Raw genomic sequence first — 108,524 nt, forward strand, 5'->3', positions numbered from 1 at the left:
CTGGTTTCGATTCCTGTAGCTTATATCGTAGTATCCGGGTGGCTGCAAAAATATGATTACAGAGTAGAGATCAGCTACTGGCCTTTTTTAGGAACTCTTTTGCTATCTGTATTTATAGCCATATTGTCGGTTAGCCTGCAAACCTTTAAGGTTGCTAAGGCGAATGCCGTGGATGCCTTGAAATACGAATAGGGGATAACCCCAAATAAAAAAAGAGTGTCCTTTTGAGACACTCTTTTTCTATAATTTATGATTAAATATTAAGCTACACCCTCAGCTAAAACAATAATCTTATTCTTTAAAACTTCAACGACACCGCCTTTAATAATAAAGGTTTGTTCGTCAGTTTTGCTTTTAATAATTACTGGTCCATCCTCTAATGTTGAAATAATAGGAGCATGGTCTTTCAAAATCTGGAAAGAACCCATAGTTCCAGGTACAGTAACTGCTGTTACTTCGCCTTCGAAGACTTTTTTATCTGGTGTTAATATTTCTAATTTCATATGTTGAGTGTATACGCCTTAATTAAGCGTTTGCTTCAGCTAATAATTTCTTTCCTTTTTCAATTGCATCTTCGATGCCACCAACTAAGTTAAATGCAGCTTCAGGATACTCATCAACTTCACCATCCATAATCATATTGAATGCTTTGATGGTTTCTTTAATGTCAACCAATACACCTTTTAAGCCTGTAAATTGCTCAGCTACGTGGAAAGGTTGTGACAAGAAACGTTGAACACGACGTGCGCGGTGAACGATTAATTTATCTTCTTCAGATAACTCATCCATACCTAAAATCGCAATGATATCCTGTAATTCTTTATAACGTTGTAAAATTTCTTTCACACGTTGTGCAGTGTTATAGTGCTCATCACCTAAGATAGCCGGAGAAAGGATACGTGAAGTAGAATCCAGTGGATCTACCGCAGGATAGATACCTAGCTCAGAAATTTTACGTGATAATACTGTTGTTGCATCTAAGTGGGCAAACGTTGTAGCCGGAGCCGGGTCAGTTAAATCATCCGCAGGTACATAAACAGCCTGAACAGAAGTAATTGATCCACGTTTAGTTGAAGTAATACGCTCTTGCATTAAACCCATCTCAGTTGCCAGCGTTGGCTGGTAACCTACTGCCGATGGCATACGGCCTAATAGTGCTGATACTTCAGAACCTGCCTGAGTGAAACGGAAGATGTTATCAACGAAGAAAAGGATATCTTTTCCAGCGCCTTCACCATCGCCATCACGGAAGTATTCCGCTACAGTTAATCCTGATAAAGCTACGCGGGCACGTGCTCCAGGAGGCTCGTTCATCTGACCGAAAACCAATGTAGCTTTAGACTCTTTTAATTTTTCTGTATCAACCTTGCTTAGATCCCATCCACCTTTTTCCATTGAATGAAGGAACTCATCACCATAGTTAATTACTCCTGATTCGATAAACTCACGTAAAAGGTCATTTCCTTCACGTGTACGCTCACCAACACCAGCGAATACTGATAAACCAGCATATGCTTTCGCAATGTTGTTTACCAATTCCATAATTAATACAGTTTTACCTACACCTGCACCACCAAATAATCCGATTTTACCACCTTTAACGTAAGGCTCTAATAAATCGATTACTTTGATACCTGTGTAAAGTACTTCAGATTCAGTTGAAAGTTCGTCAAAACGAGGAGGTGCATTGTGGATAGATTTACCACCAGTTTTATCAACTGTGTTAATTCCGTCAATCGCTTCACCTACAACATTGAATAAACGACCCTTGATTTGATCACCAATAGGCATTTTAATAGGAGAGCCAGTATCTACTGCGGCCATTCCACGTACTAAACCATCAGTCGAGTCCATTGCAATTGCACGTACACGGTCTTCACCAAGATGTTGTTGAACTTCTAAAACGATCTTCTGTCCGTTTTCTTTTTCAATCTCTAATGCAGAGAAAATTTGAGGTAAATGAGCATCGTCAGCAAAACTCACGTCTACTACCGGTCCTATAATCTGCGCTATTTTTCCAATGTTAGGCATATATTGTTTTTGGTAAAATTATAAATATCAAATTGTTAAAGGCCCTTTTAAAGGCTTCAATTCGGTTTGCAAAGCTAAGGTTTTTCGATATAATTTTTGTATATAAATAAAAAGTTTTTCCACAGTTTTTTAATCAATAATTTAGCGGGTATGAAAACAATATTAGTTACAGGCAGCAACGGGCTTCTCGGACAGAAAATTACCTCCGCAGTATTATCCGGGAAACAGGTTAATCTGGTTGCAACTTCTAAAGGTGTTAACCGCTTTAAAAGCACTCAGGGCTATGAATATGCTGAGATGGATATTCTTGATCCGGTCAATGTGAGAAGGGTTGTGGAGCATTACAAACCGGATGCAATTATTCATACTGCGGCGCTGACCAATGTGGATAAATGTGAAAGTGAAAAGGAACTGGCCTATCAGTTGAACGTGGAAGCAGTGAAAACACTGGTCACTATTTGCGAAGAGTATAATATACAACTGGTACATTTATCTACAGATTTTATTTTTGATGGTATGGCAGGCCCTTATGACGAGCTGGCCGAACCCAATCCTTTGAGTTATTACGGACAGACAAAACTGGAAGCTGAAGAGATTATTAAAAATTCAAATTGTAAATGGGCTATTTTACGTACTATTATAGTATATGGAGTAATTAGCGATGAGAGCAGAAGTAATATAGTTTTATGGGCTAAAGGGGCATTGGAGAAAGGGGATACTATTAATGTCGTGAATGACCAGTGGCGGATGCCAACTCTGGCCGAGGATCTGGCAGAATGTTGTCTATTGGCTATTGAAAAAAATGCTCAGGGAATATTCAATGCTTCAGGAAATGAAATGATGAGCATTGCAGAACTGGTACGCCAGGTGGCAGATTTCTGGAAACTGGACAGTACACTGATTACAGAAATAAGTGCTGCGTCATTGAATCAGGCTGCAAAACGTCCGGTAAAGACAGGGTTCATTCTAGATAAGACTATCAAAGTACTGGGTTACAAGCCGCATAGTTTTGAAGAAGGACTGAGTTTGATGGACCAGCAACTTAAAGAAAGATAATACAAACAAAAAATAGATATAATTATGGCATTACAGACAGGCGATCAGGCACCCGACTTTAAATTATTCAACTCAGAATTGAAAGAGACATCATTAGCCGATTTCAAAGGCAAAAAAGTGGTGCTTCAGTTTTTTCCAATGGCTTTTACAGGAACATGTACTACACAGTTATGTACAATGAGAGATAGCTTTGGTTTTTACCAGGGAATGAATGCTGAAGTATTAGGTATTTCAGTAGATTCACCATTTACATTGGCAAAATTTAAAGAAGAACAGGCTTACCAGTTTCCTTTATTATCTGATTTTAATAAGGAAACCTCTACTGCTTATGGATCAATTTATGAAGAATTCGTCTTTAATCTGAAAGGCGTATCGAAAAGAGCAGCTTTTGTGATCGATGAACAAGGGAAAATTATCTATGCTGAAGTTTTGGAAGTAGCAACTGATCTTCCTGATTTCGACGCAATTAAGAAGGTTGTAGAAGGATAATTTGCATACAAAGGTGTATTTGTTTTAAAATTTTCTTTAAAAAAGTTTTGAAATCCAAATAGAAATACTACTTTTGCAATCCCGAAACGAAGGGAAATGCATTTGTAGCTCAATTGGATAGAGCATCTCACTACGGATGAGAAGGTTTGGGGTTCGAATCCCTACAAGTGCACTCTAGAAAGAGGGAACTTCAGAAATGAGATTCCCTCTTTTTTTTATTCATATCTCTGATATTCAGATTATTACAATTTTTTCGGATTTGCTGATTTTTGAACTCTAAAATCTTAGTGTTTTTGGTTATTTTGAAACTTAATTTCTCTTAAAGTTCTGATAGTTAGTTTGTTATTTTGTTTGTGCGGATCTAAACTATTAAAAATGATTCGAATTACAGGAAGGGTAAGTTAAAGGGAGTCGAATCAGTAGCTTTAACACTAGTAGAGCAAAAATAAAATTTAATGAAAATAGCTAATAATTACTGACTGATGAAGGTCAATGGAGAAGTTGAATTTAGGTTAAGCTTGACATGTTTCTGTGGAATAATGCAGGGATGTTTATCAATATGGTTCATTGATTTAGCTTTTTAGAAGGATTTTACTTATTTAAGTATTTTATCTCTAGTAGAGTAATCCTTTAATTAGCTGCAGATGATCAGTTCTGTAAACCTCTCTAGGAAAAGTATAATATCTTGAGCATTTCTGGGCTCAATATTTCGGTTATTATTGCTTTCAAATTTCATTATTTCCGCACATTCTTGCGAGTAAACAAATTCTTCTGCTGAATTTGAATCAGAATTTGCTTGGATACCCTCGTAGATCATAGCATCCAAATTTTCATGATCCAAATTAAAAATGAATTTCACACCATCTGTGAAATGGATATGAAAGTTCTTATCATCGCAAAGTATCCGTTTTTCTGTTAAGAGATCAATTATTTTTCTTTTATATGTAGTCTCAAATTGCTGGTAGGTTAAAGAGATATTTGAGAATTTGCCAATGGCATCAGCAATTATTTTTTCAGCTTTTGAAATCATAAACGCTGCGTTGTTCAAACTAGTTCCTATACTATTGATTTTGTACTCACAATCGGCTTTTATTGCGAAGTAGTCGTCATTGTCTATGTCACCTGTTAGCAAAAGTTCCTTAGCCTTATTTAGCCTTTCAAATGTCCTTTCTATACTTTTAAAGATTTGGGATTGTGTATTTGAAGCTTCGCCGAAATGTTTATTATAAACACGTTTTAAGACCACATGAAAAAGAGATAAATAGAATTCTCTGGGAATTAACTGTATTAACTCTTTTAGTACCAATTCATCTATAGAATCGGCTCTAACCCGGAATTTGCAACCATTCATACAGTGGTAGTAATGGTAATACGTATTTCTACCCTTCGAGGCACTGCCTGTTAGGTTCTTAAAGCATAGCGGGCATGTTAATAGACCTCTTAATGGTAGTTGATTGTTAGTTGTAGTTCTACGTTGTGGTTTTCCATGGTTATTTAATACCTGTTGGACTTGCTTAAAGGTACCCTCAGATATTAATTTTTCATGCAAGCCATTAACTAAATACCGATTTTCTTGTTCGTACGCTGGAACTATGATCTTACCACAATAAATGGGATTTCGGATCATCGGCCAGAAATTATTTAAGCTACATTTAAATCCGTTCTCTATTGCTTCGTTATAAATAAAACGTGTGGAATGATATCCTTTAGCCAATTCAATAAAAATGTTCTTGATGAAGGTCGCCTCTGGCTCTTTGGGTATTATACATTTTTTGCCATCGATTAAGGTGATATTTATATATCCTATCGGTGCATGACACATATATCGTCCCTCTTGTTTTGCTTTACGCATACCTTGCCTAACATTTAAACTTCGCCTGTCATTTTCTACTTCGGATGTTGCCAGGTAAGTGGCGAGCATTATTTTATTTTCTGGAATTGCCAGGTTAAGAGGTTGATCAATAGCCTTTGTTTCAATGTTCATCTTTTTAAGCCTTTCAATCATGGAATATGCATCTGCAGCATTCCTACTGAATCTATCCCATCTTGAAAATAAAATAAAGTCAGGCCTATTAGACCTATTAGACCTATTACGGCTTAAGCTTAAGAATAATTTCGACCACTCGGGTCTATTGAAGGTTTTTGCTGAATGATCTTCATATACAACTTGTAGAATTTGGATTTTATTAGCGAAACAGAACTTTTCCAAACGTTCTCTTTGACTTTGCTGTGAGTATCCTTTTTGTGCCTGCTCATCAGTACTTACACGAATGTATAACGTTGCAGTTTGCATGATAGAGATTAGATAAACTATTTCATCGTTAGTTTAAAATCACATTTTTTGTAGGAGTAAAATGACGGTTGAATTATAACCTGCGTTAGTTTTTAAATTGTGGAGATTTAATCTGTTGATCTATAATGTTTAAAATGCCAGTTGGGTAATTTTAGGTATTATAAGTTATCTAAATGGGCAAAAGTGCAAGAAGGATGACTCTATTATCATATTTAATATTCCAGTTTTAATTCTTAGTTTATCCCAAATAATAACTTATTTATAAAATGTCTCTCCTTAACTATTTTAAAGAAATCACTATTGGTTGGGAGCTGTCGCTTTTTCTTGTTGTATTTTGTGTCTGGCCGATTAGTTCTTACCTAATTTTTCATTTCGACCCCCTTTTGTTTGTGGACTTGGATTTATCTAAGCTGACACTGTTGTCTTCCGCAATTGCTTCATCTTTTTTTGTAATTAATACGGGTGCTAGTTTTCTGCTAACTGATCCCAAAGACAAAGATTTGAAGTGGGGCAATGCACCCGATCAGTTTTTATCTGGAACGGTACTAGTCGGAGTTGGCATTTCCCTGTGGGTACTTTCTTTCGGTGCTATCGCTGCCTTAATGGACTGTACTCTTCAGGTAGTAAAGTTTATAATGACCGGTATTGAAGTCGCTTTCTTGGTGATTATTGGTTGGTCAAAAGTCGTCGAGGATAAACGATTTAAAAGAAAAAACAACAGCAATCATGAATGAAATTGTAAGGAATTACCTGGTCAAATGGGCAAAAGTAAAACGCCCTGTATCTTATAGTCAAATTGCTAAAGATTGTGGCTTGAATTTAAATCTTGAATCACCTTCTGATGGCCCCTTTGCTCCGGAATCGGAGGCACTTTGGAGCGGAATAAGGTGTCAGTTTAAATGCAGAATGATGTAATCATTTAGAACATTAAGGAGCTATCCAATCAAAATTGATAAGATGACCTAAGTTATCTGTCAATTGATTATCAGGGTTAGATCTAAGGTATTTATTATTACCAGTTCCAACTACAGTTACCTTTTCACCAAGCTCAAATCTTGAAGTCTTATAGTTCCATAGCCATGTAATAGTATGATTCCCTTTCAATTCTACAGTTGCAATTGCTTCTGCTTTTGTTTTCTTTTGGGCCCTAGTAAGTTTATTAGGTCCCGTTACAGTGTGAAAAGCATAAGCGGTAATAACACCGTCCGAATTTTTCCAGACTCCCGAAATTCGATATTCTGCCATAATTTATAAGATTAAAATTCATCAACAATTTCTACTACTTCTTTTGCAAATGGACTTTTATCAATCTGAATCTGCAAAACTCTTCTGAAGTTATTAAGCTCCCTTTGTTCGATAACTCCCTGTAACTTTGTTCTGCCTTGATAGCCTTTTTGTAAAATCATCTCAATCGCATCGTCAATTCCGGTTAAAGTACTTGGCATATCATACATCACTGCATTTGGGGCATCATTTGTATCCAATTGAAACCAAGCTGGATGAGGTCGAAAACGTGTTTTTAAGGTATTCTGGCTAAAACCATGTTTCTTATAAAATTGAGCCGCTTTTTCCCTTATTGAACCATGTAAGTCATTAGGTATAACAATTTTGAGCTTAAAGTTGGTAAAATCCTTTCCTTCATAGTTTAGGGTAGGTTCATTATGAAGACTATCAACCATTCCAGCTACAAAATTCTTGTAATATCCTATTGCAAGCGCTGTAGTTGGATATAAGCTCAGATGACCAAGCCGATAATGTTCCTCAATCTTACTAGTAAATTCTTGACATGCATTTTCGATGGTACTAGGATTTCCTGCATCAAATCTCGGCATATATATGCCGTTAAAGTCAGAAGGTAATTTAATTCCTTTTTCAACCAACAAGAATGATTTATCTTTACCAAGAGCACCTAAAAATAGTGCCATCTCCAGAATTACATTATCCCTGGGCTCGATTACAATATTGTCATTCGTTAAAGTAAGGTCATCTGCCGTTGCCACAAAAACACCAAAATCGAAATAACTTGCCATTTTTAACAAGTTATCAAAGGTGCTTACATTCGTTTCCCATGCGGCATCATCCTTCCACAGATAACAATCTCCTACAATAGACAAACATTCCTTGACCTTTTTCGCTGATTCATATCCGGCTAGCGAAGAACCTATAAATATATTTGGTTTTAAATCCGTCATGTTAATAGGTTAAAATACCACGTTGAACGCTATAACTTTTATTTATCTCACTTGAGGAATCTTCTATAAGAAGATCTAAATCAATTTTAAGTCTGATAAGATCTTTAACAATCCCTTCTTTAGTCAGTGGTTTTTCTGTTCCATTTGGACTAGAAACAGAGAGTCTATAAGTGGGCTCATTAATAATTCGGTTAATTTGCGATGAAACCACCTTTGCTATTTCCAATTCTGTCCCAGCGTTATAATAAAGTTTATTGCTATCAATATCATGGACAATGCTAGTGAGTTGAAAGCTTTTTAAAGTTTCGAGTTGATCGTCACAATCTGCTTTTAAGGTTTTAAGGAGTCTTATCCCCCTTCTGGAACCATCGTTGGTAGCGGTTCCTTTATGATTGATATTGTTAGCTGTTGCAAAAGGATAATCTAAGTGCTTTGTCTCCTTAACAAAGTTAAAAAGATAGATACCTTTATAGTGCTCGTTTCCCGTTTCCGTATATTTATCAGAGTGATACCAAAAACTAGGTACGATATCAACCTTACGGCCCAAGTTTTGGTTAATAATTGAAATGCTCTTTTCGCCTTTATCATCAACAATGTCATATTGTCTTTTCAGAATCTGAATGGCCTGTCGTCGTAGATCTTTTATATCAGAATTTGGATCAGAGTCAGTATAAGGGTTAACAGGTTGCCCTTGCGGATAATGATAGCGATTTATCACTGTCAACAAATCAATATCACTATGTACCTTTATGTTGGTACCAGCCATAACGGAACCTTGATTTTTATAAGCTCTGCGAAAGTGCAAATTAAAATCACGTTCTAAATGATTTTGTACATTTTGTGCTGCCTGAAGTGTCCGTTCATTATACTTTTTCCCTATTGGAAGCATAGACTCCACTAGGTACTTAATATTTTCAGGTAAGTCCGAAGTACTAAAAGATTTTGTTAGAGTAGACTCATTAAAGTCCTTATCAAATCTTCTATTTTGGAGATTTGATAGCCTCCGGCCATAATTTAGATTTGCCATATGCTATCCCTTCTCCTTTCTAACTCCTTTAAACGGAGTTCCATCTTGTTTAACATCCATGAACCGACCTGTGTCAGCATCTCTTTTAACCCATTGGTCTGTTTTTGGGTTGTGTGTTTGTGAGCGGTCTCTTACTGCTCCATTTCTGTGGCCATCGCCAGTCTTACCGTTTCTTGCCATACTTTTAAAAATTAGGTTGTACAATTCCCTTTGCCAATGGCATTGAACGCAGGGCGTTAATTACACCTCACATTGCAAGGTGTTTTCATAAAGCACGTAGAGGGTATATTCTGGTGGCGAAACAAGGGAAAAAATAATTTGAGGAATGAAAACTATTTATACCTTTGCGGCGTTATACAAAATATAACCTTGGTTGCTATCCAGCAACCCGATGCTATGTAAGGTTAGGCCTGCATCGATCCGCTAAAATTTTTGCAGGCTTTACCAAAAGACCTCTCACAATTAATCAGCCAATAGTTATATGTCAGTTAGATAGATGTAATGCTAATATTTTTGGCTTCATCTTTGATGTTACGCTATGAATGTTAGCTTTTTTGCCAATTAAATTAATTTCTGTGAAGAATTGGGAAATCTCTTCCATTATAACACTCAGCAAAAATCGTAATGAAAAACTTATCAACAGACAAATAATAAATATTTAGTAAGTTAAACTGTCATAGTTTGACTAAAAATCATACATATTGTCAGATAGTGTTTTACTTACACTAAATGAAACAATGTTTGTATATCTCGCAGTAAAGCAAATTTTTTGCCTTCAAAACTCTCTTCTGTGCGTTTTTATTTCAAATCATTTGTCCAATTTTTTCTTTTTTGTTTGGTGACAATTATCTAACAGCTTTCAAAGCTTATAGGCGAATTAATTTGTGTTTATTTTAATTTATCGATTTAATTCTCAATTCGCGATTTGCGAATTGAGAATTAAGTTTTTATATTTACAGTATGAAAGCACATAACGGTATGAGACCGCATGACATTGTGGTGCTATTGAAGATCATTGCCTTTCAAGGCAATCACTGGTTAAGTAAAGATTTGTCGGCAACTTTGTTTATCAGTCCTTCGGAGATCAGTGAATCGTTAAACAGATCTATGATTGCAGGGCTACTTAGCCCGGATAAGAAGAGAGTGATGAAAAATGCGATGCTTAAATTTATTGAGAATGGATTGCGTTTTGTTTTTCCGGCAGAACTTGGTGCGATTGAAAGGGGAATGGCGACAGGACATAGTGCCCCTGTACTTAAGGAATTCTTTTCTTCATCGGAAGATTATGTCTGGCCATTTTCATCGGGTAAATCCAAGGGGCAGTCAATTACTCCGTTATATACCAATCAGGCGCGTGCGGCTGAACTTGATCAGCATTTGTATGATATGCTTGCCCTTGTTGATGCGATCAGAATTGGTAAGGTAAGGGAATGTGAGAAGGCAGTCGAATTATTGAAAATGTATTTTAACGGAATTTATGCATGAAAATTTAACCCGCATCAAAGCGGTTAGTAAAGTCCTGGATGGACTGAAGCAAGAGTATGTGTTTGTTGGCGGGGCTACGGTTTCGCTTTATGCTACTGATCCTGAACTGGCTGAAGAGGTGAGGCCGACGGATGATGTGGATGTGATTGTTGAACTCGCTAGCTATGGAGGCTATGCTGAGATTGATGAGAAGTTACGTGCGCTCGGTTTTGCGAACGATGTGGAATCCGGAGTAATTTGCCGGTACCGGTTACAGGGGATTGTTGTGGATGTGATGCCAACAGAACCTAAGGTGATTGGTTTTAGTAATATTTGGTACCCTGATGGTTTTGCCAATGCGGTAACAAAGGCTTTAGATGACGAAACATCTGTACGCATATTTTCTATGCCTTATTTTGTAGCTTCTAAATGGGAGGCTTTTAAAGGTCGGGGTAAGGGTGACTACAGGACAAGCAAGGATTTTGAAGACCTGGTTTATGTTTGGGAAAATGCGGATGACTTTGCTGAACAGATTATTGCTGCTCCAGCGGACGTAAAAGACTATCTTAAAAACGAATTATCTACAATAATGAATTCTGACGATTTTTCAGAAGGTCTTTATGCACATTTGTCTGGCGGGTATGGTGGAAAAGATGCGAATTATATACTCATCAAATTACAGCAGGCTTTTGAAATCTATTAATAGGACCTTCTAGAGCTGCTAAACAGACAGTTGAATCAGCTCATGTTTAAAGTTCTGCCTGATTTGGAAAATGTCCCAGAAATAGCGGTTCCTCACTGATTGGAAATTCATATTTAAAAGGACGTTCGGATTTGAATAGCCGAACAATGCTATAGATGATGCAAGTATACTACACATTGTTGTGGTGAATTAGTTTGCTATATTAGTGGTTTAAATTAGCGTCTATGTTCATATTTTTAGGTATCGTTTTATTAATCATTATAATTGTTGCTTCAAGTAAAAAGAAGCAGCCTTCAGCTCTTCCAGAGATTCAATTTAATTCAGCACCTAAACCCTACGTACAACCAACAAAAATCAATCCGGTGGCGATTAACATGGTTACTAAGCATTTTGGAGGGGAATGGCTGCAGTTCCTAGCCGCAAAGGGCGATAGGGTAGCTGTTAGTGATCAGAGAATTCGTGAAATGGTAGCTATTGGGTATTCTCAGATGAAAACTAAAGCTCTTGAACATTTGCTGATTTCCTTCATTCATATTACTACTGATAATACACCTGGTACAATCGGCGTCAACGTCAAGAGCGACAATTATGCTGCCCTTCACGAGGCAATTTATGGGTTGATCAAAACAAACCGATTTAATCAGGTTTCCATTCTATCTACATTAAATTTTTTATCTGAAACGGCCTATGCTGACAAGAAGCGAGAGGAGCTTGAGCGAAAAGCAGAAGCTGCAGAGAATAAGGCCAAACAACTGGAGTTGAAACAACAGTTGGCGGAGCAGCGCAAAGTCATAGCTCAAAAGGAATCGGAACTTAAACTAAAAGCTGCGGAACATCTGCAAACTTTGAATACTACTCCATCTGAGGCGGGAGTTAATGCGTCTTTACGCCAGAATCAGACGCTTGACTTAAGTACTGGAAAATGGGAAGTAGCAGAGAACAGGGTGGATGATTCGATCATCGAAGTTTCCCAGGAAAGTACGAAGATCACTCTCCCTCCGGTAGAGCCTGCTTCGTACTCATCAAATTATCAAACTAATTATCCTGAATATGACCCTGATCAGTATTCCTTGGGTAAGAAGTATAAAAAGAAGCTAAATCTTGCACCTCAGGAAGTAAAATGGCTTAACAAATTCTGGAACTATTCTAATGTATTCAATTCTATTGAAGGGTGTGAACTGGAAATTATCAAGCTATATTTATTGACAATCAAGTTATTGAATAAACGACTGAAGAAGGAAAACTCTTCGCTGGATCAGGAAATTGAGCCATTGAAGACCATGACCGCAGAATTTGAGAAGTCTCAGCCTAATTACTGGCAAGGCTATGATGAGGTATATACGGGTGGATCTGCGGAATCGGAAGCTTATAATTTCGTGTATAAAAAAGCCGAATCTGTTATAAGGGAGCAATGGAAGCACAAGCGTAAGATATCAGCCACCTTTTATTCCAGGAGTGTTGAGATAAAAGAATTCTTTGATAGCAGGTTGGGAAATTTGGTTGAAGAGATTATAGATCAATTAATCCCGACTATAGGCGTGCCGGATGAGATTACGGAAATCGCTTTAAACGAAGCAACTACTACCAGGTGGAAAACGCAGTTTCAGGAATTAACTGATGGTTACATGGCTGATGACCATACTGAACTTACTGCAGCATTACATAGGTTAGGCAAATTGAATAAAAAGAATCCTTCAGTGGAACATATCTTCTATGAGGCTTCTAAATTCATGACCCCATTGGACAAGGTGGAAGCACTAAAATTTTATATGCATTATATTTGGAAGGATCTCAATTCTGTAGTAGTCGACAGAAAGGAATTAAACAAGACGATTCAGAAAAAGCTATTTGCGAATGAAGGACAATTGAGCGCTTTTCAGGAGATTATAGATGAGCTGGTAAGAGGTCGCAACTTAACTGCAGCGTTAAAAGCTGTTGAGGGTATTTATAAAGCAAAACGCAAGAATATTACTTTGGACACTGAGGCAATCAGGCGAGTGGAAGAGCAGCATAGTGGAACTGTTGACAAATTGAATGAATATCTACAGGATGATGATGAAGTTTATGAATTGCATGTTAGCCGTCCAACAGAGCCGGTGTCTGCGGTTCAGACTGGGCTGGCCTTAACCAGTGAAGTATCACTCAGTCAAATACAACTGGAATGTTTGAGGCTATTCGATAATGAATCGCATTCGGCTGATTCGGCCGATATAGAGTCTTTTGCCAAATCAAAATCTGTATTTAAAAACCAGCTTATTGATGGGATCAATGAGAGCTGCTATGAGGTCCTGGATGATGTATTAATTGAAGAAACTGAAGATGGATATGAAATTAATCCGAATTATTATACACAAATTAGAGCTTAATGATATCAAATTTAAAACCCAAGGAATCTACTGCCATTATTAATTCACTGCTTGGTGGAGTTGTTCCTAAAATCGGTGTGCAACACATTACTGTGGGTAGATCGCCTGAAGTGGAAGCTTTTTTAAGCGCTTTAGAGGATGTTAAAAATGGACACAGTATTGTGAAGTTTTGGATCGGTGAGTTCGGTTCTGGAAAATCATTTATGTTGCACTTACTGAATACTGTCGCCCTTAAACAAAAATTTGTGGTGGCAAATGCTGATTTTACTCCTGATAACCGCCTATATTCAAATGATGGTAAGGGAGTTGCCTTGTATGCTACAATCATGGATAATGTATCTATCCAGACTAAACCTGAAGGAGGGGCTTTGCCGACACTACTTGATAAATGGATAGAGCAAATTATGATGCAAACGGCGCAGTCAAATGGTATTAGTCTTGGTGAGATTAGAGATGAACAGTATCAACAGTTGGTTCAGAATGACATTATGAAAACTGTGAATGAGATCACGGAGGTTGGTGGATTTGATTTTGCCTGGGTGGTGGTTAAGTACTATGAAGGATTTATCAAGGAAGATGATCTTTTGCGCCGGAACGCTTTAAAGTGGTTAAAGGGTGAATACAAAACTAAAACCGAAGCAAGAGCCGATCTTGGTGTCCGGGAAATTATTAATGACCTGAACTACTATGATATGCTTAAAAATTTCTGTAAACTGTTTGTGAGCATTGGTTATAGCGGATTTATGATCAATTTGGATGAGGCAATTAACCTCTACAAAATATCCACTTCGGTAATGCGGGAGAAAAACTATGAAAAGATACTAAGCATATATAATGACTGTTTCCAGGGGAAGATCAGTAACTTGTTTATTAATTTTGCAGGCACAAAAGAAGTGCTGGAGAATCCGCGTCGTGGGTTGTTTAGCTATCAGGCTTTAAAATCGAGGCTGGAAACAAATAAGTTCGAAACCCAGCAGATCAGAGATTTCGCTCAACCAGTAATACGTTTAATGCCTTTGGACCATAATGAGATCTTTGTGTTGCTGAAAAAGTTGAAATTAGTTTTTGATTTCAATTATAAGATTGATTTGGCAGTGACTGATACCGATATTCAACAGTTTATGGAGGAACTTTTCAATAAGCCGGGAGCTAATGAGTTCCTGACTCCAAGAGAGGTGATTCGTGATTTTCTGAACATATTGAGCATTATCCGTCAAAATCCAAATGTCGATAAGAAAAAGCTATTTGGTGATCTGGAGATTAAAGATGAACGACCAAATGAGACCCTTCTTGCTGACATTGAGGAATTATAAAGGTGTTTGAGCTGCTGTCTGAACCTGTTAGGAAGTATATACGCGATAAACACTGGGAATCATTGCGTCCCATCCAGGCGGCGGCGATAGAAAAGATCATGACCACTCCGCTGAACTTGATACTCGCTTCCAGAACCGCATCCGGGAAAACCGAGGCGGCTTTTTTGCCGATTCTTTCCAAAGTTGATTTTACTCAGCCAAGTGTCCAGGTATTATATATTTCACCCCTGATAGCTTTAATCAATGATCAGTTCACAAGGATTGAAGATCTTTGTGCTTATTTGGATGTCAGCGTAACTAAATGGCACGGCGAGGCCAGCCAGGCAAGGAAAAAGAATCTGGTGAAAAATCCGAATGGAGTGCTTTTAATTACTCCGGAGTCTTTGGAGGCAATGCTGGTTAATGCACCTTATAATGCGAATACGCTATTTTCAGGTTTAAAATATGTGGTTATTGATGAGATTCATTCTTTCATTGGTGCAGACCGGGGTATTCAGCTAAAATCAATCCTTTCAAGATTACAGTATTTAAATACTGACAAATTTGTAGTAGTTGGACTTTCTGCAACGATCGGTGACTATACTGAAGCTAAAAAGATGACAGGAGATCCTGATCATACTAAAGTTCTTTTAGATAGAACAGCCAAGGAGATGGAGGCGAATTTCAAATATTTCAAAATGGAAGCCGCTGATTTGCCGCTAGCATTAATGAAAGATTTGTACTTGAATACTATGGCAAACAAAGTGCTGATATTTCCCAATAGTCGTGGCCGTGCAGAGGAAATAGCAGTCAAGCTGAAAAAGATTTCAGACAAAGTAAATGGGCATGCAAATTATTTTTCCCATCATTCATCTATTGATAAAGAGCTCCGTGAATATATTGAACATTTTGCCAAGACCAATGTCCGTTTCCCGTTTGCGATTTCCTGCACTTCTACCCTGGAGCTTGGCATTGATATAGGTTCGGTTGATAAGGTGGTTCAGGTTGACGCGACCTATTCTATCTCTTCTTTGATTCAACGCATTGGCAGAAGTGGCAGGCGGGATGGTGAAGTGAGCAAACTATTGTTTTATGCTACTGATAAATGGAATTTGCTGCAGTCGCTCGCCTGCTTTGATTTGTATAAAGAAGGTTTTATTGAGCCAGTGAATGTGGTTCGGCAGCCATTTGATATCTTATTGCATCAAATGCTGGCCTATGTAAAGCAGTTATCTAGTTGTACAAGGGCGATGCTTTGGGAACGAGTGCGGGAAAATTATGCCTTTGACCAGGTTGCAGAGCAGGACTTTGATGCTATTTTAACACAACTGCTCGAAAAAGATCTACTTGAATTGATTGGAGGAGAGCTTATCATTGGTGTTGAAGGAGAATGGGTGGTAAACAATAAAGATTTTTACAGTGTCTTCAAGACTGAACCGACTTATAAAGTCTTAAATTATGATAAGCCTATCGGCGAAATTCCTTTCTCGCCGCAGCTCAATGAGGATGAAAATCTGTTGCTTGCAGCTCGTATTTGGAAGATTATCGAGGTAGACCATAAGGCTAAAAAGATTTCGGTTATTCCTGCTAAAGATGGTAAGAAGCCAATATTCTCTGGTTCAGGGGCTGATTTGCACCCGAAGATCAGGGAGCGGATGCTTCAATTACTGCTTGAATCTGAGGAAATAACTGAACTGGATGAAACTTCAATCGACATCCTCAGAGAATTCCGCTCGGAGTTTAGAAATTATAGGATTGAAAGTCTCGAGGATGACCGACCCGCACTATTAAAGGAAGGCACAATACAGCTATATACTTTCCATGGCACCCGGGTTAATAAAAGCTTACATTTTTTATTTGACCTGATTGGTCAGGAAAGTAATTATCTGGAACAAACTAGTAGTTTTACGTTCACCGGTGGAAAAGCGGAGCTGCTTAGTTTTATCGCAGAAGCAATTCAGATATTAGAAGATATTGATTTTCACCTTGAGAACATAGTGTTAACCAAACCTTCGATAATGGAGTTTTCCAAGTGGGGACATTTTTTGCCCTTGCAGTTGAAGTGTCGTTTATTAAATGATAAATATTTTGATTTCTACGGGGCTCGTGATTTTTTGGATAGAGTCAGTCTGGTCGTTGTTGAATTTGAATAACTCTTCAGTAGTCAATTTGGTAATGGGCTTTGGCGACAGCCGAGGGGATCAGGTCAATGATGCAAATATGACCGTCTGCAACGCTAGGCTATATATCTGAAACCTGCTCTACCGATCTGGTTGATTAGGCGAAGGGTACTTTGTGGGTATGAGTTGGATTTTTTGGACATCGATATCGACCATGATGTTCAAATCCACACAAGGTGTTAACGAACAACTATTTCATTCTATGCATTGTAATTCTACAATTACTAATCGCAAAGATCATCCTCATTTTCACCGCCATGTGAAAGATACCTACGATCATTCATTGAGCTATGAATTTAAACTGCCTGATGATTCCAAAAGATCATTCCATTGAAGTTATGCTATGTCATTTTCCAAAGTCATAAGTACGACTATAGTTTCATTGGAACAGTGATTAATGCGCATTTACTCTACTAGAGATAAACTCTGTTTTTTGCACATCTCTAGTAGAGATAAATGCGTGTTTTTATACACATACAAATACCCCAATAGAGACTGCAACTGCATCATTTGATCTGAGTTGTTTGGTGCTTGGATAAGATAATTATCTGCCAAATTTCACTGTGTAAGCTATTTTTCATTCTTTTTCTTTTTCCAGGTTCGCTTATATTTTAACGGAAAATCTCTACTAAGGGGTTCCTGGGTAACCAACTCACTAATTCGTGCAATTTTCCTTAAATCATCAATAAATTTTTTTGAGTTCAGTTCGAAAGGGAGCACTGAAAGCCTTAGAGAAATCTAAGGCTTTTTTGTTTTCAACCCTGAAACCTATTTCCTGCCAGGATAAGGAACTTGGATTTCTTACTTATAAGATCAGTCCAAAGGAATAAAGCAGTTTGTGCTGAATCAGATACACAATCGAAATTGTTTAAAGCTTTAGTTATAGTTAACAGTTACACTGAAAGGAGAAGCAGAAGTATAGACGCCTGCTACCTGGCTGCCACCTACATTTAAAGTTGCACCTACATTAAGTGTTTGCGTACCCGCAGTTAAAGTACCTGTTACCGATGGAGTGCTGGTGAATGTGCTGACTGTCATGGTATTAGCGCCGCTTGCAATGGTCAGTGCAGATGATGGAAGTGTAATGGCGTAAGTATATGCCCCCTGGCCATTTACAGTGAATGATGCTGCGGTTACGGTTCCCGCTGTTGCCGGAAGGGTTACTCCGCCCGTTGAACTTCTGACACCTGCCGGAGTTAAGATAACTGTACCGGCAGATGCATTTACTGCCACGTTACCAAAATTCATGTCAACTGTATTGGTGATACTGATCGGTGTAACAATAGTTGCAGATGCATTAGCTGTTGCTGTAGCCTGAGCAAAAGCTGAGGCTGTAATTAAAAACAATAGTGTAAAAGTAATGCTGGCGGAGGTTAATAGATTTTTCATGATCGGTTATTTTAGATACAATACGTGCGCTGCAGGAAGATAACGACAGAATAAAAAAAGAAGATAGTGTTAAGTTACGGATTTTTTAATGTATAAGCTGTCCTTAGTTGATGGATGTAATGGAATATGACAAATATCAACAGGTTTATTGTGTAGGTAATACCTTTTCTGGAATTTCTTTTAAGGGAGGTCTTCTCCGGGCAAAAATGAATGCATCAGGGAACCCCTTATGTTTTATTTTACGGACTATGTTTTTTGCCGCTTGTATATCATCCACACCAGTCACTATTACATTGTAATGCTGATGGGTGGAAGGCTTGATCACTACAGTATAATTAAATTCAGCTACGAGGTAATCCTGGGCTGCTTTAGCCTTATGATAAGAAAGATGGGCTACCTGTAAGGTAATGTCAAACTCCGGCTGAGGTTTTTCCTCAGGCTTCTCTTTTGCCAGAGGAATGTTTTTTTCTTCATTAACGGGGACATTTTTAGGGAGAGAATGTGTAGATTCTTTTTGATTTTTAAGGGTTGTATCATTGGCTGCAAGTGAAAAATCCAATCCATCAACAACAGCGCCTTCCCTGCTCTTTTTAACATTGAAATTTAAAATTTCGGGTATTGATTTTAAATTCAGTTTTATTAACTGAGCTGTGTCTATCCGGACAGTATAATCGCCCGGAGTTAATCCCAGATAGCTGAAATAGCCATCACCTTCACTAATTGTACGGAAGGCTACTTTATTCTCATTTTTCTTATAAAAATTGATGATGATACGGCCTTGCCCTTTGAGTTCTTTATTGCTTTTTATATTGACTCTTCCTGATGCTTCGGCAACTACTGTGACAGGAATTTCTACAATCTTGATCTTGTTTGGATCAATAGCTATACTGAAATTATGTTTGAGCAGCTGCCATGAAATATTATCAAAGCTGGTAGGGTCTAGTTGCAGTATATAATTCACATAAGGTTCCAGGTCAGTTATTCGGATAGTGGTGTCCCTGGTATTCTGCTCAATACGTCCTCCATAGCTCTGCAGTTTAAGTCCCTCGGCTCTGGGTTCACCCGGATCTCTCTGACCATTATAATTCAGATCCAGATAGGGAATGATAGTTATTCCACCTTTTCCTACACTGGTATGATTGGTTAAACCCAGGTATTTTGTCGGATGATCATAGATCAGGCTACCACTGGCAGATTGAAGAAACCGGTAATTGTCATTGGTTTTACGTACAGATGCGCTGGTTTGTGCGAATGAAAAATCATACCGGATTCCCAATTCGATATTTTCAATGTGACTGGCTACGATTTTCTCATAGGAAAGATTTAAATAGCCTTTTTTGAAAACTCTGCTTTCAATTTCCTCTTTGAAACCAATAAATTTACCTGAACTGTATTCATATTGTACTTGTTGCGTGAAACGGAGATTCTTCAAAACTATTGCGGCTACAGAAAAGGTAGTGTAAACATATGGTGAAGTTTGTTCAGCAAAAAGTGCATAAGTATTGATATTTGCATTCAGGTTCCATATGACGCCAGAAACCAACCATTCGGTAGTGGTATATTTGGTTGTAGGCAGCGTGATCTGGTCAAGTGTAATCCTGGTATAGCCAGAAAAAATTTTCCCCCTGAACGGAGCGGATATAATAGCTTTCCGTTCTTCTGTAAAAGTGTTATTTATAGCGTTTTGTCCTTGTTTGTACCAGGTGTCATTGAGTTCGAACTGTATTCCAGATGGCATTCTGTAGGTCAGTATTCCTTTGGTGCGCACACCATAAGTATATTCTCCTGAAAGCAGCAGGTTACTGAATAACCTGGCGGATGAATTGATAAAGGGCATAGTTGTACCAGATGTAACTGAGGACAGGTATTCAGTTCCTCCCCCGATAGTTAGTGTCCTGGTAAGACCGTAATTGGCACTCAAACGGGAATAACGGGACCTCATGCCGTCTTCTACTATACCAGCACTGGCAGTATATTCGAATTCATCCTTTGGTAAAAAATTAAATGGAACACTGATATTTTGCTCACTTGTCCGTTCCTCTCCGGCCGGGCCATAAAACTTTAATTTGACGAGTGAACTACCATAAACCAATGGAACTTCAAAGGTGTAATAACCAGACGCATCTGACCGGACATAGCTAATTAATGTATTGTTTACATAGAGTTCCACTATCCAGTTGGGTTGAGTGGTATTACTTAAAGTATAGGTGCCAAATGAACGTCTGTAAGTTGTCGGGGCATTGGTTACCTGCATACCTACAATCGGGGCATAAATTGAAGAAGTTGCCTGTCCGAAAATCTTACCAGCCAGAATTTGTTTAAACACGGGGTTGTCATTATTGGCAAACCGCCATAAATAATACTGATCTCTTTCCTGCAGGGGCTGAGTACTATGATAATTTATGGAGACGTTGGTTTCTCCACCTGCAACTATTCCACCCAGTCCAAGGACAACTCTTGTATCAGAACCTAATTGTTTGTCCTGGGTATTCACTACAGACCAATCGGCCATGCCTAGATGAAAGGCAGGATATGTTCTCCTGATGGTAGAGTCAACCTTGACTTCACCTTTCAGGTGACTGAGGTTGTTCCGCATCTCCGCCTGGCGCATCTCACGCATAATGGGTAATTCGAGTGAAGTGTTTAATAAAACCGATAGATTGCGAAAACTGAATGTACAATACAGACCAAAAATTTTACCCAGGTATTCTGAATTTAAGTACAGACTGGTGGGTGTTTTAATTAGATCTTCAGGTTTGAGATTATAAATCTTGTCCTTATATCTGATGAGATTATGGGTTTTGTCTATCAGGTAGGTATCTGGCTGATTGATGAAAAAACCACTGATCGAATCACGGGTTGCTGAAGGAGAATTAACTATTTTTAAAAAGTCAAAAATATCACTTACAGGAAGGTAAGCTGTCTGGTCATGGATAAGAGAAGAAACTTCTATAGTGCCTATGCGCTGTACGTTTAAATAAACTGAAACCTCTTCAAAATCGGCTTGTGATTGCGCCATGCTACGCAAAGAGAAAAATAACTGCATAAGCAATATGATTATGGCTATTCTTTTCAGCGGGACCAGAAAATGATGAAGTTCAGGATTTTTTTTAAGCACAGCTGAAGGTTGATTTAATTCTGTATAAAAGTTACCGAAAAAGTACCACTGTAATTACCAGGGGGGTTAGCTGGCGAAGTACCTACAGTTAAGGTCCCGCCTATGGTTAAATTTGTACGGCTTGGTGATACTGCTGTTGCGACGAATGGAGAGCCCAGACTGGATGAACCAATATGCATACTCATTGAGCCACCGTTACTGCCACTCAAAGTAATATCAGGACCATTGCTGATGGTAATCAATGTACCAGGTTCTGCATCTACCTGGAAGATTGCGGCCGAATAGGAAAAACCCAGATTGACCTGGATCACACTTCCGGTAACTGATCTGGAGCCATTTGAGGAAATGATGACAGTTCCTCCTGAACCACTCTGGGCAAATGCCCCAAAACTTAGCCCCTGTGCAGGATTAACATAGATGATGATAGGTCTGGGTGGTTTCTCCTGAGCATATATATTCAGCGTGCATAAAAGCAGGGCCAGTACACTCCCTATTTTGGTAAGCAACTGTTGTTTTAAAGCCATTTTGTTGTTTCTAGACATTAGTTAAGAAATAATTTTTTCGAATGAATACTGCTTGAAGAAATAAAACTTACTATGTAAATCCCGCTGGCAACATTTGCGTCAATTTCATAAGTGCCATTGCCATTCAGCTTTTGACGGGATAATATCTGACCCAATAAATTGACCAGTACTAAATCTCCTTTTTGCTCATTTTCCAGATGGATATAAACTGTTAATTTGCCATTAGCGCCATAGACATTGAAAATATCGTTACTGGAATTCGGATTGATAGCTGTTTTAAGTGGTTTAAACCTGATTGAAAAACGATTGTTGTAATCTCCGGAAGAAAGCTGGATACTGGATGTCTTATTTTCTTCCAGTAGCTGATTGGTGCCTGTTTTAGCGTCGCTTAAATAAGCGTGTAATTCAAGTGGAAGATTCTCCAGCGTTCGCAGGGTAAAGTCAATTAACCCTCCTTGATTAATATTCAGCACTAATGGAATTACTGTGTTTGTATCAATTGAAGGCAAGGCGTTGATGGCTAATTTTGTAGCATCTGTAGCAATACTATATAAATTAGGGGCCTGATCACTGGTATTCATCAGTTTAATAGCATCCAGTTTAGAATCAAACCCTGTAGTTGCAATCTCCTCAGTATAGACCACAAGCGGATCAGATGAACTTGGACTGCCGGCATAACCCGCACTTAACCTCAGTAAGATGCGTGGTTTTGCAAAAGAGGGGTCATTTAAAGAAGACGTCTTATGAAATACGGGTGACAGGTTATTTACCCTGACTGCATTAGTCATTGCCAGTGTAGCTGTAACAGGATAGCTGCCACTACTTACATGTACAAAGAAACCCTGCATAGATGCAATCACATTATTGGCAATTCCATCGCTTGAGACATTGTTAATATAACTGCTGTATGTACCTGTATATTGACTGGTTGAACCCGAATCAAAATAGTATATCGCATTGTCAACATTGGTTTTTGTCCAGCCGCTGCTTGCGTTCCAGTCAATGGGAGAAGGATAGGGGTTACCTACCAGATTAAAACCCAGAGTATAGGGTTGATTATGATTATAGAGGGTGGCAGAAAGTGAGCCGTTATTAACTACACCGGTTATGGTGACCAGTTTTTGAGCGGTTAATGCGCCAAAATCAGCGGCATAACCTTGTAATGGGTTAAGTACATTTGTAGTGGTGGAATAATTGGTCCAGCCCGAACTGGGCTGGTTCTCTATATAAGTATAGAAATTTGGGAATGCTGCTGCAAGGTTTACAGTACTCGAAAAAGCGTTGACTGTGGCAGCTGTAAAGGGGGAACTAAAATATTTGTAACCAAAACCGGCGGCGAGATAACGTTGCATGGTTAAATTGCCTGTAACACTACCGGTGCCCGTGCCATCAATCAGTGAGGTTTGTGTTGCTGTTGATAATAGCGTAAGATTACCATTCGCATTTAGTGAACCGTTACTTAATAATATGCCTCCGATTTGCTGACTGCTGCCAACTGTGGTAGTGCTTCCGGTATTAATATTAACCTGGGTAAAGGTTGTATTGGTGGTGCCGTTAAGGGTTTGAGTTGTACCTGCAAAGATAACTGAACCTCCATTTTGAGTAAAGGAGCCGTTATTGGTGAAATTCTGGTAGGTTATTAAATTGCCATTGTTTGCAATGACATAGGCACCAGATGAGATCGTCATCCCTTGTCCGAATAGAGAGACCGGGATGAGCAGCGAAAATATACTCGTAATCGTTAAATAGATATTAGCTCTCATTATACTGATCTCTTTGCGCTGAATCTTTATCTTTTTACTGTTAACGTACCCGATAATGCATTGAATGTTACTGTTGTTCCACCACTGGCAACGCCACTTGTAACCGTTGCTCCATTGATTTTCAAGGTCGGGCCAATCAAGGTTAGTAATCCTGGAAAGGTCATTGCAGTCCAGGTAAAACCGGTACTTGCACCAGTGAGTACGATATTTACTGTTTTTCCGGCCAGGCTTAAAAAAGATGGTATTGTCATTAATCCTGAATTTGTGGAAGAGGGTGCAGCGGTAGCATTAACAGCTATATTCCAGGTGTTACTTGATGGAACAGCGGCGGAGAATGCAAGTGTACCTGCATTGACTGTGGTGGCTCCTGTATACGTATTAGCATTACTCGTAAGTGTAAGCGTACCACTCCCTACTTTTATGAATGCAATAGTAGGACTGCCGGTTGTTTGCGGATTATCCTGAATGGAACCTGCATAGGTAGTACTGGTATTTAATGCTCCGACCTGAAAAGTTTTCAGCCCTGACCCACTAAAACCACCTATGGAGGTACCGGAAGTAGACCCTGATAATCCCCCTAACTGGACGGTTGGGGTTGCTGCCGCACTAGTTTCGATAAATCCGAATGAACCGCTAAGGTCCCAGGTTGCCGCTGCACTGCCTGTATTTGCTGCATTGCCTGTACCCGCATTATCCGACCACATCACCCCACGGGAGACTGATGGTTCTGAGAAATTCCCTGTAAATCCACTGTTATTTCCATATAGCCGTAAGGATTGAGTTCCGGCACCACTTAAACTTAGTGTCCCGGCTCCGGATATTGCACCGGAAATATTTACATTAAGCGAAGCAGTATTCGATGCTAATGTAGCACCGGAAGCAATGATAACCGGAGTAGTTAAAGTAGGCGTAACGCCTGCAGATCCATAGGCTAAAAGTAATGTGCCGGAACTGACAGTGGTAGTTCCGGTGTATGTATTGGTACCTCCCAAAGTTACGGTACCTGTTCCGGTTAGTGTTAAGCCATTTGTTCCGGCCAGAACGCTGTTAATGGTTGCACTGGCATTGGCAATGATGTTACCGGTGTTATTGGTTATTGTTCCCCCGGTTAGGGTGAAGTTTCCACTGGCGGCGGGGTTAAATAATAAGGATTGTGCCGATTGGGTACCCGATACGGTAATTGTTCCGGCTGCGGCAGTGCCGAGATTACCACCAAAAATGGCTGAAGCACCAGACCGCCAGATTAAATTGGTGATACCGTTATTGAAGCTCCAGTTTTTAGTGCTGTTATCCCATGTACCGGTACCGTTGTCTATCCGGTTATTGCTAATGGTATTGTCCCAGGTAAAAGCTGTTGCTGACCCGTTCAGTGCCCAGAATTGTTGCTGCTCGCTTTGAGCTAAAACAGATGTACAGTAGAATAGGATAATCATTATGTAAACAATCTTAAGCATACCTTTATCTTTGAGGGTCAGTTATAGTTGTACCCTATTGTCCAGAAATAGTTGGTCCCATCATAAAAGTAAGAAAGGACATCAATCGCATTCGCTGTTGTGGTCAGTGTAACAAGGCCACCGCCTCCATTAATAACCTTAGACCCTGTGGGTAAAGTCAGTGTCCTTGATCCTGTGGCATCCTGTTTGACTTTGATCAAACCATACATACCAGCTATTGCATTTGTGATTGTTAATGTACTGTTACCTGTTAGTGTAACAGTTGCTGTGGCTCCTTTAGTCTGGTCCCAGGTAATAGTTCCTGAAGATAGTGTTTGTAAAGCGGAGGCGTAATTAGGAGCTACAACAGTACTGTCAAAGCTACCTCTGCCTTTTACATCAAATTTAAATAATGGTGTTTTGCCAATACCGACGTTTCCGGTTGAATTAATGCGCATACGCTCATTAGTACTGGCCGTACCTCCGGTAAAAAGCAGTAAGTTTTTTGCAGCTGTGGCATTTCCAATCGCAAAGTCATTACCAGTGCTATATAAGTAGGCATTGCTGGCGCCGGCTATGATACCAGCTGCGGTGTTAGCACTTGAATTGATACCCAGATCAATATAGTTTACCGTTTCGGTAGCCGCATCATTACTTGCAACCACATCCGAACTGGCATTTGCTGTGGGAGACATGTTTTGAATATTTAATTGCAGGTAGTTATCGATATATCCTTTACCTGCAATTATATTGAATGAAGTTGTAGGATTCCCTGATGTAGATCCCCCGTCAACAAGAAGTCTTTCCCGTGACGGACTTGCTGTAAATATGGGCGCTGAGCCAATTCCAACGCTACCCAAACTATCCACTAACATACGCTGGATATTATTGGTACGCATCTTTAAATTTACATTGTCTGTTGTGCCCAGAAAATTAGTGATAGCACTTGTACCGCTATTGCCCACTGTTGACCAGGTTGTTCCACTGCCAGATACAAACAATACCCAGGACGAAGAGGTGCCGTTATAAAAGTAAAATCCCTTTGTTCCATCAGTCTGATACACCAGCAGGCCGTCAGCTGGAGTTGAAATAGCCGTGCGTTGTGCCTGCGTCATTCTGGGGGCTAAAAATCCTTTCAGGACAGATTTTACATCTAATACGGAAGAGGCGTTTCCTGTAGTATAGGTGGCATCATCAGTTACCACTACAGTTTGTGAAAAAACCCGACTGAAAAAGAAAATTAATACAATCAAAAAAGTCAGTTTTCTCATAAGTATCCTATTTATATTATTTAAGGATTAACTCCCCCTCAGCAAACTTCACTTGTTTAGGAGCATCTGCTTGTGCCGCGTATATGATATGTAATTTACCCGTGTGGTAATTAACTTCAGGGGCAGCATCCAGGTTAAGCTGAAATTTACGCAAGGTATTGGGTGTATAAACAGAAACGCCATTTACAAGACCAACGGGAGTGACAGTGCCATTTGGAGATATATAAGTTACTTTAATATCTCCATAAACAGACATGTTCCCAGTCCGGTTGAGGGTCATTTTTAATACTGATTTATTATTTTCTTCTGTTTGAATAGATAGATCAGACAGACTTGTTTCGGTAGTCGACTCACCATTTCTGATAATGATTGGGATAGAAATACCAAATACAGCGGTTAATTTCACCGTTATAGTGGTAGTGTTCTTTACTGTGTCTTTTTCACCGAGTGGTTTTTCATTAGGCACTGCCCTGAAGTATAAATGAGACCTGTATTCACCTGGTTTTAGCTGGCTGGTATTGGTTACCTGTACTTTTACAACCTGAGCCTCATTAGGAGCAAGGACTACATTACGTGGAAAAAAACGAAAGTTTTTATCCGCGAAATTTTGCCCTGTATCAGGCTCGGTAATGGCTTCAAAATTACCATCCTCCTTCATTCTGTATTGTACTACAGATATTACGTACCTGGCCGTATCCTTACCAGTATTGGCCAGATTAAGTTCCTGAGTTCTTTTTGTATTTTCAAAAACTACACGCCTTGGCATGATTAATAAATTTCCCTGTGCCTTTGCGTTGGTAGAAGAGATAAAGATATATGTCAATAGCAACGAAAAAACAAAATGCTTAAATAATAATTGTTTTTTGATCATACTGTAGTTTGCTTAAATATTTAACAATTGGCAATCAAATATTAAATTAGAAGTGAAAAAGACGCAAAATTATGCGACAATTGAGTGTCGTTTAATTGTAGTTGACTGTTACACTGAAAGGACTGGCGGAGGTATAAGTACCTGCTGCCTGGCTACCCCCTACATTTAAAGTTGCACCTACATTCAGCGTTTGTGTGCCAGCTGTCAAAGTGCCGGTTGCAGATGGTGTACTGGTAAAAGTACTGACAGTCATGTTATTAGCGCCACTTGCAATAGTAAGTGCCGTTGATGGTAATGTAATCGCGTAAGTGTATGCACCCTGTCCATTTACAGTAAATGACGCAGCAGTTACTGTTCCTGCCGTTGCCGGAAGTGTAACACCACCTGTTGAACTTCTGGTACCTGCGGGAGTTAAAATAACTGTACCAGCTGTTGCATTTACAGCAACGTTACCGAAATTCATATCAACCGTTTTTGTTATACTGATGGGTGTTACAATAGTTGCCGATGCATTAGCCGTCGCTGTGGCTTGTGCAAAAGAGGAGGATACGGCTAATGATACCAGGGTGAAAGTAATACCAACTGTGGCTAAGAAAATTCTCATGATTGTTTAGGTTAAGAGTGTTGTAAGCGTTTGGTGTGCTAAGGTATAAATGTACTGATTTATAATTGTTTATATGTTTTTTTATGTAGGTTGGATCTTACTGTTTTTTTTTTGTTTTAGCTATTTCGTGAATAAAAGATAGTTAATTATAATTTACAACTACATTGAACGGGGAAGCAGAGGTATAGTTGCCGGCAGCCTGGTTGCCGGCAACATTTAAAGTAGCACCAACATTAAGCGTAAGTACATCAGATAAATTACCGGTATTAGTGGGTAAACTTTTGAAATCACTGACAGTGATATTATTCACTCCGTTAGCAACAGCATGAGCAGATGGGGGTAAGGTAACCGAATAGGTGTAGCTGCCCTGTCCGCCGATAGTGAACATGGCCGTTTCGGCTGTTCCGGGAATAAGTAATACCCCACCTTTTGCAATTCTCTGTTCAGCAGGAGTTAAAATTACAGTGCCAGCTATTGCTGTTCCTTTCATTTCGCCAAAATCCATGTCAACTATTCTTGAAATGCTTAATTGTGTTACGATGTTCGCAGTGGTATTAGCTGTCGCTGATACTTGTCCGAATGGAGAATTATCCATAGGTATAACAGGTACCACCTGGGCAAAAGAAGCAGATGTCATCGCTAATGAGATTAGATACGTAATGCCCGTTTTGGTAAATACCGATTTCATCTTTGGTTAAATTTCAAAATAGTTCTGAAAGACAATATTTTTGATTGTTTTTTTTGTTAAATGTAATCAAAAATATTGATATGTGTAGTAAATAGCCTTGTGGAAATCTAAGGCTGTTTTGTTTTTAGCTATTTCTACTCCGATGTGAATTTGGTTAATCCACTCAATTCTGAGTATTTTTGAATTAAGTAATTCCAAATTATTATTTAGCTAATGGAATATATTATCCTTACGAAATCGCTTGCACGAAAGATCATCCTTGATGCTGCCGGGCTTGCCCGGAAAGCACAGTTTGGAACGGGAATCGAAGCCGTTTATCAAGTGATTGACCATCTGGGTTTCGTACAACTGGACACGAATTACGTCGTGGAGCGGGCCCATCACCATGTCATGGCTGCTCGTGTACCGGGCTATCAAACAGAATGGCTGGCCGGTCTTTGCGAAGATGGCCGTGTTTATGAATATTTCACTTCGGATGCGGGTTATCTTCCGATGTGTGATTTCCGCTTTTCATTGCCTGTAAAAGGAGCATTTGAAACGCAGGGCAATCCACTGAGTAAACCAGAAATCAATTTAATGAAACAGATTCTGGACAGGGTGGAGAGGGAAGGAGCATTGATGGTCGGAGATTTTGAAAACGACCGTCAGGAAGCCAGTTCTGGTTGGTGGGATTGGCGGCCCGCCAAGGTTGCGCTCGAAAGGCTCTACCTCAATGGAAGCCTGATGATCAGTCGTACCAAAGCTTTCCATAAAGTTTACGACCTACCGCTTAATCTGGTGCCGCTGGAAACAGACTTAACCATGCCTACGGCTGAAGAATATGCCCGTTTTGTCATCCTTCGTACCTTAGGTGCGCTCGGCATTGCCTCTGTCAAAGAAATGATCTGGCGCGCGCGTCGTGTGAAAGACAACCTGATTAAAAAGGAGCTGGAAAGAATGAATCAGACCGGCGAAGTAAAAACAGTAATTGTCGAGGATCTGAAAGGTCCGCTCTATATGCTCTCCAATCAGGATATTAATAGTAAACTCTCCAATGAAGTCTTCATTCTTTCACCCTTTGATATCCTCAACGTCTTTCGTCACCGCTTAAAGGATTTTTTCAATTTTGATTATCAGATCGAATGCTTTGTGCCTGCTCCCAAGCGCCGGTACGGTTACTTTTCATTACCTGTACTTGCAGGGGATACCTTTATCGCAAGGATGGATGCCAAAGCCGACCGCAAGCAAAAAGTACTGATCGTCCATAACCTTCATTTTGAACCGGTTGATCTTGAGCAAATCATTATCGAAAAGTTTATTCATGCCTTAAAGGAGTTTGTCCAGTTCAATCAATGCCGGGACATTACGTTCAAGAAATCCAATAATGAAACTTACTTAGAAGTGATCAGCAAAAGTTTCTCCGTATCAGATTAAATGTGATATTTCTTTTTGCATCGATTTTAAACAAACGTTTGTGTAATTCTTTTTTATACTATTTTGAGTAAGGATCGCTAGTTTACAGGTAGATATATAACAAATGAACAAACTATTTTTGATTGCAGTCATCATCTTTTCGGGTTTAGGGCTTAAGGCGCAATTGCCATCAGGTAAACGGAGTATTACAGATGCAGCACAGTTTTATCAAAAAGTAACACCTAAACTCATTGGAAAATGGACTAGTCCGCCTAAAGATGTGGTTACAAAGCGGCTTACCCGAGGTGCGATTATGGGAAATGGAGATGTAGGAGCAACCGTAGGAGGGGATTTATCTACACTGGTATTTTATATTGCCAAATCTGATTTCTGGTCTTCGGAAATAAAATTATTTGAAGATTCAAAAAAGGATCCTGCCCCGCTTCCAATTGGAGGGATTTCAATAAAAATTAAGAATCAATCGCATGCTGCTAATTATTTGCTGGAACAAGATGTTGTAAATGCAGAAGTACGAAGCACATTTGGGACTGATGCAATAACCAGGACGCGGTCATGGATTGATGCAAATGATAATTATTTAGTGACAGAAATCTGGACAGAATCAGAATTGCCTGTTACCGTAAGTGTAGAAACGTGGGCCAAGGCTGATCATGTCAATTATCCTTCTCAGGCGGCTGTAAATGGTCAGATTGCAGTAGCAGCAAGATCTACTAACTCACCTGATTTTATAGGTTCCTGGACCTCTAAAGCCGCAATAAGCACGAGGATAATGGGAACAGAAGCAAAACTGTCAACTGACAATAAATCAATTTCTACTTCAGACTTTTCCATTTCAAAAGGTAAACCGGTAAAAATCATTTCGTACATATCAGGAGGAGGAAAAGAAAACAATGCTTATACAAAACAAAGCAGTGAAAAATTGATGGCATTATCTGGTAGTTCCCTCAACAAAAAGAAGTTGCTGAGTCAGCAATGGTGGAAACAGTACTGGGACCGTTCCTATATACAACTTCATGATGATACTTTTGAAAAGTACTATTATGGTGCTTTGTATGAAATTGCGGCAAGCACAAAAAATAGTAAAGTTTGCCCTGGACTATACGGAATCTGGATTACCACTGATTCTGCCAGCTGGCATAGTGATATACACCTAAATTACAATGGAGAAGGCCCGTTTTATGGTCTGTTCTCCTCCAACCGGTCAGAACTGACACATTCCTATTATGATATTTTTCTGGATTTTGTACCTGAAGGTGAGCGAAGGGCAGAGAATGACGCGTATAAATTGAATAAGGACCTGGAAGGTAAATCCTTGAAAGGAGTATTGTTCCCGGTAGGCTTAGGTCCATGGGGGAGCGTGACCGATGATGTATATCTGAATCAGACCATCAATGCTTCATTTTCTTCTGTCATCTTTATCTGGAATTATGAATATACGCAGGACAAATTGTTTCTAAAGACTAAATCCTATCCATTTATCAGAAAGATAGGAGATTTCTTTGAGGACTATCTGAAGGTTGATACAGTTGGTGGAAAAAGGAAATACGTACTCTGGACGGGGGCTCACGAAGAATCCTGGAACAAAAATGCCTCCCTTGACCTGGGATTTGTACGTATGGTCTATAAATTTTTACTCAAAGCCAGCGGTGATTTGAATATTGATCAGGATAAAAAGGAAAAATGGACAGATATATTGAATAAATTAAGTGATTTCCCCACAGCCATTATTGAAGGAAAAAAGATGTTTACACTGGATGACGCCGGATGGCTTGTACCTAAAAATAATCTGTCCGTTCTTGAGTTTATTTATCCTGCCGGAGCATTGGGTTTTTTATCCAACCCAGACTCATTGCAACTGGCACACAATACTATTGATTATTATACCAGGCCTGGTTATCCAGGATATTTTAACATTAACAATTTCATTAAAATTTTTCCTATTGCCATACAAAGCAACTATAATCCGGATGTCTTGTTACCAAATTTTAAAAAAGTAATAAAGGCACAGTTGCAAAATAATATGACGATAAATGATGGTGTTCACGGAATCGAAAAGGCAGGTGCTATTGATGCGATCAATATGATGCTGTTGCAGAGTTATAATGATGTGATGATACTTTTCCCTTACTGGAAAAAGCCGGCAAGTTTTAAAAGGTTAAGAGCAAAAGGTGCTTTTTTGGTCTCGGCAGAGCAAAACGAAGAAATTAAGAATATTTCTATCTTTAGTGAGAAGGGCAATACCTGTAAAATGATCAATCCATGGCCGGAAAGCTCACCTAAGATCTATACAGTGTTTAGAGGGTTGAAAAAACAGGTTGATTATGTGAAAGAAGGAAATACATTGATTTTTAGGACGAATCCCGGTATGGAATATATACTGCTTAAGTAAGACCTTACTTATGTAGATGGATCTATTTCAAAAGAGATATAGCAAAATTATAGACAACAACTTGATCTTATTTTGGTTAATTAAGAAGTCAATTAGATTTTAGGAGCTGAACTGACAGATTTATGATACAGAGTAAACGATTAATCACAACGATCTCGGTTATTTCCAGTGCAGGCTTGTCTGCCTTGAAATTTATTGTCGGAATTGCAACTGGAAGCTTAGGTCTGATTGCCGAAGGAGCGCATTCTTTGTTAGATTTATTTTCCACGCTGATTACATTTGTTGTGGTTCGTGTTTCTTCGATCCCGCCGGATGAGAATCATCCTTATGGTCATGAACGCGCAGAATCTTTAGGCGCCTTAGGCGGTATGGTTCTGCTTGCGGTAACAGCGGTCTGGATCTTGTACCATTCCATTTCGACGATTATCTGGCATCCCGGAGCACCTGAGATCACCGTCTGGTCATTTGCGATTATCATGATCAGTTTGTTAGTTGATTTTTGGAGGGTTAAAAGTTTAAAAAAAGCCGCTGCTCATTATAACAGTCCTTCACTTGCTTCGGATGCTGAGCACTTTGGTAATGACTTGTTAGGTTCATTTGCGGTACTGGCCGGTCTTTTTGTGATTTTTCTTTCCCGCTATATCACATTACCGCTCTGGCTTGTAAACCGCGTCGATGCAATTGCTGCGCTCGGGGTTGCATTTGCTGCTTTAAAATCTTTTTGGAACATCGGCTCGCAGGCAGTCCGTTCATTGATGGACAATGTTCCCAAAGAACTCATTCCGAGTTTAAATAAGTTAATAGAAAAACAGGAAGGCGTTATCCCCGGTACGGTGGAAACCAAGCTCAGGTATGTCGGTAACATTCCCTATGTAGAGGCAGTTATAGGCACAAACCGGGAGCTTAACTTTGAAAAGGTTCATCAGTTAACTGAACAGATTGAGAAAGTCATTTCAAAGGAACTGGGAACCGATGCTGTTATTATTATCCACCCTGAGCCGAAGGCTGCAGTTAATGAACCTTATGCTGTGACTGTCCATGCGATTGCCGACCGCTTGGGTTTAAGGATACATAATCTGCATGTGTATCTGGTTGAACAAAAGATCTGGCTGGAGCTGGATATGGAGGTTTCTGGTTTGTTAAACCTTGCACAAGCCCATGTAGCTTCCGAGAAGCTGGAAAAAGCCTTAATTAAAGAATTCAAATCACCTGTACATATCAAGGTACATCTGGAGCCTTTGAATGAGAAGCCTTATGAGGCGCAAATCGACCACCATCTTAAAAGTGAAATACAGAAAGTCGTTCAGTCAATTGATAAAGATGCCATTCTGGAGGATGTTTTAATTACTGATCATGGAATTGTGCTGACACTGACTTTACCACTTCCGGACGATATGGCTCTGTTTGAAGTTCACGCTACTATGTCGGCTATTGAACGTAAGATCCGGGCACAAATCATGGACGTCACAAAGGTCCATATTGATCCGGAACCCCTATCGAAATATCCAGTGAACGGCTAAGAAAAGCCGATCGGATTTCTCTAAAAACGATCAATTACAATCCAAAAAAAACTTGAAAATACACTGTTTGTAATTCACTGACAATCAGTGTACTGTATATACTTTGTTCAGACATTGTTCAGACACTGTTCACAGGTGCTAAAGACTATATTCAGTTTTTATCGAATAAAGGCTCAACAATAAATGAATAATCTTATAAAGTAGCATTTATGATAATACTTCTGATTGAGTTTTAAACGGCTCCTGTTTCAGGGGGCTTTTTGATTAAATGGAGTAATAAACGAGGTAAAACACTACCTATAGTTAGGTATATTTCTCTATTATTAATATTTGTCGTTGAAATTTGGTGAATATAGCATCCGGCTATTATATTTTTGTTTAAAAAACAGTTCTTCATCTGCCGTTATGGAATACTGGTTTAATTTCACAAAATCTTTTAAATCTATTAACATGTTCTCCTTTTTTACAAAAAAAACGCAAGTCGATCATATAGAATGGCTGGGTGTAGATATGCATTCTCATTTGTTACCGGGTATTGATGATGGTGCCGCTGATATAATACATACCGTTGGATTTATAAAAAAACTCAGAGAACTGGGGTTTCATAAACTACTTTGTACCCCTCATGTTTTTACAGAATTATACCCAAACACACCCGAAACTATAAAATCGGCCCTGAATGAAACACAGCTGGCTTTACAGAAAACAAATTTAGATATAGAGATAGGGGCAGCGGCAGAATATATGATCAATGATACTTTTAAGGTTTCTGATCAGTTGTTATGCCTGCCCGGGAGACACCTTTTAATTGAGATGTCTTATCTGGCTGAAATGCCTGATATAGAAAAGATAATCTTTGATCTTCAGCTCAGAGGTTACATCGTAATCCTTGCTCATCCCGAGCGCTATAACTTCTATTTTGATAAACACCAGCGTTTTCATCGTCTTAAAGATATCGGCGTATTATTTCAGCTCAATCTTTTGTCTCTATCCGGGTACTATGGAAAAGAAGTAAAAAAACAGGCAGAATACCTGATTCAAAAAAACTATTACGAGCTGGCAGGTACCGACCTGCATCATGAAAAGCATCTTGAAATATTGACCAGAGAAATACGTAGCGGAAGGCTGTTTCATCAGATTGGTCATGTGAATTTCAGGAATAAAGAGCTGTTTGTCTGACTAAATACCAAATTGTGGGTAGATTAATTGGTATTTAAATCAATTAGTTTTGCTTTAACTTAATTCTGGTGGTTAAGCTGGTTTAATAGATTTAGATTACTATGACAAAAGGTTTGTTTACTGGAAAATTCTTTAATTTTTTAGTTATTGGCTCTGTTTTTTTGATGAGTTCTTGTTCTGTGACAAAAAAAGTCCCTTATTTTCAGGATATCAATGCAATTAATCAGTCTGAGCTGTCAGATGGTGCTGTTTTTCATGAATTAACTATTCAGACGGACGATATTTTATCCATTTCCATGATAACTATTGATCCTGCAAGTGCCATGCCTGTTAATCAGCTGGCCGGGCAAAGTATAAATACCAGTATTCAGTCTGCGCTCAATCCGGCGCCACCCGCTTCTACCAATGGTTTTTTGGTTGATAAAAATGGAGAAGTTGATATATCAGTCGTTGGAAAGGTGAAAGTCGAAGGGTTGACCACCTATCAGGCCAGGGAATTGATTAAAAGTAAAGCAGCCGTTGTATACAGGGATCCTAATGTACAGGTCAGGTATGCAAATTTCAGAGTAACTGTATTAGGTGAAGTAGCCAGACCATCCACTTATGTAGTGCCAAATGAAAAGGTAAGTGTTTTAGATGCTTTAGGCCTGGCAGGCGATCTGACCATCTTCGGAAAAAGAGAAAATGTATTGCTTATCAGAGAAAATGATGGTAAAAAAGAATTTGTAAGACTTGATCTGAATTCTTCTCAACTCTTTAAGAGCCCGTTTTATTATCTGAAACAAAATGACGTGATCTATGTGGAACCAAATAAAGGCAAAGCAGCCTCATTGAACCAGGCCAGAACACAAACATTTGCCATTATCGGAACCGCTCTTTCGGTATTGATTGTATTGTTCTCAAGGCTTAAATAAACAAAAGCGCTAACATTTTTATAAACACTAAATGAAGAATACAATTTCTGAGGATAAGATTGTGCATGAGGAATTAGAAGGTCTGGATTTGAAACAAATCTTCTCACGTGTACTTGATAACTGGTATTGGATCGGCCTGTCAGTTTTTATCTGTCTTGCATTATCTTATTTATATGCCAGGTATAAAACACCTAATTATAAAATCTCTGCCAGGGTATTGGTTAATGACGAGAAAAAAGGAGCAGGTCTGTCCGGTGGCGCTGATCTATTAGGTGATCTGGGGGGCCTTTTAGGAACTAAGAGTACGGTTGATAATGAAGCGGAGATCCTGAAAACGAGGAATCTGATGGAGCAGGTTGTCAAAGACATGGGGCTGAATGTTACTTATTACAGAAAAGGGACAGTCAAGAACATTGAATTATATGAGTCTCCCTATAAAGTGAAAATAATTGCGGCGGTTGATACGATTAAAGCTGCTGATGTCCAGGTGAATTTCCTGGAAAATGGAAAACTAGCTGTTACCACGGACGGTTTAGATACCTTAGTTGGTTTTGATCACTCCTTTGCCATACCGGATGTAGGGGTCATTCAGATCATAAGAAATGCGGGTATTTCTGCCGCAGATGAAAAATATAGTTTTAACATCAAGTCAGTAGACTCGAGGGTTATGGATTTGATGGATGCACTGAATGTGGAAGTCAAAAATAAGCAGATAACTGTAATCGATCTGACTTTAAATCATCCGATTCCTAAAAAGGGTGAAGACATTCTGAGTAAACTTATCGAAAAATATGTACAGGCTAATCTTAAAGATAAAAATGAAGTGGCCGATAGTACCGTTAAATTCATACAAAACCGGTTAGCTTATATCGGAGGAGAATTGGGCGGACTGGAAGGGAACATTCAGGATTTTAAACAAAAGAATAACCTGGCCGACATGTCCGAACAGTCTAAATTACTGGTTCAGACTACCGGACAATATGTAAATGATCTGGGGAAGATAGAAACACAGATTAGTGTACTGAAGAGTTTGCAGGATTATTTAAAAGATGAAGCCAAAAATAAAAGAGTTTTACCTAGTTCGCTGATCCCTGTGGATGTGGTGTTCAATGGCGCAGTAGAGAAATACAACGGGCTGACTTTAGAACGTGCAAGACGTCTGATCGGGGTGACGGAAGTCAATCCTGGTATACAATTGATGGATAAGGAAATTGCAAACGCAAGGGCCGATATTGAATCTAATATTGCAACCACACTGAATGGGCTTGTGATTACCCGGAACCGGATTAATGAGCAAATGAAGAAAGCCGAAGGACAGGTTAAAAATGTTCCTCAGATTGAACGGAATTATCTGAATCTGGCCAGACAACAGCGGATTAAACAGGAGCTTTATATTTTCCTGATGCAGAAAAGCGAAGAAACCGCAATATCTAAAACTTCAAACATAGCCAATTCCAGAACTATAGACCCTCCTAAGTCAGAGATCAAACCCTTCAGCCCTAAAAAAGCGGTTGTCTACTTAATGGGAATGGTTGCCGGACTAATTATCCCTTTAGGACTAATGTATGTAAAAGATACCCTGAACGATAAAGTACAGGCCAAGGAAGATATTCTTAAAATAACGCAGGTTCCGATAATAGGGGAGATCAGTCATGACCAGGAAACAGATAATATGGCTGTAGCAAACAGATCCAGATCTGCTATTTCAGAGCAATTCAGGGCATTGAGAACGAACCTCTCTTTCTTCTTTAAAAACGCAGACGAAAAGGTTATACTCATCACGAGCAGTATGTCGGGAGAAGGAAAATCCTTTGTTTCTATTAATCTCGGACATATCCTGGCATTGACCAATAAGAAAGTCTTGTTGATGGAGCTTGACTTGCGCAAACCAGGTTTGTCAGCTAAACTGGAAATTTCAAATCCGGTTGGGTTTACCAATTATGTAACAAATACTGACCTGACCTCAAAAGATATTGTGAAACCATTGAAAATTCAGGAAAACCTTTTTATCGTGAGTTCAGGGCCAATCCCGCCAAATCCTGCAGAATTATTATTGAGTGAAAGAACCAATTTGCTGATGAAAGAATTGAAACAGCAATTTGATTATATCATTATTGATGCCCCTCCGATAGGAATCGTAACTGATGCACAGCTGATGGCTTCGCATGCAGATGTAAGTATGTATGTCGTAAGGCAGAATTATACCCTGAAACAACAGTTGAAAATTGCGGATGATTTGCAGGCAAGTGGAAAAATGAAAGGATTAAGCATTGTGGTTAATGATATACACGCTACAAAGGGCTATGGGTATGGATATAGTTACGGGAATTATGAAGTAAACAATACATCGCCCGGTTTTTTCAGCAGACTATTTAAAACAAAGGGCTAATTAAATGAAATCAGCAAATAAGGTAGTTGTTAACACCGGTATACTTTATGCCAGGATGTTAATAACAATGGGGATTTCATTGTATTCGACCAGACTGGTTTTAAACGCGCTGGGTTCAGCAGACTATGGGGTATTTAATCTGATCGCTGGTGTGATTGCCATGTTGTCTTTTCTGAATACGGCTATGGCAACATCTACACAAAGGTTCCTTTCTTTTTACCAGGGAAGAAGTGATCTGAAAATGCAGAAAAAAGTGTTTTCCAATAGTCTGGTCCTGCACCTTGGAATAGGATTGTTAATTGTAGCCGGACTGGAGATCTCGGGCTTGTTTTTATTTGACGGATTCCTGAATATCCCTGAAAACAGAGTACATACAGCTAAGCTGATTTATCATTTTATGTCCGTTACTGTATTTTTTACTATTGTCGCGGTGCCTTTTACAGGCTCTTTAGTTGCACATGAAAATATGCTGTGGGTAGCCATCGTCAATATTATTGAGACAGCAATGAAACTGGGAATTGCTTATTCATTATATGTTGTAGCCCAGGATAAACTGGCTGTTTACGGGCTATTGACTGCCGGAATAAGTATCATCAGCCTTTTGCTTTATGCAGTGTATTGTTTCCGGAAATACGAAGATTGCTCCCTGACTGAGATCTATCCGGTAGATATGAAGATGATTAAAGAGCTGATGTCCTTTGCGGGCTGGAATTTATTCGGGTCATTATGTGCATTGGGAAGGGCAGAAGGACTGGCCATTCTGCTGAATGTTTTTTTAGGAACAGTGGTTAATGCTGCCTACGGGATCGCTAATCAGGTTGCTGCTCAGCTGAATTTTTTCTCCCTGACACTCTTAAGGGCGATTAATCCCCAGATTATGAAAAGTGAAGGTGCCGCAAACCGCGAAAAAATGCTGAGACTTTCTATGATTGGAAGTAAGTTCGGTTTCTTCCTGCTGGCCTTTGTGGCTGTTCCCTGTATTTTTGAGATGGATACTATACTTCGTTTATGGTTAACACATGTTCCTCAGTATACTGGTGCTTTTTGTTCTTTAATGTTATGTGCCACATTAATTAATCAGCTGACTATCGGTTTACAGTCTGCGGTTCAGGCAACAGGAAAAGTTAAGGTTTACCAGACTGTAGTCGGCTCAGTTTTATTACTGGCACTGCCCCTGGCCTATCTTATTTTAAAGCTCGGATACCCGGTTTATACAGTATTCATCGGTTACTGTTTGATAGAGCTTATTGCCTGTACTTTAAGATTGTTTTTTTTGAAAAGTATCGCCGGATTATCAATTCAGTTATATTTCTCCAATGTAGTTTATAAGGTGCTTGCACCAATGGCCTTTCTGGTCTTAACCTGTTATTTATCGGTTTCTTATGTTCATCTGAGTTTCAGGTTCGTCTTCACAGGGTGTGCAGGAATGCTGGTCTTCGTTTCCAGTATTTATCTTTTTGGTTTGTGTGAGGATGAAAAAGTAATCATTAAAAAAATGATACATCAGTTATCAGCCAGGCTGACCGCAAAGAAACAGTTCAATCCTATGTAGGAAATCCTTTATCAACCCTAAAAATATATGCCGATGTTAACTATAATTAAAAAGATCGTTCCGAAATCTGCCAAGAGGCTCTACAGGTCGAAGCAGACCCAGCTGTCAATTATCAGGGATTACATTTATGATTATAAGAAATTCAAAAGGGAGTCCGCATCATTTCAACTGAAAAATAAAGAAATGATGCAGGCCTATATTATTAAAGAATATCATGCTGTTGAAAAGGGGTTGGCCTTAAGGGAGCCCCGTCCGGGATTTGGTATTGCAAGGATCTCTGCTTTAGCTGATATAGTTAAAGAATATGTAGGGAATTATGGAATAGACGCGGTTACTGATACAACTGCATTTACGCTTAGGGAATATCTGAATTTCGATAAATCTTATCATCAGATCCCGGATTTTTTAATCAAAAAATTAGAAAAACTCCTGCTTATATGTGATGAATCTGTGATTGATAAGACCGGAGGAACTAAACTCATTCCTAAAGCCGAAATCACGGAAACACTGGGTTTTGATTATAAAGGCTTTTTTAAATCCAGGCATAGTGTCAGGGATTTTTCAACAGAACCTGTACCCACCGAAATTATTCTGGATGCGATTGATACGGCCAGATTTACGCCTTCTGTTTGTAACCGGCAAGCCTGGAAGGTATATGTTATAGAACATTCAAATACTGAATTAAAGAAAAAACTTCTGAATGTACAGAATGGTAATAAAGGGTTCGGGGAACATATTAGTTCACTGATTGTCATCACAGGTAAAATATCTTCCTTTTTCGCTTATGAAAGGAATCAGGTCTTCATTGATGGGGGAATGTTCGCTATGTCTGTTGTTATGGCACTACATGCGAAAGGACTGGGGGTTTGCTGTCTGAACACCAGTTATGCAGTTAAACAATACGAAGCCTTCAGAAACTCTATGCAGATGGATAGTGATTGTGCGCCAATCATGTTTTTGGCTGTCGGGAATTTAAAGGACGAGTTTAAAGTGGCAATTTCTGAAAGGAAGCCATTAACAGACATCGTGGAAGTAAGATAACAGGATCTAATTTTTAATTTTTTTAATTGATAAATATTTTGAAACAGCTATTTAAAGGTTTGTATGTTGAGTTTTTCTGGTTTTTAGCTTTGTTATGCTCTTTTTTTATAAAAGCTAAAAAAAACACCAACAGGATTTTAGTCCTGCCTGCTGCTAATCTGAATGGCGGTTTCGGGGAAGATATCATGATCACCAGTTTTATAAAAAATTTCGCCAATGGTTCGCCGGTTTGTATCCTGAACGGGTATAAAATTATTCGCGAGGATTACAGGACTATTAACAGAGATATAGAGTTCAGAGATGGTTTTAATGATAAGGTTAATTTTCTCAGCCTTTTGTTTTTGATGAGGAAATGCGCATTGGTCTATATTATTGGTGCAGATATCATGGATGGGACTTACAGGATCCATAACTCTGTCAACAGGTTAAGAATGATAGAACTTGCGCACCGGATGAACGTGGAAACCCAGATTTCGGGCTTTAGTGTAAGTAAAAATATCCTTCCGGCTGTTAAGGCCAAGTTTGGTAAGATTTCTAAAAATGTCAGATTAAAAATCAGAGACGTTGAATCTTATATGAGGATGAAGGAATTCATTCCTGCTGACAGGTTGATTCTGACCAATGACATCGCCTTTATTTGTCCTGATCTTCCTGAAAGTTATTATTCGGCGACTTATGATCATTATAAAATATGGATTGACAAGGTTAAATCCAGTGGTAAAATGGTTGTAGGGGTTTGTCCAAATGCAATTCAGGCCAAGAAAATCGGGCTGGATAATTACATGAATGGTTTGAAGCAATTGTTGGAGGGATTTCTGGATAATGGTAATTATGCCTTTGTTTTCCTTTATCATGATGTCAGGCCAATTTGCGGGCCTGCGAGTGATAGTACAATCAGTAACAGCTTAAATAATTATTTCAAATCACGGTCTGTGGATTGTTTTTATACGGAAAAGATTAAAAACGGGGTTGAGCTAAAAGGATATGTAGCTCAGGTAGATTTTACGATAACTGGCAGAATGCATTTAGGTATTTCCGGGCTTACCTTTTCCAAACCTATGTTTGGCATCTCCTATGCAAATAAATTTGAGGGAATGGTGAAACTATTTGATGTTGATCCGGATAACTGTCTGATTGATTATGATAAACTGAAAGATTCCAAAGAAAAGATCCTGCTTTTTACAAAAAACTTTAAGGCTATTGAGCATAATGTAAAAAAGAACATTGGTAAAGTTAAACTAGAAACCAGTAATAATTATACCCATGGATAAAGGGATACTTTTATTTATAATAATTTTCGTTTATCTGTTTAGAGCAATATTCCTGAAGACTAAAAAAAGGGATACTAAATTTTTATGGGTTAGTTTTTATATCTTTTGTATTCCTTTTGAATTTGGAAAAGCACTGAATACACCGAAAATCAGTGACGTTGCAGGGACTATTCAACCGATTTATATCATTTCGTTATGTATTGGTTTAATTGTCGCTGTATTACCCTTTGCACGTTGGAAGTATATTGATTACTCTTTTAAAATTAATAACTGGATCAACTGTTTTTGTTTATTGCTGATCGCTTCTGTTTTTAATCCTTACAATGTTTTTCCTACAGGAACCTGGATCCTGGCAGTTTTTTTTCTGTCCAATATCCTTCTGTTTAAATTACTGGATAGCTTTCTGACCAGATCAGCAATTATTAATGGTCTTTTTGATGGATTAATGTTACTTGCTGGTGCGCAGTTCTTCCTGGCTATTTGTTTTCCCGTTTTAGGTTTATCTATTGTAACCAGGTTGTTTCATGAATCGGCAGAAATCTGGGCAACCAGGCTCGATACCAGGAGTGGGGCTGTGGGTTTCTTTAACCATCCGGGGAGGCTGGCTTTATTTATGGTTATTTCGGCATCTTTTTATCTTTCAACCTATCTTTATAATTTCAGGAAAAAGACCAGTCTTATTTGTCTGATACTTTGTATTCTGATCATTTTTCTGACCTATTCCAGAACCTCTTATCTGGCTTTAATTATCACGCTTTCTGCTTGTTATTATATCAACAAAAACGCACATAAGAATATCTTTTCGCTGGCTAACATCCTGAAATTCGTTGTGCCGACAGTGCTGGTACTGGGTTATCTGATCGTCTATTCTCCGCTGAGTGCACTTTTCCTGCAGAGTGATTCTTCTGATCAGTATGATAACAGGATGGTACACTGGTTAATGGCATTCAATATATTTAATACTTCACCCTATATCGGTGTAGGGTTAAATGCGCACCTTGCCTATATCTCACAACACCTGGGAATTGTAAGCCAGGTTACGATGGATGATTTCTTCTCCATTAATCCAATACATAATATCCATCTGATTGTGCTGAGTGAATTGGGCATCGTTGGCGTTATTTTATGGTTTTCTTTTTTATTCGGTAACCTATTTAAAGCCAAGAAACAGATTAAACAAGGTGGGAATGAAATCCTTTCCCTGACTTTAACCGGGCTGTTTGTGGCTTATATTATCTATGGGTTAACAGGTTGGGCCCCTTTCTCGACGGCAATCTTACCCCTATTTCTTTTTATAACTTTTTTTTCAATTAAATACAGAAACCAATGAGGAAGATACTGATTGTTACACCCTATATGCCATTTCCTCTGAATTCGGGTGGAAGAATTGCCCAGTTCGAATTCAATGATGAACTGCGTCATCATTTTAAGATGACGATAGCCTTTACCATGAAACCTCATGAGCAGGAGCATTATGAAGAATTAAAAACATTATGGAGTAATGTAAATTTTAAGCCCTATCTGATCAGGGAGAAATCTCTCAGTGATAAATTCCACACCATATTATTCCGGTTTTCTGAGTTTTTTAATCGTCTGGTAGGAAAGGGGGTGTTCTCTGTCTTTTGTAAAACAAACCTGGATCAGTTATTAAAATTGAATACTACACTCTTCAGATCGAAGAGTTTTGGCTTTCCGAAAGGGTTTATCGATCATTTCAGGGATGTGCTGCTGGAGGATAATTTTGAATACGTTCAGGTAGAATTTCATCAGCTGATTTCTTTTGCAAAATATATTCCGCGTAGTTCTCACAGGATTTTTGTTCATCACGAAATCAGGTTTGTACGCGAAAAAAGAGAGCTGGAGCTTTTTAGCTTTAGTTCGGGTTTTCTAAAAAGAATCTACAGGAAGAACAAAGCATTTGAACTGTCAGCACTCAGAAAATATGATACAGTCTGTACCTTATCAGAGACAGACAGGCTTATTCTGGAAAAAGATATCAAAAAAACGCATTTAGTATCTTCTCCGGTACCGATGAAGGCCGGGAAAAAAGACGGGAGTTTCTCTTTTGAGAATAAACTGGTCTTTTTGGGTGGGGAAGATCATTTCCCAAATAAAGAAGGACTGGACTGGTTTCTGATGAATTGCTGGAAACCTTTGAAGGCTGGTTATCCACAATTAAGGGTAGAAATAGTTGGCAAATGGAACCAACAGACAGTCAATAACTATCAGGAACAGCTGGATGGTGTCAGCTTTCTGGGATATGTGGATAACCTTAATGAAGTGTTGGAGAACAGCATCTTTATTGTTCCTATCCGTATAGGAAGTGGGATCAGGATGAAAATCATTGAGGCAGTCAATCTGGGAGTACCGTTTGTATCGACTGAAGTCGGTGCTGAAGGATTGTGTTTTGAAAGCGGACGCGATTGTCTGATTGGAAACAGTCCACAGGAATTTTGTTGGGCCATCACTAAGATTATAGAAGATGAAAACTTAGGACTCCGGCTGCTGACCAATGCCCAACGGACCCTGAAGGAAGAGAACTCCTATGAGAAACTAATGCAACAAAGACTTTCTATTTACAAAAAACGCACGGTAGATGAAAATAATTACAGATAACCTCGTGTCCTTTAAACCGAAGCTGGTTGTTCTGGTAGTCCTTTACAAAAAAACTATAACGGAATCTTCTACCATTTGTTCGCTGTTATTGCAAAATATGAAGTTGTTTGAACTGGAGCTGGTCGTTTGGGACAATAGTCCTGACAGATGTCCGGAGCGTCAGTTAAATGATTTGTCAACACAGTTTGATAGCTTTCAATATATCCATACGCCTGAGAATGTATGGCTGTCGAAATTGTATAACCAGGTGCTGCGTAACAGGTCATATGATTATGCTATGCTGTTAGATCAGGATAGTCATATCCCCGTATTGTATTTTGACAGATTAAATGCTGCACTGTTCAACTACGCAGATGTTTCTCTTTTCCTGCCGCTTATTCTTAACAATGGTAAACTAGTGAGCCCTGGTTCCTTTGTGTATTTTAAAGGGAAACACTGGAAAAAAATAAGGACTGGAGTGATGAGTTCAAGGAATGTGCTGGCCATCACCAGTGGAATGGTCATTTCATCGAAGATGTTCTGGCATCATCAGATGAAATTCGATGAGCGGTTAAGTCTGTATGGAATTGATACAAGTTTTATGCTCGGGTTCGCAAAATTGGAGAAAGAATTATGTGTATTGGATATCGGGTTTGATCATGATACAGTGCTGTGGTCGAATCCTTCGGCAGATATTATGTTAAGCCGGTTCAGGAATTTAAAAAGCACCTGGCCTAAAATACTTTCGGACAGACCTGTCGCCATGGTCCTTGCCCATTTTTACAGTAAGGCGGTCTCTATGAAATTAGCACTGAAATATCAGGACATCAGATTTTTAAAATAATAGCTTGCCCATCAAATGAACAATATATGCCAATGAAGATTATTTGTGTACACCAAAGTGCTGATATGTATGGGTCTGACCGGAGTTTTTTACAGGTTATCAAATACTTTAATCAGTCAGGTGACTTCGAAAAAATAACTGTTATTCTTCCCCGGTCTGGCCCGTTAGTAGCTGAACTGGAAAAGTTAGGTGTTGATATTATTTATATGAATCTTTCTCTGCTGAGTAAAACATATTTAATGAAACTTCAGTGGGGTAAGATTATTTTTCCTTTATTTTCGTTTAACTCTAAAAGAAAGCTGTACAATCAATATGATGTGGTTTATGTAAACACTTCGGTGATTTTAGATTTTTACCTTTTGGCGCCTTTTCTGAAGCAAATGAAAGTAATTCATATCAGAGAAATCCCCAATAAATTTTTGAGTAAAGTACTTTCTTTCTTGCTGAAATGTGCCGGGTCAAAAATTATATTTAATTCTAATTCTACACTGAATAGTTTTAAAAAACTGGACCGGAGTTTTGTTGTACACAACGCTTTTGAGGGATTTAGTAAGGAGTTTACTACAGCAATTGAAGAAAGACCGGACGGGTTGTTACATGTGCTGCTTATTGGCCGGATCAATGGCTGGAAAGGTCAGGATTTTGCGATTGAAGCATTGACAAAAATCCGTTCGTCACGTGTGTTGCTAAGGATAGTAGGTAGTACTTCTCTGGGAAATGAAGGACTGGTTGATGAGCTGAAGAAAAAGGTAGAAAAACTGGGGCTTACAGCTCAGGTTGAGTTCCTGGATTTTGTGTCGGATACCGCCGGAATTTATGCCTGGTCTGATGTGGTTATTGTTCCAAGTACAAAACCAGAACCTTTTGGAAGGATTGCGATAGAGGCAATGAGTTTATACAGGCCTGTTATAGCCGCAAACCACGGAGGGTTACCTGAAATAGTGGAGAATGCTGTCAGTGGGTTTTTATTTGAACCCAATAATATGGATTCATTTGTAGCTGCACTGACTAATTATATTGATGACCGGAAACTATTACAGCAACATGGTCTGAATGCTAAAAGGGTATTTGATGAAAAGTTCTCGTTAAATGGTTTTTATCAGAAAATAGATTCCGTTTTTAAAAGTGAAATGGTTTAGAATCTTAAAATTTCAGCATATGAGAAGTAAATTGATTATTGGACTTTTATTTTTAATCGGATCGGCCTGTCTGCCCGGATCTGATAGTTATGCCCAGGTTCAGTCTAAACGAATGCTGGTCGGTGCTTATTATTTTGATGGGTGGACAGGGAAAACATTCCATATTACCAAATCTCTGGAACAAAACTATAGTGTCAGAGAACCAGTCTGGGGCTGGATTACGAGTACACCTGAAATTATCCAGAAGCAGGTTGATCTGGCAGTTGAGGCAAAAATTGATTTCTTTAGTTTTTGCTGGTACTATTCTGATTTGTATAAAAAGAATTTGCCTGAGCCAAGGAATCATGCGCTTAACGTGTTTCTGGATTCAACTGCTAAAAAAGGATTGAAATTTAATTTGCTGGTTGCCAATCATACCGGGTATTCAATTGGCCCGGCTGATTGGGAGAGGTTGACAAAAGTGTGGATTGATCTCTTTAAGAAAGATGCCTATCTGAAATTCAAAGGCAAACCACTAATCACTTTTTTGAGTCTAAATATGCTCCTCCAGTCGTTTGGGACGATAGAAAATGTGAAGGGTGCTTTAGCTCAGTTCAGAGCTGAGGCAGTAGCTAGTGGTCTGAAAGGGGTGAACATCGCTATTTGTATCCCACCTCTTGAATCGGAGGCAGCAAAGGCTGATGCGTGTGGCTTTGATTTTTTGACGGGATATAACTATCATGATCAGACATTGATATCCGGACAATCGGTTAGTCCGATAAAGGCGATAAGCCCAAAAGAGGAATCTGTGTGGAATGCTTTTTTAAAATTCGGGAAACCCTATTTGCCGGTGACGACTTTAAACTGGGACCCGAGACCATGGGATGAAATGAATAAGGCAAAAAGGACTTCTCCACATTTCGAAGGTTACTCCCGGGCTTCGGTGTATAAATCTATCAAAGAATTAAAAGCCTGGACATTGAAAAATAATCCTTCTGGCTCTACAGCTAATATTGCAATGATTTATGCCTGGAATGAATATGGGGAAGGGGCCTGGTTAACGCCAACTGAACAAAATAAGAATGGGCTTTTAGAGGCTGTTAAAGAAGCATTGCAATAAATAAGCAGAACAAATGAAGAGATTGTTTCAAACGATTATTACCAAAAGGAATCCCTCCTTTAAATTTGATGAAAATATCACCAGCAGGACTTTATTCAACCTGGTGTTTACTAAAAGTTTTGACCTTTTAAGAGGAGTATGTTTTTTACTGATTCATTTTAAAAAGCCCCAATTGATCTTCCTGGGTAAGGGGGTGCGTTGTTTCAATAGCCAGAATATCGTTTTTGGTAAATGGGTTAAAATTGATTCTGGCGTATACCTGAGTGGGCTGGGAAAAGGAAAACTGAGTATCGGAAACTCGTCAGGTGTGGGTGCTTACACTCAACTCATTGTATCGACCTCATTTAATAATCTGGGCGAGTTCATACATATCGGAAATCATGTAGGTATTGGGCAGTTTTCCAGTATCGGGGGCTCCGGAGGAGTATCTATCGGTGATAACACGATCATTGGACAATATTTTAGCTGCCATCCTGAAAATCACAATTATAGTGATCCGGACAAACTCATTAAAAATCAGGGGACGACAAGGTCCGCAATCAATATTGGTGAAAACTGCTGGATAGGGGCCAAGGTGACTATTCTTGCCGGGGTATCTGTCGGTGACAATTCAATTATTGCTGCGGGTGCAGTTGTGAACAAAAGTATGCCGCCGAATTCAATTATTGCAGGTGTTCCTGCCCGTGTAATTAAAAATTTATATGATTAGAAAGATAATTTTGCTTGCTTTATTATTAGCTAACCTGTCTGTTTACGCTAATAATCGTGTCGATTCAGTACCACTTAGAGTATTGATTCTGGGAAACAGTATAACGTATCATGGGGCCAAAGCATCAGTAGGCTGGTCGGGCAACTGGGGAATGGCAGCAAGTGCTGCCGAAAAGGATTATGTGCATCTGCTGGAGTCAAGGATTAAAGCGGTTAAACCTGATGCGGTTATTAAGTTCGGGAATATTGCTGATTCTTTTGAAAGACAATTCTGGAAATACAATATTGATGCCTTTAAGGAATATAGCAAGTTGAATGCAGATCTCATTATACTGGAGATTGGGGAGAATATCAATGATTCCTTAGCAGTTAAAAATTTACTGGGCACTCATTTACTGGCATTTGTTCATGAATTGTCAGCGAATAAAAATTTAAAAGTCTGTCTGGCAGGGAGCTTCTGGCCAAATCGAAATATAGACCGTATGATGAAGACAACCTGTGAACAGAATAACTGGTTGTACGTTGATTTACAGGGATTATATCAGGACAGAGCGAAAAATACGGCAATTATCCAGTATTCCGATAAGGGAGTTGGCAGACATCCTTCTGATACGGGAATGGAAAACATCGCCAACCGGATCTGGGCTAAAATAGCATACTTATTCAAGTAAAATACAATGAAGATAGCAATTATTGGAACCCGTGGTATTCCCAACCACTATGGGGGATTTGAGCAATGTGCAGAATACCTGGCGCTGGGTCTTGTGAAAAAGGGGCACGAAGTATTAGTTTACAATTCACACAATCACCCCTGGCAGCAGGAACAATGGAATGGGGTTGAGCTGCACCACTGTTATGATCCGGAATTTAAACTGGGTACTGCTGGTCAGTTTATTTATGACTTAAACTGTATTCTTGATGTAAGAAAACGTAAATGTGATGTTATCCTTCAGCTGGGATATACCAGTGGCTCGGTTTGGGGCTGGTTGTTACCCAGGAAAGTTGTAGTGACTACCAATATGGATGGGCTGGAGTGGAAGCGGACAAAATACTCGGGTAAAGTAAGAAGGTTTCTGCAATGGGCCGAAAAATTAGGGGTAAAATACAGTGACCATCTGATCTCGGATTCTATTGGTATTCAGGATTATTTAAAAGAAAAATATGGAGCTGATTCTACATTTATAGCTTATGGCGCCACCTTGTTTGAGCAGGCAGACGAAACTGGTCTTCAGGAGTATCAATTGACCGCGTATCAATATGATATGCTGGTTGCAAGGTTAGAACCTGAAAACAGTATTGAAATTATTCTGGATGGTGTAGCAAAAGCAAAATTAAACCGTCCATTTCTGGTTGTCGGCAAACATGAGACGGCTTATGGCAATTATCTGAAAGAAAAGTATTCAGCACACCAGCAGATCCGGTTTACAGGAGGAATTTATAATATTGATATCCTGAACAACCTGAGGCATTTTTCCAATGTCTATTTCCATGGGCATACTGTTGGAGGAACGAATCCATCGCTTTTAGAGGCAATGGCATCCAGTAGCCTGATCTGTGCCAATGATAATCCTTTCAACAGGTACATTTTAGGGGAGGATGCTATTTATTTCAATACTTCGGATGAGGTAACTACCCATTTAAAAATGGTGAAGTACGATCAGGAGAAATATCAGTCAATGATCCGGGAAAACAGAAATAAGATCACCAATATTTATGACTGGGAATTGATCGTAGATCAGTATGAAAAACATCTGAGCGAAGTTAACGGAGTGTTGACGAGGTAGCATGGTTGTCTTTTGCCCGCTGAAAGTCTTTTTTCAGTTTGATGGCTAAACCTATAGAGTTATTTAAAAGTTTTCCATGGTCAACAGCGGCTGCAAAACCGGCACTGTAGCCATGGTTTAGTTTCTTTTCGGCTTCAAGATAAAAGGAAAATTGTTCAACAGGTACAAATATATTTTTGGTCTGCGGATTCCGGATATGGCCTGTTGAATTTCCATAAATGCTGGTTCCAAAGGTTCCGTAATTCCAGGAATAAGTTAGTTTGGTCATAAAAGTCCAGTCATTTAATCTTCCGCTTAAACCAGTGTGTATGGACACTACCCGGTTGTTAATAAAATAATCGGCTTTTTTAATGGCCTGCCCGGGTTTTGCGTCATGTCTTGGGGTGATCAGGGGAGTTCCCATTCCCATGCCCTGGTAGGACCAGCCATTGACATAATAAAAATTATTGTAGTAATCTTCATCTCCTGATTTTGTGAAAACTGACCAGGGATAACCAGCCTGGTCTTTGGAATAAAAGAATTCGAACAGCACTTTTTTCCACATGAAACCAGCGGTCTCATCCTCTTCATAGTATTTATTTTCAAAACTGACTCCGTTTAGTCCGTCCCTTATATTGGCCAGTTTTGATAATGCGCCTACGTCGTATAAGCTCTGGCGGTAGAGTATAACTTTAACTGCATCGAAGTCATACTCAGCTCCCAGGTCAACAGAACCTAGCTGATTACCGATTTTAGACGTAGGTACGCCTTTAGTACCGTAGGATTTTCCGGAAACTACGTACCAAAAGGATTGAGCTGGTGATAACTTGAAATTCGGGCCAAATGAAGCCTGTTCATTACCCCAGTACACCTGGTGGTTAAAACCTCCGTAAAGTTTGAGTCTCCAGTCTTCTTTTCCCAGTCTGACATAAAGTGATTTCTGATGAAAATAGGTTTTGGGATTTCTGTCAATCATATAATACTTAATGTGTTTTGCAGGGACTATGCTATCCAGAATTGGAGCCCTGCCAACCCATCCATGAACAAAATTGCCTTTAACAGAAAACAATCCATCAAAAATGGGTATGCTATAATACTCCGGGATAGAGAGTTCTAGTTTTGGTACCCCTAATGCGTTTCCGGAGACGGCAAAATTTCCTGAACTCAACAGTGTATCTCCATTCAGGCCCATCACCTCCCTGGCTCTTCCGGCTTTAAACTGAAACATAGCGAGTCTGACCTTGGCATAGGCTGTTATGATTTTAGCTGTTGAATTTCTACCGGCATTGGCCCTTCCTTCAAAACCAAACCCCCAGTCTGTTAACGGTTGTTCAGACGAATTTAAATCCCTGTAGTCTTTGTAAGCACGCCCAATAAAGCTGGCCGAAGCACCGGCCAGGGGAACGGAACCAAATTGATTGGACCTCATCCAGAAGGGTACGACATCATTTGATGTGCCGATAGCCTGTGTTTCTATCTCATAATTAACAGGTGAGGTTTGTGCGTTGGCATTGGCAGATAGGATTAAAAAAGATAGGATACTCAGAAAAACGCATTTAACAGGTCTGTTATAGCTCATGTTTGTAGAATGAATTTGATTTTTACGCTGCTGATTTACAGGAAACTATTTCCAAATGTTTCGCTCATTCGTTTGACTACCTCTTTAATCTCCTGTTCCTGATCCTTAGGATAAATTAATAAGGCATTGTCTTCGTCTACGACAATAAAATTGTCCAGTCCCCGGATGACAGCTATTTTATTATCGTTAATGTGGATGATACTGTTCCGGGTGTCTTTCACATCGATTTGCCTGGCTGCAATCACATTATTAACCGGATCTTTAGCCGCAGTTTCGTATAAAGAGGCCCATGTCCCCAGGTCTGACCAGCCAAAATCTGCTGGTATAGTATAGACATTATCTGCTTGCTCCATAATGGCATAGTCTATGGATATGTTGGGAGAAGAAGTATAATTTGTATCTATAAAATCTCTCTCTTCAGGTTTGTTGTACAGGAGTTTGCCTCGTTCAAACAGATCATGGATTTCAGGAGCATGTTTTTTTAGGGCGCTGATAATGGAGTTCGCCTTCCAGATAAATATGCCTGCGTTCCAGAGGTAGTTTCCACTTGTTAAGTACTCCTTTGCTCTTTGTAAACCGGGTTTCTCTTTGAATTCTTCCACTTTATAGATGCCTGTTTGTGTTTCTTTCCCATAACGGATGTACCCATATCCGGTATCGGGCCGGGTAGGGCTGATACCCAGAGTGACCAGTGCATCATGCTTATCGGTGTAGGCTAGTGCAAACCGGATTCTTTCTGTAAAAATATCTTCATAAAGGATGAAGTGGTCTGAAGGGGCTACAATCAGATTGGCCTGGGGGTCCATGGCGGCTAGTTTAAAAGAAGCGTAGGCAATGCAGGGAGCAGTATTGTTTCTGCTTGGTTCGCAGATTAACTGGGCTGTGGAAATGCCGGTTAGCTGATCCAGGATAATACCCTGGTATTGACTATTGGTGACAATGAAAATGTTTTCAGCGGGGCATAATTTCAAAAAACGCTGGTAAGTAATTTGCAGCAGAGATTTTCCTGTACCTAAGATGTCTAAAAACTGTTTTGGAAAATGATCACGGCTTTTGGGCCAGAAACGACTTCCGGTGCCTCCGGCCATGATCAGTACATAATTCTTTTTATCCATGAATTTTATAAATTAGACAGCTAAATTTTCTTCTATAATTACAGCAGTTGATTGCGCAATCAGATTTCTGCCAATGCTGTTGTAGTAATAACCCAGATCAATCATTTTTTGGAGATCATATAAGTTGCGACCGTCAAATATTACTTTGTTACTCAGGATTTCTTCCATTCTTTCAAAATCAGGGTTCCTGAATACTGACCATTCTGTAGCGATGAGTAATGCATCTGCATTCTTTAAAGCATCATATTGATCTTCAGCATAGCTGATTTTGTCACCTAACAGCGCTTTTACATTTTTCCTTCCTTCAGGATCGAAGGCAGTGACCGTTGCGCCATTTTTGAGCAAATGGTCTATGATATGCAAGGCTGGTGCTTCACGGATATCATCAGTCTCTGGTTTAAAGGCCATTCCCCAGAGGGCAAAGTGTTTTCCGCTGATATCGTTTTTATAATATTTCAGTACTTTATCAACCAGTACAGTTTTCTGCCTCTCATTTGCACTCATGACTGCTTTAAGGATTTTGAAATCATATTGGTTCTCCTCTGCAGATTTAGATAAGGCCTGGACGTCTTTTGGAAAACAACTGCCTCCATAACCTAAACCAGGAAAAAGGAAACGTTTGCCTATGCGGCCATCAGAACCTATTCCCCGGCGTACATCATCGACGTCCGATCCAACCAGCTCACACAGATTGGCGATTTCATTCATAAAGGTAATTTTAGTAGCCAGGAAAGAATTGGCGGCATACTTGGTCAGTTCAGATGATTTTTCATCCATAAATAAGATTGGGTTTCCCTGACGGACATAAGGACCGTATAACTCGGTCATTAACTTCCGGGCACGTTCACTTCTGGTGCCGATAACTACCCGGTCTGGTTTCATGAAATCGTCTACTGCAACACCTTCTCTCAGGAACTCGGGGTTTGAGATTACGTCTACCTGAACTGAGGTATTGGCGGTGAATACGGACTGTACCTGAGCTGCGGTACCTACCGGAACTGTAGATTTATTGATGATTACCTTATACTCGGTAACCAGTTGGGCAATATCCTTTGCAGCACCTAAGATATAGGAAAGATCTGCAGCTCCGTCTCCGTTTGGTGGTGTAGGCAGTGCCATAAAAATTAGCTGTGACTCTTTAATAGCCAGGGCAAGATCTGTAGTGAAGGTTAATCTCTTTTGTACAATGTTTCTCAGGAATAATGTATCCAGTCCGGGTTCGTAGATCGGAATAATCCCGTTCTGCATCATTTCGACCTTTGCTTTATCAATATCTACACAGATCACATCGTTTCCTGTTTCAGCCAGACATGTGCCTGTGACCAAGCCTACATATCCTGTTCCTATTACTGCAATTTTCATGAGTATAATTTGTTTTTAATGGTGATGAAGCTATCATGTGCTATCTGAACTGGTTCATTTGCTGCGCATGATGGGTTCATAAATAAATTCCCCTTTTGTATTTTTTTTATTGTAAACCTACTTATCATTTTGTGGAATGACACTTTATACAGGGTGTTAATTTTATTGTTTTTGTTAAAATACCTAATTGTGGGGAGATTTTTATTCTGTATTCGAACTAGTTTTGGTAATTGTTAAGAGGTTTGCCGAACTGTAGCGGATGTTTTCATAGATTTTTCTTTGAGAGTTATTTTTGTCTACAAAAGGTTAAAAAATGCAACTTGACAGCCCAAATTATTTATCTATTTTTCATATGCAGACCCGTTATTTGTACTTGCTCAAATACATTTTGCCCATTACGGACATCGTAATGCTCAATCTTGTCTATGTTGTAGCCTATTATCTTACAGAGTATTTAGGTAAATCAGTTTCGTACGAATTATGGCGGCATTATATGGTCGTATGTAATTTAACGTGGATGTTTAACTCTGCAATTTTTGGTCTGTATTCAGATTATGGCTCAATCAGGCTGGAAAAGATTTACAGAGGTACCTGGCGAAGTGTCGCGCTCCATGCTATTACTTTTGCCTTATATCTTCTCTTCTCGAGGGATATCGAATTTTCGAGGACTTTTCTGGTTGTGTTTTATGCTTTACTGGTTGTCGCCTTTGTCTTAAACCGTTTTGCAGGTTCTGTCTTTCAGTTCCTGCTGGTCCATAAATTAAATGTGAATAAAAAGGTAGCATTAATTGGAGTTAATCCAACCGGACGCCGGCTGGCTCATTATTTTGATAGTCAGTATGATATAGATTTTTACGGTTACCTGGATGATGGCAGTATGATTTACGGTGATGAAAAAGGGGAGCTTCCGGCGAAATTTATCTCCAAAATGGAAGAAGCGGCCTTGAGTGGGGTTAAGGATGTATATGTTTCTTTGGAACCTCACAGAATGTCAGAAGTTAATCTGTTCCTGGAAGAAGCTGATAAGCACTGTCTGCGGGTGAAATTCATCCCGGATATTGCCGGGGCATTGAGTGCTCCTTATACGATTAGTTACGTAGGGGGAGAGTTTCCTGTAATCTCTTTAAGAAAAGAACCATTGGAAAGTATTGGTAATCGGTTTAAGAAACGGGCTTTTGATATTCTGTTCAGTTTGGCCGTTATTGTCTTTCTGATGAGCTGGTTGTATCCATTGATCGCTATACTGATTAAGTCACAAAGCAAAGGGCCTGTTTTATTCAGGCAGCTTAGAAGTGGGCGTAATGACGAGCCCTTCTGGTGTTATAAATTCAGAAGTATGAAGATGAATAACGACAGTGATAAAAAGCAGGCGACTAAAGACGATGACAGGATTACGACTATCGGAAAATTTCTTCGCAAATCCAGTCTTGATGAATTGCCGCAGTTTTTCAATGTTTTGATGGGGGATATGAGTGTAGTTGGTCCCAGACCACATATGTTGAGGCATACAGAAGAGTATAAGGCAATTATCAGCCAGTTTATGGTTCGTCATTTTTTGAAGCCGGGGATTACAGGCTGGGCACAGGTGAATGGCTTGAGGGGAGAAACCAAAGAAGATAGTGCTATGCAGAAAAGAGTACAGCATGATATCTGGTATCTGGAAAACTGGACAGCCATGCTGGAAGTGAAGATAATCTTCATGACAGTTATTAATATGCTCAAAGGTGAAGAAAATGCTTATTAACAGCTTAAATTATAATCAATAATGAAGAAGATCTTAATTACCGGCGGAGCTGGTTTTATTGGCTCGCATGTAGTCAGAAGGTTTATTAAAAACTATCCTGATTACGAAATTATTAACCTGGATAAATTGACTTACGCAGGTAACCTGCTTAATCTTACTGATGTTTCGGGCTCGCGGAATTATAAATTTATTAAAGGGGATATTACGGATGTTGAATTTATCAACGAGCTGTTTCAGCTTGAAAAACCAGATGCTGTGATTCATCTCGCTGCCGAGTCTCATGTAGATCGCTCAATCAGCAATCCTATGGAATTTGTAATGACAAACGTAATAGGGACAGTAAGTTTATTGAATGCGGCAAAAGAATGCTGGAAAGGAAATTACGCAAATCACCGTTTTTATCATGTCAGTACTGATGAAGTATATGGAACGCTGGGTGAAACGGGGTTGTTTACGGAGGCAACAGCTTACGACCCTCATAGTCCTTACTCAGCTTCGAAGGCAAGTTCAGATCATTTTGTCCGGGCTTATCATGATACTTATGGTCTTGATGTAGTCATTTCAAACTGTTCCAATAATTATGGATCTTGTCATTTTCCTGAGAAACTAATTCCACTGGCAATCAATAATATCAGGAATAACCAGCCGGTACCTGTATATGGTAAAGGAGAAAATGTCCGGGACTGGCTTTGGGTAGAAGATCATGCCAGTGCTATAGATACTATTTTTCATCAGGCAGTTTCTGGTGAAACGTATAATATAGGCGGACATAATGAATGGAAGAATATCGATCTGATCCGGTTATTATGCAATATTATGGATCAGAAATTAGGAAGATCTGCAGGTGAGTCAGCTGCGCTGATTACTTATGTAACTGACAGGGCCGGGCATGACCTCCGTTATGCGATTGATTCAACTAAACTGCAGAATGAGTTGGGCTGGACACCTTCTCTGCAATTTGAAGAAGGGTTGTCGAAAACTGTAGACTGGTATCTTGAAAATGAAGAGTGGCTTGAAAATGTGACCTCCGGGCATTATCAGGATTATTACAGGCAGCAATATGAATACAATGAACTGTAAAAACAAAATACTCGTATTTGGAGGTGTGGGACAGTTAGGGCAGTGTCTTAACCGTATCAGCAAAGAGCGGAACCTGAGCTCCATCCTGTTTCTCGATGAGGAAGAAGGGAATATTTTAGATCTGGATATTTTAGCTGATCTATTTCATAAAGAGTCTCCTGAATTTGTGATTAATTGTGCTGCTTATACGGCGGTTGATAAGGCTGAGGATGAGGTTTTGCTTTGTGAAAAAATCAATAGTGAAGGAGCCGGAAACCTGGCCAGGTGCTGTGACCAATTTGGTGCCACTCTGATCCATATCTCAACTGATTTTGTTTTTGAGGGTGATGTCCCGAGGCCTTTGAAGGAAGATGATATGGCCAGTCCGGTCAATGTGTATGGGAGGACTAAACTTGAAGGGGAGCAGGAAATTACGCAGTTATTAAAAACTTATTACATTCTGCGTACCAGCTGGCTTTATTCGGAGTATGCGAATAATTTTGTGAAAACGATGATCAGGCTGGGAACGGAAAGAGATCAGTTGAATATCATTTCAGATCAGGTGGGTACTCCGACTTATGCTATAGATCTGGCAGCGGTAATACTTGATATTATCCAGTTGAATAACAAAGCGTATGGAATTTATCATTACAGTAATGAAGGTGTGACTTCCTGGTATGATTTTGCCAAAGGGGTTTTTGATATTTGTGGCACTGAAATAAAACTCCTGCCAATTTCAGGCGCTGATTATCCTACGAAAGCAAACAGGCCAGCCTTCTCGGTCATGGACAAGACAAAAATTAAAACAACATTCGGCATTGAAATTCCTTATTGGAGAGATAGCCTGGTTAAATGTATTCAAGCAATAAATAAAGACAGATGAAAGGAATTATACTAGCAGGAGGTAGCGGTACACGTTTACATCCTTTGACCCTGGTAATGAGTAAACAGATGATGCCGGTCTATGATAAGCCGATGATTTATTACCCCTTGTCGACACTGATGCTTGCGGGCATTCATGAGATCCTGATTATCTCTACGCCTCATGATCTGCCTAATTTTGAAAAATTACTGGGAGATGGAAGTAAGCTTGGTTGTAAATTTTCTTATGCGGTTCAGACTGAACCTAATGGTCTTGCGCAAGCTTTTGTAATTGGTGCAGACTTTATAGGGGATGATAAAGTGGCTTTGATACTGGGGGATAATATTTTTTATGGAGATGGTATGGCTAAGCTTCTTCAGGGAAGTTCTGATCCAGCCGGAGGAATTGTTTTCGCTTATCAGGTGTCCGATCCGGAACGTTATGGTGTGGTAGAATTTGATGGAGATCATCAAGCTGTCTCTATCGAAGAAAAGCCTGCTGTACCAAAATCAGATTATGCGGTGCCTGGTTTGTATTTCTATGACAACACTGTCGTGGAAATTGCCAGAAATATCCAGCCTTCTTCCAGAGGGGAGTATGAGATTACTGATGTTAATAAGGTGTATCTGGAGCAAGGTAAACTGAAAGTGGGGGTTTTGAGCAGGGGGACGGCGTGGTTAGATACGGGGACTTTTGCTTCGTTAATGCAGGCCGGACAATTTGTTCAGGTTATCGAAGAGCGTCAGGGGCTGAAAGTTGGTTGTATTGAAGAAGTGGCTTACCGTATGAACTTTATTGATGGTGAACAACTTCGGGCGATTGCAGCTCCTTTGGTAAAAAGTGGTTATGGTGAATATCTTTTGAGGATGGTTAAATAAATAAAATAACCATTAGCGATCATGATAGTGTATTTTTGTGTTTATATTATTAATAATTTTAATTCTAATGAATTGATGAGTTCTTTTGAATTTTTAAAGACTGGAACCGGGGATGATCATGCACTTTGCGGCTAAAAGTAAGTGTTACTGTGTGTTAAATGTCCTGTTTTGATAGCTGTTTATCCCGTTTTTTGGTTGAGATACGTTATTTGTTTGTAGAATGATGAGAATAACCAGATTGAAATACAAAAACGATTTAGAATCAAGTTTTTTAGTAAAAATCCCTAATTATAGGGATGGTATTTCTGTTTAATTGGATTCATTTTTGTTGTTATTAAATGATTTTTATGAAGTTTTAAAGCAATAACACTTTATTTCCTTTAAATATGCTGTTTTTTAATCAAAATTTCTTTGAAATTAATCTTGTGTCTGGTGGTTTATTTAATTTCCGGTGATGATCCATTGTCTTTACCGGCTCAACTACATTCTGCTGACTGCCCAGCTGGAATCAGGCCAACGTATAAATATTTTTAATCTTAAAACCCAAACCTCCCATGTCAAAACTATTATTTACACTTGTTACACTGCCCAATGAAGTAACAGGTTCCCGCAATGATTGCCTAACTCAGATTCCGGATTCATTAATGACTACTCGCAGTCAGTGAATTTACAGGCCCAAACAATTTTTTCTAATCCCAAACCTCCTTTATCTATTTAAAGATGAAGAAACAAAAAAAGACGTTTTCAAAAATTTGCTATTACACACTGGCAAATACTTTTTAATTTTTAATCTGCTTAATTAACCTTATGGAATCCAATAACAACGTCATGAAAGCTACCTGGGATAGGTACAGTGATTTTTACACGCGTTCAAATATAGCCTTGCCTAAAGTAAATTTAGATCAGTTTTTACCCTCGTTCATTTGCCCCGGACAGTTTTACTATTACGTAGTAGGTTTTTACGACCGACAGATCAAATATATGGATCCCAGTGTGGTAGAAATTCTTGGGCTTGAACCAGAGTCAGCTACTGCCGAGAAGATCCTTGACCGTATCCATCCTGATGATATTAACTATGTGACTCAGACTGAATCAGCAAGCCTCAAATTTATGTTTGATAAAGTGGGAAGAGATAGTGTCCGCAGTTACTATAAAACCACCTATTGTCTCAGACTGAAAGTTGCCGATGGCGGTTACGAACTGTTCCACAATCAATCTATTTTGCTTTCTAATGATGATACCGGACGTATTACACAGGTACTTCACATTCATACAAATGTTAGTCATATTACCACTGTGAATAACTATATGCCATCTTTGGTTGGGATTAAGGGCGAAAAGAAGGTGTGGCCGATTAATATCAACCGGGAATCTGAGAACCATGCATTGAACTTACAATTCAGTAAAAGAGAGACTGAGATTATTAAATTGATTGCTCTTGGTTATAAAAGTGAAGAGATTGCTGATTCCTTGTTTATTTCTGTTCATACGGTTCATACCCATCGTAAAAATATTACCCGGAAGTCGGGTGTGAAAACCAGTTCGGAATTAATCAGTTTATGTGTGAAAGATGGATTGATTTAATCAGACCTGTCAATGAATTCCAGGTAACAATGCCAGATTTATTTTCTGTCATTGTTACTATCGTAAAAATGCCGGAATCTCAGTAAACAAGGCGAAATATGGCTACTGCCGGAAGCAGGATCCCGGGGAGTATTTTGAAAAAAAATCAGTATAGTAAATTAATAATTATATATTTGCAGCCTTGAAAAGATTTGAAGTTGAAGGTAATCACAGAGAGCCGATTTCTTAGATAACTGAAGCTGGATTCTTTGAAAGAAAACGGTCAATTGGTACAAAAGGCTCGTCTTTTTGGCTAAGGCTGATTTATAAAATTAGGCCTTTTTTGTTTACTCAGTATGTTTACTGAAGAAATGGTTAAAGTTTATAATAATTTAAATTGGCAGATATAAATAAATTGTTTTCAGTGGTTAAATCTCTCTTTACAGAAGCTAAATATAATCAACTGGAAAAGCCTTGCTGCCTATTGCGGAAAGGCTTTTAAAATTTTAAAGACAACCCAAATGCTAAATTTTGTTCTCTTTGGCCCACCGGGTGCAGGCAAAGGCACCCAATCACAGAAATTAATTGATCGTTATCAATTGATACATATTTCTACAGGTGATCTTTTCAGAGCACATATCAGTAATCAGACTCCACTGGGGCAACAGGTAAGTGCACTTATTGCAGATGGACAACTTGTTCCTGATGGAATTACGATTGCTATGCTTGAAGAAGAAGTAGACAGAAATCCAGACGCAAAAGGATTTATTTTTGACGGTTTTCCAAGAACAGTTGCTCAGGCAGCAGCACTGGATGAGTTTCTGGAAAGTAAAGGAAGTTCTATTGCAGGAGTTATCGCATTGGATGTAGATCAGGGAGAACTGACTAAAAGAATTGCGGAACGTCAGAAACAGACTAATAGGGTTGATGATCACGCAGATAAGTTACAAAAGCGTATTGATGAGTATTTCAGCAAAACTATTCATGTTTTGCCTTATTATGAAGCACAGCATAAACTTAGCAAAGTAAACGGCATTGGTAAGATCGATGATATCTTTGCAGAGTTATGTGAAGTGGTTGATAAATATTAATTAAAGTATAATAATAAATAGCGGGACGGATGTATGTTCTTCCCGCTATTTTTGTTGGTAAGAAAAAATAAAAGGTTATGTCACAGGGTTCAAATTTTGTAGATTACGTTAAGATATGCTGTCGTTCAGGAAAAGGAGGGTCGGGATCTTCACATTTACACCGTGATAAGATGACCTCTACAGGTGGTCCGGATGGTGGTGATGGTGGAAGAGGAGGTCATATAGTACTGAGAGGTAATGCTCAATTCTGGACTCTTTTACACTTGAAATACCGTAAACATATACTTGCTTCGGACGGAGGGCCAGGATCAAGCTCTACCAGTACAGGCAAATCGGGTAAGGATGAATATCTGGATGTCCCTCTGGGAACAATTGCCAAAGATGCTGAAACTGGTGAAGAGCTTTTTGAAATTACTGAAGACGGACAAACTGAAATCCTGACGCCAGGAGGAAGGGGAGGTCTTGGAAACTGGCATTTTAAAACATCTACTTTGCAAACACCACGTTTTGCACAACCTGGAGAATCGGGAACAGAGCAGTGGGTTGTACTTGAATTAAAAGTTTTGGCTGATGTTGGACTGGTAGGTTTCCCTAATGCCGGAAAATCAACTTTACTTTCTGTGGTTTCGGCTGCAAAACCTGAGATTGCAGATTATCCTTTTACCACCCTTGTGCCTAACTTAGGTATCGTTTCTTACCGGGCTAATAAGTCATTTGTAATGGCAGATATTCCAGGTATTATCGAGGGGGCTTCTAAAGGAAAAGGTTTGGGGTATCGTTTCTTACGCCATATTGAGCGTAACTCTGTATTATTATTCATGGTTCCTGCAGATACAAACAGGACAATTACAGAAGAATACGAGATTCTGAAATCAGAATTACTGGATTATAATCCGGAACTGATGCAGAAGCCGCATTTACTGGCTATTACTAAATCTGATATGCTGGATGAGGAACTGGTCGCTGAAATTAAAAAAGATCTTCCTGCAAACATACCTTCTGTGTTTATTTCTTCAGTAGCACAAAAAGGTCTGGTTGAGTTAAAAGATATGATTTGGCAGGCTATAGATGCAGACGACAGCTCTCCTTTGCAAAAATAAATTTTCTGATTTTTGTTGAATTATTTGCTATTATTCTTAATTATTTTTAAATTAGGGTTAAGAATCAGTGCCTTAACATTTGCTCTCCTAAACACTCTACTCCATTTCAGAATAGAAATTGCCCTGCAAATGATCTTATAGGCACAGGATTTGTATATCTTCAGTTTAAATTTATATTGTATGGATAAGAGATCATTTAATTTCCTGTTTACCGTTGTGGTTGCTTCGATGCTTGTGATAGGCACATTCAAAATTGTTAAGAAGAAAAACCATTCTACGAATACACGTACTTCGGCTACTAAAGCCATCAAGTAGAGCCTGCCGTTTTAAAGGCCGGCTCTACTAAACTCGTAGCCTTCAGATTTAAAGACAGATAATCGCTATTAATTAATTTGTCTTGTTTGATTCCCCCTTTCTGCTTTTCCCTTATACCGAAGAGCATCCAATTCCATTGCATTAACTGACCTATAGTTTATCCCAGGTATTTTACTTCGAATAGCTTATTTAAGGCATATTTTTTTACATTTGCGCTTATTAAGATTAATTTTAAATAGTAAACGCCAAATTGAAGAAAATTTTATTGATCATTCTGCTTGCTTTTCCAGCGGGCTTATTCGCACAATCCATTATCAGAGGCCGTGTAATTGATGAACAAGGTACTCCCGTTTTTAATATTACTGTTTCCCTTCAGGGGAAGAAAAATGCAACTAAAACTGATGCCAATGGCCAGTTTATACTGGAGCCGGTAGTTGAAGGTGATTACAAATTAAGCGCTTCTGCATTAGGTTATCAGTCAATCCTGAAAACTATACATATTACAGGGAAAGATGATATCGTGCTGGAATTGTCTTTGCAACCGTTAGGGGGGCTCAACGAAGTGGTTGTAACAGCTTCAAGGAATAAAGAAACTATCGGAGAAGTCCCTTCTTCGGTTAAAATTCTGAATTCAAAGCAGATTGAAATTCAGCGAAGTATTTCAACTGATCTCAATCAACTACTATCCTATAATATTCCGGCATTAACGTTAGGAACAAATACTGCCACGAATAAAGGACAAACTCTCAGAGGTAGAAATGCACTGGTTATGATAGATGGTATTCCGCAGTCTACTCCTTTACGTAATGGAGAACGTGATTTCAGGAGTATTGATCCTTCAGTTATTGAGCGGATAGAAGTCATAGAAGGATCTACCGCAATTTATGGCAACGGAGCTGACGGAGGGATAATTAATTATATTACCCGTAAGCCGGACAAAAATCAAAAATTGAGTTCAGTTACTGAATTGTCTGCTATGGGTTCATTAGTCAATTCGGCAAACTCTACCGGAACTAAAATAGCGCAGCTTTTTTCTGGTCGGGTCAATAAATTCGATTACGTACTCAGTGGAACATATGAACAGACAGGGGTAAATAAGGATGCGAATGGGGTAGTGATCTCACCATTTCAGTCCTTAAGTGAAACAACGAGTAAAAATGTGTTTGCCAAAGCAGGGTACGATATTAATGATAAGAACAGAATTGAAGTCATGTTTAATTACTTTAATACCATTCAGAATAGCAATTATGTTGATTCCAGCGGTATATATGGAGTCCGTCCGATCACAGGTAAACTGGGAAAAGCCCTAGGAGCAAATCAGGGAACCCCATATAACTACAATGCCTATATCCAGTATACAAACAGAGAATTGTTTAAAGGAACTTCGCTAAACCTGAACCTCTATATGCAGGACTTCTATTCCATATTTGAATATTCAGATTTTTATAAACCAGCGGGTAATTCAGCTATCGGATCTAAGAAAAAAGGGGCAAGAATAAACTTTAATACGCAATATAAGTTTTCTCCTGTGATAGAGGGAGATGTTACCTATGGTGTCGATATTTTGAATGATATCACTAAACAGGATCTGGTCGACGGAAGAGGTTTTGTGCCGGAAATGAATATGAAGAATTATGCACCCTACGCACAATTAAAGACATTTCTGTTTAGGAACCTGATTTTTAAAACAGGTGCGCGTTACGAGAATATTAGCCTGAGCATTCCGGATTACACTACTATTCCGTTTGGTGCGTATAAAGGAGGAGTTGCTGTTAAAGGTGCTGATCTAAGCTACAACGCCTTAGTGTTTAATGCTGGATTAAGATATGCTAAATGGAATGTCTTTAATCCCTTTGTAAGTTTTTCACAGGGCTTTTCCCTGTATGATTTAGGTCGTACTTTGCGTTTGAGTGTGGTAGATGATATCCGAAAAATCGAGACTAAGGCCATTATAACGAATAACTATGAAGTAGGATTTAGCTCTAACTGGAAAAAACTAAGTTTCACAGGTGCTTATTATATCAGTACTTCGGATCTTGGCTCCAGTCTGAAAGATGTGAATGGGGTAGCTACTGCTGAAAGAGCACCAGAACGTGTCAATGGTTTTGAAGCTACCGCGAATTATGAATTTCTGGTTAATCTCTCACTTTCGGCAGGATACTCACATCTGAAAGGAACTAAGGAGGTAAACGGTGAAAAGGTCAGTTTACCGGCTACCCGTATTGCTCCGGATAAGTTTACCAGCAGTGTTAATTACAGTCCTTTTAAAACCTGGGATTTAAGTCTGTTCTGGATTTACTCTGGTAATGGAACAGCATTCAAGCCAGATGCTAAGGGTAACTATGCACTGGGAGAAGGCCCGATTAAATCATTTAATTTTTTTAACCTGTATACGGCTTATCATTTTACCCCTAAAGCAACCCTTAAACTGGGGATAGATAATCTTTTCAATGCAGATTATTACCCGGTTCTATCGCAGGGTAAAGTAAGGACAGACTCTTATATCAAAGCTAACGGGGCACGTTATAATTTAACGATGTCCTATTCATTTTAAGAGCCTGTTTAAATATTGATTAACTTTGCCGTGTTTTTACGGGTTTAAACACTGGACTTAATACTATAGATTTTATGATTATCAGGAAAAAGGAAAACTGGTTGAGAATGCTCTTTATCTGGAGAGGTTCGGTCTTACCTCAGATTTTGTTTCGTCTGCTATTGTTACTCCTGATTTCGGTTCTGGTTGTTTATTGCCGGGGTTCCTTCTTTAATTACAAGATCCAGCTCAATCCGGGGCCATTTACCCTTTTTGGTATTGCGCTGGCTATATTTTTTGGTTTCAGAAATAACGTAAGTTATGAGAGGTTCTGGGAAGGCAGGAAACTCTGGGGTTCCCTTTTGAACACTACCCGTTCCTTATCCAGGCAAGTTCAGGTGCTGACCGGGTCGAAGGAAGGAAATCAATTTGTAGATTTGATGATTTCTTTTACTTATGCACTAAAACATCAGTTGCGTCACACAGATGCAACGGCAGATATTAGCAGGATTTCTGGATCAGCCCTGGCAATTCAGTTAAAATCTTCAATTTACAAACCAGCTATGCTTGTCAGAGAAATGGGATCATGGATCAGGGAACTCAAATTGCAGGGAAAGCTTGATTCTATACAAGTTGCCAGTCTGGATCAGAATTTAAATGAATTATCCAATATTCTGGGGGGATGTGAACGGATCGCCAGTACGCCAATTCCATATACCTATAAAGTATTGTTGCATCGCACTGTTTATATCTATTGCTTTCTGCTTCCTTTTGGTTTTGTAGACAGTCTTGGCTGGATGATGCCGATCATTGTTGTTTTTATAGCTTATACTTTTGTTGCCCTGGAGGCTGTAGCTGATGAACTGGAAGATCCGTTTGGCTTAGAACCTAATGATTTGGCTTTGAATTCATTATGTTCCATGATAGAAAATACGCTATTAGAGCTGACTGATCGTGAAACTATTAAGCCTGCACCTGAAAAAAATTACATACTGGATTAATTCATTGGTTATTGTTAAAAATTGTTAATTATTCAGAGATGTATGATTGTTTTAGACATATTTGAGTAGTAAACAGGTTAGTTTTTATCATTTTTTTTTGTGATTAATACAGTTTTAGAGGTGCCTTTTTGATAAGGGCCCGGTTTTTATAGATAAGAAGATATAAGTGTCTGGAAACAGATACATGAAAGAAAAACCCGTTCATACAGGTTTATATTTGGTTAGAAAAGGGATGTGTCTGGATGGAACATCCCTTTCTTGTTTGCCTATATTCAGCAATATGACTGGTATTTAACTATTTATTTTTAAGTAACTGGACTTCTTCCTTCAGCATCAGCATTTCTTTTTCCTGTCTGATCAGATGTAATGTCAGCTCTTCAATTTTCTTTAATAATCTGGCATTCATTTCGCCAACGGCAATGCCTTCCTCTTTCACCTGGGCAGCAGATGGTATTTCAGGAAGATGTTTGTTTGCCTGAATGTATTTTTCTGTTTCAAGCAGGGAAAGGGAGTTGTAATTATCATTAAATACATAATCAGGCCAGATGCTTACATCCACTTTAACTTCTTTGGAATGTATAAGGCCATTTACTGTCAGTTTTGAATCTGGTGCTGTTGTTCCTATACCTACATTACCATTGCCGGTAATCCTTAATTGTTCTATCATAGACCTAAAACCATACTGTGTATAAAAACGCAGGCCACCTGTATTGTAGGTTTCTTTTTCAAAACCAAATCCACCACCACCTCCGCCAGAATCAAAACGTATTTTTATAATTCCGGCATTTGAATCATAGGGTATACTTGGATCTCTGATCGTTAGTATTTCCGAAGGGTTAGTAGTTCCTATTCCCACAAAACCTGTTTCTGGAAAATTATTAGTTTTCTGCGCATGTACATAGCAGCTTGTCAATGCCATCATAAAGACAAAGAGAGAACATTTCATATTGATTAATTTATGGATGTGTTTTAGAGGTTCGTATTTGTATGGTTAAGGAAATCTACAACTGATTTCTGGTAATTTTTCCCTTGACAATGAATAGCCTTCTGATGGCTCCTTTGTCCAGGATAGTATCTCCCGGATAATTTGGATTTGCTGCGCGGAGAACAATTTTAGCTGGGTTATTATGTTCAAAAAGCAGTTTAACTGTGGTAATGCTGTTTGCAGACTCATCAGCCATGACTAAATAAGCTTCGCCCCACTGGATGATATCTTTATTGATAATTTCTCTGACGGCTATAATTTCACCGCTTGCATATTTTGGATACATACTGTCTCCGTATACCGGTAAATAAGCATCACAGTCATTAAATGGTCTGAAATTAACATAATACTCAGGTTTTTCATTTAAGAAATCAGTACCCGGTAAAGAAAAGTCCGAAGGATTGATATTCAGAAAAGGTACACCTTCTTTAAGTTCATCTTTATGGCTTGTTTTTTCCTGGTTCTGTTCTTCTTCTGTAAATATTTTGCCCTTGCCTGTAGCCAGCCAGGTCTCATTGATATGATAATACCTGATCACATCCTCTGAAAGTCTCTTGCCTATCATTCTCGAGCCGGTTTCGATTGGCGAGAAGTTATTCACGTGTTTAGCTATCGGGCTGTAGAATTCCTGAAGCGTCATTTTCTTTGCAATCCTGATCTCTTTCAGCCTTGGTCCGAAGTTTTTTCTTTGATTATCAGTCATTTATCTATTTGTGAAAATTAATGGTCAATGATTTGGATCTGCATTTGATCCTGAATTATCTTTATTTTATAATTTATTGCAATATACGAAATAAAATTCTTTACGAGTGTATTATTTAAATTATTATTTATGCATTCACTTTGGTCTGCCATCGGTTGAGCAGCCCGGGGGGAGAGCGGTTATTATTTAATTAGTTTACATCCTTAAGATGATATTTTTATAACTTTGGTAGCATCAAATAATTAGCATATATGTACAAAACATTGCAGCCTGTTCTTCAGCAGGAATTAGAACAAATAGAAAAAGACGGATTATACAAGCGCGAAAGAGTGATCATAACTCCTCAGGGGGCTGATATCAAAGTAAGTACTGGTCAGGAAGTCGTGAATTTTTGTGCCAATAATTATCTGGGATTATCTTCAGATCCAAGAGTAATAACGGCTGCAAAAGATGCAGTTGATAAATATGGTTATGGAATGTCTTCTGTCCGCTTTATCTGTGGTACTCAGGATGTACACAAAGAACTGGAGAAAAAACTTTCAGAATTTCTGGGAACTGAGGATACTATCTTGTATGCAGCTGCTTTTGATGCGAATGGTGGTGTGTTTGAGCCATTATTTAACGATCAGGATGCAATTATTTCTGATGAACTGAACCATGCCTCAATCATTGATGGTGTGCGTTTATGTAAGGCAAAACGTTTCCGTTATAAACATAGTGACATGGCTGATCTTGAAGAACAGCTGAAAGCATCTGCAGGTTGTCGTCACAGGATCATTGTGACAGACGGTGCTTTTTCTATGGATGGTACTATAGCCCAGCTGGATAAGATATGTGATCTGGCGGATAAATATGAAGCACTGGTTATGATTGATGAATCGCACTGTTCCGGATTCATGGGGAAAACAGGAAGAGGAACTCATGAGCATTGTAATGTAATTGACAGGATAGATATTATCACAGGTACTTTAGGTAAAGCACTTGGTGGGGCTTCAGGTGGTTTTACAGCTGGTAAAAAAGAGATTATAGATATGCTTCGTCAGCGCTCCAGACCATATTTGTTCTCCAATACTTTAGCTCCGGCAATAGCAGGTGCTTCGGTTGCTGTACTTGACCTTTTAAATGAAAGTACTGCACTCAGAGATAAATTAGAACATAATACGATGTATTTCCGTCAGAAAATGACAGAAGCTGGTTTTGATATCAAAGAAGGCATCCATCCGATTGTTCCGGTTATGTTATATGATGCTAAATTAGCACAGGAATTTGCCGCAAAAATGCTGGAAGAGGGCATTTATGTGATTGGATTTTATTATCCGGTAGTTCCTCAGGGAAAAGCACGTATCCGTGTGCAGTTATCAGCAGCACATGAACAACATCACCTGGATAAAGCAATTGCTGCCTTTATTAAAGTTGGCAAGGAATTAAAGGTAATTTAATATATACTACATAGAATTGCATGAAGGCTTCTCCGTTTAAACGGAGAAGCCTTCATGTTTTTAAGGTTAATCAAATATTAATGAAATAGCTGTATATTTGGCATCATGTTGCAAGCTAAGATTACAGAATACACTACAGAAATAAACGCTTTTTCTACTGAAAACGCAGATGAACTAGAGCAGTTCAGAATAAAATTCCTTGGTACCAAAGGGATTATAAAAGATATTTTTGATGAATTTAAAGCAGTATCCCCGGAAGAGAAAAGAACCCTGGGTAAAGTTTTAAATGAATTTAAGCAACTTGCAGAAGCGAAGTATCAAACTTTGAAAGAGCAGAATCCGGTAGAACTGACCAGAAAAGATGCTGGTTTGGATCTGACGCTTCCAGGCGCTGGTTTTGAGGTAGGAGCGCGTCATCCACTTGCTTTAGTCAGAAGAGAGATTGTTGAAATCTTCAATAAACTTGGTTTTACTGTAGCAGAGGGGCCTGAAATAGAAGATGACTGGCATAATTTCACAGCTTTGAATTTCCCTGAAGAGCATCCGGCAAGAGATATGCAGGACACTTTCTTTATTCGTAAAGGCGGTGAAAACGGTGATATTGCACTAAGGACACATACTTCTTCGGTTCAGGTAAGAATGATGGAAGCGGGTCAACCGCCTTTCAGAGCGTTAATGCCGGGACGTGTTTACCGTAATGAGGCTATTTCAGCCAGAGCACACTGTTTCTTTCATCAGGTAGAAGGTTTGTATGTGGATGAAAATGTATCTTTTGCAGATTTGAAGCAGACTTTATTCTATTTTGTTCAGGAACTATATGGCGAAGATACCAAAGTACGTTTCCGTCCTTCTTATTTCCCTTTTACTGAGCCTTCAGCAGAAATGGATATCTCTTGTACCATTTGTAAAGGTGCGGGTTGCCAGCTGTGTAAATACAGTGGTTGGGTAGAGATCCTGGGTTGTGGTATGGTAGATCCGAATGTACTGGAGAACTGTGGCATTGATAGTAAAAAATATAGTGGTTTCGCATTCGGAATGGGGATCGAAAGGATTGCCAATCTGAAATTCGAAATCAAGGACTTACGTCTGTTCTCTGAAAATGATCAGCGTTTCCTGAAACAGTTTAAAACTTCATTAATTTAATCTCTTTGATATGAGAAGAATTGCAGGCCTTGTTTTAATGCTTTTTTTATTTTCTGCTTGTGGAAAACAGACTAACCAGGTGCCGAATGTCGGCGTAAACCTGATTGGTTTCTTCACACCCCAGCAGTTATCAGATTTAAAAGCGAATGGCGCAATTTTTTTTGATGGCTATGGAGTAGCAGGGGTAATCATTGCTTATAACGGAGGTAATTATATGGCCTATGACCGTTGTAGTACGGTGAACCCTGAAAAACGATGTGCCGTGACACTGAATACACCTTTTACAGTATTGGATCCTTGTTCAGGTGCGATGTATTCACTGTTTGATGGTACACCTACAAAAGCACCAGCTGTCATCGCACTGAGGTCATATAATATAACAGTTGGAGCAAATAATAATTACCGGGTAACTAATTGATGGAACCAGAAAAAATTAAAGAGAGCATCATTAGAGCTGCCAAAGAGTTATTCAGAAAATACGGATATCACAAAACCAGTGTAAATGAGATTGCTAAAAAGGCAAGAATAGCCAAAGCTACCATTTATAAATATTTTGAGAGTAAAGAACAGGTGCTGGATGCCATCCTGATGGATTATCTGGATCTGAATTTAAATGAAATCCTGAAAAATAAAGCTCAGTTTACGGACGAGGAAGAGCATTTAAAAGCGCTCGTGATGAAAACCTGCAGATTGACCTATACTGTTTGCAATGAGTTTATCGGATGGGATTTTGTGAGGGAGAACGCAAATTCACAGGAATTCCTGAAACATCTTTCAGACCAGCTGGAATCACTTCTTTTATCTGCGTATCTCGGATTAGATCATTTTAAGAATAATCCTTCCAGAAGAGAAGGACTGGCCTTTTTATTAAAAGCGAGTAAAAGTATCGTCTTTTCTTTTGCTTTTACTTCAGTAAGCGATTCTGATGTACGCAAGAACTTTGTGAGTTTTCAAAAAGAAATGCTGCCTTTTTTAGTGAAGGCAGCACTTTAACCAACATCTTCTATTTGTTTATAATTTATTAATATCCTGTATATATACCAATTTGGTTTTCGGTATATAATCCTCTATATTTACTTTATAACATCATAAGATGAGTAAAGAGGTTTTAGAGATTTCGATATTGGTAGAGGAAAAATTCGATGTCAGCTTTGACCTTGACAGCGGCTTTTTGGGGTTGATCCTGAAAATCTTTGGCATTAACCGCTGATAAAATGACCTTCTGAGGCCAGGGTATGTTCCACGTCCCTGATGAAATAATTATGCCCGGTATTTCCCCCCGGACTAAAAAAAATAGGAAGTGTTGAATACAAGTTTTAGCTTTGCAGCAGAATGAGTAGAAATAAAAGAGCTGGAACAGTTACCATCCTGGAAAACCTGAGTATTATTGATATTGCTGAAGAAGGTAAAGGAGTAGCTAAAGCCGATGAATTAGTGGTATTTGTAGATAAAGCCGTGCCAGGCGATATCGTTGATGTCAAAGTCGTAAAAAAGAAGAAAAATTTTGCAGAAGCAGTTATTGAAAAACTGCATACCGCCTCCGACTTGCGGACAGATCCTTTTTGTCAGCATTTCGGTACTTGCGGTGGCTGTAAATGGCAGCATATGCAATACGATGCCCAATTACATTTCAAACAAAAAAATGTTGAGGCAGCTCTTCAGCGTCTGGCAAAAATAGATACTTCTTCAATGGAACCGATTTTAGGTTCTGCAGAGAATAAATATTACCGTAATAAACTAGAATATACTTTCTCCAATAAACGCTGGTTAAATCAGCAGGATATGGCTGACCGTGATGACCTGGAGATGAATGCACTGGGTTTCCACGTGCCATTGCGTTTTGATAAAATTCTGGATATCCAGCATTGTTATCTGCAGGCCGAGCCATCCAATACTTTAAGAAATGAAGTAAGGGCTTATGCACTTCAGCACGAATTAAGTTTTTATGACCTTCGTAATCATGAAGGCGCCCTGAGAAACTTAATCATCCGTACTTCTTCAACTGGTGAAGTAATGGTCGTAGTCGTGTTTGCTTATGCGACACAGGAGCAGGTAGATGGGCTGATGGAGCATCTTAAAACCAATTTCCCTGAAATTACTTCCCTGCTTTATATTCTTAATCAGAAAAAGAACGATACGATATTCGATCAGGATGTAATCACCTATTCAGGAAGAGATTATATTTTCGAAGAAATGAATGGCCTTAAATTTAAGATAGGAGCCAAATCATTTTATCAGACCAATTCTTTGCAGGCTCATGAATTGTATAAAATTACTAAAGAGTTTGCCGGTTTTAAAGGAGATGAGCTGGTATATGATCTTTACACAGGGGCCGGAACAATTGCTAATTTTGTTGCAGGCAGTGTAAAACAGGTTATTGGTGTAGAATATGTACCTACAGCTATTGAAGATGCTAAATTCAATGCAGAGCTGAACGGGATAGAAAACACGATTTTTTATGCCGGTGATATGAAAGATATCCTGACCACTGACTTTATAGCTGCCCATGGTAAACCAGATGTGGTGATTACCGATCCGCCACGTGCCGGAATGCATGCTGATGTTGTAGAAAGACTATTGGAGATGGAAGCAGAGAAGATTGTTTATGTAAGCTGTAATGCAGCTACACAGGCAAGAGACCTGGCTTTGTTAAAAGAGAAATACGTTGTTAGCCGCATTAAACCTGTTGATATGTTCCCGCATACACAACACGTAGAAAATGTTGTGCTGTTAAACCTTATCAAATAATTTATACCAAAAGAAGAAACCGAGATGGATATAGAAGAGTTATTGCCTCAGCAGCCTGAGGAAGGGAAAAGCGAGAAAAAGGTCAGCCCTTTGGTCAGCCTGGAAAAAGACCTGGAATTATACGCAGGTTCTATCAGAGAAATTGCTTTGGAGATTATCGCTGAAGGTGTATCTCAGCAGCCTGTATTTGTAGCCCATCAGCATACCGTATCCATAGGAGAGATGATCCTGGATAAGGATGAATTAAACACCAACTGGACTATTCAGGCTTCGATGGTTGAAGAGTTTATAGAGAAGGGGATTATTAAACCTGAATTGAAAGAACTTTTTCTGAAGAATTATAAAAATCCTGAAGATTATATGTGTGTATTTGTGATTGTTCCTGAAGGGGCAAATTTCATCTTTTATCCATACAAACAGAATTCATAATAAAAAATCCCTGCCCCATGGCAATCGGGCAGGGATTCAGTACAAAAATTGATTACTCAAAAAACTAAGAGCCTGTTTAAATTTTACTGACGTTTCCACTTCTGGAAGAGTTATTCTTTAAAGAAGCATTGCCCCTGTAACGGATACTTCCACCACTGCTTGAAGTTGTTTCCAATCCTTTAGCCACATTCACTTTAATGTCTGCACCAGAACTCGCAGTCGCATTGGCATAATCAGTAGCCAGTTCTGTCGCTTTTACAGTGGCACCTGAACTTGCTTTTACATCCATATTAGTCGCTGTTCCTTCGATATCTACAGAAGCACCGCTGCTTGCTTTTAACTGAAGCTCATTGCTGACAATCTTTGCTGAAATACTTGCTCCTGAACTTGCTTTTGCATCCAGTTTATCTGTTTTAAGTGTGTTTTCAGTTTTTAAAGAACTTCCGCTGCTTGCAGAAATACTGTTTAACTTCTTATAAGTGATATAAACTTTAGCGCTTTTGTTTTTCCACATACTGGAGTTGTGGTTATCTTTCCAGCTAACTTTTACAGTGCCGCCGTTGTTTTCTATCAACACTTCATCCAGAAGGTCTTTTTTAGCAACAATCTTTGCCGACTCCGAATTTCCCTGGGTAATAAACAATTCAATTCCCGCATGTACGGTAACAGCCGAAAAAGAGGATAAAGAAATATTTTTTGTTTCCTGGGCTTTTAGGCTTAGCGTACTAAACGTAGTAGCGATCAGAAAAAGTAAGGTTGGTTTTAGTAAAAATGATGATTTCATAAAATTAGTTCTTAGGGTTTATATTGATTAGACGTCGGGAAGCCCCAAACGTTGCAACAATTTGAAAATATTTTTCAGATATTTGGTTAAGAAGCTATAAATCCTTCTTTTTGCACCTTAAAACAATTTGATAAAGATGGCCGATTCACAATTACTTATTTTAGATAAAAAACAGATCCAGCAAAAAATTAACCGTATGGCTTATCAGATACTGGAAGATAATTTAAATGAAAAAGAAATTGTGCTGGCGGGTATCTGGGACAGAGGATATAAACTCGCGTTAAGACTGAAAACAGTCTTGACGGAGATCTCAGATTTGACAGTAACCATGCTTAAAATTGAGCTTGAAAAAGAAAACAGCTGTCTGAAAGCCACTACAGATATTGAACCGGTTAAAGTAAAAAACAAGGTGGTTATCCTGGTAGATGACGTTTTAAACAGTGGAAAAACACTTGCTTATGGTTTTGGTGTTTTTCTGAATACCCCTCACAAAAAGATCCGTACTGTAGTTCTGGTAGACAGAAGTCATAAAATATATCCTGTGGCTACTGATTTTGTCGGTCTTCAGATGGCTACTGTACTTAAAGAACATGTAGACGTTGTATTGGATGTGGAAGGACAGCAGGATGGTGTTTATCTGAGCTAGGTATGCTTCTGATCAGCTTTATCTATGTCATCCTTATTTTTTTAGTTCTTCGTTTCTCTGTCACTGTATTTAATTTTCTGTCTAATCCAAAACTGGGGATTTACGGCAGACATTTTAACGATCAGGTCTCCATACTCATAGAGGCTACGCCAGATAAACAGAGCTTGATGACATTGCTGAAGACTATTCAGGAACAGGATTATCAGCACCTGGAAGTCATCATTCAACAATATAAAGAATCTGGTGAGTTCAATGAGCTTAACAGATTTTGTGCCGATGATAGTAGATTTAGTCTCAGAAAGCAAAAAACAGGATCGGTTGAAGATGAAGCAAATGGGGTATATTTCTTATTTCTGGGGACACACACACTTCTCCGCAAGGGACTGATCAACAGCTTGATCTACAGAACTAAAGTTTTTAACCTCACCCTGCTGAATATTATTCCAACTCAGAACATCTCCGGGTTGTTTAATTATTGTCTGCTGCCACTGAGTAATTTCGTTTTGCTGAATTTAATTCCCCTCCGATTGGTACGATTGTTTTCCAGCCCGGCATTTTCCGCGGGCACTAATCAATGTATGTTCTTCGACGCAGCGATCTATAAGAAATACGAATGGCACAGAAGATTAAAAGGTGAATTGCCAGAAGCTGTAGAAATTGTTAAAGCTGTAAAACAGGAAGCTTTAAAAGCAGAAACACTTTTAGGAAATCATCTGATTCATAGCTATTCGGTTGAAAAACAAACTGATCTGATTCATAAGACCGGGCAGCGTTTGCTGAGAAGTTTTGGAAATAATATTTTAGTTGCACTGATTTATTTAGTGCTGGTCGTGGGCGGACCTGTTTTTATGCTCGCTCATTATGAATACAGCCTGTTAATCCTTCCTGTAGGACTTATTTTTCTGAGCAGGGTCATGATTTCCTTTTTGTCCGGTCAGAACCCGTTATGGAATGTGCTTCTCCATCCACTACAGATGTTGTTTCTGGTTATTTCTCTATTGCAGGCGATTTACAGCAGGATCTTAAACAAGACCAAAAAGTAAGTTTATTGATATGAAACTCTTTTTGCGTAATTTTGTATTGTAAACACCATTGATCAGGATGCACCGTCATCGAATACACAATATATGAAATACGATTTAGCTGTAACAATAGATAAAGATTCAGGATTCTGTTTCGGGGTAGTCTATGCTATCGAAATGGCTGAAGATATTCTGGCCGAAGAAGATTATCTGTATTGTCTTGGGGATATAGTGCATAACGATGAGGAGGTGAGACGCCTGACCGATAAGGGGCTGCGTATTATTGACCATGAACAGCTGCATCAGCTGCACAATGAAAAAGTACTGATCAGGGCCCACGGAGAGGCTCCGTCAACCTACCAGCTGGCACTGGAAAATAACCTCATTCTAATTGATGCTTCCTGTCCGGTAGTATTAAAATTACAGAACAGGATCAAGAATTCTTACGATGACAAAGAGCAGATTTTAATCTTTGGTAAACACGGACATGCCGAAGTGATCGGTTTACAGGGGCAGACCGACGGGAATGCAATTGTTTTTCAGGATCTTGCAGAACTGGATAATATTGATTTACCGGCAAAGTTTACACTGTACAGCCAGACAACCAAAAGCACGGATAAATTTTATCATATCAAGGATCAGTTACTGAGCAGGGGCTATGAAGTTAAAGCTAATGATACAATCTGCAGACAAGTTTCCAATCGTTATGAAGACCTTGAGAAATTTGTAGTTAATTACGACAGGATCATTTTTGTATCAGGTAAAAAATCATCCAATGGCAAAGTCCTTTATGATGTTTGTAAAAAATACAATGAACATTCCTATTTCATTTCCAATATAGAAGAGCTTGAAATGGATTGGTTTAGTCCAAAAGATAAGATTGGTATCTGCGGAGCTACTTCCACACCTATGTGGCTGATGGAGCAGGTGAAGGCTAAACTGGAGTCTTTTTAGCATCAGAAATGTTCATCATTAAAAAGTAATTATTCAAAAGCCATTTCAAGGCCGGTTAAGCTTAATGTATATTTGTTGAAAAAACGAGCCTTAATGTATATTCAGGCTGGTTCTTTATTTTAACTATGGGAAAAAAGGGCGTATTATTAGTGAATTTAGGAACTCCGGACAGTCCGGAAGTAGGGGATGTGCGTAAATATCTGGATGAATTTCTGATGGATGAACGTGTGATTGATATCAATGCTTTCAGCAGAACTTTACTGGTTAAAGGGGCAATCGTACCCTTTAGAAGTCCGAAGACCGCTAAACTCTATAAGGAAATATGGGATGAAAACGGGTCACCCTTACTATATTACAGTAAAATACAGGCTGCACTTGTTCAGGAACAGCTGGGACCGGAGTATCATGTAGAACTGGCTATGCGTTATCAGCGTCCCTCTATCGATTCTGCTTTGGAAAAGATGAAAGCCGGTTTGGTTGAAAGTATCCAGGTAATTCCTTTGTTTCCCCAGTATGCTTCGGCGAGTACAGGTTCGGTCATTCAGAAAGTAATGGAAATTGTCAGCAAATGGCAGACTATACCTCCTGTGTCTTTTGTGAACTCGTTTCACGATAATGACATGATGATCAGTACTTTTGCTGATAATGCAAAAAAATATCAGCCTGAAACCTATGATCAGATTTTATTTAGTTTCCATGGTTTACCTGAGCGTCAGTTAAAAAAATGTGATCATTCCGGGAAGCATTGTCTGCAAAAATCTAATTGCTGTGAGACCTTAACAGATGTAAATAAGTTTTGTTATTCTGCACAATGCCATGATACTGCCAGATTGATTGCGGCCGAGTTAAATATCCCTGCTGATCAGTATTCAGTGTGTTTTCAGTCGAGGTTAGGTAAAGAACCCTGGGTACAACCTTATACTACAGATGTATTGAAAGAGCTTGCTGCAAAAGGCAAAAAAAGGCTTTTAGTATTCTGCCCGGCTTTTGTGGCCGACTGTCTGGAAACACTTTACGAAGTGACAGTAGAATATGGGGAAGAATTTAAATTACTGGGAGGAGAGGAAGTACAATTGGTTGCCAGTCTCAATGATCATCCGCAATGGATCGCTACCCTGGTAAAAATGGTTAAAGACCATCACGCAGCCTAAATAAACCTTTCCAGGTAGGTTAAAATCTGTTTAGTTGATCCTGTTTTATCCAGTACATATTTTTTGGCGGCAAGTCCCGCATGATGATCTTTCTGTAGCTGGTCAAAGGCTCTGGAAAGATCATTAAAAGAACTGATACTAATTGCTGCATTTAAGTTTAATAGGTCTTTTGCCTCCTGGAACTTATCATATTTTGGTCCGAATATTACCGGTAATCCAAAAGCAGCAGCTTCGAGCGTATTATGGATTCCGGCTCCGAAGCCACCGCCGATATAAGCGATCTTGCCATAGGGATAAACCGAAGAAAGCAGCCCCATATTATCAATCAGCATAATCTGGCAATCAGGAAAAGACAATTGTTCATGGACTAAAGTATAACGGATTGCCTCCGGAAATAATTTCAGTAACTGGTTAATGTGGGCAGTGTCAACTTCATGAGGAGCAATAATAAACTTCCATTCCGGATGAGCAGAGGCTAATGCAGCAATTAACTGCTCGTCCTGCGGCCATGTACTTCCTGCAATAAAAACCGGGGCTTTTCCGGCAAATTTCTCAATGACAGGTAAAGATCTTGCGGATAATACATGTTCGGCTACTCTGTCAAAACGCGTATCTCCACTCAGGCTTACCTGATTGATATTCAGACTTTGCAGTAATTCTACACTTTGTGTATTCTGTACAAAAAAATGAGTGACCGCGTTCAGCATACTCCGGTAAAATCCTCCGTACCACTTGAAAAAGAGCTGATCTGGTCTGAAGATTCCTGAAATAATCAATAAGGGGATCTGGTTTTTCTGAAGTACCTTAAAATAATGATACCAGAATTCATATTTGGTGAAAATGGCAATTTCCGGCTTGATAAGGCTGATCAATCGCTCTGCATTTTTGCGGGTATCCAGCGGGAGATAGAAGACACCATCAGCAAGGGCGTAATTTTTACGGACTTCATAACCTGAAGGAGAGAAAAATGTAACAATGACTTTTTGATCGGGATACTTTTTTTTCAGTGCTTCCAGAACCGGTCTTCCCTGTTCAAATTCACCTAGGGAGGCAAAATGAAACCAGATATGTTTTTTTGTACTGTCAATTTGTTTTTCTATCGTTTCAAAGATGTTTTCCCTGCCTTTTATAAATAATTTAGCCTTAATGTTAAAGAATGAAGCGATGTGTATAATCATCCTGTAAAGGGCGATACCAAAATTATAAAGCAAAAGCATTTTGTACGTTGTATTTATTATCTTAGCCGAAGATACTTGATTAAATTTAAAAAAAATCTGATTATATGTTAAGTTGTTAGGCTTTAGCGTTATGTATCCAAGTAAGTTAAACGAGTTAATTATATTTTAAAACATCCATATGAAAATTGCCGTAATCGGAACAGGGTATGTTGGGCTTGTCACCGGGACTTGTCTGGCTGAAACAGGTAATACCGTAATTTGTGTCGACATTAATGAATCAAAGGTTCTGAAGATGCAAAACGGGGAGATTCCTATTTATGAACCTGGGCTTGATGTATTGTTCCTAAGAAATATCGTACAAAAAAGATTGACTTTTACTACCGATCTGGCTATTGCTGTTAAAGATGCGCAGATTATTTTTATGGCTCTGCCAACGCCTCCGGGTGGAGATGGAGCAGCCGATCTGTCCTATATTTTAGGGGCAGCGGAAGATATCGCGAAATTAGTAACCGAATATAAAGTTATTGTCAATAAATCTACAGTTCCAGTAGGTACCGCAGATAAGGTACAGGCTGTATTTGCAGCACATACTGATGTTAAGGTTGACGTGGTTTCGAACCCGGAGTTCCTGAGAGAAGGAGTGGCGGTAGATGATTTTATGAAACCGGACCGTGTGGTTATTGGTACCAGGAGTGAACGTGCACAAAAATTAATGGCCGAATTATACGGACCATATGTACGCCAGGGAAATCCGATCTTATTTATGGATGAGAAATCATCTGAGCTGACCAAATATGCTGCAAATTCATTTCTGGCCACAAAGATCACTTTCATGAACGAAGTAGCCAATCTTTGCGAGCTGGTTGGTGCCGATGTTGATGCTGTGCGTAAAGGTATAGGATCCGATGAGCGGATTGGAAAACGTTTCCTGTTTCCAGGCATTGGTTACGGTGGTTCATGTTTCCCTAAAGATGTACAGGCACTGGCTAAATCGGCTGAGGAGCATAAATATGAATTCAAGATCCTCGAAGCAGTTATGGAGATCAATGAAAAACAAAAAACTGTACTGGTTGAAAAACTGCAAAAATATTATAAGAATGAACTGAAAGGTAAACATTTTGCCCTTTGGGGATTAGCTTTTAAACCCGAAACAGATGATATTCGCGAAGCACCTGCTTTGTATATTATTGATGAGCTGGTAAAACTAGGCGCAACTATTACTGTTTTCGATCCGGAAGGGATGAAAAATGTCAAAGGACTGATTGGAGACAAGGTTAAATATGCCGATGACCAGTATGAAGCATTGAAAGGTGCTGATGCTTTATTGATTGCTACAGAATGGTCGGTTTTCAGGAACCCTGATTTTGAGCGCATGGAAGAGAAATTAGCCAATAAAGTTATTTTCGATGGACGTAATTTATATGACCTGCAGAAAATGATTGATTTGGGATATTATTATAACAGTATTGGCCGTAAACTGGTAGATTAATGGAGCGTAAAAGAGTATTGATTACCGGTGCAGCCGGATTTTTGGGTTCGCATTTATGCGATCGCTTTATCAAAGAAGACTATCATGTCATTGCAATGGATAACCTGATTACAGGTGATCTTCAGAATATCGAACACCTTTTTGCCCTGGAGAATTTTGAGTTTTCGCACCATGATGTGTCTAAATTTGTCTATGTGCCTGGTAAACTGGATTATATCCTTCATTTTGCCTCTCCGGCAAGTCCGATTGATTATCTGAAAATTCCAATTCAAACCCTTAAAGTGGGTTCTTTGGGTACACATAATTTATTGGGCTTGGCTAAGAATAAAAATGCAAGGATGATTATTGCTTCCACTTCAGAAGTTTATGGTGATCCGAGTGTGAACCCTCAGCCGGAAGAATATTGGGGGAATGTCAATCCTGTAGGACCAAGAGGTGTTTACGATGAGGCTAAACGTTTTCAGGAAGCAATGACTATGGCTTACCATACATTTCATGGCCTGGAAACACGGATTGTTCGTATTTTCAATACTTACGGACCAAGAATGCGCCTGAATGACGGACGTGTACTGCCTGCTTTTATCGGACAGGCTTTAAGAGGTGAAGACCTGACCGTTTTCGGTGATGGTTCACAGACCCGCTCTTTCTGTTATGTAGATGACCTGGTAGAGGGAATTTACAGATTGTTGCTGAGTGACTATGCACAACCGGTAAATATTGGAAACCCTGATGAAATTACCATTAGTCAGTTTGCTGAAGAAATTATTAAACTGACTGGCACCACGCAGAAGGTGATTTATAAAGAGTTGCCTATGGATGACCCTAAGCAGCGCAGACCGGATATCACCAAAGCAAGGGCATTGCTGAACTGGGAGCCTAAAGTAAATCGTGCAGAAGGGCTTAAAATTACTTACGAGTATTTCAAGAGTCTGCCGGCAGAGGCATTGGTGAATAAAGAACATAAAGATTTTACAACATACAACCGTTAATCAGAAATGGGCAAAATATTAGTTACCGGAGGAACAGGATTTATTGGTTCTCATACTGCAGTTGAATTGACCAATGCTGGTTATGAAGTCATTTTGGTCGATAATTTCTCTAATTCCAACAGAAAAATCCTTAAACAGCTGGAGACTATTCTGGGGCAGCAGCCTGAATTTGTGGAACTTGATCTTTGCGATGAAGCAAAGGTAAATGAGTTTGTCGCCAAACATCCTGATATTACAGGAGTAATTCATTTTGCAGCCTTTAAGGCTGTAGGTGAATCTGTACAGCAGCCATTAAAATATTATAGAAATAATTTTTATTCATTGATCAACCTGATTAATGCTTTTGATAGTAAAATTGATCTGGTATTTTCTTCTTCCTGTACAGTGTACGGACAGCCTGATCAATTACCTGTAACGGAAAGTGCAGTAGTTAAAAAAGCCGAGTCCCCTTATGGAAATACCAAGCAGATTGCAGAAGAAATTCTGTCTGAAACCTGTGCAGTTACACCTGGTCTGAAAATTACTTCTCTGCGTTATTTCAACCCTGTAGGAGCACATGAGTCGGCCCTTATCGGAGAATTACCAATTGGAGTTCCTCAGAACCTGATCCCGTTTGTTACGCAGTCAGCAATTGGTAAACGTGGACCAATTACTGTTTATGGAGATGATTACAATACACCTGATGGAAGTGCAATACGTGATTATATCCATGTAGTGGATCTGGCAAAAGCGCATGTTGCTGCAATTAAACGGATGGAAAGCGGAAAGGCAGAAAGCAATTATGAAGTATTCAACTTAGGTACAGGAAAAGGGACATCGGTGCTGGAAATTATCTCTGCATTTGAAAAATCTACCGGAACCAAACTGAGTTATACTATCGGAGCGAGAAGAGAAGGAGATATTGAACAGGTTTGGGGAGATGTAACTAAATCGGCTGAACAGCTTGGCTGGAAGGCAGAGCTTGATATTAACCAGATGATGCTTTCGGCATGGAAATGGGAAAATTATATCAAAGATAACCCCTTCTAAATGTTATTGAAGGATCATAAAGACCTTAAAGCGGCTATAACTGCAATCCCTGATAAAGAAAAGGATAAGTTGTTAATGCGCCTGATTGCAAAGGATAAGGTGCTGACTGAACACCTTCATTTCAAGTTACTGGAAAATGAAGGTGATCTGGAAGAAAGAAGCCAGCTGTTGCATGAAGAAATTACAGTTGCTGTAAGGTCTCTTGATCAGCTGAAAAGAGCAACAGCTAAAGATACATTACTTATCTTCCGGAAGTTGAATGGCAGGGTTAATCATCACTTTAAGGTAACCAAAGACCCGAATACAGAAGCAGAGCTTCGTATTCATTTATTGAAAAGTGTACCTGCAGGTTATCATGAAAGCGTGCTTTCACCTATGGCAAAGTTCAATGACAGGCTCAAAACATATTTCTTAAGGACTACATTGGCCCTGTATAAGAAATACCTGAAACTGCATGAAGATCTCCAGTATGATCTGAAAGATGATTTTAACAAGGTTCTGGAAAAGCTGGAAAAACACGATCTGATAAAGGCGGCCTCGGAGTTGGGGTTGCCAAAAGAATTATAAAGAAATACCTGGTCCTGTTTGAATTGATGATAAGCAGGATCACTTAAAAAGAAGATAAAAGAATTACCATGAAGAAGATTTTAATAACCGGTGGTGCAGGATTTATCGGTTCTCACGTAGTGAGAAGATTTGTGAATAAGTATCCTGATTATCAAATTATAAACCTGGATAAACTAACTTATGCAGGTAATCTTGCCAACCTGACAGATATCGAAGCAAATCCTAATTACAGATTTGTAAAGGCAGATATAACTGATGCCGAGGAAATCAATGCTTTGTTCAGAGAGGAGAATTTTGATGCAGTAATTCACCTGGCTGCAGAATCTCATGTTGACAGGTCGATTACTGATCCGACTGCATTTGTAATGACGAATGTCATTGGTACTGTAAATCTGCTGAATGCAGCAAGGGAATTCTGGAAAGGGGATTATCAGACAAAGCGGTTTTATCATGTATCAACGGATGAAGTTTATGGTGCACTGGGTGATACAGGAATGTTTACTGAAAGTACTGGTTATGATCCTCATAGCCCTTATTCTGCTTCTAAAGCAAGTTCAGATCATTTTGTAAGGGCTTATCATGATACTTACGGACTGGATGTCGTGATTTCGAATTGTTCAAATAATTATGGTTCTCATCATTTTCCTGAAAAATTAATTCCACTGGCTATTAATAATATCAAGAATAATCTTCCTGTTCCTGTTTATGGTAAAGGAGAGAATATCCGGGACTGGTTATGGGTAGAAGATCATGCACGTGCAATTGATGTCATCTTCCATGAAGCAAAAACAGGGGAAACTTATAATATCGGCGGACATAATGAATGGAAAAATATTGACCTGATTCACTTGCTTTGCAAAATTATGGACCAGAAACTGGGACGCACAGATGGGGAGTCGGCAAAACTGATTACGTTTGTTACTGACCGGGCAGGACATGACTTGCGCTATGCAATCGATTCGACGAAATTGCAGGAAAAACTGAACTGGGTTCCGAGTTTGCAATTTGAAGAGGGACTGGAGAAAACTGTAGCGTGGTATCTGGAGAACGAAGAATGGCTCACGAACGTTACCTCAGGAAATTATCAGAAATACTACGAGACACAGTATAACAGATAGACGGAGGTTTCTTCGCTGATAGAGATCAAAAAAATTGGTTGCTGTTTTTTTTTGGCCGGTTATGTCTTCTTTGAAGCCATAAATGCCAAAAAAAACAGCAACCAATTTTTTTTCACCACCAGAAATACTACCCGGTTTATCTTTGATAAAGAAAAACCGGATAGTATTTCTGATAATTTCCTTCGGACCTTAAATAGATATCCGTGCATGGAGCATAGTATGTTATGCATACAGCATAAAATACATTATTTCTTTTCTACGGATGACTTTCTGCATAATCGGAAAGACCCCTGGCAAAATCATAGAACATGTTCTGAAATATCCTGTTCTTTAAGAATGATTGAAAGGGGCGGAGATAACTCCGAAGGTTATAATACACATGCCAGGTAATGAGTGTCCCATTTCCCTGTGGGGTAAAAAGAATATCTTCTACCATCTGGGATACAATGGGGACACTAAGGGCATCGGAACTAAATGCAAATCGCTTTCCCATATCCAACACCAATAATCTTTCTCGGACCCTGATCCAGGCCAGATGAATATCTCTGATGCTCCCAAAATTGTCAGCAGGGGTATTGTACCAAATGGTTTTTTGGTAACCTTTTGCCCAGTCAGATTGATTTTCACCGGTTATTAATATTTCATAAAGCCTCCCGGAAGATGCCAGAGAACTAATTTGTATCGTTAAGCAATTTTTAGCACTGGCACTAAACGATAGATCGGATGGAATGTTATTGAACCACATAAGCAAAGACAATCTTTAATGAAAAATCTCTTATAAAGCTCTGGATTGATTAGGTATTCCTACTTGACATTTGTTAGTTAATAATCTCCCCGCATATGCATTACTTCTTTGCTTTTAACAACTGTAACTCTTGCTTAAACTCAGCATTCGACTTCATGATGTAAGCCTGAAGCTCATTTAGTTTCTCGTTTTGTTCTTTAACCTGTTTGTCCTTTTCCAGAAGATAAAGGGTAAGCTCTTCTACTTTTTTAACCAATAACTTATTCATCTCACCCAGCTCAATACCCTCTTTAGCAACCTCCTGCTCAGAAGGAAACTCTGGTAAATGCTGATGTTTGTCAATGTATAGTTTCAGTTCCGACAGGGTAGGCATCTGATAATCGCTCTTGAAAACGTAATCGGGCCAGTTAGCCGTTTCTACTTTTATCGCTTTACAACGGATATTTCCATTGACAGCCAATTTTTCCAATGGATTCTGTATGCCTATTCCTACATTACCATTGCTGGTTAACCTCATGTTCTCTTTCAGATTGGTGTAAAAAGTGAGATCGTGATTAGAGGTTGTACCTACAATCCCAAATTGAGCTCCGCCTGCACCTAAAAATGTACCGACAATATTATTTCCTACAGAGACGTAGGTGTTATTGTTATTGGCGTTAAAAACGGTCAGCTTATTATCGGGAGTCTGTGTGCCTATTCCTACATTACCGCTGCTGGTTAACCTCATATTCTCCTTCGAATTAGTGTAAAAAGCAAGGTCATGGTTAGAAGCTGTACCTACAACCCCGAATTGAGTTCCTCTTGCACCAAAAAGTGTACCGACAGTATTATTTTCTACGGTGACGTAGGTGTCACTGGTATTGGCATTAACAATTGTCAACTTATTGTAGGGAGTCTGTGTACCTATTCCTAAATTACCATTCCTGGTCAACCTCATATTCTCCTTTAAATTGGTGTAAAAGGTGAGATCATGATCAGAAGCTGTACCAATAAGCCCAAAAGAAGTTCCGGCGGCTCCAAATAAAGTAGCTACTGTGTTATTCGCTACCGAAACATATGTATTATTGAAATTAGGCTCATAAATCGATAATTTATTTAAGGGATTCTCAGTTCCTAGCCCTGCATTTCCATTTCCACTAGGGCTCCAGTAAAAGGTATTTTGAGCATGCGAATAACCAGCTGCCATCATGGACAGGATAATTAGTAAAAGTCTTTTCATGAATGTAAATTAAAAATATGCTGTAAATATAAACAGGTGTTTTTAATTTTAGGTTAAATGAAAGACTAATGAAATTATTCGTAACGCAATGCCTCTACCGGATCCAGTCTCGAAGCCTTCTTAGCCGGGTAATAGCCCGAAAGTACCCCAACCATCACGCAGAGGACAAAACCACCGAAGATGAATAACCAGGGAATAATAAATGCCCCACCCATCATCAGTGAGATGGCATTGCCCAACAGGATACCAAAGAGGATACCCATTCCGCCCCCCATCAGACAAATCACAACGGCCTCTATCAGGAATTGTTTCCGGATTACAGCAGGATTTGCACCGATAGCTTTCCTGACACCTATTTCACGGGTGCGCTCGGTAACGGATACGAGCATGATATTCATCAAACCGATGGAAGCGCCAATCAGGGTGATTACACCAATAGCAACACCGCCAATAGCAATAAATGAAAGGTTTTCAAACAAAGTCTGGGCAATAGCATCACTCTTGGAGATCTCAAAATTATTAGGCTCTCTGATCTTTATTTTCCTCACATTCCTGAACTGGGCAGTAGCTTCTCCTATAAGGTTCTCCAACTGATCTGCGCTGTTTGCCATCACTGTGATCGTATAGGATGGATTTGGATTGGTATTAATGATCTTTGCTTTGTATAGGGGAATGAAAATAGCTCTGTCAGTACTAAAACCCATACTCGAGCCTTTTGAAGCCAGTACACCAACAACCTTCAGCCGGGTACCTGCCGCAATGATAAATTTATCAATCGGCGACTCCTTTTTAAACAGGTTAGTCGCAATTTCACTTCCTATAATACACAGGTTACTCCCGTTCTCAGACTCGGCAGCAGTAAAATTACGGCCATCTGAAAGCTCCGAACCTTGTGATTTAAGACCGTTTTCATCAATACCCTTGACGTTTATATTGGGATTTGTTTTGACTTGTTTATACTTCGCTGTCGATGCACCTGAGGCACTCACACTTACTGTAACCAGAGCAGGGGTATTAAATTGCTTTTTAAAGGCAATAGCATCGTCGTAACGGATAGCCTTTGAAGTATTTCCATCCTGTCCGGGGCCTCCAATGCGGATACCGGTCCCTTTATTCCTGATCGTAAAGGAATTGGCACCCATATTTGAAAATGCTTCGGTCATACTTGTTTTTACCGCATCCAGAGTTGTCAGAATCCCTACCAGTGCTGTTAAACCAATAGCGATAATCAAAGCCGTCAGCATAGTCCGCAGGCGGTTACTTTTGATGGATTCCAGGGCAAGTCTTACATTTTCTGTATAGGTCATTTCTTCAAGATCTAATTTGGATGGGCTGAAAATAAAAAACCCCGCTGTTAGGACAACGGGATTTATAAAATGTTACACGAAAAATCTTTTAATTATACAGAAAAGCTGGTTCCACAACCACAGGTGCTTTCTGCATTAGGATTACTGAAGGTAAAACCCCTTGAGTTTAATCCATCCTGCCAGTCTACCTGCATACCCAGCAAATACATCTGGTGTGCTTTATTCATGAAAACCTTAATTCCATTGATGATAAATTCCTGATCGCCGTCTTTTTTCTGGTCAAAACCCAACAGATAACTCATTCCCGAGCAACCGCCGCCTTCAACACCAACGCGCAAACCAAAATCATCTGCAATTTCCTGCTGATCTTTTAATTTTATAAGTTCTTTTAAAGCAGTTTCAGTAAAAGAAACTGGTGCAAATGCTGTATCAACTGTACTCATGATATTTCTAATTTGGAATAATTAATATATCCTCTGGTTAAAAAAATGACCTCTATACAAACAGGTCAGATTATCCAATGCCCGGATTTTCAGAACAAAGATAAGAACAAATGGTTTATACTGTATAAGATAAAATAACGGGAGCGTCAGTTTGGCGTAAAGAATTTTATCTGGCAAAATAAAAACAATAAATATCAACGGATAAAATAAAAACTACATTTTTGCTGAGGACAAATTAAACCAAATGAACGTACAATATTTTTTGACACTTGTAGCGGTACTTGCCGCAGGTGGGATGATTACCGTAATTTTTACCTGGTTCCTGACCAGAAATGATATTCAGCAATACATTAGCCTGAAATCTGCCGAGTCCCGGAAAGAACAACAGCAGCATTTACTACCACTTCGTTTGCAGGCGCATGAACGGATGATTGTTTTTGTAGAAAGACTTAATCCTTCCAATCTTTTCATCAGATTACATCAGCCAGGTATGACAGCAAAAGAGCTTCAGTCCCTTGTGCTGAATGAAATCAGATCAGAATACCAGCACAATGTTACGCAGCAGTTATATGTCAGTACATCGGCCTGGAACGTAGTGCGTAAACTCAAGGAAGATACTATTGCTATGCTTAATAATGCCGTTGCAGGGCTTCCTGCCGGGGCAAGTGGCGTAGAACTCAGCAGAAAAGTACTGGAGCATATGGCATCTGTTAATGATAATCCTTATGACCTTACCCTGGAACTGATCCAAAAAGACATTCACCAGTTATTTTAATATGGAAGATAAAAAATTCGTTACCAGCTCAGGAATTGAGATCAATGCCCTATATACGCTGGATAAGCCAATGACTGAAACTCCTGGGAAATTTCCATTTACAAGGGGTATCCAGAAAGATATGTACCGTGGCCGTTTATGGACGATGCGTCAGTACGCAGGTTTCAGTACTGCTGAAGAGTCAAATAAACGTTATCACTATCTGCTGAAGCAGGGAACTATGGGCTTATCCGTAGCTTTTGACCTGCCAACGCAGATCGGATATGATTCTGATCATGAAATGGCCGAAGGCGAAGTCGGTAAGGTAGGAGTCGCTATTGACTCTCTGAAGGATATGGAAACCTTGTTTGAAGGGATTGAACTGGAAAAGATTACGACCTCCATGACAATCAATGCAACTGCATCCATTCTGCTGTCCATGTACATCGCACTGGCTAAAAAACAAGGAGCGGATATCAGTCAGATTTCGGGCACCATACAAAATGATATTCTGAAAGAGTACGCTGCAAGAGGGACTTACATCTACCCGCCGAAATCCTCTATGCGGATCATTACCGATATCTTTGAATATTGCAGTAAAGAAGTACCCAAATGGAATACGATTTCCATTTCAGGTTATCATATCCGTGAAGCGGGCTCAACCGCGGTACAGGAACTGGCTTTTACCCTGGCCAACGGTAAAGCCTATCTGAACGCTGCGCTTGAAAAAGGATTAGATATCAATGTCTTCGCCAAACGGCTTTCTTTCTTCTTTAACTGCCATAATAATTTTTTTGAAGAGATTGCTAAATTCCGTGCGGCGAGACGGATGTGGGCTCATATTACAAAATCTCTCGGCGCGACAGATGAGAAGGCGCAGATGTTGCGATTCCATACGCAAACGGGAGGTTCTACGCTCACCGCGCAGCAGCCGATGAACAATATCATCAGAGTGACAAATCAAGCCATGGCAGCCGTCCTTGGAGGTACGCAGTCACTGCATACCAATGGGTTTGATGAAGCACTTTCATTACCTACTGAAGCAGCGGCAAAAATCGCGCTGCGGACACAGCAGGTGATTGCTTTTGAAAGCGGGGTGACTGAAACTGTCGATCCTCTGGCCGGCTCTTTTTTTGTAGAATCGCTGACCAACGAAATTGAAGCCGCTGCCCAGCTCTACATTGATAAAATTGATGCGATGGGCGGCTCTGTAAATGCCATTGAAAATGGTTATATTCAGAATGAAATTGCGGATGCTGCTTATACTTACCAGGTAGAAATTGAAGAAGCGAGCCGGGTGATCGTTGGTGTTAATAAATTTACACAGGAGCAAGAGGGAATTACGGATACTTTAAGGATTGATGAATCCATCCGGACGATACAGACAGACAAGCTTAACCGCTTAAAAGAGGAAAGAAATAATGAGGCTGTAGCGGCTGCATTGTTTAATCTGAAAAAAGCTGCTGAATCCACAGATAACCTGATGCCTTTTATTCTGACTGCTGTCGAAACTTATGCAACACTGGGGGAAATTGCAGATGTGCTTCGTAGTGTTTTCGGTGAATATTAAATCTAATGTTAAAAAATAGTTATCCACATAAAAAATTTAGGTTAACTATGGTATAACTCTGCTGTTTAAGTACTTACTAAATAAATGAAATTTTAGTTTTTTTTGTTGATAATTTTTTGAATCTTCGATCTCTCGGATCAGCGGTTTCTATAGGCTGTTTTCGTTATAAAAAACCAATAATTATATGGGCACTATGGAAAAAACTTGTACAGAAGTATGGAAAAACTGTCTTCAAATAATTAAGGACAATATACCGGGACAAAGCTTTAAAACTTGGTTCGAACCGATCTCTGCCCTTAAGCTTGATGGTAAAGTTTTAACCATACAGGTACCAAGTTTATTTTTCTATGAATGGCTGGAAGAACATTATGTAGGTTTGCTGCGCAAGACTGTTAAAAAACAGCTTGGGGAGGAAGGCAGACTGGAGTACAACATCGTTGTGGATAAGTCTTCCAATAGTGGTTCGCCCTATACTACCAACATGCCCTCCAATGGAAACGGGGCAGAAGCTAAACTGCAATCTATGCCAATACCTGTTTCTATAAACAAGGATATCAAAAATCCATTTATAATACCAGGACTGAAAAAGCTGAACGTAGATCCTCAGCTGAATTCAAATTATACTTTTGAAAATTATATTGAAGGAGACTGTAACCGACTGGCACGTTCAGCAGGGTATGCTGTAGCAGCAAAACCAGGAGGTACTTCTTTTAATCCACTGATGATCTATGGCGGGGTAGGGCTGGGTAAAACCCATCTGGGACAAGCCATCGGTAATGAGATTAAAAGAACAATGCCCGATAAGCTGGTAATCTATGTTTCCTGCGAGAAGTTCTGTCAGCAGTTTGTAGACTCCCTGAAAAATAATACAATTAATGATTTTGTGAATTTCTACCAGGCAATGGATGTCATCATTATGGATGATGTACATAATTTCGCCGGAAAAGAAAAAACACAGGATATCTTTTTCCATATCTTCAACCACCTTCATCAGTCTGGTAAACAGGTTATCCTGACTTCTGATAAAGCACCTAAGGATCTGGCCGGATTGGAAGAAAGATTGCTGAGCAGGTTCAAATGGGGACTTTCTGCAGATTTGCAAATTCCGGATCTGGAGACCAGGATCGCCATTCTAAGAAAGAAGATGTATGCAGATGGTATCGAACTTCCTCAGGAAGTTGTAGAGTACGTTGCCAATAATATCGATAACAATGTCAGAGAGCTGGAAGGTGCTATGGTTTCCCTGCTTGCACAGTCTACTTTAAATAAAAAAGATATTGATCTTTCTCTGGCTAAGCAAATGCTGAAGAACTTTATCAAAAATACTACGAAAGAGATTTCAATGGAATATATTCAGAAACTGGTTTGTGAATATTTTGAAGTCCCTGTAGATATGGTCAAATCATCGACCCGTAAACGCGAAATTGTACAGGCAAGACAAATCTCCATGTATCTGTCTAAAAGCCATACTAAATCCTCTCTTAAAACTATCGGTGCATTCTTTGGTGGCAGAGATCACTCTACTGTAATTTATGCCTGTCAGACTGTGGAAGACCTGATCGATACCGACAAGAAATTTAAGGGATATGTACACGATATCCAGAAGAAACTTAAGATGAATTAACTCATTCCGGTTAGTGTAACCTGATTGTTGTTTTGTAATGAATAAGTTACTATTCCGTTTGGCGGTTTTAGTGATTTACATCTAATTTTTTAATTTCTTAACATTAATCTTAAAAATTTAAGAAATATGTTGGAAAACGATAAGATAAATCATTTTATCATTATCTACAGCCAACAATTCCCTAATACCCCCCGGATACTTTCGTGAAGGATTTAATCTAATTAAAAAATTCATGGAAAAAACTCTACCCAACTTCTTGCGAATGCTGCTAACCCTGGTATTCGTCTGCCTCATTAACATCCATTTATTTGCACAGAATGTACAGCTAAAAGGAACAGTTACCGATGAAACAAAAGCACCCCTGCCAGGTGCCAGCATCAAAATCAAAGGAACAACTACAGGTACAATAAGTTCTTCCAACGGGACGTACAGCCTCAGCGTACCCAAAGGAAAAACGATTGTAATCAGTTCAATCGGTTATCTGACACAAGAGGTCGTTACAAGCGGTGAACCTGTACTTAATTTTGAGCTGAAAAATGACTCCAAACTCTTAACAGAAGTAGTTGTTACTGCTCTGGGGATCAAAAAAGATGTCAGAAAGATCGGTTATGCTACTCAGGAGATTAAAGGAAGTGAACTGGTTAAAGCCAGAGAACCCAATGCGATTAACTCCTTAACAGGAAAGATCGCTGGTCTGACCGTTGGAGGTAATGCTGAATTACTGGGGCGTCCGCAATTGGTATTAAGAGGAAGTACCGATCTGCTCTTTGTTGTAGACGGGGTGCCTGTTAATTCGGATACCTGGAATATCAGTGCTGATGATATTGAAACCTATACTGTGTTAAAAGGGCCAAACGCTGCGGCATTATATGGTTTCAGGGGGCAAAACGGAGCCATCCTGGTGACTACAAAAAAAGGGACTAAAGACGGTCGCGGGTTTACCGTTGAATTGAACAGCAGTACGATGTTCGAGAAAGGATATACTGCGGTACCAAAAGCACAGACACAGTATGGTTACGGTAATGACTACAAATATGCTTATGGTAATGATCTTTATGACCTTGACGGGAGCTACAGACGGACAAATATCTGGGGGCCTAAATTTGACGGTCAGGGAGTAGCTCAGTATGACAGCCCAGTAGATCCTGTTACCGGGGTCCGTACTAAAACACCATGGCTGGCCAAAGGTGTTAATAACTTCGAAAATTTTATGGAAATGGGTTTGTTAAGTACCAATAACGTTTCTGTGAGTGCTTCGGGTGATAAATATGATATGCGTACTTCTGTGAGCCATACTTATCAGAAAGGAATGGCCCCGAATACAAAACTGAATATTGATAACATGAATATTTATGGAGGATATAATTTCAGTCCCAAATGGAGAATGGATGCCAACCTGAATTTCAATTCTCAGTACACACCGAATATCCCGGATGTTTCTTACGGGCCTAACAGTTATGTTTACCAGTTTAAAGTATACGGTTCAGCAAGCTGGGATCTGAATGACGTAAAGGACTATTACGGAGGCCCGCGTGGACGTCAGGGACTGGTACAGAACTTTGTAGAGTACGGAAGACATAATAACCCTTATTTTACAGCTAATGAATGGCTGCACAGCCATAAAAAAACTGATATCAACGGTTATGCTAAATTAAGTTATAAGGTCAATGATAACCTGAATTTCAGTTTACGTTCTCAGGTAACTACCTGGAACCAGTTACGTACAGAAAAAGTTCCGCCATCCACCAACTTAAATCAGTATGTAAACGATTATTATTTCAATAAGACCAATGGTGTCTACAATATCTGGTATGGTGATTACAGAGAGGATCAGCGTAATTTAATCGAACACAATCACGATTTTCTGGCTAATTACAATAAGAAATTCAGCGAAGACTTCAATCTCTCAGGTTCGGCTGGTGCTAACTTAAGAACATTTGAATATAATTCTACCTGGGCTACAACTTACGCGCTAACTCTTCCGGGTGTTTATACACTGGCTAATTCTCAGGGGCCTGTTAAATCTTACAATTTTGGTTCTAAGATGCAGGTTTCGAGTGGTTATTATACTTTTGACTTTGGAATCAAAAACTGGTTAAACATCAATACAACCGGTCGTGTGGATAAACTATCTACATTACCTGCTGGTCATGATGTCTTCTTTTACCCTTCGGTATCCCTGAGTTCTGTAGTCAGTGACTATGTTAAATTGCCTGAATTTATTTCATTCCTGAAATTACGTGGCTCTTTTGCTGATGTCAGGGGTGCATTAACAAGTCCGACTATCGGAACAGCTTATAATGCCCTGACAGGAAATACAGTGGGTACTTTATTGGGTGGGGGTACTTACGGTGGTTACGGAACAGAATTATATAGTTCATATGATGGACCAACTTATGACAACCAGAATACCTATAACGTGAATACTTATTACAACAATACCCCATCTGTTGATTATTCAAAAAATATCGCCAATAATAACATCAAGCCATTTGATGTGAAATCTTATGAGGCAGGAACAGAAATCAGGTTCCTGAAAAACAGGTTGGGTGTTGATTTTACTTATTTTACTTCTATTAACGGACCACTGGTATTTCAATTGCCGGTCGCTCCTTCAACAGGATACAGTACGGAAAGTGTCAACGCGATCACCTCTAAGAAAAAAGGATGGGAATTATCTGTGACAGGTACCCCTGTTAAAACACAGAGTGGATTTAGCTGGGATGTAATGGCCAATCTGTCTACTTATAAAGAAACCCTGAGCAAAATTTACAACGGTGTAGATGGATGGGCAATCAATAACCATAATTATAAAGTCGGAGAACGTCTGGATGGAATTTACGGACGTGCTTATGTCAGGGCCCCGGATGGACAAATCATTCATGATGCCAGTGGTTTACCTTTAGCACAGCAGGCAGGTGTGAATAATAATCAATTACTTGGCTATGCAAACCCAGATTTTGTATTTGGTTTCAATAACAAGTTTAGCTATAAGAATTTCAGTTTCAGTTTTCAGTTTGATGGTCGCATTGGCGGTAAAATATTCGATTACGTATACGCACAGATGCTTAACGCCGGTACAGCAGCCGACCTGGTTCAGGGACAATATGGTGATGCCCGTTTGAAAGAATGGCAAAGCACAAATGGCGGTACAGTGAATGCAACCGGCGCAATGGTAGGAAACGGTGTAGTGATTACCTCAGGTACACCACATTATACAAACGGTAAGATTGATAACTATGATCAGCTGACCTTTGCGCAAAACGGTAAAGCCGTAACCTTAAGAAACTATATACAAAATGGTGTTTACGGATTATTTGATGAGCCATTTATGGTGAGCCGTTCTTATGTGAAACTGCGTGAGGTGGTTATCGGTTATAATCTGCCTAAAAAATTCCTGGCTAAATCATTTATCCGCTCAGCGAGCATTTCTTTAATCGGAAGAAACCTGCTCTATTTTGCTAAACGTAAAGATATTGACCTTGATCAGTATGCTTCAGGGTTCAATTTATCAAGTAAATCCCTTGGAGGTAAACAAAGTGACCTGCAAAGTTCAACGGCCCGCCGTTTTGGTGTTAATCTGAGCATAGGCTTCTAATCTATTAATCTTAAGAAAATGAAATTAAATATTATAAAATTAACCAGTCTGCTCATCGTTGCGGTAGTACTGGGTGGCTGTCAGAAAGGTGATTTACTTTCTAACCCGAATGTAGCAAGCGAAAATTCAAATGTTCCTGCACCGTTGTTATTGAATCACCTGACCTGGAGTATGTACCGCGGTGGTGGTGTAGTAGAAAAAGCAGCAAATGCTGTAGGAGAGGAGCCTTTTGGACAATTGGGTAGATGGAATCAATATACCGTTTCTTCTAATTCTTACTATAGAGGTAATAATGCTTATTCTTTCAGTAATACAGCTACAGCCTATGATATGTTAAGATATGTGAACCAATTGGAAGGCCAGGCAAATTTACAGTTTGGAACAGCCAATAGTGTATATGGTGCACTGAGTAAATTTTTCAGGGCTTATAGTTTTGTATGGCTTACCCAGCGGGTAGGTGATATTCCTGTATCAGAAGCCGGAGATCCAAAGAATCTTGCGCCAAAGTTTGAAGTACAGAAAGAAGTTTATAGAAAAAGTCTGCAATTACTGGAAGATGCGAATGCGACGATGACAATAGCCATTAAACCTGCTGTGTCTGTAGATAATTCAGGTACGCTGGTTGGGGGAGATATTTATGGATTAACCTATCTTCAGTGGCAGAGAGTAATTAACAGTTACCGTCTGCGGGTATTAATCAGTTTGAGCAAAAGGGCAGATGATAACGCAGATCTGAATATCAGACAACAGTTTTCAGATATCTTAAGCAATCCTGTTAAATATCCTTTGCTGACCGGTAATAACGATAACCTGTCCTTTAAATACAATGCGACTGTCAACAAATTTATTTATAACCCTGATGAGACTTATAACCTGTTTGAAAATATGGGTAAGACTTATCTGGATATTACAACGGCAAATAAAGACCCACGTACATTTATCACTTCAACTCCTGCTCCGGCCCAGCTGAGCGGCGGTAAAGGTGTAAGTGATTTTACTGCTTATGTAGGTGCAAGTACTGCATTAACGCAGAGCAGCATTTCGGCTAATGATGCGACCGGAATGTATTCTTACGTAAATTATAAAAGATACTTCACTACTTTCACCGGACCAGAACCGGCAGTGATGATCGGTTACCCGGAATTGTGTTTTAATATTGCAGAAGCAGTTAACAGAGGTTGGGTAAGCGGATCTGCAGCTACGTGGTATCAGAACGGGATTAAAGCTTCCCTTAGTTTTTATGGATTAACAGAGGGACAGAGTTATGACATCGGGAACGTTAAAGGAGTTACTTTAGGTACTGTGACTATCAAAATCAATGATTTCCTGACGAATCCCAATGTAGTTTATAAAGGCGATAACACGGATGGACTGAAACAGATCCTTCAGCAGAAATATGTAGCCTTCTTTGAAAACTCGGCCTGGGAAGCATTTTATAACTGGCGCCGTACAGGTATTCCAGACTTTGCCAACAATGGCCCGGGTATCAATCCATCGGGTGTTATTCCCCTTCGCTGGCAATATCCACTGGAAGAACAGAATAATAATACAGCAAACTATAAGGCAGCTGTCAGTTCTCAGTATGGCGGGAACGATGATGTCAACCAGAAAATGTGGTTGTTGAAATAAACAGAAGCAAAAAACAAAACTATGAAAGCAATATTCGTTTTATTATTTTCTGCATTTGCCGGCCTGCAGGTAGCTAATGCATCGGTGAATGACACAACCAGGCTGGTGCCGGTAAAAGGGGCCGTTAATTTCAGGGATCTGGGTGGTTATCTGACTCATGAGGGAACTCATGTCAAATGGGGAAAGGTGTACCGGTCTGCCGAAATCAGCAAGTTAACTGATGACGATCTCAAACTATTGGTACAAAAACACATTAAATCGGTTGTCGATTTTCGCAGTGATGAAGAAGTTGCCAGGGCTAAAGATCGTTTACCTGCAAATGCGGCCTATTTACAATTACCAGCCGGGAGCGAAAGCCTGACAGGTATTATGGCTGTATTACCTAAACTGAATAACGGAGACTCGCTGATGATTTCTTTTTATAGTCAGACTGCGCATTTGAAGGAAAAATACAAGCCTTTTTTTCAGGAGCTGTTGAAAATGCCCGACGGGGATGCTTTGTTGTTTCATTGCACAGCCGGAAAAGATCGTACAGGTATAGGTGCGGCACTCTTTTTACATGTATTAGGTGTGCCTGATGAAACAGTGCTGGAAGATTATCTGGCTACCAATGAATACCGGAAAGCAGAGAATGAAAAGATGGTGAAAATGATGATGCAAATGAATATCAAAGAGCAGGTTGCCCGTGATCTAGCTGAGGTAAAACCAGAATACCTGATTGCTACTGTAAAAGCTATTTTTCAGCAGTACGGTAGCGTAGATCAGTTTATTACGGATGAAATTGGCCTGACGGCTGATGATATCGCCCTGCTAAGGAAAAAATATACTAAATAGAATTGCTGTATTAATGTCTTATGCTCATGGTCTAATCATTGAGCATAAGACAATAATCCCAGCTGAAATCACCGGTAAGATAGCTCAGCAGGACCAGACCAATACCACTTACGCCATCCAGCAAACCATGTGAATCAATATATTTTTGTTCGGCCGTTGGGGCATAAGCTTTATAGCCAGCAAGAGCGTCTTCATGAGACGAAAAATCTATGGTTTTTTGTATCCAGAAATCGCAGGTTTCTTTAAAAACATTGTTTTGTGTAAAATGCCACATTTTATGATAGATATGTGCAGCGCCCGCACTTCCATGGCATATACCGGCATCCCTGATGACGGTTTCTTCCTCACTTCTTCTTTTAGAAGTATGGATTAATATAACTATAGCATAATCCATCAGTTCAGGATCCTCGAAGACCAGTCCTGCCTGGTAAAGTACAAAACCAATGGTCAGATCACCATAACACCAGGCTACGCGGCTGTAATTTGGCTTATGATTGCTGATGCTGACCGTACTGGGAAACAAGGATTTATCCTCATTCTTATTTTTATGAAGTTTTAGAAGTGCTATAATATCATAAGCCATTTTTCTGGCATCTGTCTTACAAATATCCTGTTTAAAGAACTCCAGACATAACTTTAAAACACTTGGTAATCCATGTGCCAGCCCAAAATTGACCTGGTCCGGGATAGGAGTGTTTTTTTCCAGATTATAATTAGGGATAAAAAACTGTCCATCCGGTTTATAAGCTAATTTGCAAAGTAGTTGAAAAGCATGCTGATGAAATTCTTTAGCTTCATTTGCCCTGGTGTATAAAGAATGATAGATTATTCCGATGGCACCATGTAGAAAGTCATAATTGCCTTGTTCCAGTAAAAGGATAGCCTGTTCATATAAACCGGGATTATCTTCACAAAGTATTTCGTAGCTGTCATCATCAAGGATATGTTTAGCATTCAGATAAGAGAAAAACCAGTTAATTCCAGCTTTGCCTCCTGAAAAATTAGTGTGACTATATCCGATTGAATTCTCCGCCAATTCCTGGAGGTTATCTTCAAAACGGGCAGTATTGACAGAATTATTTTCTGAATGCCGGATATAGAACTCCTCAAACAGACAGCATCCGGCTTCTCCGTTGAAAAGGGCAATCTGCGAAGCGTCACGTGTTTTTAAGGATAAATATATCTGGTTGATTATGGAATGTATATCTTTCCTCATAGGAGCAATGTAATCGTTATTAGGCAATAATCTGTTCAGGACAACATCTTTAATGCAAGAATCTCCGGTACAGCATACCATACCAGAGATTCAGTTTAAGAATTAAATTTACCTGTTAGCCTGCGCAGATGTCAGTTAAATCACAGCAAAATCTTAAAGTGGCAGTGGTAACCGGAATCCAGTCCACAAATTTCTCCTGCTCCGGGGTTAGTGAAGCAATTTTTTCTTTTTTCAGGATTAGTTTTTCTGAATTCAATTTAATCTTTTTCATGGTTGAATGGTTTAGGTTAGAGATTAATTTTGTTTATCTAAAATATTATTATTTCTGAAATAATACAATGTTTTTTCTGTTCATTTTTTCTCAAGATGTAAATCCTGTTTAATCTGAAGAAATGGTTGTTTTTCAAAAAAAAAGCCGCCCTGATCAAGGCAGCTTCTCTATATTTTTTCTGTTTTTAAGATTAAATACAGATGTCGGTTGGTGGTATGCAGCAGGCTCTGATAGTAAAGGTCGTCAATGGTAAGTTCATTCCCTGTTCGTTTTGTACGGTGGTTAATGAAGCGATTTTTTCTTTTTTCAAGATCAACTTTTGTGAATTTAATTTAATCTTTTTCATGGTTTAATGGTTTAAGTTAGAGATTAATTTTGTTTATCTAAAATATTATTATTTCTGAAATAATACAATGTTTATTCTGTTTGTTTTTTATCAAGATGTAAATGATGTTTAATCTGAAGGAAATAGCTGTTTTTTAAAAAAAAAAGCTACCCGGATAAGGATAGCTTGTCAATGTTTTTCTTTTTTAAGACTAGAAACAGAGGTCAGTTAATGGTTCACAGCAGATTCTGACAGTTAAGGTAGTTACTGGCCAATTGCCTAGTGGCTGTTCGTTTTGTACGTTTGTTAACGAAGCGATTTTTTCCTTTTTCAAGATCAACTTTTGTGAATTCAATTTAATCTTTTTCATGGTTTAATGGTTTAGGTTGTAAGATAATTTTGTTTATCTAAAATATTGTTATTTCTGAAGTAATGCAATATTCCTTCTGTTCATTTTTTCTTAAGATGTAAATATTGTTTAATCTGAAAGAAACAGCTGTTTTTCAAAAAAAAAGCTGCCCTGATCAGGGCAGCTTTTCCATATTTTTTTCTGTTTAAAGTTAGATACAGATGTCAGTTGCTGGTACACAGCAGGTTCGGATCGTTGCAGTAGTTACTGGTTGCCAGCCTAGTACCTGGTTGTTGTTTGTATCAGTTAATGAAGCGATTTTTTCCTTTTTCAAGATCAACTTTTGTGAATTTAATTTAATTTTTTTCATCGTTTTAATGATTTTAGGTTTAAAATATAATTCTGTTTATCTAAAATATCATTTTTTCTGAAATAATTCACCGTGTCATTTGTTTTTTGCGAAAAAAATAATCCATTATCCTTTAATTAGTTAAAGCATTGATTTTCATCAATCCGTAGAAAAGTGCTGCGGTATGCAAGGCCTGGTCTATTTTATTTTCTGTCAGTAATTGTTTGACCTCTTCAATGGTATATTCTTCGACATTAAGAATTTCATGCTCATCCAGATCCTGTTCGCTGACCTTAACTCCACCGGTTAGTAAATAGGTAAATGTCCTGTTATCAGAAGTTGCAGGGTTAGGATACAGCGTAGCAATCAGTTCACAGGTTTCAAAAGAATAACCAGTTTCTTCCAGCAGTTCTCTTTTTACGCCTGTCTCCGGATTTTCACCTCGTTCAATAACCCCTCCCGGAATTTCGAGCGAGATAATATCTGCGGCATGACGGTACTGCCTGACCATAATGATCTTGTTATCTTTAGTTAAGGCAACTGCATTTGCCCAGTCTGGGTATTCCAGTACGTAGTAATCATCTTTCACCGTACCATTCTGTAATCTGCAGGTATCTACCCGCAAAGTGGCCCACTTTTCTTTAACCAGGTATCTGGAAGAAAGCTTCTGCCATTTTAAAATCTCCATTCGTATCTACTTACGCGTTCTGCTTTATATAATCGTTTATTGTCTTTTGCCTGTTGAGGTTATTCATGTTGACCACACGGTGTTTAACTTCCAGTGTCTGGTAAATAAGCTGTAACTTCTGTGCAACAGACTTATTCTGCTCCGTATGGGTTGTGCTGTCAAATTTGAGATAAAGGAGCCGGGAGAGGATCTCTAGTTTTTCTGCAGGGAAGTCTTTCTCGGTCAGGTAAATCATAAAATCATTCCCGTCACTGGCAATCAGGTCCTGAAAAAGAATTCCAAAATCCGATTCCAGCATTTCTTCGAGGCCATTATCAGCTTCTTCCAGTTTACCCTGCTGTTTTAAACCCAGAATTCTGGCGAGTGCCTGTTCCAATTTCTGAATCTCGGCGGTTATTAAATCACGTTTATACATAATTACCAGCTTCCACTACTACCACCACCACCAAAACTACCGCCGCCAAAGCCACCAAATCCACCTCCGCCGCCGGAACCTCCGCCACCACCGAAACCACCGCCAGAACCTCTGCCGCTGCCCATTAGTGCGCCCCAGAAAAGTGCTTCACCAACCCCCCGGCCACTCATGACCTGACCATTGCCTCCACCACCTTTTCGGATGATGATGACAATTATGACGATAATGACAACCAGGATGATTATTCCTGAACTACCACCTTTCTGTGCTACTTTCGGGTTGTCATTTTTATATTCCCCTTTAGTATATTTGATAATTGCTGTAGTACCAGCATCCAGCCCGCCATAATAATCGCCTTCCTTAAAATAAGGTTTGATCTCATTATCAATAATTCTTTTGGTGATAATATCAGGTAGAACACCTTCTACGCCATATCCGGTCTGCATAGCGATTTTCCGGTCACCTAAAGCAACCAGGATAACTACTCCGTTGCTGTTTTTTTTGCCGCCGACTCCCCAGCTCCGGCCAAGTCCCAGGGCATATTCATTAATATCATATTCTCCTACACTTTTGAGAATCACTATAGTGATCTGAGTAGAAGTGGAATCATCGAAGGCGACAAGTTTAGCTTCGAGCTGTTGTTTCTGTGATTCGGAAAGTGTACCCGTATAGTCATTGACAAGTGTATTTGGTGTAGCTGGATATTGCTGCGCAAATACACTTGTACAAAGTACGGTAAGGAATAAGGCAATGATGAGTTTCTTCATTAGATTAATCTAGTTTGACTGCTTCTGATCCATGAATATGATATCATTTGGCAATTCATTAATATCCCCGTTCTGGTAAGGAAAATGTACCGCTAATTTTTCTCCAACCAGTTTGATACCAGCGATGAGTCCGTTGACGATGTTTCCACCGGCAAAATGGGCCTGCATAGCTATTTGTGTTGTTTCCCAGAAATCTTCCGGCACCACTTTGTGGATACCCTGATCTCCTATAATTGCGAATTTATGGTCAATATGGGCCAGATAAATCAATACCCCATTTTGGTGGGATGTTTTATCCATACCCAGTTTAGAGAAGTAGGACGTAGCTCTGTCAAAAGCTTCGCCGTTACAATGCTTTTCTACAGCAATTCTAATTTCACCCGAAGTAAGTTTTTCAGCTTCACCAATAGCATTGGTTATCAGGTCTTGTTCTTGTTCAGTCAGAAATGGCATAATGATAGTTTTAAATAAATAAGGGTAATGTGTATTCTTATTATAAAACACACAATACCCTTAAATGATAGGACATGAATTAAAATTCTACTTTTGGTGTATGTTCTGCACCAGCATCGGCTTTAAATCCAGCTCTTTGTTTGAAACCAAACATACCTGCTGTCAGGTTGTTCGGAAATGATCTTACTTTAACATTATAAGATTGAACAGCATCGTTGAAGTCTTTACGTGCAACAGCGATTCTGTTTTCTGTACCTTCCAGTTGAACAGAAAGATCACTGAACTGCTGAGTTGCTTTTAATTCAGGATAGTTTTCTGTAAGCACCATCAGTTTACCTAAGGCCTGTCCGATCTGACCCTGGGCAGCCTGGAATTTTTCCAGTTTCTCAGGCGTTAAATCATCTGCACTCACCTTAACCTGGCTGGCTTGCGCACGTGCCTCAATCACAGCAGTTAATGTACTTTGTTCAAATTTAGCAGCACCTTTTACAGTACTTACCAAATTAGGGATTAAATCAGAACGGCGTTGGTATTGTGTTTCTACCTGATTCCATTTAGTTTTGACATCCTCATCAAGTTTAACCATTGTGTTATAGCCACAACTGCTAAGCGTGGTGGTGATGAACAAGGCAGCGATAACTCCTAATATTACTCTTTTCATTTTTATGATGTTTTGGTTTATACGTGTTAATTTACATAATACAACTCAATTTCCGTTCCTTTGTTACATTTAAAGAGGAAAACCTGACAACTTGTATGTAAAAATATTATTTTATACTGTTGACAGCATGTTTTGGCAGGAGCTTTTTTTGCTGGTTGCCCGGGGAAGGCAAATTATCCGGGATTTATTATCTTTGCAGCCGTTCAGGATAAATACCTGACCCGCCTCTTATGCAAAAAGATATCGAAATTACTATAGCACCCGAAGAATCAGGGCTGGATGAACAGCTGATCAAAAAACTGGCTGCTGCACTAAAACTGGATGCATCCCGTATTCAGGGGTTTAAAATTCTTAAAAGATCTATAGACGCCCGCTCCCGTAAAGTTATTTTCAGATTACAGGTGAAAGTATTCATCGATGAGGAGGAAAAGACAGAACCTTTTGCAATTAATTATCAGAATGTCCGTGATAAAAAAACAGTAATTATTGTTGGTGCTGGTCCGGCAGGTCTGTTTGCTGCACTGCAATGTATAGAAAACGGGATGAAACCTGTTGTTCTGGAACGTGGAAAAGATGTGAAGCAACGCAGAAGAGATCTGGCAATGATTAACAAAGAGGGGATAGTCAATACAGAATCAAATTACTGTTATGGAGAAGGTGGTGCAGGTACCTATTCCGATGGAAAATTATATACACGCTCCAATAAAAGGGGGGATATCAATAAAGTATTGCAGGTTTTTGTGCAGCACGGTGCCACAGATGATATTCTGGTAGATGCACGTCCGCATATCGGAACCAATAAACTTCCGCAGATTATTACGTCTATCAGAAAAACTATACTGGAAGCAGGTGGTGAGGTGAATTTTGATCAGAAAGTAACCGATCTGATCATTTCATCAGGTAAAATCAAAGGTGTAGTGGTGAATGAAGAAGATACACTGCTGGCTGATGCGGTGATCCTGGCTACAGGGCACTCTGCCCGGGACATTTATACTTTACTCCATCATAAGGGTATCCTGGTAGAAGCAAAGCCTTTTGCGATGGGTGTGCGTATTGAGCATCCTCAGGCAATTATTGACGAAGCACAGTATCACTGTCCGGTAAGAAGTGAGTTTTTGCCACCGGCTTATTATAGTCTGGTTGAACAGGTGGGCAGCAGAGGTGTATTTTCATTCTGTATGTGTCCGGGAGGTATAATTGCTCCCTGTGCTACTTATGAAAATGAAATTGTGGTTAATGGCTGGTCACCTTCGAAAAGAAATAATCCGTTTGCAAATTCAGGAACCGTGGTTCAGGTTACGCTTGAGGATGTTCCTGGGGATGACCCGCTGCGGATGATGAATTTCCAGGCAGAAATCGAGAAAACTGCGTTTGAGCTCGGAGGAGGCAATTTAGTAGCTCCTGCGCAAAGAATGATTGATTTTGTAGAGGATAGGATTTCAACCGATCTACCTAAAAATTCTTATTTACCCGGAACAAAAAGTGTCATGCTCAAAGATGCGCTTCCGGATTTTATTGCTTCCAGTCTGAAAAATGCTTTACCGCTTTTTGGTAAAAAAATGAAAGGCTATTATACCAATGAAGCTATACTGGTTGGTGTGGAAAGCAGAAGTTCATCTCCGGTGCGTATTCCCAGGGACCGGGAAACTTTTCAGCATCCGCAGGTAGCTGGATTATATCCATGTGCAGAAGGGGCCGGTTACGCTGGAGGCATCGTTTCTGCTGCCATAGATGGTGTAAACTGTGCGAATGCAATCCTGAATTTTAATTAAACAAATCGGGATTTTTGCTGTTAAATTAGCTATATACGATACGTGAAACAGGTGTAAAATGAAGAACACGCTAATCATTGGGGCAACTACAAATCCTGCGAGATATGCTTATCTGGCAGCGCATATGCTGAAAGAAAAAGGACATGACATTGTTAATGTAGGTATTAAAAGCGGAGAGGTTGCCGATGTTCCGATTGAGAAGCCGGTAGAAATCCACAATGATATTGACACGATCACTTTATATATCGGCCCGGATTTACAGGCAGGTTATTTTGATTATATCCTGAAAACAAAACCTAAACGGGTTATTTTTAATCCCGGAACAGAAAATGACGAACTGGAAGAAGTACTGAAGGCGAATGGCATTCTGGCTGTTGAAGCTTGTACACTGGTTTTATTGTCTACTGGTCAATACTGAGCTTGTCGTAATTCACAACCCCTTTTTCTGCCCTGCGCATATTCAAACGATAGTTCGTCAGCTGGTTTTTTAAATTCTTATATTTTATTTTGCCGGAGTAGTTTATGATCTGTTAAACTATGTTAAAGGTCATTTTATGATTAAATGATAAAGGTTTTTTGTTAAATACATGAATGTTTGATAATTGATTACTATTTTAGATAGACGAGTGTTTATTTTTTTATAGTGTTTATCTAATAAGGATAAACGATAAACAATGAATTTCAAATGAGAAAGAGGCCCCTGCTTAAAATAATAGTTTTTTATTTGTTGGTGGGGATAACAGTGCTGCTGATAGGTCATAAACTGATAGGCCATACTTCTGCGACAGGATCACATCCTCCTCACACGCTGATTAACACCCACATTATTCTGGACATTATTTTAATGATCACCGGATCTTTCATTATTTTCTTCTCTATCCGATATTATCAGAAAAATCACGAAGCCACTGAGTTTAATTATCAGAAGTTGTTTGACACCAGTCCTCTTGCTATTTATGTGATGGCTAAAGACAGCTTTAAGATCTTGTCTGTTAATGAAGCGATGACCAGGTTATATGGTTATTCAGAACAGGAGTTTTTGCAGATGACCAGTTTTGATATTCGGCCGGTGGAGGAGCACGGGCGGATCAGAGAGTTTATGGATCAATATGGAGCGCTTGATCCGGAATCCAGGATCTGGATACACCAGAAAAAATGTGGTGAGCGGTTTTATGTAAAGACTACCTTTCATACTATTCCGCTGATTAAAAACGGGGCTTATCTGGTGATGGTAGTAGATATTGATAAGTCGATTAAAGACGAGAAAAAGATCAATGACTTGCTTCAGCTGTATGAAACAGTGAACCATGCTACAAATGATGTCATCTGGGACTATGATGTGGCAGGTGATGAACTGAAATGGATGCAGGGCTATAATGAAACTTATGGTTATGATAAGGAGCCTAATACAGATATTTCGGGGGCAATGCAAAAGATCCATCCTGATGACAGAGGATTAGTGATGGAATCGTTTAAAAATATTTTTACAGATAAACAGAAGTACTTTTTTGCGGAATACAGGTACAGATGTGCTGATGGTGCCTTTAAGTATATCCGGGACAGAGGATATGCAATCTTTGATCAGAACGGGGAACCTGTACGAATGATCGGGGCTATGCAGGATATTGATAAGCAAAAAAGATATGAGCAGCAGTTACTAAGCCAGAATGAGCAATTGAAAGAAATCGCCTGGCTTAATTCTCATCAGGTAAGACGGCCCCTGAGCAATATATTAGGACTGATCAGTTTAATTAAGAATTCTGGAGACCACCAGGAAGTGACGGAATTTATTGACTTCCTGGCTGTATCCTCTAAAGAACTTGATGACGCTGTGATCATGATTAATAAACAAACCATGGAAGGGAAGATGGGGCAATTGCATAAGAACATGCTTAATTGATCTGCAGTATCCATCATTTGGTAGTCTTTGTGTTTTGATAGTATATATATACTTAATATAGCTATAACAGCAATGATGAAAGATTATGGGATTGTTAGGGTTGTAGTCGGGTAGTGTTCGGGTACTGGTCGAGACTGAACCAGTATCGGCACGTTGTTGGTCTATGGCCAGTCCAGGTATTTTGACTAGTTAAAATACCTGGACCCATTATGCAGGATTAGTATGCCAGCGATAGTTCTATCCAAAGGCTGACTGCAGGCTGACCCGAACCACAGGTATATAGTATATAAGAGGAGGGGCTTGGACTGATTTTCCTGGTCTGCCGGGCTGAAATTAAGCTAATGTTAGCTCAGTGTTAAGTGTGTTGAAACTTTTCGGATTGAAAATCAGCGTATTAGTGTTTTAATACAAATAATAGTGGTGTAATGTTTGGAGGACGGCATAATTTTCCTACTTTTGCATCCCGCTTCGGAGGAAGGGAAACTTGAA

The 108,524-nt window shown here is 39.2% G+C and carries 96 protein-coding genes and 1 tRNA gene (1 of these 97 running past the window's edge); 62 read left to right on the plus strand and 35 right to left on the minus strand.

Annotated features, from left to right (window positions below; all coding sequences use genetic code 11):
* Nucleotides 1-192, plus strand: the 3' portion of a protein-coding gene (locus HDF25_RS14685) for an ABC transporter permease (RefSeq protein WP_184625991.1). It extends 2,190 nt beyond the left edge of the window; the window shows 192 of its 2,382 coding nt (coding positions 2,191-2,382); its start codon lies beyond the left edge, outside the window; it ends in the stop codon at nucleotides 190-192.
* A 68-nt stretch (nucleotides 193-260) separates the two neighbouring features.
* Here the strand turns inward: HDF25_RS14685 and atpC are convergent, their stop codons facing one another.
* Together atpC and atpD are read right to left on the minus strand one after the other, a co-directional pair.
* Complete coding sequence (gene atpC / locus HDF25_RS14690) at nucleotides 261-503, minus strand: ATP synthase F1 subunit epsilon (RefSeq protein ID WP_184625993.1); 243 nt, start codon at nucleotides 501-503, stop codon at nucleotides 261-263.
* Between the two features lie 22 nt (nucleotides 504-525).
* Nucleotides 526-2,031, minus strand: a complete 1,506-nt coding sequence (atpD, locus tag HDF25_RS14695) for a F0F1 ATP synthase subunit beta (RefSeq protein WP_184625995.1) — start codon at nucleotides 2,029-2,031, stop codon at nucleotides 526-528.
* Between the two features lie 150 nt (nucleotides 2,032-2,181).
* Here atpD and HDF25_RS14700 point away from each other — a divergent pair, with 150 nt between their 5' ends.
* From HDF25_RS14700 to HDF25_RS14710, 3 genes are all read left to right on the plus strand, one after another.
* On the plus strand, nucleotides 2,182-3,087 hold the full coding sequence (locus HDF25_RS14700; protein WP_184625998.1) for an SDR family oxidoreductase: 906 nt from the start codon (nucleotides 2,182-2,184) through the stop codon (nucleotides 3,085-3,087).
* Nucleotides 3,088-3,111: 24 nt separating this feature from the next.
* Nucleotides 3,112-3,576 (plus strand): redoxin domain-containing protein, encoded by a 465-nt coding sequence (locus HDF25_RS14705; RefSeq protein WP_184626000.1) that lies wholly within the window; start codon nucleotides 3,112-3,114, stop codon nucleotides 3,574-3,576.
* Between the two features lie 98 nt (nucleotides 3,577-3,674).
* A tRNA-Arg gene (locus tag HDF25_RS14710) sits at nucleotides 3,675-3,748 on the plus strand.
* Nucleotides 3,749-4,210: 462 nt separating this feature from the next.
* Here the strand turns inward: HDF25_RS14710 and HDF25_RS14715 are convergent.
* Entirely contained in the window at nucleotides 4,211-5,869 is a 1,659-nt protein-coding gene (locus tag HDF25_RS14715; RefSeq protein ID WP_184626002.1) for a recombinase family protein, read from the minus strand.
* Between the two features lie 266 nt (nucleotides 5,870-6,135).
* Between HDF25_RS14715 and HDF25_RS14720 the strand changes: the two genes are divergently transcribed.
* Both HDF25_RS14720 and HDF25_RS14725 read left to right on the plus strand, forming a co-directional pair.
* Nucleotides 6,136-6,603 carry a hypothetical protein gene (locus HDF25_RS14720; protein WP_184626004.1) on the plus strand — a complete coding sequence of 156 codons (468 nt, stop codon included), beginning with the start codon at nucleotides 6,136-6,138 and terminating at the stop codon, nucleotides 6,601-6,603.
* A complete protein-coding gene (locus HDF25_RS14725; RefSeq protein ID WP_184626006.1) occupies nucleotides 6,596-6,784 on the plus strand; it encodes a hypothetical protein in 189 nt (62 codons plus the stop codon). Before HDF25_RS14720 ends, HDF25_RS14725 begins: the two co-directional genes overlap by 8 nt.
* 12 nt (nucleotides 6,785-6,796) lie before the next feature.
* Here HDF25_RS14725 and HDF25_RS14730 read toward each other — a convergent pair whose 3' ends face one another.
* From HDF25_RS14730 to HDF25_RS14745, 4 genes are read right to left on the minus strand one after another with little or no spacing between them, the layout of a single operon-like run.
* Complete coding sequence (locus HDF25_RS14730) at nucleotides 6,797-7,114, minus strand: DUF3892 domain-containing protein (protein ID WP_048903951.1); 318 nt, start codon at nucleotides 7,112-7,114, stop codon at nucleotides 6,797-6,799.
* A gap of 11 nt (nucleotides 7,115-7,125) precedes the next feature.
* Nucleotides 7,126-8,061: an STING domain-containing protein gene (locus HDF25_RS14735; RefSeq protein WP_048903952.1), complete on the minus strand. Its 936-nt coding sequence runs from the start codon at nucleotides 8,059-8,061 to the stop codon at nucleotides 7,126-7,128.
* A gap of 1 nt (nucleotide 8,062) precedes the next feature.
* A complete protein-coding gene (locus HDF25_RS14740; protein WP_184626008.1) occupies nucleotides 8,063-9,088 on the minus strand; it encodes a hypothetical protein in 1,026 nt (341 codons plus the stop codon).
* A gap of 3 nt (nucleotides 9,089-9,091) precedes the next feature.
* Nucleotides 9,092-9,268 (minus strand): hypothetical protein, encoded by a 177-nt coding sequence (locus tag HDF25_RS14745; protein WP_184626010.1) that lies wholly within the window; start codon nucleotides 9,266-9,268, stop codon nucleotides 9,092-9,094.
* A 780-nt stretch (nucleotides 9,269-10,048) separates the two neighbouring features.
* On the opposite strand from HDF25_RS14745, the gene HDF25_RS14750 reads away from it, so the two are divergent.
* From HDF25_RS14750 to HDF25_RS14770, 5 genes are all read left to right on the plus strand, one after another.
* Nucleotides 10,049-10,573 carry a hypothetical protein gene (locus HDF25_RS14750; protein ID WP_184626012.1) on the plus strand — a complete coding sequence of 175 codons (525 nt, stop codon included), beginning with the start codon at nucleotides 10,049-10,051 and terminating at the stop codon, nucleotides 10,571-10,573.
* Nucleotides 10,566-11,255, plus strand: a complete 690-nt coding sequence (locus HDF25_RS14755) for a hypothetical protein (RefSeq protein WP_184626014.1) — start codon at nucleotides 10,566-10,568, stop codon at nucleotides 11,253-11,255. The genes HDF25_RS14750 and HDF25_RS14755 overlap by 8 nt, the downstream gene beginning before the upstream one ends.
* A gap of 224 nt (nucleotides 11,256-11,479) precedes the next feature.
* Entirely contained in the window at nucleotides 11,480-13,621 is a 2,142-nt protein-coding gene (locus tag HDF25_RS14760; protein ID WP_184626016.1) for a tellurite resistance TerB C-terminal domain-containing protein, read from the plus strand.
* The gene (locus tag HDF25_RS14765; RefSeq protein WP_184626018.1) at nucleotides 13,621-14,934 is read left to right on the plus strand and encodes an ATP-binding protein; all 1,314 of its coding nucleotides are present in this window, start codon (nucleotides 13,621-13,623) and stop codon (nucleotides 14,932-14,934) included. The genes HDF25_RS14760 and HDF25_RS14765 overlap by 1 nt, the downstream gene beginning before the upstream one ends.
* Nucleotides 14,935-14,996: 62 nt before the next feature.
* A complete protein-coding gene (locus HDF25_RS14770; protein ID WP_221450913.1) occupies nucleotides 14,997-17,066 on the plus strand; it encodes a DEAD/DEAH box helicase in 2,070 nt (689 codons plus the stop codon).
* 903 nt (nucleotides 17,067-17,969) lie between these two features.
* Here HDF25_RS14770 and HDF25_RS14775 read toward each other — a convergent pair.
* From HDF25_RS14775 to HDF25_RS14815, 9 genes are all read right to left on the minus strand, one after another.
* Nucleotides 17,970-18,482 carry a DUF4402 domain-containing protein gene (locus HDF25_RS14775; RefSeq protein WP_184626022.1) on the minus strand — a complete coding sequence of 171 codons (513 nt, stop codon included), beginning with the start codon at nucleotides 18,480-18,482 and terminating at the stop codon, nucleotides 17,970-17,972.
* Nucleotides 18,483-18,627: 145 nt separating this feature from the next.
* Nucleotides 18,628-21,600: a hypothetical protein gene (locus HDF25_RS14780; RefSeq protein WP_184626024.1), complete on the minus strand. Its 2,973-nt coding sequence runs from the start codon at nucleotides 21,598-21,600 to the stop codon at nucleotides 18,628-18,630.
* Nucleotides 21,601-21,614: 14 nt separating this feature from the next.
* Nucleotides 21,615-22,142, minus strand: a complete 528-nt coding sequence (locus HDF25_RS14785) for a DUF4402 domain-containing protein (protein WP_184626026.1) — start codon at nucleotides 22,140-22,142, stop codon at nucleotides 21,615-21,617.
* The gene (locus HDF25_RS14790; protein ID WP_184626028.1) at nucleotides 22,142-23,887 is read right to left on the minus strand and encodes a T9SS type A sorting domain-containing protein; all 1,746 of its coding nucleotides are present in this window, start codon (nucleotides 23,885-23,887) and stop codon (nucleotides 22,142-22,144) included. The genes HDF25_RS14785 and HDF25_RS14790 overlap by 1 nt, the downstream gene beginning before the upstream one ends.
* A gap of 26 nt (nucleotides 23,888-23,913) precedes the next feature.
* Entirely contained in the window at nucleotides 23,914-25,320 is a 1,407-nt protein-coding gene (locus HDF25_RS14795) for a beta strand repeat-containing protein (protein WP_184626030.1), read from the minus strand.
* Between the two features lie 38 nt (nucleotides 25,321-25,358).
* Entirely contained in the window at nucleotides 25,359-26,591 is a 1,233-nt protein-coding gene (locus HDF25_RS14800) for a hypothetical protein (protein ID WP_184626032.1), read from the minus strand.
* Nucleotides 26,592-26,607: 16 nt separating this feature from the next.
* Nucleotides 26,608-27,462 (minus strand): molecular chaperone, encoded by an 855-nt coding sequence (locus HDF25_RS14805; RefSeq protein WP_184626034.1) that lies wholly within the window; start codon nucleotides 27,460-27,462, stop codon nucleotides 26,608-26,610.
* 91 nt (nucleotides 27,463-27,553) lie between these two features.
* The gene (locus HDF25_RS14810; protein WP_184626036.1) at nucleotides 27,554-28,066 is read right to left on the minus strand and encodes a DUF4402 domain-containing protein; all 513 of its coding nucleotides are present in this window, start codon (nucleotides 28,064-28,066) and stop codon (nucleotides 27,554-27,556) included.
* Between the two features lie 142 nt (nucleotides 28,067-28,208).
* The gene (locus tag HDF25_RS14815) at nucleotides 28,209-28,754 is read right to left on the minus strand and encodes a DUF4402 domain-containing protein (protein ID WP_184626038.1); all 546 of its coding nucleotides are present in this window, start codon (nucleotides 28,752-28,754) and stop codon (nucleotides 28,209-28,211) included.
* Between the two features lie 213 nt (nucleotides 28,755-28,967).
* On the opposite strand from HDF25_RS14815, the gene HDF25_RS14820 reads away from it, so the two are divergent.
* From HDF25_RS14820 to HDF25_RS14900, 17 genes are all read left to right on the plus strand, one after another.
* Entirely contained in the window at nucleotides 28,968-30,167 is a 1,200-nt protein-coding gene (locus HDF25_RS14820; protein WP_184626040.1) for a winged helix-turn-helix domain-containing protein, read from the plus strand.
* Between the two features lie 103 nt (nucleotides 30,168-30,270).
* The gene (locus HDF25_RS14825) at nucleotides 30,271-32,556 is read left to right on the plus strand and encodes a glycosyl hydrolase family 95 catalytic domain-containing protein (protein ID WP_184626042.1); all 2,286 of its coding nucleotides are present in this window, start codon (nucleotides 30,271-30,273) and stop codon (nucleotides 32,554-32,556) included.
* 122 nt (nucleotides 32,557-32,678) lie between these two features.
* Nucleotides 32,679-34,076, plus strand: coding sequence for a cation diffusion facilitator family transporter (locus tag HDF25_RS14830; RefSeq protein WP_184626044.1), 1,398 nt, complete (start codon nucleotides 32,679-32,681; stop codon nucleotides 34,074-34,076).
* Between the two features lie 450 nt (nucleotides 34,077-34,526).
* Complete coding sequence (locus HDF25_RS14835; RefSeq protein ID WP_184626046.1) at nucleotides 34,527-35,255, plus strand: tyrosine-protein phosphatase; 729 nt, start codon at nucleotides 34,527-34,529, stop codon at nucleotides 35,253-35,255.
* Between the two features lie 179 nt (nucleotides 35,256-35,434).
* A complete protein-coding gene (locus tag HDF25_RS14840; protein ID WP_317618209.1) occupies nucleotides 35,435-36,169 on the plus strand; it encodes a polysaccharide biosynthesis/export family protein in 735 nt (244 codons plus the stop codon).
* 31 nt (nucleotides 36,170-36,200) lie between these two features.
* The gene (locus HDF25_RS14845) at nucleotides 36,201-38,558 is read left to right on the plus strand and encodes a GumC family protein (RefSeq protein WP_184626051.1); all 2,358 of its coding nucleotides are present in this window, start codon (nucleotides 36,201-36,203) and stop codon (nucleotides 38,556-38,558) included.
* Between the two features lie 4 nt (nucleotides 38,559-38,562).
* Nucleotides 38,563-40,110, plus strand: coding sequence for a hypothetical protein (locus HDF25_RS14850; RefSeq protein WP_184626053.1), 1,548 nt, complete (start codon nucleotides 38,563-38,565; stop codon nucleotides 40,108-40,110).
* A gap of 33 nt (nucleotides 40,111-40,143) precedes the next feature.
* Complete coding sequence (locus HDF25_RS14855) at nucleotides 40,144-41,151, plus strand: nitroreductase family protein (protein WP_184626056.1); 1,008 nt, start codon at nucleotides 40,144-40,146, stop codon at nucleotides 41,149-41,151.
* Between the two features lie 38 nt (nucleotides 41,152-41,189).
* Nucleotides 41,190-42,422, plus strand: coding sequence for a polysaccharide pyruvyl transferase family protein (locus HDF25_RS14860; protein ID WP_184626058.1), 1,233 nt, complete (start codon nucleotides 41,190-41,192; stop codon nucleotides 42,420-42,422).
* On the plus strand, nucleotides 42,415-43,752 hold the full coding sequence (locus HDF25_RS14865; protein WP_184626060.1) for an O-antigen ligase family protein: 1,338 nt from the start codon (nucleotides 42,415-42,417) through the stop codon (nucleotides 43,750-43,752). The genes HDF25_RS14860 and HDF25_RS14865 overlap by 8 nt, the downstream gene beginning before the upstream one ends.
* A complete protein-coding gene (locus HDF25_RS14870; protein ID WP_184626062.1) occupies nucleotides 43,749-45,038 on the plus strand; it encodes a glycosyltransferase in 1,290 nt (429 codons plus the stop codon). The genes HDF25_RS14865 and HDF25_RS14870 overlap by 4 nt, the downstream gene beginning before the upstream one ends.
* Nucleotides 45,019-45,861 (plus strand): glycosyltransferase, encoded by an 843-nt coding sequence (locus HDF25_RS14875; protein WP_184626064.1) that lies wholly within the window; start codon nucleotides 45,019-45,021, stop codon nucleotides 45,859-45,861. Before HDF25_RS14870 ends, HDF25_RS14875 begins: the two co-directional genes overlap by 20 nt.
* Before the next feature lie 32 nt (nucleotides 45,862-45,893).
* Nucleotides 45,894-47,000: a glycosyltransferase family 4 protein gene (locus tag HDF25_RS14880; protein WP_184626066.1), complete on the plus strand. Its 1,107-nt coding sequence runs from the start codon at nucleotides 45,894-45,896 to the stop codon at nucleotides 46,998-47,000.
* A 19-nt stretch (nucleotides 47,001-47,019) separates the two neighbouring features.
* The gene (locus HDF25_RS14885; RefSeq protein WP_184626068.1) at nucleotides 47,020-48,099 is read left to right on the plus strand and encodes a glycoside hydrolase family 99-like domain-containing protein; all 1,080 of its coding nucleotides are present in this window, start codon (nucleotides 47,020-47,022) and stop codon (nucleotides 48,097-48,099) included.
* A 13-nt stretch (nucleotides 48,100-48,112) separates the two neighbouring features.
* Nucleotides 48,113-48,808 (plus strand): acyltransferase, encoded by a 696-nt coding sequence (locus tag HDF25_RS14890; RefSeq protein WP_184626071.1) that lies wholly within the window; start codon nucleotides 48,113-48,115, stop codon nucleotides 48,806-48,808.
* On the plus strand, nucleotides 48,801-49,478 hold the full coding sequence (locus tag HDF25_RS14895; protein ID WP_184626073.1) for an SGNH/GDSL hydrolase family protein: 678 nt from the start codon (nucleotides 48,801-48,803) through the stop codon (nucleotides 49,476-49,478). The genes HDF25_RS14890 and HDF25_RS14895 overlap by 8 nt, the downstream gene beginning before the upstream one ends.
* A gap of 6 nt (nucleotides 49,479-49,484) precedes the next feature.
* Nucleotides 49,485-50,591, plus strand: a complete 1,107-nt coding sequence (locus tag HDF25_RS14900; RefSeq protein ID WP_184626075.1) for a DUF1972 domain-containing protein — start codon at nucleotides 49,485-49,487, stop codon at nucleotides 50,589-50,591.
* On the opposite strand, the gene HDF25_RS14905 is transcribed toward HDF25_RS14900, so the two are convergent.
* From HDF25_RS14905 to HDF25_RS14915, 3 genes are read right to left on the minus strand one after another with little or no spacing between them, the layout of a single operon-like run.
* The gene (locus HDF25_RS14905; RefSeq protein WP_184626077.1) at nucleotides 50,569-52,149 is read right to left on the minus strand and encodes a capsule assembly Wzi family protein; all 1,581 of its coding nucleotides are present in this window, start codon (nucleotides 52,147-52,149) and stop codon (nucleotides 50,569-50,571) included. The genes HDF25_RS14900 and HDF25_RS14905 overlap by 23 nt on opposite strands.
* Before the next feature lie 35 nt (nucleotides 52,150-52,184).
* On the minus strand, nucleotides 52,185-53,264 hold the full coding sequence (locus HDF25_RS14910; RefSeq protein ID WP_184626079.1) for a mannose-1-phosphate guanylyltransferase: 1,080 nt from the start codon (nucleotides 53,262-53,264) through the stop codon (nucleotides 52,185-52,187).
* 12 nt (nucleotides 53,265-53,276) lie between these two features.
* Entirely contained in the window at nucleotides 53,277-54,626 is a 1,350-nt protein-coding gene (locus HDF25_RS14915; RefSeq protein ID WP_184626081.1) for a UDP-glucose dehydrogenase family protein, read from the minus strand.
* 313 nt (nucleotides 54,627-54,939) lie between these two features.
* Here HDF25_RS14915 and HDF25_RS14920 point away from each other — a divergent pair, with 313 nt between their 5' ends.
* The 10 genes from HDF25_RS14920 to HDF25_RS14960 all read left to right on the plus strand — a co-directional run bounded on the left by HDF25_RS14920 (nucleotide 54,940) and on the right by HDF25_RS14960 (nucleotide 66,772).
* Nucleotides 54,940-56,370 carry an undecaprenyl-phosphate glucose phosphotransferase gene (locus HDF25_RS14920; protein ID WP_260409376.1) on the plus strand — a complete coding sequence of 477 codons (1,431 nt, stop codon included), beginning with the start codon at nucleotides 54,940-54,942 and terminating at the stop codon, nucleotides 56,368-56,370.
* A 21-nt stretch (nucleotides 56,371-56,391) separates the two neighbouring features.
* On the plus strand, nucleotides 56,392-57,450 hold the full coding sequence (rfbB, locus tag HDF25_RS14925; protein WP_184626083.1) for a dTDP-glucose 4,6-dehydratase: 1,059 nt from the start codon (nucleotides 56,392-56,394) through the stop codon (nucleotides 57,448-57,450).
* Complete coding sequence (gene rfbD / locus HDF25_RS14930; protein WP_184626086.1) at nucleotides 57,440-58,312, plus strand: dTDP-4-dehydrorhamnose reductase; 873 nt, start codon at nucleotides 57,440-57,442, stop codon at nucleotides 58,310-58,312. Before rfbB (HDF25_RS14925) ends, rfbD begins: the two co-directional genes overlap by 11 nt.
* Nucleotides 58,309-59,169, plus strand: a complete 861-nt coding sequence (gene rfbA, locus HDF25_RS14935) for a glucose-1-phosphate thymidylyltransferase RfbA (RefSeq protein ID WP_184626088.1) — start codon at nucleotides 58,309-58,311, stop codon at nucleotides 59,167-59,169. Before rfbD ends, rfbA begins: the two co-directional genes overlap by 4 nt.
* Nucleotides 59,170-59,976: 807 nt before the next feature.
* Nucleotides 59,977-60,753, plus strand: a complete 777-nt coding sequence (locus tag HDF25_RS14940) for a LuxR C-terminal-related transcriptional regulator (protein WP_184626091.1) — start codon at nucleotides 59,977-59,979, stop codon at nucleotides 60,751-60,753.
* Nucleotides 60,754-61,253: 500 nt separating this feature from the next.
* Nucleotides 61,254-61,823 carry an adenylate kinase gene (locus tag HDF25_RS14945; protein ID WP_184626093.1) on the plus strand — a complete coding sequence of 190 codons (570 nt, stop codon included), beginning with the start codon at nucleotides 61,254-61,256 and terminating at the stop codon, nucleotides 61,821-61,823.
* A gap of 77 nt (nucleotides 61,824-61,900) precedes the next feature.
* Nucleotides 61,901-62,923, plus strand: a complete 1,023-nt coding sequence (gene obgE / locus HDF25_RS14950) for a GTPase ObgE (RefSeq protein WP_184626095.1) — start codon at nucleotides 61,901-61,903, stop codon at nucleotides 62,921-62,923.
* A 180-nt stretch (nucleotides 62,924-63,103) separates the two neighbouring features.
* A complete protein-coding gene (locus HDF25_RS25845; protein ID WP_260409377.1) occupies nucleotides 63,104-63,238 on the plus strand; it encodes a hypothetical protein in 135 nt (44 codons plus the stop codon).
* A 250-nt stretch (nucleotides 63,239-63,488) separates the two neighbouring features.
* Entirely contained in the window at nucleotides 63,489-65,792 is a 2,304-nt protein-coding gene (locus tag HDF25_RS14955) for a TonB-dependent receptor (RefSeq protein ID WP_184626097.1), read from the plus strand.
* Between the two features lie 74 nt (nucleotides 65,793-65,866).
* Nucleotides 65,867-66,772, plus strand: coding sequence for a bestrophin family protein (locus HDF25_RS14960; protein WP_184626099.1), 906 nt, complete (start codon nucleotides 65,867-65,869; stop codon nucleotides 66,770-66,772).
* Nucleotides 66,773-67,067: 295 nt separating this feature from the next.
* Here the strand turns inward: HDF25_RS14960 and HDF25_RS14965 are convergent, their stop codons facing one another.
* A complete protein-coding gene (locus tag HDF25_RS14965; protein WP_184626101.1) occupies nucleotides 67,068-67,718 on the minus strand; it encodes a tail fiber protein in 651 nt (216 codons plus the stop codon).
* A gap of 55 nt (nucleotides 67,719-67,773) precedes the next feature.
* On the minus strand, nucleotides 67,774-68,460 hold the full coding sequence (locus HDF25_RS14970) for a helix-turn-helix transcriptional regulator (RefSeq protein WP_184626103.1): 687 nt from the start codon (nucleotides 68,458-68,460) through the stop codon (nucleotides 67,774-67,776).
* A 251-nt stretch (nucleotides 68,461-68,711) separates the two neighbouring features.
* On the opposite strand from HDF25_RS14970, the gene kbl reads away from it, so the two are divergent.
* The 6 genes from kbl to HDF25_RS15000 all read left to right on the plus strand — a co-directional run bounded on the left by kbl (nucleotide 68,712) and on the right by HDF25_RS15000 (nucleotide 74,219).
* A complete protein-coding gene (kbl, locus tag HDF25_RS14975) occupies nucleotides 68,712-69,899 on the plus strand; it encodes a glycine C-acetyltransferase (RefSeq protein WP_184626105.1) in 1,188 nt (395 codons plus the stop codon).
* Between the two features lie 105 nt (nucleotides 69,900-70,004).
* The gene (gene pheS / locus HDF25_RS14980; protein ID WP_184626107.1) at nucleotides 70,005-71,042 is read left to right on the plus strand and encodes a phenylalanine--tRNA ligase subunit alpha; all 1,038 of its coding nucleotides are present in this window, start codon (nucleotides 70,005-70,007) and stop codon (nucleotides 71,040-71,042) included.
* Between the two features lie 10 nt (nucleotides 71,043-71,052).
* The gene (locus tag HDF25_RS14985; RefSeq protein ID WP_184626109.1) at nucleotides 71,053-71,460 is read left to right on the plus strand and encodes a hypothetical protein; all 408 of its coding nucleotides are present in this window, start codon (nucleotides 71,053-71,055) and stop codon (nucleotides 71,458-71,460) included.
* Nucleotides 71,460-72,035 (plus strand): TetR/AcrR family transcriptional regulator, encoded by a 576-nt coding sequence (locus HDF25_RS14990; RefSeq protein WP_184626111.1) that lies wholly within the window; start codon nucleotides 71,460-71,462, stop codon nucleotides 72,033-72,035. Before HDF25_RS14985 ends, HDF25_RS14990 begins: the two co-directional genes overlap by 1 nt.
* Nucleotides 72,036-72,374: 339 nt before the next feature.
* Nucleotides 72,375-73,790: a 23S rRNA (uracil(1939)-C(5))-methyltransferase RlmD gene (gene rlmD / locus HDF25_RS14995; RefSeq protein ID WP_184626113.1), complete on the plus strand. Its 1,416-nt coding sequence runs from the start codon at nucleotides 72,375-72,377 to the stop codon at nucleotides 73,788-73,790.
* Nucleotides 73,791-73,814: 24 nt separating this feature from the next.
* Complete coding sequence (locus HDF25_RS15000) at nucleotides 73,815-74,219, plus strand: hypothetical protein (RefSeq protein WP_184626115.1); 405 nt, start codon at nucleotides 73,815-73,817, stop codon at nucleotides 74,217-74,219.
* 76 nt (nucleotides 74,220-74,295) lie between these two features.
* Here the strand turns inward: HDF25_RS15000 and HDF25_RS15005 are convergent, their stop codons facing one another.
* On the minus strand, nucleotides 74,296-75,003 hold the full coding sequence (locus HDF25_RS15005; RefSeq protein ID WP_184626117.1) for a head GIN domain-containing protein: 708 nt from the start codon (nucleotides 75,001-75,003) through the stop codon (nucleotides 74,296-74,298).
* A gap of 136 nt (nucleotides 75,004-75,139) precedes the next feature.
* Here HDF25_RS15005 and HDF25_RS15010 point away from each other — a divergent pair, with 136 nt between their 5' ends.
* From HDF25_RS15010 to hemH, 4 genes are all read left to right on the plus strand, one after another.
* Nucleotides 75,140-75,649, plus strand: a complete 510-nt coding sequence (locus tag HDF25_RS15010) for a phosphoribosyltransferase family protein (protein WP_184626119.1) — start codon at nucleotides 75,140-75,142, stop codon at nucleotides 75,647-75,649.
* Nucleotides 75,650-75,651: 2 nt separating this feature from the next.
* Entirely contained in the window at nucleotides 75,652-76,692 is a 1,041-nt protein-coding gene (locus tag HDF25_RS15015) for a glycosyltransferase family 2 protein (protein WP_184626121.1), read from the plus strand.
* An 84-nt stretch (nucleotides 76,693-76,776) separates the two neighbouring features.
* The gene (locus tag HDF25_RS15020) at nucleotides 76,777-77,625 is read left to right on the plus strand and encodes a 4-hydroxy-3-methylbut-2-enyl diphosphate reductase (RefSeq protein WP_184626124.1); all 849 of its coding nucleotides are present in this window, start codon (nucleotides 76,777-76,779) and stop codon (nucleotides 77,623-77,625) included.
* 125 nt (nucleotides 77,626-77,750) lie between these two features.
* Nucleotides 77,751-78,776: a ferrochelatase gene (hemH, locus tag HDF25_RS15025; RefSeq protein WP_184626126.1), complete on the plus strand. Its 1,026-nt coding sequence runs from the start codon at nucleotides 77,751-77,753 to the stop codon at nucleotides 78,774-78,776.
* Here hemH and HDF25_RS15030 read toward each other — a convergent pair.
* The gene (locus HDF25_RS15030; RefSeq protein ID WP_317618210.1) at nucleotides 78,773-79,954 is read right to left on the minus strand and encodes a 3-deoxy-D-manno-octulosonic acid transferase; all 1,182 of its coding nucleotides are present in this window, start codon (nucleotides 79,952-79,954) and stop codon (nucleotides 78,773-78,775) included. The genes hemH and HDF25_RS15030 overlap by 4 nt on opposite strands.
* A 178-nt stretch (nucleotides 79,955-80,132) precedes the next feature.
* On the opposite strand from HDF25_RS15030, the gene HDF25_RS15035 reads away from it, so the two are divergent.
* The 5 genes from HDF25_RS15035 to rfbB (HDF25_RS15055) all read left to right on the plus strand — a co-directional run bounded on the left by HDF25_RS15035 (nucleotide 80,133) and on the right by rfbB (HDF25_RS15055) (nucleotide 85,146).
* The gene (locus HDF25_RS15035; protein ID WP_184626130.1) at nucleotides 80,133-81,443 is read left to right on the plus strand and encodes a UDP-glucose dehydrogenase family protein; all 1,311 of its coding nucleotides are present in this window, start codon (nucleotides 80,133-80,135) and stop codon (nucleotides 81,441-81,443) included.
* Nucleotides 81,443-82,432 (plus strand): UDP-glucuronic acid decarboxylase family protein, encoded by a 990-nt coding sequence (locus tag HDF25_RS15040; RefSeq protein WP_184626132.1) that lies wholly within the window; start codon nucleotides 81,443-81,445, stop codon nucleotides 82,430-82,432. Before HDF25_RS15035 ends, HDF25_RS15040 begins: the two co-directional genes overlap by 1 nt.
* Nucleotides 82,433-82,438: 6 nt before the next feature.
* On the plus strand, nucleotides 82,439-83,461 hold the full coding sequence (gene galE / locus HDF25_RS15045; protein WP_184626134.1) for a UDP-glucose 4-epimerase GalE: 1,023 nt from the start codon (nucleotides 82,439-82,441) through the stop codon (nucleotides 83,459-83,461).
* Nucleotides 83,462-84,028: a hypothetical protein gene (locus HDF25_RS15050; RefSeq protein WP_184626136.1), complete on the plus strand. Its 567-nt coding sequence runs from the start codon at nucleotides 83,462-83,464 to the stop codon at nucleotides 84,026-84,028.
* 68 nt (nucleotides 84,029-84,096) lie between these two features.
* Nucleotides 84,097-85,146 (plus strand): dTDP-glucose 4,6-dehydratase, encoded by a 1,050-nt coding sequence (rfbB, locus tag HDF25_RS15055; RefSeq protein WP_184626138.1) that lies wholly within the window; start codon nucleotides 84,097-84,099, stop codon nucleotides 85,144-85,146.
* Between the two features lie 256 nt (nucleotides 85,147-85,402).
* Here the strand turns inward: rfbB (HDF25_RS15055) and HDF25_RS15060 are convergent, their stop codons facing one another.
* From HDF25_RS15060 to HDF25_RS15075, 4 genes are all read right to left on the minus strand, one after another.
* Entirely contained in the window at nucleotides 85,403-85,891 is a 489-nt protein-coding gene (locus HDF25_RS15060; RefSeq protein WP_184626140.1) for a hypothetical protein, read from the minus strand.
* Nucleotides 85,892-85,991: 100 nt separating this feature from the next.
* Entirely contained in the window at nucleotides 85,992-87,110 is a 1,119-nt protein-coding gene (locus HDF25_RS15065) for a hypothetical protein (protein WP_184626142.1), read from the minus strand.
* Between the two features lie 74 nt (nucleotides 87,111-87,184).
* Nucleotides 87,185-88,417, minus strand: a complete 1,233-nt coding sequence (locus HDF25_RS15070; RefSeq protein WP_184626144.1) for an ABC transporter permease — start codon at nucleotides 88,415-88,417, stop codon at nucleotides 87,185-87,187.
* Nucleotides 88,418-88,509: 92 nt separating this feature from the next.
* Entirely contained in the window at nucleotides 88,510-88,860 is a 351-nt protein-coding gene (locus HDF25_RS15075) for a HesB/IscA family protein (RefSeq protein WP_184626146.1), read from the minus strand.
* Nucleotides 88,861-89,104: 244 nt separating this feature from the next.
* On the opposite strand from HDF25_RS15075, the gene HDF25_RS15080 reads away from it, so the two are divergent.
* From HDF25_RS15080 to HDF25_RS15105, 6 genes are all read left to right on the plus strand, one after another.
* Nucleotides 89,105-89,635 carry a hypothetical protein gene (locus HDF25_RS15080; protein WP_184626148.1) on the plus strand — a complete coding sequence of 177 codons (531 nt, stop codon included), beginning with the start codon at nucleotides 89,105-89,107 and terminating at the stop codon, nucleotides 89,633-89,635.
* Nucleotide 89,636: 1 nt separating this feature from the next.
* Nucleotides 89,637-91,184 carry a methylmalonyl-CoA mutase gene (locus tag HDF25_RS15085; RefSeq protein ID WP_184626150.1) on the plus strand — a complete coding sequence of 516 codons (1,548 nt, stop codon included), beginning with the start codon at nucleotides 89,637-89,639 and terminating at the stop codon, nucleotides 91,182-91,184.
* A 193-nt stretch (nucleotides 91,185-91,377) separates the two neighbouring features.
* Nucleotides 91,378-92,808 carry a chromosomal replication initiator protein DnaA gene (gene dnaA, locus HDF25_RS15090; RefSeq protein ID WP_184626153.1) on the plus strand — a complete coding sequence of 477 codons (1,431 nt, stop codon included), beginning with the start codon at nucleotides 91,378-91,380 and terminating at the stop codon, nucleotides 92,806-92,808.
* 232 nt (nucleotides 92,809-93,040) lie between these two features.
* On the plus strand, nucleotides 93,041-96,406 hold the full coding sequence (locus HDF25_RS15095; RefSeq protein ID WP_221450914.1) for a SusC/RagA family TonB-linked outer membrane protein: 3,366 nt from the start codon (nucleotides 93,041-93,043) through the stop codon (nucleotides 96,404-96,406).
* A gap of 18 nt (nucleotides 96,407-96,424) precedes the next feature.
* Nucleotides 96,425-98,035, plus strand: coding sequence for a SusD/RagB family nutrient-binding outer membrane lipoprotein (locus tag HDF25_RS15100; protein WP_184626155.1), 1,611 nt, complete (start codon nucleotides 96,425-96,427; stop codon nucleotides 98,033-98,035).
* Between the two features lie 21 nt (nucleotides 98,036-98,056).
* Nucleotides 98,057-98,869 carry a tyrosine-protein phosphatase gene (locus tag HDF25_RS15105; protein WP_184626157.1) on the plus strand — a complete coding sequence of 271 codons (813 nt, stop codon included), beginning with the start codon at nucleotides 98,057-98,059 and terminating at the stop codon, nucleotides 98,867-98,869.
* Between the two features lie 31 nt (nucleotides 98,870-98,900).
* Here the strand turns inward: HDF25_RS15105 and HDF25_RS15110 are convergent, their stop codons facing one another.
* The 8 genes from HDF25_RS15110 to HDF25_RS15145 form a co-directional block, all read right to left on the minus strand.
* Nucleotides 98,901-100,085: a lanthionine synthetase LanC family protein gene (locus HDF25_RS15110; RefSeq protein ID WP_184626159.1), complete on the minus strand. Its 1,185-nt coding sequence runs from the start codon at nucleotides 100,083-100,085 to the stop codon at nucleotides 98,901-98,903.
* Nucleotides 100,086-100,200: 115 nt separating this feature from the next.
* On the minus strand, nucleotides 100,201-100,356 hold the full coding sequence (locus HDF25_RS15115) for a hypothetical protein (RefSeq protein WP_184626161.1): 156 nt from the start codon (nucleotides 100,354-100,356) through the stop codon (nucleotides 100,201-100,203).
* An 885-nt stretch (nucleotides 100,357-101,241) separates the two neighbouring features.
* The gene (locus HDF25_RS15120) at nucleotides 101,242-101,400 is read right to left on the minus strand and encodes a class I lanthipeptide (protein ID WP_184626163.1); all 159 of its coding nucleotides are present in this window, start codon (nucleotides 101,398-101,400) and stop codon (nucleotides 101,242-101,244) included.
* Nucleotides 101,401-101,512: 112 nt separating this feature from the next.
* Nucleotides 101,513-102,067 carry an NUDIX hydrolase gene (locus HDF25_RS15125; RefSeq protein WP_184626165.1) on the minus strand — a complete coding sequence of 185 codons (555 nt, stop codon included), beginning with the start codon at nucleotides 102,065-102,067 and terminating at the stop codon, nucleotides 101,513-101,515.
* Nucleotides 102,068-102,077: 10 nt separating this feature from the next.
* Nucleotides 102,078-102,482 carry a hypothetical protein gene (locus HDF25_RS15130; RefSeq protein WP_184626167.1) on the minus strand — a complete coding sequence of 135 codons (405 nt, stop codon included), beginning with the start codon at nucleotides 102,480-102,482 and terminating at the stop codon, nucleotides 102,078-102,080.
* Between the two features lie 2 nt (nucleotides 102,483-102,484).
* Entirely contained in the window at nucleotides 102,485-103,249 is a 765-nt protein-coding gene (locus HDF25_RS15135) for a TPM domain-containing protein (RefSeq protein ID WP_184626169.1), read from the minus strand.
* Between the two features lie 9 nt (nucleotides 103,250-103,258).
* Nucleotides 103,259-103,702, minus strand: coding sequence for a TPM domain-containing protein (locus tag HDF25_RS15140; protein WP_184626171.1), 444 nt, complete (start codon nucleotides 103,700-103,702; stop codon nucleotides 103,259-103,261).
* 79 nt (nucleotides 103,703-103,781) lie between these two features.
* Entirely contained in the window at nucleotides 103,782-104,363 is a 582-nt protein-coding gene (locus HDF25_RS15145; protein ID WP_184626173.1) for a LemA family protein, read from the minus strand.
* 230 nt (nucleotides 104,364-104,593) lie between these two features.
* Between HDF25_RS15145 and HDF25_RS15150 the strand changes: the two genes are divergently transcribed.
* The 3 genes from HDF25_RS15150 (at nucleotide 104,594) to HDF25_RS15160 (ending at nucleotide 108,035) form a co-directional block, all read left to right on the plus strand.
* Nucleotides 104,594-106,135 (plus strand): NAD(P)/FAD-dependent oxidoreductase, encoded by a 1,542-nt coding sequence (locus HDF25_RS15150; RefSeq protein WP_184626175.1) that lies wholly within the window; start codon nucleotides 104,594-104,596, stop codon nucleotides 106,133-106,135.
* Between the two features lie 58 nt (nucleotides 106,136-106,193).
* Entirely contained in the window at nucleotides 106,194-106,553 is a 360-nt protein-coding gene (locus HDF25_RS15155) for a CoA-binding protein (RefSeq protein WP_184626177.1), read from the plus strand.
* A gap of 267 nt (nucleotides 106,554-106,820) precedes the next feature.
* Entirely contained in the window at nucleotides 106,821-108,035 is a 1,215-nt protein-coding gene (locus HDF25_RS15160; protein WP_184626179.1) for a PAS domain S-box protein, read from the plus strand.
* Nucleotides 108,036-108,524 lie beyond the last annotated feature (489 nt).

The sequence above is a fragment of the Pedobacter cryoconitis genome (assembly GCF_014207135.1).
GTDB classification, from domain to species: Bacteria; Bacteroidota; Bacteroidia; order Sphingobacteriales; family Sphingobacteriaceae; genus Pedobacter; species Pedobacter cryoconitis_D.

Coding starts and splice junctions, on each gene's coding strand:
- atpC (WP_184625993.1), bottom strand. CDS start 503: ATGAAATTAGAAATATTAACACCAGATAAAAAAGTCTTCGAAGGCGAA.
- atpD (WP_184625995.1), bottom strand. CDS start 2,031: ATGCCTAACATTGGAAAAATAGCGCAGATTATAGGACCGGTAGTAGAC.
- HDF25_RS14700 (WP_184625998.1), top strand. CDS start 2,182: ATGAAAACAATATTAGTTACAGGCAGCAACGGGCTTCTCGGACAGAAA.
- HDF25_RS14705 (WP_184626000.1), top strand. CDS start 3,112: ATGGCATTACAGACAGGCGATCAGGCACCCGACTTTAAATTATTCAAC.
- HDF25_RS14715 (WP_184626002.1), bottom strand. CDS start 5,869: ATGCAAACTGCAACGTTATACATTCGTGTAAGTACTGATGAGCAGGCA.
- HDF25_RS14720 (WP_184626004.1), top strand. CDS start 6,136: ATGTCTCTCCTTAACTATTTTAAAGAAATCACTATTGGTTGGGAGCTG.
- HDF25_RS14725 (WP_184626006.1), top strand. CDS start 6,596: ATGAATGAAATTGTAAGGAATTACCTGGTCAAATGGGCAAAAGTAAAA.
- HDF25_RS14730 (WP_048903951.1), bottom strand. CDS start 7,114: ATGGCAGAATATCGAATTTCGGGAGTCTGGAAAAATTCGGACGGTGTT.
- HDF25_RS14735 (WP_048903952.1), bottom strand. CDS start 8,061: ATGACGGATTTAAAACCAAATATATTTATAGGTTCTTCGCTAGCCGGA.
- HDF25_RS14740 (WP_184626008.1), bottom strand. CDS start 9,088: ATGGCAAATCTAAATTATGGCCGGAGGCTATCAAATCTCCAAAATAGA.
- HDF25_RS14745 (WP_184626010.1), bottom strand. CDS start 9,268: ATGGCAAGAAACGGTAAGACTGGCGATGGCCACAGAAATGGAGCAGTA.
- HDF25_RS14750 (WP_184626012.1), top strand. CDS start 10,049: ATGAAAGCACATAACGGTATGAGACCGCATGACATTGTGGTGCTATTG.
- HDF25_RS14755 (WP_184626014.1), top strand. CDS start 10,566: ATGCATGAAAATTTAACCCGCATCAAAGCGGTTAGTAAAGTCCTGGAT.
- HDF25_RS14760 (WP_184626016.1), top strand. CDS start 11,480: ATGTTCATATTTTTAGGTATCGTTTTATTAATCATTATAATTGTTGCT.
- HDF25_RS14765 (WP_184626018.1), top strand. CDS start 13,621: ATGATATCAAATTTAAAACCCAAGGAATCTACTGCCATTATTAATTCA.
- HDF25_RS14775 (WP_184626022.1), bottom strand. CDS start 18,482: ATGAAAAATCTATTAACCTCCGCCAGCATTACTTTTACACTATTGTTT.
- HDF25_RS14785 (WP_184626026.1), bottom strand. CDS start 22,142: ATGTCTAGAAACAACAAAATGGCTTTAAAACAACAGTTGCTTACCAAA.
- HDF25_RS14790 (WP_184626028.1), bottom strand. CDS start 23,887: ATGAGAGCTAATATCTATTTAACGATTACGAGTATATTTTCGCTGCTC.
- HDF25_RS14795 (WP_184626030.1), bottom strand. CDS start 25,320: ATGATTATCCTATTCTACTGTACATCTGTTTTAGCTCAAAGCGAGCAG.
- HDF25_RS14800 (WP_184626032.1), bottom strand. CDS start 26,591: ATGAGAAAACTGACTTTTTTGATTGTATTAATTTTCTTTTTCAGTCGG.
- HDF25_RS14805 (WP_184626034.1), bottom strand. CDS start 27,462: ATGATCAAAAAACAATTATTATTTAAGCATTTTGTTTTTTCGTTGCTA.
- HDF25_RS14810 (WP_184626036.1), bottom strand. CDS start 28,066: ATGAGAATTTTCTTAGCCACAGTTGGTATTACTTTCACCCTGGTATCA.
- HDF25_RS14815 (WP_184626038.1), bottom strand. CDS start 28,754: ATGAAATCGGTATTTACCAAAACGGGCATTACGTATCTAATCTCATTA.
- HDF25_RS14820 (WP_184626040.1), top strand. CDS start 28,968: ATGGAATATATTATCCTTACGAAATCGCTTGCACGAAAGATCATCCTT.
- HDF25_RS14825 (WP_184626042.1), top strand. CDS start 30,271: ATGAACAAACTATTTTTGATTGCAGTCATCATCTTTTCGGGTTTAGGG.
- HDF25_RS14830 (WP_184626044.1), top strand. CDS start 32,679: ATGATACAGAGTAAACGATTAATCACAACGATCTCGGTTATTTCCAGT.
- HDF25_RS14835 (WP_184626046.1), top strand. CDS start 34,527: ATGTTCTCCTTTTTTACAAAAAAAACGCAAGTCGATCATATAGAATGG.
- HDF25_RS14845 (WP_184626051.1), top strand. CDS start 36,201: ATGAAGAATACAATTTCTGAGGATAAGATTGTGCATGAGGAATTAGAA.
- HDF25_RS14850 (WP_184626053.1), top strand. CDS start 38,563: ATGAAATCAGCAAATAAGGTAGTTGTTAACACCGGTATACTTTATGCC.
- HDF25_RS14855 (WP_184626056.1), top strand. CDS start 40,144: ATGTTAACTATAATTAAAAAGATCGTTCCGAAATCTGCCAAGAGGCTC.
- HDF25_RS14865 (WP_184626060.1), top strand. CDS start 42,415: ATGGATAAAGGGATACTTTTATTTATAATAATTTTCGTTTATCTGTTT.
- HDF25_RS14870 (WP_184626062.1), top strand. CDS start 43,749: ATGAGGAAGATACTGATTGTTACACCCTATATGCCATTTCCTCTGAAT.
- HDF25_RS14875 (WP_184626064.1), top strand. CDS start 45,019: ATGAAAATAATTACAGATAACCTCGTGTCCTTTAAACCGAAGCTGGTT.
- HDF25_RS14880 (WP_184626066.1), top strand. CDS start 45,894: ATGAAGATTATTTGTGTACACCAAAGTGCTGATATGTATGGGTCTGAC.
- HDF25_RS14885 (WP_184626068.1), top strand. CDS start 47,020: ATGAGAAGTAAATTGATTATTGGACTTTTATTTTTAATCGGATCGGCC.
- HDF25_RS14890 (WP_184626071.1), top strand. CDS start 48,113: ATGAAGAGATTGTTTCAAACGATTATTACCAAAAGGAATCCCTCCTTT.
- HDF25_RS14895 (WP_184626073.1), top strand. CDS start 48,801: ATGATTAGAAAGATAATTTTGCTTGCTTTATTATTAGCTAACCTGTCT.
- HDF25_RS14900 (WP_184626075.1), top strand. CDS start 49,485: ATGAAGATAGCAATTATTGGAACCCGTGGTATTCCCAACCACTATGGG.
- HDF25_RS14905 (WP_184626077.1), bottom strand. CDS start 52,149: ATGAGCTATAACAGACCTGTTAAATGCGTTTTTCTGAGTATCCTATCT.
- HDF25_RS14910 (WP_184626079.1), bottom strand. CDS start 53,264: ATGGATAAAAAGAATTATGTACTGATCATGGCCGGAGGCACCGGAAGT.
- HDF25_RS14915 (WP_184626081.1), bottom strand. CDS start 54,626: ATGAAAATTGCAGTAATAGGAACAGGATATGTAGGCTTGGTCACAGGC.
- HDF25_RS14920 (WP_260409376.1), top strand. CDS start 54,940: ATGCAACTTGACAGCCCAAATTATTTATCTATTTTTCATATGCAGACC.
- rfbB (WP_184626083.1), top strand. CDS start 56,392: ATGAAGAAGATCTTAATTACCGGCGGAGCTGGTTTTATTGGCTCGCAT.
- rfbD (WP_184626086.1), top strand. CDS start 57,440: ATGAACTGTAAAAACAAAATACTCGTATTTGGAGGTGTGGGACAGTTA.
- rfbA (WP_184626088.1), top strand. CDS start 58,309: ATGAAAGGAATTATACTAGCAGGAGGTAGCGGTACACGTTTACATCCT.
- HDF25_RS14940 (WP_184626091.1), top strand. CDS start 59,977: ATGGAATCCAATAACAACGTCATGAAAGCTACCTGGGATAGGTACAGT.
- HDF25_RS14945 (WP_184626093.1), top strand. CDS start 61,254: ATGCTAAATTTTGTTCTCTTTGGCCCACCGGGTGCAGGCAAAGGCACC.
- obgE (WP_184626095.1), top strand. CDS start 61,901: ATGTCACAGGGTTCAAATTTTGTAGATTACGTTAAGATATGCTGTCGT.
- HDF25_RS25845 (WP_260409377.1), top strand. CDS start 63,104: ATGGATAAGAGATCATTTAATTTCCTGTTTACCGTTGTGGTTGCTTCG.
- HDF25_RS14960 (WP_184626099.1), top strand. CDS start 65,867: ATGATTATCAGGAAAAAGGAAAACTGGTTGAGAATGCTCTTTATCTGG.
- HDF25_RS14965 (WP_184626101.1), bottom strand. CDS start 67,718: ATGAAATGTTCTCTCTTTGTCTTTATGATGGCATTGACAAGCTGCTAT.
- HDF25_RS14970 (WP_184626103.1), bottom strand. CDS start 68,460: ATGACTGATAATCAAAGAAAAAACTTCGGACCAAGGCTGAAAGAGATC.
- kbl (WP_184626105.1), top strand. CDS start 68,712: ATGTACAAAACATTGCAGCCTGTTCTTCAGCAGGAATTAGAACAAATA.
- pheS (WP_184626107.1), top strand. CDS start 70,005: ATGTTGCAAGCTAAGATTACAGAATACACTACAGAAATAAACGCTTTT.
- HDF25_RS14985 (WP_184626109.1), top strand. CDS start 71,053: ATGAGAAGAATTGCAGGCCTTGTTTTAATGCTTTTTTTATTTTCTGCT.
- HDF25_RS14990 (WP_184626111.1), top strand. CDS start 71,460: ATGGAACCAGAAAAAATTAAAGAGAGCATCATTAGAGCTGCCAAAGAG.
- rlmD (WP_184626113.1), top strand. CDS start 72,375: ATGAGTAGAAATAAAAGAGCTGGAACAGTTACCATCCTGGAAAACCTG.
- HDF25_RS15000 (WP_184626115.1), top strand. CDS start 73,815: ATGGATATAGAAGAGTTATTGCCTCAGCAGCCTGAGGAAGGGAAAAGC.
- HDF25_RS15005 (WP_184626117.1), bottom strand. CDS start 75,003: ATGAAATCATCATTTTTACTAAAACCAACCTTACTTTTTCTGATCGCT.
- HDF25_RS15010 (WP_184626119.1), top strand. CDS start 75,140: ATGGCCGATTCACAATTACTTATTTTAGATAAAAAACAGATCCAGCAA.
- HDF25_RS15015 (WP_184626121.1), top strand. CDS start 75,652: ATGCTTCTGATCAGCTTTATCTATGTCATCCTTATTTTTTTAGTTCTT.
- HDF25_RS15020 (WP_184626124.1), top strand. CDS start 76,777: ATGAAATACGATTTAGCTGTAACAATAGATAAAGATTCAGGATTCTGT.
- hemH (WP_184626126.1), top strand. CDS start 77,751: ATGGGAAAAAAGGGCGTATTATTAGTGAATTTAGGAACTCCGGACAGT.
- HDF25_RS15030 (WP_317618210.1), bottom strand. CDS start 79,954: ATGATTATACACATCGCTTCATTCTTTAACATTAAGGCTAAATTATTT.
- HDF25_RS15035 (WP_184626130.1), top strand. CDS start 80,133: ATGAAAATTGCCGTAATCGGAACAGGGTATGTTGGGCTTGTCACCGGG.
- HDF25_RS15040 (WP_184626132.1), top strand. CDS start 81,443: ATGGAGCGTAAAAGAGTATTGATTACCGGTGCAGCCGGATTTTTGGGT.
- galE (WP_184626134.1), top strand. CDS start 82,439: ATGGGCAAAATATTAGTTACCGGAGGAACAGGATTTATTGGTTCTCAT.
- HDF25_RS15050 (WP_184626136.1), top strand. CDS start 83,462: ATGTTATTGAAGGATCATAAAGACCTTAAAGCGGCTATAACTGCAATC.
- rfbB (WP_184626138.1), top strand. CDS start 84,097: ATGAAGAAGATTTTAATAACCGGTGGTGCAGGATTTATCGGTTCTCAC.
- HDF25_RS15060 (WP_184626140.1), bottom strand. CDS start 85,891: ATGTGGTTCAATAACATTCCATCCGATCTATCGTTTAGTGCCAGTGCT.
- HDF25_RS15065 (WP_184626142.1), bottom strand. CDS start 87,110: ATGAAAAGACTTTTACTAATTATCCTGTCCATGATGGCAGCTGGTTAT.
- HDF25_RS15070 (WP_184626144.1), bottom strand. CDS start 88,417: ATGACCTATACAGAAAATGTAAGACTTGCCCTGGAATCCATCAAAAGT.
- HDF25_RS15075 (WP_184626146.1), bottom strand. CDS start 88,860: ATGAGTACAGTTGATACAGCATTTGCACCAGTTTCTTTTACTGAAACT.
- HDF25_RS15080 (WP_184626148.1), top strand. CDS start 89,105: ATGAACGTACAATATTTTTTGACACTTGTAGCGGTACTTGCCGCAGGT.
- HDF25_RS15085 (WP_184626150.1), top strand. CDS start 89,637: ATGGAAGATAAAAAATTCGTTACCAGCTCAGGAATTGAGATCAATGCC.
- dnaA (WP_184626153.1), top strand. CDS start 91,378: ATGGAAAAAACTTGTACAGAAGTATGGAAAAACTGTCTTCAAATAATT.
- HDF25_RS15095 (WP_221450914.1), top strand. CDS start 93,041: ATGGAAAAAACTCTACCCAACTTCTTGCGAATGCTGCTAACCCTGGTA.
- HDF25_RS15100 (WP_184626155.1), top strand. CDS start 96,425: ATGAAATTAAATATTATAAAATTAACCAGTCTGCTCATCGTTGCGGTA.
- HDF25_RS15105 (WP_184626157.1), top strand. CDS start 98,057: ATGAAAGCAATATTCGTTTTATTATTTTCTGCATTTGCCGGCCTGCAG.
- HDF25_RS15110 (WP_184626159.1), bottom strand. CDS start 100,085: ATGAGGAAAGATATACATTCCATAATCAACCAGATATATTTATCCTTA.
- HDF25_RS15115 (WP_184626161.1), bottom strand. CDS start 100,356: ATGAAAAAGATTAAATTGAATTCAGAAAAACTAATCCTGAAAAAAGAA.
- HDF25_RS15120 (WP_184626163.1), bottom strand. CDS start 101,400: ATGAAAAAAATTAAATTAAATTCACAAAAGTTGATCTTGAAAAAGGAA.
- HDF25_RS15125 (WP_184626165.1), bottom strand. CDS start 102,067: ATGGAGATTTTAAAATGGCAGAAGCTTTCTTCCAGATACCTGGTTAAA.
- HDF25_RS15130 (WP_184626167.1), bottom strand. CDS start 102,482: ATGTATAAACGTGATTTAATAACCGCCGAGATTCAGAAATTGGAACAG.
- HDF25_RS15135 (WP_184626169.1), bottom strand. CDS start 103,249: ATGAAGAAACTCATCATTGCCTTATTCCTTACCGTACTTTGTACAAGT.
- HDF25_RS15140 (WP_184626171.1), bottom strand. CDS start 103,702: ATGCCATTTCTGACTGAACAAGAACAAGACCTGATAACCAATGCTATT.
- HDF25_RS15145 (WP_184626173.1), bottom strand. CDS start 104,363: ATGAAAAGAGTAATATTAGGAGTTATCGCTGCCTTGTTCATCACCACC.
- HDF25_RS15150 (WP_184626175.1), top strand. CDS start 104,594: ATGCAAAAAGATATCGAAATTACTATAGCACCCGAAGAATCAGGGCTG.
- HDF25_RS15155 (WP_184626177.1), top strand. CDS start 106,194: ATGAAGAACACGCTAATCATTGGGGCAACTACAAATCCTGCGAGATAT.
- HDF25_RS15160 (WP_184626179.1), top strand. CDS start 106,821: ATGAGAAAGAGGCCCCTGCTTAAAATAATAGTTTTTTATTTGTTGGTG.